At 70.4% G+C, this 115343-nt stretch carries 86 protein-coding genes and 2 pseudogenes (2 of these 88 cut by a window edge); 54 read left to right on the top strand and 34 right to left on the bottom strand.

Going from position 1 to position 115343, the window contains the following annotated elements; translation table 11 throughout:
- From ACGFSB_RS21395 to ACGFSB_RS21385, 3 genes and pseudogenes are all read right to left on the bottom strand, one after another.
- Positions 1–1605, bottom strand: partial view of a CDP-glycerol glycerophosphotransferase family protein gene (locus ACGFSB_RS21395; protein ID WP_393401495.1) — the 5' portion only. Its footprint begins 624 nt before the window's first position; only the first 1605 of its 2229 coding nucleotides appear in the window; its start codon is at positions 1603–1605; its stop codon lies off the left edge, out of view.
- A gap of 137 nt (positions 1606–1742) precedes the next feature.
- Positions 1743–2260, bottom strand: a pseudogene (locus tag ACGFSB_RS21390) (glycosyltransferase family 2 protein); the annotation flags it as partial.
- A gap of 664 nt (positions 2261–2924) precedes the next feature.
- A complete protein-coding gene (locus ACGFSB_RS21385; RefSeq protein WP_393401493.1) occupies positions 2925–3857 on the bottom strand; it encodes an alpha/beta fold hydrolase in 933 nt (310 codons plus the stop codon).
- A 256-nt stretch (positions 3858–4113) separates the two neighbouring features.
- Here ACGFSB_RS21385 and ACGFSB_RS21380 point away from each other — a divergent pair, with 256 nt between their 5' ends.
- Both ACGFSB_RS21380 and ACGFSB_RS21375 read left to right on the top strand, forming a co-directional pair.
- Positions 4114–4713: a TetR/AcrR family transcriptional regulator gene (locus tag ACGFSB_RS21380; protein WP_393401490.1), complete on the top strand. Its 600-nt coding sequence runs from the start codon at positions 4114–4116 to the stop codon at positions 4711–4713.
- A gap of 253 nt (positions 4714–4966) precedes the next feature.
- Entirely contained in the window at positions 4967–6622 is a 1656-nt protein-coding gene (locus ACGFSB_RS21375; protein WP_393401488.1) for a methyltransferase domain-containing protein, read from the top strand.
- A gap of 79 nt (positions 6623–6701) precedes the next feature.
- On the opposite strand, the gene ACGFSB_RS21370 is transcribed toward ACGFSB_RS21375, so the two are convergent.
- From ACGFSB_RS21370 to ACGFSB_RS21360, 3 genes are all read right to left on the bottom strand, one after another.
- Positions 6702–8822 (bottom strand): hypothetical protein, encoded by a 2121-nt coding sequence (locus ACGFSB_RS21370; protein WP_393401485.1) that lies wholly within the window; start codon positions 8820–8822, stop codon positions 6702–6704.
- Positions 8823–9049: 227 nt separating this feature from the next.
- Complete coding sequence (locus ACGFSB_RS21365) at positions 9050–10429, bottom strand: MFS transporter (protein ID WP_393401482.1); 1380 nt, start codon at positions 10427–10429, stop codon at positions 9050–9052.
- Between the two features lie 177 nt (positions 10430–10606).
- Complete coding sequence (locus ACGFSB_RS21360) at positions 10607–11791, bottom strand: TIGR03364 family FAD-dependent oxidoreductase (protein WP_393401479.1); 1185 nt, start codon at positions 11789–11791, stop codon at positions 10607–10609.
- Between the two features lie 168 nt (positions 11792–11959).
- Here ACGFSB_RS21360 and ACGFSB_RS21355 point away from each other — a divergent pair, with 168 nt between their 5' ends.
- Positions 11960–12733 carry a GntR family transcriptional regulator gene (locus ACGFSB_RS21355; RefSeq protein ID WP_393401476.1) on the top strand — a complete coding sequence of 258 codons (774 nt, stop codon included), beginning with the start codon at positions 11960–11962 and terminating at the stop codon, positions 12731–12733.
- Positions 12726–13415 (top strand): phosphonatase-like hydrolase, encoded by a 690-nt coding sequence (locus ACGFSB_RS21350; RefSeq protein ID WP_393401473.1) that lies wholly within the window; start codon positions 12726–12728, stop codon positions 13413–13415. Before ACGFSB_RS21355 ends, ACGFSB_RS21350 begins: the two co-directional genes overlap by 8 nt.
- 23 nt (positions 13416–13438) lie before the next feature.
- On the opposite strand, the gene ACGFSB_RS21345 is transcribed toward ACGFSB_RS21350, so the two are convergent.
- The 3 genes from ACGFSB_RS21345 to ACGFSB_RS21335 all read right to left on the bottom strand — a co-directional run bounded on the left by ACGFSB_RS21345 (position 13439) and on the right by ACGFSB_RS21335 (position 15643).
- Positions 13439–13927 (bottom strand): hypothetical protein, encoded by a 489-nt coding sequence (locus tag ACGFSB_RS21345; protein ID WP_393401471.1) that lies wholly within the window; start codon positions 13925–13927, stop codon positions 13439–13441.
- 271 nt (positions 13928–14198) lie between these two features.
- Entirely contained in the window at positions 14199–14639 is a 441-nt protein-coding gene (locus ACGFSB_RS21340; RefSeq protein WP_393401468.1) for a group II truncated hemoglobin, read from the bottom strand.
- Positions 14640–14725: 86 nt separating this feature from the next.
- The gene (locus tag ACGFSB_RS21335) at positions 14726–15643 is read right to left on the bottom strand and encodes an LLM class F420-dependent oxidoreductase (RefSeq protein ID WP_393401465.1); all 918 of its coding nucleotides are present in this window, start codon (positions 15641–15643) and stop codon (positions 14726–14728) included.
- Between the two features lie 422 nt (positions 15644–16065).
- Between ACGFSB_RS21335 and ACGFSB_RS21330 the strand changes: the two genes are divergently transcribed.
- The 3 genes from ACGFSB_RS21330 to ACGFSB_RS21320 all read left to right on the top strand — a co-directional run bounded on the left by ACGFSB_RS21330 (position 16066) and on the right by ACGFSB_RS21320 (position 18883).
- Positions 16066–16887 carry an ABC transporter permease gene (locus ACGFSB_RS21330; RefSeq protein ID WP_393401463.1) on the top strand — a complete coding sequence of 274 codons (822 nt, stop codon included), beginning with the start codon at positions 16066–16068 and terminating at the stop codon, positions 16885–16887.
- Positions 16888–17007: 120 nt separating this feature from the next.
- Positions 17008–18075: a glycine betaine ABC transporter substrate-binding protein gene (locus ACGFSB_RS21325; RefSeq protein ID WP_393401461.1), complete on the top strand. Its 1068-nt coding sequence runs from the start codon at positions 17008–17010 to the stop codon at positions 18073–18075.
- Positions 18062–18883, top strand: a complete 822-nt coding sequence (locus ACGFSB_RS21320; RefSeq protein ID WP_393401458.1) for an ABC transporter ATP-binding protein — start codon at positions 18062–18064, stop codon at positions 18881–18883. The genes ACGFSB_RS21325 and ACGFSB_RS21320 overlap by 14 nt, the downstream gene beginning before the upstream one ends.
- 40 nt (positions 18884–18923) lie before the next feature.
- On the opposite strand, the gene ACGFSB_RS21315 is transcribed toward ACGFSB_RS21320, so the two are convergent.
- Complete coding sequence (locus ACGFSB_RS21315) at positions 18924–19484, bottom strand: HAD family acid phosphatase (protein ID WP_393401456.1); 561 nt, start codon at positions 19482–19484, stop codon at positions 18924–18926.
- A 343-nt stretch (positions 19485–19827) separates the two neighbouring features.
- Between ACGFSB_RS21315 and ACGFSB_RS21310 the strand changes: the two genes are divergently transcribed.
- Positions 19828–20523, top strand: coding sequence for a response regulator (locus tag ACGFSB_RS21310; protein ID WP_393401453.1), 696 nt, complete (start codon positions 19828–19830; stop codon positions 20521–20523).
- Positions 20520–21674 (top strand): sensor histidine kinase, encoded by a 1155-nt coding sequence (locus tag ACGFSB_RS21305; protein ID WP_393401450.1) that lies wholly within the window; start codon positions 20520–20522, stop codon positions 21672–21674. The genes ACGFSB_RS21310 and ACGFSB_RS21305 overlap by 4 nt, the downstream gene beginning before the upstream one ends.
- 65 nt (positions 21675–21739) lie before the next feature.
- Here ACGFSB_RS21305 and ACGFSB_RS21300 read toward each other — a convergent pair whose 3' ends face one another.
- The 5 genes from ACGFSB_RS21300 to ACGFSB_RS21280 all read right to left on the bottom strand — a co-directional run bounded on the left by ACGFSB_RS21300 (position 21740) and on the right by ACGFSB_RS21280 (position 27832).
- Positions 21740–23176, bottom strand: coding sequence for a S28 family serine protease (locus tag ACGFSB_RS21300; RefSeq protein ID WP_393401448.1), 1437 nt, complete (start codon positions 23174–23176; stop codon positions 21740–21742).
- Between the two features lie 61 nt (positions 23177–23237).
- A complete protein-coding gene (locus tag ACGFSB_RS21295) occupies positions 23238–24845 on the bottom strand; it encodes an alpha/beta hydrolase (RefSeq protein ID WP_393401986.1) in 1608 nt (535 codons plus the stop codon).
- 215 nt (positions 24846–25060) lie between these two features.
- The gene (locus ACGFSB_RS21290) at positions 25061–25846 is read right to left on the bottom strand and encodes an SDR family oxidoreductase (RefSeq protein ID WP_393401445.1); all 786 of its coding nucleotides are present in this window, start codon (positions 25844–25846) and stop codon (positions 25061–25063) included.
- A 61-nt stretch (positions 25847–25907) separates the two neighbouring features.
- Positions 25908–26981, bottom strand: a complete 1074-nt coding sequence (locus ACGFSB_RS21285; protein WP_393401443.1) for an acyl-CoA dehydrogenase family protein — start codon at positions 26979–26981, stop codon at positions 25908–25910.
- A complete protein-coding gene (locus ACGFSB_RS21280) occupies positions 26978–27832 on the bottom strand; it encodes an enoyl-CoA hydratase (protein WP_393401441.1) in 855 nt (284 codons plus the stop codon). Before ACGFSB_RS21280 ends, ACGFSB_RS21285 begins: the two co-directional genes overlap by 4 nt.
- A gap of 46 nt (positions 27833–27878) precedes the next feature.
- Here ACGFSB_RS21280 and ACGFSB_RS21275 point away from each other — a divergent pair, with 46 nt between their 5' ends.
- Positions 27879–29048, top strand: coding sequence for an acyl-CoA dehydrogenase family protein (locus ACGFSB_RS21275; RefSeq protein WP_393401438.1), 1170 nt, complete (start codon positions 27879–27881; stop codon positions 29046–29048).
- A gap of 54 nt (positions 29049–29102) precedes the next feature.
- Here ACGFSB_RS21275 and ACGFSB_RS21270 read toward each other — a convergent pair whose 3' ends face one another.
- On the bottom strand, positions 29103–30140 hold the full coding sequence (locus ACGFSB_RS21270) for a hypothetical protein (protein ID WP_393401435.1): 1038 nt from the start codon (positions 30138–30140) through the stop codon (positions 29103–29105).
- Between the two features lie 709 nt (positions 30141–30849).
- Here ACGFSB_RS21270 and ACGFSB_RS21265 point away from each other — a divergent pair.
- The 21 genes from ACGFSB_RS21265 to ACGFSB_RS21165 all read left to right on the top strand — a co-directional run bounded on the left by ACGFSB_RS21265 (position 30850) and on the right by ACGFSB_RS21165 (position 58482).
- Positions 30850–32337 (top strand): sugar transferase, encoded by a 1488-nt coding sequence (locus tag ACGFSB_RS21265; RefSeq protein WP_393401432.1) that lies wholly within the window; start codon positions 30850–30852, stop codon positions 32335–32337.
- Positions 32338–32419: 82 nt separating this feature from the next.
- Positions 32420–33739, top strand: a complete 1320-nt coding sequence (locus ACGFSB_RS21260) for a nucleotide sugar dehydrogenase (RefSeq protein WP_393401429.1) — start codon at positions 32420–32422, stop codon at positions 33737–33739.
- Entirely contained in the window at positions 33696–34994 is a 1299-nt protein-coding gene (locus ACGFSB_RS21255; RefSeq protein ID WP_393401425.1) for a glycosyltransferase family 4 protein, read from the top strand. The genes ACGFSB_RS21260 and ACGFSB_RS21255 overlap by 44 nt, the downstream gene beginning before the upstream one ends.
- Positions 34991–36391, top strand: a complete 1401-nt coding sequence (locus ACGFSB_RS21250; protein ID WP_393401422.1) for a Wzz/FepE/Etk N-terminal domain-containing protein — start codon at positions 34991–34993, stop codon at positions 36389–36391. The genes ACGFSB_RS21255 and ACGFSB_RS21250 overlap by 4 nt, the downstream gene beginning before the upstream one ends.
- A complete protein-coding gene (locus tag ACGFSB_RS21245) occupies positions 36388–37950 on the top strand; it encodes a Wzz/FepE/Etk N-terminal domain-containing protein (RefSeq protein ID WP_393401420.1) in 1563 nt (520 codons plus the stop codon). Before ACGFSB_RS21250 ends, ACGFSB_RS21245 begins: the two co-directional genes overlap by 4 nt.
- A 4-nt stretch (positions 37951–37954) precedes the next feature.
- Positions 37955–39883 (top strand): asparagine synthase (glutamine-hydrolyzing), encoded by a 1929-nt coding sequence (asnB, locus tag ACGFSB_RS21240; protein ID WP_393401418.1) that lies wholly within the window; start codon positions 37955–37957, stop codon positions 39881–39883.
- Positions 39884–39915: 32 nt separating this feature from the next.
- Positions 39916–42117 carry a bi-domain-containing oxidoreductase gene (locus ACGFSB_RS21235; protein ID WP_393401416.1) on the top strand — a complete coding sequence of 734 codons (2202 nt, stop codon included), beginning with the start codon at positions 39916–39918 and terminating at the stop codon, positions 42115–42117.
- 2 nt (positions 42118–42119) lie between these two features.
- Positions 42120–44081 carry an alginate lyase family protein gene (locus ACGFSB_RS21230; protein WP_393401414.1) on the top strand — a complete coding sequence of 654 codons (1962 nt, stop codon included), beginning with the start codon at positions 42120–42122 and terminating at the stop codon, positions 44079–44081.
- A gap of 8 nt (positions 44082–44089) precedes the next feature.
- Positions 44090–45619 (top strand): right-handed parallel beta-helix repeat-containing protein, encoded by a 1530-nt coding sequence (locus ACGFSB_RS21225; RefSeq protein ID WP_393401411.1) that lies wholly within the window; start codon positions 44090–44092, stop codon positions 45617–45619.
- A gap of 1 nt (position 45620) precedes the next feature.
- Positions 45621–46919 (top strand): O-antigen ligase family protein, encoded by a 1299-nt coding sequence (locus tag ACGFSB_RS21220; protein WP_393401409.1) that lies wholly within the window; start codon positions 45621–45623, stop codon positions 46917–46919.
- A gap of 8 nt (positions 46920–46927) precedes the next feature.
- A complete protein-coding gene (locus tag ACGFSB_RS21215; protein ID WP_393401406.1) occupies positions 46928–48136 on the top strand; it encodes a glycosyltransferase in 1209 nt (402 codons plus the stop codon).
- Complete coding sequence (locus tag ACGFSB_RS21210) at positions 48133–49383, top strand: methyltransferase domain-containing protein (protein ID WP_393401404.1); 1251 nt, start codon at positions 48133–48135, stop codon at positions 49381–49383. The genes ACGFSB_RS21215 and ACGFSB_RS21210 overlap by 4 nt, the downstream gene beginning before the upstream one ends.
- On the top strand, positions 49380–50174 hold the full coding sequence (locus tag ACGFSB_RS21205; protein ID WP_393401402.1) for a glucose-1-phosphate cytidylyltransferase: 795 nt from the start codon (positions 49380–49382) through the stop codon (positions 50172–50174). The genes ACGFSB_RS21210 and ACGFSB_RS21205 overlap by 4 nt, the downstream gene beginning before the upstream one ends.
- Positions 50171–50833, top strand: coding sequence for a PIG-L deacetylase family protein (locus ACGFSB_RS21200; protein ID WP_393401400.1), 663 nt, complete (start codon positions 50171–50173; stop codon positions 50831–50833). The genes ACGFSB_RS21205 and ACGFSB_RS21200 overlap by 4 nt, the downstream gene beginning before the upstream one ends.
- Positions 50834–50836: 3 nt before the next feature.
- Complete coding sequence (locus ACGFSB_RS21195) at positions 50837–51871, top strand: NAD-dependent epimerase/dehydratase family protein (RefSeq protein ID WP_393401398.1); 1035 nt, start codon at positions 50837–50839, stop codon at positions 51869–51871.
- Positions 51868–53142 (top strand): DUF4910 domain-containing protein, encoded by a 1275-nt coding sequence (locus tag ACGFSB_RS21190; protein WP_393401395.1) that lies wholly within the window; start codon positions 51868–51870, stop codon positions 53140–53142. The genes ACGFSB_RS21195 and ACGFSB_RS21190 overlap by 4 nt, the downstream gene beginning before the upstream one ends.
- A gap of 5 nt (positions 53143–53147) precedes the next feature.
- The gene (locus ACGFSB_RS21185) at positions 53148–54437 is read left to right on the top strand and encodes a hypothetical protein (protein ID WP_393401983.1); all 1290 of its coding nucleotides are present in this window, start codon (positions 53148–53150) and stop codon (positions 54435–54437) included.
- Positions 54434–55384 carry a glycosyltransferase family 2 protein gene (locus ACGFSB_RS21180; protein ID WP_393401393.1) on the top strand — a complete coding sequence of 317 codons (951 nt, stop codon included), beginning with the start codon at positions 54434–54436 and terminating at the stop codon, positions 55382–55384. The genes ACGFSB_RS21185 and ACGFSB_RS21180 overlap by 4 nt, the downstream gene beginning before the upstream one ends.
- Positions 55381–56601, top strand: a complete 1221-nt coding sequence (locus ACGFSB_RS21175; RefSeq protein WP_393401391.1) for a polysaccharide pyruvyl transferase family protein — start codon at positions 55381–55383, stop codon at positions 56599–56601. Before ACGFSB_RS21180 ends, ACGFSB_RS21175 begins: the two co-directional genes overlap by 4 nt.
- Positions 56598–57149 carry a dTDP-4-dehydrorhamnose 3,5-epimerase gene (rfbC, locus tag ACGFSB_RS21170; protein ID WP_393401388.1) on the top strand — a complete coding sequence of 184 codons (552 nt, stop codon included), beginning with the start codon at positions 56598–56600 and terminating at the stop codon, positions 57147–57149. Before ACGFSB_RS21175 ends, rfbC begins: the two co-directional genes overlap by 4 nt.
- Positions 57150–57156: 7 nt before the next feature.
- The gene (locus ACGFSB_RS21165; protein WP_393401385.1) at positions 57157–58482 is read left to right on the top strand and encodes a glutamate-1-semialdehyde 2,1-aminomutase; all 1326 of its coding nucleotides are present in this window, start codon (positions 57157–57159) and stop codon (positions 58480–58482) included.
- A 49-nt stretch (positions 58483–58531) separates the two neighbouring features.
- Here the strand turns inward: ACGFSB_RS21165 and ACGFSB_RS21160 are convergent, their stop codons facing one another.
- A complete protein-coding gene (locus ACGFSB_RS21160; RefSeq protein ID WP_393401382.1) occupies positions 58532–59170 on the bottom strand; it encodes a phosphatase PAP2 family protein in 639 nt (212 codons plus the stop codon).
- A 165-nt stretch (positions 59171–59335) separates the two neighbouring features.
- Between ACGFSB_RS21160 and ACGFSB_RS21155 the strand changes: the two genes are divergently transcribed.
- Positions 59336–59824, top strand: coding sequence for a hypothetical protein (locus ACGFSB_RS21155; protein ID WP_393401380.1), 489 nt, complete (start codon positions 59336–59338; stop codon positions 59822–59824).
- A gap of 24 nt (positions 59825–59848) precedes the next feature.
- Here ACGFSB_RS21155 and ACGFSB_RS21150 read toward each other — a convergent pair whose 3' ends face one another.
- From ACGFSB_RS21150 to ACGFSB_RS21135, 4 genes are all read right to left on the bottom strand, one after another.
- The gene (locus tag ACGFSB_RS21150) at positions 59849–60541 is read right to left on the bottom strand and encodes a DUF1775 domain-containing protein (protein ID WP_393401377.1); all 693 of its coding nucleotides are present in this window, start codon (positions 60539–60541) and stop codon (positions 59849–59851) included.
- A 37-nt stretch (positions 60542–60578) separates the two neighbouring features.
- The gene (locus ACGFSB_RS21145; protein WP_393401374.1) at positions 60579–62000 is read right to left on the bottom strand and encodes a YncE family protein; all 1422 of its coding nucleotides are present in this window, start codon (positions 61998–62000) and stop codon (positions 60579–60581) included.
- 207 nt (positions 62001–62207) lie between these two features.
- Positions 62208–62921 (bottom strand): hypothetical protein, encoded by a 714-nt coding sequence (locus tag ACGFSB_RS21140; protein ID WP_393401371.1) that lies wholly within the window; start codon positions 62919–62921, stop codon positions 62208–62210.
- Positions 62906–63487, bottom strand: coding sequence for a sigma-70 family RNA polymerase sigma factor (locus ACGFSB_RS21135; RefSeq protein ID WP_393401368.1), 582 nt, complete (start codon positions 63485–63487; stop codon positions 62906–62908). The genes ACGFSB_RS21140 and ACGFSB_RS21135 overlap by 16 nt, the downstream gene beginning before the upstream one ends.
- Before the next feature lie 254 nt (positions 63488–63741).
- On the opposite strand from ACGFSB_RS21135, the gene ACGFSB_RS21130 reads away from it, so the two are divergent.
- Together ACGFSB_RS21130 and ACGFSB_RS21125 are read left to right on the top strand one after the other, a co-directional pair.
- Complete coding sequence (locus tag ACGFSB_RS21130) at positions 63742–64596, top strand: hypothetical protein (protein ID WP_393401365.1); 855 nt, start codon at positions 63742–63744, stop codon at positions 64594–64596.
- Positions 64593–65621, top strand: a complete 1029-nt coding sequence (locus ACGFSB_RS21125; RefSeq protein ID WP_393401362.1) for a hypothetical protein — start codon at positions 64593–64595, stop codon at positions 65619–65621. Before ACGFSB_RS21130 ends, ACGFSB_RS21125 begins: the two co-directional genes overlap by 4 nt.
- 35 nt (positions 65622–65656) lie before the next feature.
- Here the strand turns inward: ACGFSB_RS21125 and ACGFSB_RS21120 are convergent, their stop codons facing one another.
- Both ACGFSB_RS21120 and ACGFSB_RS21115 read right to left on the bottom strand, forming a co-directional pair.
- Positions 65657–66463: a maleylpyruvate isomerase family mycothiol-dependent enzyme gene (locus ACGFSB_RS21120; protein WP_393401360.1), complete on the bottom strand. Its 807-nt coding sequence runs from the start codon at positions 66461–66463 to the stop codon at positions 65657–65659.
- 66 nt (positions 66464–66529) lie between these two features.
- The gene (locus ACGFSB_RS21115; RefSeq protein WP_393401357.1) at positions 66530–68038 is read right to left on the bottom strand and encodes an MFS transporter; all 1509 of its coding nucleotides are present in this window, start codon (positions 68036–68038) and stop codon (positions 66530–66532) included.
- Positions 68039–68152: 114 nt separating this feature from the next.
- Between ACGFSB_RS21115 and ACGFSB_RS21110 the strand changes: the two genes are divergently transcribed.
- The 3 genes from ACGFSB_RS21110 to ACGFSB_RS21100 all read left to right on the top strand — a co-directional run bounded on the left by ACGFSB_RS21110 (position 68153) and on the right by ACGFSB_RS21100 (position 72368).
- Complete coding sequence (locus tag ACGFSB_RS21110; RefSeq protein WP_393401355.1) at positions 68153–68590, top strand: MarR family winged helix-turn-helix transcriptional regulator; 438 nt, start codon at positions 68153–68155, stop codon at positions 68588–68590.
- 84 nt (positions 68591–68674) lie between these two features.
- The gene (locus ACGFSB_RS21105; protein WP_393401351.1) at positions 68675–70270 is read left to right on the top strand and encodes an amidase; all 1596 of its coding nucleotides are present in this window, start codon (positions 68675–68677) and stop codon (positions 70268–70270) included.
- Between the two features lie 79 nt (positions 70271–70349).
- Positions 70350–72368, top strand: a complete 2019-nt coding sequence (locus tag ACGFSB_RS21100; RefSeq protein WP_393401348.1) for a hypothetical protein — start codon at positions 70350–70352, stop codon at positions 72366–72368.
- 21 nt (positions 72369–72389) lie between these two features.
- Here ACGFSB_RS21100 and ACGFSB_RS21095 read toward each other — a convergent pair whose 3' ends face one another.
- A complete protein-coding gene (locus ACGFSB_RS21095; protein WP_393401345.1) occupies positions 72390–74156 on the bottom strand; it encodes a translation initiation factor 2 in 1767 nt (588 codons plus the stop codon).
- A gap of 179 nt (positions 74157–74335) precedes the next feature.
- Between ACGFSB_RS21095 and ACGFSB_RS21090 the strand changes: the two genes are divergently transcribed.
- Together ACGFSB_RS21090 and ACGFSB_RS21085 are read left to right on the top strand one after the other, a co-directional pair.
- Positions 74336–74800, top strand: a complete 465-nt coding sequence (locus tag ACGFSB_RS21090; RefSeq protein ID WP_393401342.1) for a hypothetical protein — start codon at positions 74336–74338, stop codon at positions 74798–74800.
- A 103-nt stretch (positions 74801–74903) separates the two neighbouring features.
- The gene (locus tag ACGFSB_RS21085) at positions 74904–75698 is read left to right on the top strand and encodes an SAM-dependent methyltransferase (protein WP_393401340.1); all 795 of its coding nucleotides are present in this window, start codon (positions 74904–74906) and stop codon (positions 75696–75698) included.
- Between the two features lie 3 nt (positions 75699–75701).
- Here the strand turns inward: ACGFSB_RS21085 and ACGFSB_RS21080 are convergent, their stop codons facing one another.
- The 4 genes from ACGFSB_RS21080 to ACGFSB_RS21065 form a co-directional block, all read right to left on the bottom strand.
- Complete coding sequence (locus tag ACGFSB_RS21080) at positions 75702–76802, bottom strand: sulfite oxidase (protein WP_393401338.1); 1101 nt, start codon at positions 76800–76802, stop codon at positions 75702–75704.
- A 71-nt stretch (positions 76803–76873) separates the two neighbouring features.
- Complete coding sequence (locus ACGFSB_RS21075) at positions 76874–77152, bottom strand: hypothetical protein (protein WP_393401336.1); 279 nt, start codon at positions 77150–77152, stop codon at positions 76874–76876.
- Between the two features lie 130 nt (positions 77153–77282).
- Entirely contained in the window at positions 77283–78089 is an 807-nt protein-coding gene (locus ACGFSB_RS21070) for an alpha/beta fold hydrolase (protein WP_393401334.1), read from the bottom strand.
- Between the two features lie 203 nt (positions 78090–78292).
- The gene (locus tag ACGFSB_RS21065; protein WP_393401331.1) at positions 78293–79048 is read right to left on the bottom strand and encodes a hypothetical protein; all 756 of its coding nucleotides are present in this window, start codon (positions 79046–79048) and stop codon (positions 78293–78295) included.
- A 74-nt stretch (positions 79049–79122) separates the two neighbouring features.
- Between ACGFSB_RS21065 and ACGFSB_RS21060 the strand changes: the two are divergent.
- A pseudogene (locus tag ACGFSB_RS21060) lies at positions 79123–79259 on the top strand (IS5/IS1182 family transposase); the annotation flags it as partial.
- A 176-nt stretch (positions 79260–79435) separates the two neighbouring features.
- Here ACGFSB_RS21060 and ACGFSB_RS21055 read toward each other — a convergent pair.
- A complete protein-coding gene (locus ACGFSB_RS21055; RefSeq protein ID WP_393401981.1) occupies positions 79436–80065 on the bottom strand; it encodes a LuxR C-terminal-related transcriptional regulator in 630 nt (209 codons plus the stop codon).
- Between the two features lie 154 nt (positions 80066–80219).
- Positions 80220–80966 (bottom strand): FG-GAP repeat domain-containing protein, encoded by a 747-nt coding sequence (locus ACGFSB_RS21050; RefSeq protein ID WP_393401329.1) that lies wholly within the window; start codon positions 80964–80966, stop codon positions 80220–80222.
- 468 nt (positions 80967–81434) lie between these two features.
- Here ACGFSB_RS21050 and ACGFSB_RS21045 point away from each other — a divergent pair, with 468 nt between their 5' ends.
- Together ACGFSB_RS21045 and ACGFSB_RS21040 are read left to right on the top strand one after the other, a co-directional pair.
- Complete coding sequence (locus ACGFSB_RS21045) at positions 81435–83219, top strand: fatty acyl-AMP ligase (protein WP_393401327.1); 1785 nt, start codon at positions 81435–81437, stop codon at positions 83217–83219.
- Positions 83216–84211, top strand: coding sequence for a beta-ketoacyl-ACP synthase 3 (locus tag ACGFSB_RS21040; protein ID WP_393401324.1), 996 nt, complete (start codon positions 83216–83218; stop codon positions 84209–84211). Before ACGFSB_RS21045 ends, ACGFSB_RS21040 begins: the two co-directional genes overlap by 4 nt.
- A gap of 7 nt (positions 84212–84218) precedes the next feature.
- Here the strand turns inward: ACGFSB_RS21040 and ACGFSB_RS21035 are convergent, their stop codons facing one another.
- On the bottom strand, positions 84219–85238 hold the full coding sequence (locus ACGFSB_RS21035) for an NADP-dependent oxidoreductase (RefSeq protein ID WP_393401322.1): 1020 nt from the start codon (positions 85236–85238) through the stop codon (positions 84219–84221).
- Between the two features lie 162 nt (positions 85239–85400).
- Between ACGFSB_RS21035 and ACGFSB_RS21030 the strand changes: the two genes are divergently transcribed.
- The 8 genes from ACGFSB_RS21030 to ACGFSB_RS20995 all read left to right on the top strand — a co-directional run bounded on the left by ACGFSB_RS21030 (position 85401) and on the right by ACGFSB_RS20995 (position 106763).
- Complete coding sequence (locus ACGFSB_RS21030) at positions 85401–92210, top strand: amino acid adenylation domain-containing protein (RefSeq protein WP_393401319.1); 6810 nt, start codon at positions 85401–85403, stop codon at positions 92208–92210.
- A gap of 12 nt (positions 92211–92222) precedes the next feature.
- A complete protein-coding gene (locus ACGFSB_RS21025) occupies positions 92223–93011 on the top strand; it encodes a thioesterase II family protein (RefSeq protein ID WP_393401317.1) in 789 nt (262 codons plus the stop codon).
- Positions 93011–93838 carry an enoyl-CoA hydratase-related protein gene (locus ACGFSB_RS21020; protein ID WP_393401314.1) on the top strand — a complete coding sequence of 276 codons (828 nt, stop codon included), beginning with the start codon at positions 93011–93013 and terminating at the stop codon, positions 93836–93838. Before ACGFSB_RS21025 ends, ACGFSB_RS21020 begins: the two co-directional genes overlap by 1 nt.
- A complete protein-coding gene (locus ACGFSB_RS21015; RefSeq protein ID WP_393401311.1) occupies positions 93835–100797 on the top strand; it encodes a beta-ketoacyl synthase N-terminal-like domain-containing protein in 6963 nt (2320 codons plus the stop codon). Before ACGFSB_RS21020 ends, ACGFSB_RS21015 begins: the two co-directional genes overlap by 4 nt.
- 159 nt (positions 100798–100956) lie before the next feature.
- On the top strand, positions 100957–102543 hold the full coding sequence (locus tag ACGFSB_RS21010) for an MDR family MFS transporter (RefSeq protein WP_393401309.1): 1587 nt from the start codon (positions 100957–100959) through the stop codon (positions 102541–102543).
- A 98-nt stretch (positions 102544–102641) separates the two neighbouring features.
- Positions 102642–103568: a DUF6039 family protein gene (locus tag ACGFSB_RS21005; protein ID WP_393401306.1), complete on the top strand. Its 927-nt coding sequence runs from the start codon at positions 102642–102644 to the stop codon at positions 103566–103568.
- Positions 103565–105829, top strand: a complete 2265-nt coding sequence (gene fabD, locus ACGFSB_RS21000; protein WP_393401303.1) for an ACP S-malonyltransferase — start codon at positions 103565–103567, stop codon at positions 105827–105829. The genes ACGFSB_RS21005 and fabD overlap by 4 nt, the downstream gene beginning before the upstream one ends.
- A 16-nt stretch (positions 105830–105845) precedes the next feature.
- Positions 105846–106763, top strand: a complete 918-nt coding sequence (locus tag ACGFSB_RS20995; RefSeq protein ID WP_393401301.1) for a DUF6039 family protein — start codon at positions 105846–105848, stop codon at positions 106761–106763.
- A gap of 86 nt (positions 106764–106849) precedes the next feature.
- On the opposite strand, the gene ACGFSB_RS20990 is transcribed toward ACGFSB_RS20995, so the two are convergent.
- Positions 106850–107257 (bottom strand): DUF3224 domain-containing protein, encoded by a 408-nt coding sequence (locus tag ACGFSB_RS20990; RefSeq protein WP_393401298.1) that lies wholly within the window; start codon positions 107255–107257, stop codon positions 106850–106852.
- Positions 107258–107461: 204 nt separating this feature from the next.
- Here ACGFSB_RS20990 and ACGFSB_RS20985 point away from each other — a divergent pair, with 204 nt between their 5' ends.
- Positions 107462–108178 (top strand): PIG-L deacetylase family protein, encoded by a 717-nt coding sequence (locus ACGFSB_RS20985; RefSeq protein WP_393401295.1) that lies wholly within the window; start codon positions 107462–107464, stop codon positions 108176–108178.
- A 43-nt stretch (positions 108179–108221) separates the two neighbouring features.
- Here the strand turns inward: ACGFSB_RS20985 and ACGFSB_RS20980 are convergent, their stop codons facing one another.
- On the bottom strand, positions 108222–108989 hold the full coding sequence (locus ACGFSB_RS20980; RefSeq protein WP_393401293.1) for a class I SAM-dependent methyltransferase: 768 nt from the start codon (positions 108987–108989) through the stop codon (positions 108222–108224).
- Between the two features lie 47 nt (positions 108990–109036).
- Positions 109037–110791: an alpha/beta fold hydrolase gene (locus tag ACGFSB_RS20975; protein ID WP_393401291.1), complete on the bottom strand. Its 1755-nt coding sequence runs from the start codon at positions 110789–110791 to the stop codon at positions 109037–109039.
- A gap of 167 nt (positions 110792–110958) precedes the next feature.
- On the opposite strand from ACGFSB_RS20975, the gene ACGFSB_RS20970 reads away from it, so the two are divergent.
- The 3 genes in view from ACGFSB_RS20970 to ACGFSB_RS20960 are tightly spaced (at most 14 nt apart) and all read left to right on the top strand, a layout consistent with a single transcriptional unit that may run on beyond the window.
- Complete coding sequence (locus tag ACGFSB_RS20970; RefSeq protein WP_393401288.1) at positions 110959–111228, top strand: acyl carrier protein; 270 nt, start codon at positions 110959–110961, stop codon at positions 111226–111228.
- Positions 111225–112841 carry an AMP-binding protein gene (locus ACGFSB_RS20965; protein WP_393401285.1) on the top strand — a complete coding sequence of 539 codons (1617 nt, stop codon included), beginning with the start codon at positions 111225–111227 and terminating at the stop codon, positions 112839–112841. The genes ACGFSB_RS20970 and ACGFSB_RS20965 overlap by 4 nt, the downstream gene beginning before the upstream one ends.
- Positions 112842–112855: 14 nt before the next feature.
- A protein-coding gene (locus tag ACGFSB_RS20960) for an SDR family NAD(P)-dependent oxidoreductase (protein ID WP_393401283.1) crosses the window boundary here: on the top strand, positions 112856–115343 show its 5' end (the start). Its footprint extends 17684 nt past the window's final position; the window shows 2488 of its 20172 coding nt (coding positions 1–2488); its start codon is at positions 112856–112858; the stop codon falls past the right edge of the window.

The following is a 115343-nucleotide window of genomic DNA, read 5'->3' as shown; positions in this document are numbered from 1 at the left end:
GAGGCGGCGCCGGATCGCGGCCGCGTCCTCGGCCGTCGACGTGTAGAACGCGTCGTTGCGCGGATAGCCGACATCCAGACTCTCGTACGCGCCCGGGTAGGCCCGCTCCCAGACCTCGGTGGAGTGGCGGTTCGAGGAGAGGTTGAAGTCCCAGCGGTCCACGCGCTGCAGCAGCTTGCCGAGCGGGCCGGCCACGGCCGCCGCCGCTGGGTACTCCACTTGGTCCACGCCCATACGCTTGAGCGGAGTGCCGTGCTGGGTCTGCACATGGACGGTGCCGGGGCGCTTCTTGACCGCCATCTCGAAGTTGACGTTGTTGAAGGTGTACTTGGCGGTGGCCATCACCTCCCAGTAGCGGGCGCTTCCGATCAGCACGCTCTCCACGTCGTCCGGCAGCTGCCGCGCGTGGTCCTCGGCCAGCAGAAAGACTGTCTTGATATGCGGGGCCAGGCGCCGCGCCGCCGCGTGGATGGCGGCGGGGTTGCAGGCGTAGCCGCGGCCCCAGTACGAGGAGAAGACAGCGAGGTTCTCGTCGACCGGCCGTCTGAGGAAGGGCCCGTACGGGTTGCTGCTCCGCTTCCGCAGTCCCCTGAGGAGCCGTCCGACAGGCCGCGCCACCCTGCCAAGGAGGAGTTTTGTGCCGCGCAGCGCGCGGAACGCCGTGCAGGAGCCGGAAGCCAGCAACGCGTGTTGGAACCCCACACTGCCTCCTGGCCGGCGGTGGCCCGCGGGGCGGTGCTGCCGGTAGAGCCGGGCGGCCCGCTGGAAGTACTGTCGCCGCAGCGCCGGGCTCGGCAGCCGCCCGGGGGAGGCCGCGGTCTTGAGCACCCCGCACACCAACTGGTGGAAGACCCTGCCGAGCAGCGCCGCGTCCGGCTTCAGCTCCGCCGTCCGGCGCATCACCAAGTCGAACTGGTCGAGCAGATCCATGTGGTGGAGGCCGGGGATCTGGTTCCGGCTGCCTTGGCGGCGCAGCAGATGTCGTACGCAGATCCGGTCGAGCAGCGCGATCCGCTCGGCTCGCAGCGCGGCCAGTACACTCCACACCGTGTCGGTGAACATGCCGGGCACGAAGGCCAGTTCGTGCCGGGATACGAAGTCGCGCCGATAGGCCGCGCTCCATGCGGGCACCAGCACATCGGGCAGCGCGGGGTGCTGCTCCACCGTAAAGGCTCCAGCCGGGGCACCCTGCCACAGCCGCTCGAGCGCCGCCCCCCTACTGCCGTCGAACCAGTGCACCCGCTCATGGTCGAAGAGCAGCAGATCGGGCTCTTCGGACTCGGCGAGCCGGGCGTCGAGGATTCCCAGTGCGCCGGGCACCAGCGTGTCGTCGCCGTCGAGGAAGAGCAGGAACTCGCCCTCAGCGCCGGCGATTCCGGCATTACGTGCGCCCGGCAGGCCGTCGCCCGGTGGCGAGTGCACCACCTTGATCCGCGGATCGCGGTCCGCGCGTGCGGCCACGATCGAGGTACACAGCCCTTCCGGGGCGCCGGCGACGGCGATCAGCTCGAAGTCGGCGAAGGCCTGGCCGAGCACCGAATCCAGACAGTCGGGCAGCAGCCCCGGCCCGTCGTGGGCAGGAACAACAATGCTGAAGCGGGGCAACGCACTCTCCTTCGGTGGGCGTTCGAGCGGCGCTGGTGGGCAGTGTCACGGTCGCCTCCGGCTGCTGCCGCGGACCGGATGCGGGGCGCCAGTTCGCGGACCTTCGCCTCGATCGCCGCCGGGTTGCAGCCGTAGCCGCGGCCCCAGTAGGCGCGGGCCTGGCGCAGAAACGCGGCGTGGCTGCCGTGCGGCAACCGGTCGCGTGCCGTGAACACCGTGGTGAAGTGGTCGATCCGGCGGAAGACGAAGGGCCGCCAGCGCGCAAGTTCGGGGTGTGCGTCCAAGTAGGCGAGACCCGGTCGTACTGGTCGAAGATCTCGAAGTGCCTGCGCCCGGGGGTGCAGGTGATCGCTCCCTGTCTGCGCTGCCGTACCGCACGCAGACCCGGTCGAGCACTGCGATCGACTCCGCGGTCACCAGCGCCGGATAGGTCCAGGGCGAAGGCCGCCGGGCCCTCCTCGGCGAGCTGGGCCGTGACAGCGTTGGGGGCCGTCCTGCCGGTGCAGTACGACCGTACGTAGTCGTAGTCCGGTGAGCAGTCGTCGACCGCGATCGGCTCAAGATCCGTGAAAGGCTGCTCCAGGATTGATTCTAGGCATTCATGCAGATATGCCTGCACCATGTAAGCGGGGACAATCACACTGAACCGTGGCAATGCGAATCCATGGGTCGGCAGCGGCGTATTGCCCGAAAACGATCGATAGCGTGCGAGAGTTACGCCGGATGTGGCATACGCGGGACCCCTGGGTGGCCAAGGGGGGTGCTGTCGGCCCACCCTGCCGCGAGTGGAGCGACTGGGATCTCACCGTGCGCTGGAGTGGGCTGCGTACGCTGATGTGGTCGTCCGGGGCAGGGGGAGCTGACCACACACGCGAGCCATCGCGTCATGGGAGAACTGCGAGGCGGTCATCTGGTGACCGTCGTGGTCCTCACCATCTGCCCACCCGGACTCCGCGGATTGGGGCCGACCCGGGGGCACCCGATCCGGTCGCTTCCACGGAACATCTCCGCCGCCTGGCGTCGGGGCCCTGGTGTGCGAGAGGAGGGGGTCCGCTTTCCGGGCGGCGATCCTTCGGTGTGTCCGTGAATGGTCACAGGAACCTCGTGGATCAAGGACATCCTGTTCTCGGTGTACGACGTGGCGCATGGTGCATGAAGAAGCAGTTCACAGCCGCAGTCGATCTTCACCTTGCTGAACTTGTCGACCAACTAAGCCCCAGAGGGGCAGAGTTGGGTCGGAGTGTCGATCCCGTCTACCAGGACTCCCTCGAGATCGAAACAATCCTTTTCAGGTGGGTCTGGCCGTCTGGCGGCCGGCGTCAATCGCTTTGAGTGATGAAACCGGCTAGAGCGGCAGCGACGGCGTCGGGCTGTTCGTCCGGGATGAAGTGTCCTGCGTCCGGCACGACGACCCCGGTGGCGTTGTCGGCCCACGGCCTGATGGAAGCCGCCATGTCAGGGATGGAGCCGTGGCTGCTGGAAATCCCGAGAACCGGCACTGTCAGGTGCCGTCGCTCCAGGGATTCGTGGTTTTTCCGCGCCGATTCAGCGGCGTCCCGGTAGTAGGCCAGGGAAGCGTGGAGTCCGCCGTCGGCGGCGAGGGCCGTGGCGTAATGCTCGATCTCGGTGGCGTCGAAGGCGTCGGGGGAGAGGGCCTTGACCTTCAGGAACCAGCCGACGTAATCGCGTTCGCGGCCTGCGAGCAGTGTCTCGGGCAGGTCGGGCACGAGGTGGAATGCGAAGTGCCAAGTCTTCCATGCCCGCTCCGGGTCGGTCGGGATGGTGTCGGGGAGTGTGATGCCCGGGATTCCGGCGTCGAGCAGTGCGACGCCACGCAGTTGGCTCTCGTACTTCAAGGCGATGGAGAAGGCGACCCACGCACCGATGTCGTGGGCGGCCAGCCAGTATGTCGAGACTCCGAGCGCTTTCACCGCGGCGTGGACGTGCGCGGCGACCGTGTGCGTGTCGTAGCTGCCGTCAGGGCGTTCGGAGTGGCCCTGGCCCGGCAGGTCGATCGCGATGACGTGGTATCGCTCGGCGAGGGTGGGCATCACCTTTCGCCATGCCCACCACGTCTGCGGGAATCCAGCGAGCAGAACGACGGCTGGGCCGTTCGGCGGACCACCCTCAACCGCATGAAGTCGGACGCCGCCCGCGTCGACCCAATGGCGGGTGAAACCGGCCAGATCGTGCAGTGGCAGGTCGGGGACCGGGTTGTCGGAGACGGGGGCGGTGCCTCCAGGGGCAGCCATGGTCTTCCTCCATCGGTGTCGGGTGTGCCGGTTCGGTATGTCGGCGGAACGGCCGGCCCGCGAATGCGTGGCCGCCAGGGCGTCATGGGATCTGAGGGCTGCGGGATGGTCAGCCAGGAGACGCCGGCCACGGCGCACGTCACCGAAGGTATGGGGACGCCAGAGCATGACCATGCGTGGAGCCTAGCCATCTTGAACTATTCAGTTCAAGATGAAGTGATCGGTAACACCAGGCTCGAGAGCGGGGAGGCGCGGCATGGCCGGCAAGAAGCAGTTCGACCCCGATACGGTGCTCGATGCCGCGATGATCCAGTTCTGGCAGGCCGGCTACGCCGACACATCGGTGGACGACTTGTCCCGGGCAACCGGGCTCAACCGCAGCTCCATCTACTCCTCCCTCGGTGACAAGGACACGCTCTTCATACGCTGTCTGGAGCGCTACGCCACGCGCTACGGAGGGAAGTACGACGCCGCGCTGTCCTGTGCCGCCGATCGACCACTCGCAGCCGTGCGGGCATTCTTCGAGGTCACTCTGGAACGCATCGCGGACCCCGATCTGCCCGACGGGTGCCTGGTGGCTCAATCCGCGATGGCGATACCGGTACTGAGCTCGAGCGTCGCCGCGCGTACCAAGGAGGCGGTCGGCTTCCAGCGCACCCGACTGCGCGCCGCGCTGAAGGCCGGCGGATCGCACGACGAGATGGCCGAGACTTTCGCCATCCATGTTGCGGCCGTGAACCAGTCCCTTGCCGTCATGAGCAGAACCGGGGCGAGTGCGGAGCAACTGCGCGCCGTCGTCGATGTGACCCTCGACGCGCTTGCGCGGGCTCTCGGTGCGAGCAGCCGGGGTGCGTGATCGGGCGTGCGGTGATGTCGGGAGATGCCGCAGCCCTGGCGAACGCGCCATGAGTGGCCCGCTACCGCGCCGATTTTGCGCCAGCTTCCGCTATGTATACGGCAGTTGGAGGAATGAAGCCTTCCAGGCTGGATAGCGATGCTCTCAACACTTCGACCCAAGTCGCCCTGGATATGACAGGGCGAACCAGCCATGGCCTGAACGCGAGCTACGTAAGAGCAGAATCCCCACAAATGAAGGGTTCTACATCATCGTGCAACCGGCCCAAGAGTTCGGCGACAACCCTGTCGAAGTACGAGAAACCGGGCACTACACGGAGGAATACGTACCCAGCTTCGTCGAGAAGTGGGACTCACTCATAGATTGGGAGAAGCGGGCGGAGAGCGAGGGGACGTTCTTCATCGACCTGCTGCGCAAGCGGGGTGTGCGAAGCGTTCTCGACGTCGCGACGGGCACCGGATTCCACTCGGTGCACCTGCTCGCCACGGGGTTCGAGACCGTCAGTGCCGACGGCAGTGCCGAGATGCTGTCCATGGCCTTCGCCAACGGCATGAAGAGGGGCGGCCACGTCATGCGGGTCGTCCAGGCCGACTGGCGCTGGCTCAACCGCGATGTGCACGGCGAATACGACGCCATCGTCTGCCTCGGCAACTCCTTCACGCATCTGTTCTCTGAGCGCGACCGCCGAAAGGCGCTCGCCGAGTTCTACGCGATGCTCAAGCACGACGGCATCCTGGTCCTCGACCAGCGCAACTACGACGCGATCCTCGACGACGGCTACACCAGCAAGCACAGGTACTACTACTGCGGCGAGGACGTGGCCGTGGAGCCGGAATACGTCGACGAGGGGCTGTGCCGTATGCGGTACCGGTTCCCGGACGACTCCGTGTACCACCTCAACATGTTCCCGCTGCGCAAGGAGTACACCAGGAAGCTCATGACAGACGTGGGCTTCCAGCGAGTGGAGACGTACGGAGACTTCCAGCACACGTACCGCGGCGAGCAGCCGGACTTCTTCGTGCATGTGGCGGAGAAGGAGTTCCGGACGGAGGACGGGCCGGACGCCCGCTACAGCGGTGCGGTCGGCACCGCCCGCAGCTACTACAACTCGCACGATGCGGACACCTTCTACGCCAAGGTGTGGGGCGGCGAGGACATCCACATCGGCCTCTACGAAAACCCGGGCGAGCCGATCGCGGACGCCAGCCGCCGCACCGTACAGCGGATGGCGGGCAAACTGCCTCTGGCCGCGGAGTCGGTGGTCCTCGACCTCGGCTCGGGCTACGGCGGATCCGCCCGTCAGCTGGCCGATGCGCATGGCTGCCGGGTGATCGCGCTCAACCTGAGCGAGGTCGAGAACCAGCGCCACAAGGAGCTGAACGCGGGCCGCGGCCTGACCGACCGCATCGACGTCGTGGACGGCTCCTTCGAGGACATTCCGTACGGCGACGGGGAGATCGATGTCATCTGGTCCCAGGACGCTTTCCTGCACAGCGGAAACCGCGTCAAGGTCCTGGAGGAGATCGCCCGGGTACTCCGGCCCGGCGGTCACCTGATCTTCACCGACCCGATGGCCGCGGACGGCTGCCCGGCGGGTGTGCTCCAACCGATCCTCGACCGTATCCACCTGGACGACATGGGCTCACCCGGCTTCTACCGGCGGGAACTGTCCAGGCTCGGCTTCACCCCTGCCGACGGCACGGACGGAGGCTTCGAGGAGCACGGCGAACAGTTGACCACGCACTACGCCCGCGTCCTTGAGGAGACGGCGCGGCAGGAGGCGGACGGTCTGGCCCGGCAGATCAGTCACGACTATCTGGCCCAGATGAAGAAGGGCCTCGGCCACTGGATCGACGGGGGCCGCCAGGGGCACCTGACGTGGGGCATCTTCCACTTCGTGCGCGACTGAGCGATGCCTTCGACGCGCGGCGGTCGAGACAGCTCTATGTCGGGCCGCCGCGCGTGTCCGGGGCGTCAGCTGCCGTCAGTCAGGTCCAGCGGATCCGCGCGAGGGCCGGTGCGCTGCGGGAGCCGTCGGGGGCGACCGCCACCAGCTGGAGTGTTGTGGATTCCTCGTCCCCGGTCCGCGCAAGGGCCTTCACGTAGTACACCTCGTCGTACACCCGGCCGACGGCCTCGCGCCTGCCGTCCGGCAGCTCGCGGCACACGTCGTAGTACCAGACGCCCCGGCCCTGGAACCGCCAGGACAGGAACACCTCGGCGGTGCCGTCCTGGACCTCGGCGGCGTCCACGGTGAAGCCCGATGGGGTCCCCGGACGGGCGGGGCGCTCGCCGCCGAGGAGAGCGAGTTCGCCGAGGTTCACCGCGTAGGCGCCCTGGCGGCGGGAGGACACGCGCACACCGATGGCGGCAATGGTCCGGCCCTCGAACGCTTTGAGGCTGCGGACGGCCGTGTTCCAGGAACGGCTACTGGTGCGTCCGGCCGGCAGCCAGACGAAGCGTCCCGGAGCGTCGGCGAAGATCAGCCCCACCTCCAGGCCGCTGTCCGCGCCGGCCTGCCCGGTCGTGAACGTGACGGACAGCCGCTCACCGCCCGTCACCTTCAGCGCGGTCTTGAACAGCCGCACGGTGGTGGTGTTGGCGGGGCCGAGGTCGCCGGCGATGCGCAGGGACGATCCGCCGTCGTGGGCCATCGTGTAGTCGTAGTCGACGGTGAGCGGTGCGTCCTTGCCCTCGCTGCGCGTCCAGAACTGCCAGGTCGGCAGGATGTCCTGGATGCCGGCGTTGTTCCAGTCCCGGCCGCCCGCGCGGCTGCCGTCGAGGAAGAAGGCCCGTCCGTGGCCGGTGTTGAAGCGGGTGACGAACGGGAACGAGCCGATCACCGACCGCTCGGTGATGTACCGGGCGACGCCGTCCCACTTCTTGTGGTTGTCCGCGTCGCGCGGCTTGCCGTCGTCCTCGTGGGGCCAGGGGACGTACTCGGTGCGACCGGTGCGGGTCGGGTCCTCGTTGGGACCGGACCAGTAGCGGCGCTCCCGCTGGAAGGCGGGGTCCTGCGCGTCGGGGTTGTCGCGGTCCGGGTAGCGGTCCCACACGAACTGCGAGCCGAACAGCGCCCAGCTGGTGCGCGCCGGCTTGCCCTCGGGGAAGACAAGCCGGGTGTCGTAGGGCGGGTTGTAGCCGTACTTCTCGTTCTCCGTGCCGTGGAAGACGGCCTCGTACGGGTCGAGGCCCAGCTTCTCGGCCGTGCTGCGGGAGGTCTCGACCTGCTCGGCGGTCGGCATCCAGTAGTTGGCGAACAGGCTGTTGTTGACCGGGGTGTCGCCGTCCTGGATCCACGGGGCGTTCTTGTCGTTGAACTGGTTCTGGTAGTCCAGCTTCCCGTTGACCATGATCGTGTCGTACCACTGGAGGTGGAAGCCCTTGGGCGCCTGGGCGCGCAGGTACTTGAGCATCTTCATCAGCTTGGCCGCGTCCGCCGGTGCGGTCTCGGCCTCCTGGTTGATGAAGTAGCCGTCGAAGCCGAAGTATTCGGCCATCTCGATCAGCTTGTCCGCCACTGGGAAGCTGCCGTCGTCGTGCTGCTCCAGGTAGTCGGAGAAGGCGCCGGACCGCGGCCAGAACCAACAGCCCAGGCTCTTCGCGCCGTTGCGGTGGGCGGCATCGGTGTAGGCGGGGTTGGGCAGGTTGATCAGCCCGTGCTCGGGGTCGTCGGTCGGTGAGCCCTCGACGGGCATACCGTGCCAGGAGCCGTACAGGTCGGTGTACTGCCAGAAGCGGAGCAGGCGGCGTGCGAAGACGTCGTTGTACTTGTACGCGGTGAAGAAGGAGTTGTCGTAGTCGTAGCTCAGGTTCATCAGCTGCGGGCCGGTCGCGAGGGCCGGGTTCGCCTGGGTCGCGGCGAACGGGGCGATACGAGTGGCCAGTGGGACGCGCGAGCGGAAGTACTTGGCGTAACGGTCGGTCTGCGGGCTCCAGTTCTTGATGGAGGCCGCGTTGTAGCCGTGCATGAACGGCTGATGCGGGGCCCGGCCCGGAGCCGGGTCGGCTGCGGCGTACGCGGGCGGGGCGGTCAGCCCTGCCGGGCCGGTGAGTCCGACCGTCACCCCTGCCGCGCCGAGCAGGCCGATGAACGTTCTGCGATCCATGCGTGGATCACTCCTTCACTTGGGTGGGCGGGGCGTGAGCGGGCGCGGGGGCCCTCGACGATCGAGGAGGCCGGGGCAGCGGATAAGAAGTTGCCCCGATTCCCCGTGCGCGTCAACACTTACGCCCCACCTTTCTCGTCGAGAACGATGAACTCGCAGGCCACAGGCCCTTCGACGAGATACCTCCCTGCAAACTAATGCGCTTTAGTCAACAGAGCTGAAGCGCTTTAGTGTGGCGCTGCCGAAGTGCGGTTCCAGTGCGGCAGCATGATCAGCCCGGCGAGCGCGGCGGCGGCCGCGAACCCGTAGAAGAGCGGCGTCGTCGACAGGAAGCCCGGGAGCAGGCCGCCGAGGATCGCGCCGACCGACCCGCAGCCGTTGACGAACCCGGTGGCGGTGCCTGCCCCGCCGGAACCGCCGGAGTCGACGGCTGCGACACCGGCGATCAGCGCGTCGGCGGCGTAGAGGCCGAAGCCGATCACGGCGAGGACGGCGACCATCGTCGCGGTGCTGCCCGTCGCGGTGAGCGGCACGAACGCGGCCAGCATCACCATCAGCAGTCCGAGCGAGAGGACGCACGGCGGGACGCGCCGGGAGGAGTACAGACGGTCCGAGATCCAGCCGACCGTCATCGGCGCGAGGACTCCGGCGACACCGAACGCCACCGGGATCAGCGTGGCCTCCAGCTTGCCCGCGTCGGGCAGCCGTTGGCTGACGATCACCGGTCCCCACAGGAGCAGCGCGTAGCGGGCGGGTTTGAGCAGGAAGTAGGCGGCGCTGAGGGTCAGGACCATCCGGTCGCGCAGGATCGCGCGGTAGATCTCCTTGGAGGAGGGCGCTGCCTTCGGCTGTGTGGACCCGGACCCGGCCCCGGCCCCGGACTCGGACTCGGACTCCGCCGTCGCCTCGTCGGCGTCCGCGTCCGCGTCCGGGTGGGGGAGGCCCACGTCCTGGGGTGCGTTGCGCTGGAACACGACGAACAGGACGAGTACCACCGCCAGTGTCACGGACCCCGCGAAGAACGCCACGCGCCAGCTGTCGAAGACCGAGTAGGCCCACCAGCCGAGGAACGGCGGCGCGGCGAGCCCGCCGAACGCGTAGTTCGTGCACCACAGTCCGAGGATCCGGCCGCGCTCCTTCACCGGCACGAAGCTGGTGACGTTCTTGCAGAGCGGGGCCCAGCCCGTCGACTGCGCGAGCCCCTGCACGGCCATCGCCGCACCGAACACCAGCAGTGAGGTGCTCAGGCCTACGACGGCCGAAGCGACCACCGCACCTGCCATCCCGCCGATCACGACGACACGCGGCCCGACCCGGTCGGCCCACGATCCCCAGACGAACTGGCCCACCGCGTACGCCGCGAGATAGACGGCGTCGATCACGCCGAGCGTGTGGGAGGTGAGCGTCTGGTTGACGGCGGGATCGTCGAGGATGCCCAGCTTGGCCACCGAGAACGCCTGGCGCACGAAGTAGAAGCCCGCGTACGCGATCCAGGTGACGGCGAAGATCTGCCAACGCCAGCGCAGGGAACGGCTGTGGGCCGTGCGGTCCGCCTCGGGCAGCGTGAGCGGGTCGGGCGCGACCCCGGGCCGGGTGCCGTCGGGCATGGTGATCTCCTTGTCCTCGGTGCCTGGTGAGCCATGTGCGCGGGTACGCCGTGGTGCTACGCAGTGCCGGACCGCGCGCCGCGAGACGTGCTCGCGGCGCGGGCCCGCTGTGCGGGGATGGAGACGGGGTACGGGGCGGGTGCGGGGCGGGTGCGGGGCGGGGCGAGGAGCGGCGCTTCAGGCCGTCGCGGCCAGGGAGTCGTCGAACGTGGCGGCGGCCAGGCCGAAGGAGAGCGTCATCCCGATTCCGGACGTGACCGAGAGGGCCCGCACGCCGGGAGCCAGATCACGGACCAGGAGTGGGCCGCGGCCGCTGCTGGCGTAGACGCCCTGCCAGCGTTCGGTGACCCGCAGCTCTCCCGCGCCGAGGACCTCGGCCGCCGCGGCGAGGAGCAGCCGGGACGTCGACTCTTCCTCGAAGGGCGGGGCCGTGCTCCCGTACGCGTGCGAGTCGCCGACCAGGGCCGTGCCGTCGGGCAGCCGGGTGAACATGACGTTGGCGACGACATCGAGCAACTCGGGGCTGTGGCCTGTCACTTCCTCGCGCAGCCGGGGACCCGACGGCATGGCGGTGAAGCCTTCGTAGCGCAGCATGGACGTGGCGGTGAGGATCGCCGCGTCGGTACGGAACGCCTCGGGTGCCACGACGCGTGCCATGGTCAGCCGGCAGCGCTCGATGCCGTGTTCCTCGGCCGCCTGCGGGTACAGGCGGTCCAAGTCGTGGCCCACGCACAGGAGGACGCGGTCGCCGTGGACCGGGCCCCTGCTCGTGTGGACGATGCCCTCTTCGACGCCATTGACCTGGGTGCCCCACACTACGGTGACGCGCGGTTGTATGGACAGCCACTCGGCGAGGCGGGGGGCCGCCTCCCGGGGGTTGACGCGCAGATCGTCGGGGAGGAACGCGCCGCCCTCGATGTCGCCGTCGCCGCCAGCCCGGCCGAGCTCCGCGGCGACCTCCCCGCGGGTCCGCAGCCGAACGGTGTCCGCGCCGCGCTCCGTACGCAGTTCCTCCAGGACCGCCATCTCCGTGGCGGACCTGGCCACCACCAGAGCGCCGGCCTCACGGGCCCACAGGCCCGAGCTCTTCGCCGCCTCGAGCCAGCCCGCGCGTGCGCGGTAGGCCAGTTCCAGCTGGTCACCGCGCTGTGCGGTGACGCAGCAGTGCCCGAAATTGCGTACGGAGGCCCCCACGGGCTGCCAGTCCCGCTCGACGACCGTGACGGTCAGGCCGCGCCGGGCGGCCTCGAAGGCGTGGGCGAGTCCGACGATCCCGGCACCGACGATCACCAGGTCGCTGCGGCCGCGGGGCGGTTCGGCGGCGGGCGAAGGGGCGGAGGGTGGTGCTGTTGTGATGCTCATGACTTGCAGCGTGCGAGGCCGTGGCCCGGCGGGCAAGACTTGTGTGTACAAGTTTCCCCTCTGTTTACCTTCCGCGCCCCGGAAGGCTTGCCAGTGACCTGGATCTGCCGCACGTTCGTCCCATGCGTCCCCTTGAAGGGCAGGTGTACGTACTGCCATAGTCATCTTGTGAAGACAAGTAAGGGTGTGCCTCTCCATGAGCAGCTCGGCGTCGAGTTCCTGCGGCGTATCGAATCCGGCGAGTGGCTGGAGGGCGAGCCGGTGCCGAGCGAGTCCCAGCTCTGCGAGGAGTTCGGGACCTCGCGCGGTCCGGTGAGACAGGCCTTGTCGATACTGCGCTCGGAGGGGCATCTCGTCGGCGGCCGCGGCAAGCCGCCCGTCGCCCGCAAGGCGGCCCCCTCGCAGCCGTTCGCTTCACTGATGTCGTTCACGCAGTGGGCCAGGTCCATCGGCCGGGAACCGGGCCAGCTGACCGTCGAGGTCGCCCGCCGCCGTGCCTCCCCCGAGGCGGCGGCCCGGCTCGGCCTCGGCGAGGGCGAACCGGTCATCGACCTGGTCCGCCTGCGGCAACTGGACGGTGTACCCGTCATGGTCGAGCGCTCCACGTTCGTCCTGCACGTCGGGAAGCACCTCTTCGACATGGACCCAGACGCGGGCTCCATCTACGAGGCCATGTGCGCGCGCAATGTGGACCTGCACCACGCCCGCCACACCATCGACGCCATCGCCGCGGACAAGCAGGACGCGGCACTCCTCGGCATCGAGCCGCGCGAACCCCTGCTGCGCGTACGGCGGTTGGCGTTCTCGCGGGACGGCGTGCCGCTGGAGTGCGCCGACGACCGGTATCTGCCGACGCTCGCCAACTTCACCATCGAGAACACCGCCGAGGGCCACACCGTCGTCGGCCGGTACCGCACTGACGAGGAGAACCCCAGTGATTGAACTCGCCGTCTTCGACATGGCAGGCACCACGATCGAGGAACACGGCGCGGTGTACGAGGCGCTGCGCCAGGCCGTCGAGTCGACCGGGGCCACGGTCGACACGGCGGATCTGCAGACCTGGATGGGCACGGACAAGCGCGAGGCCATCGACGCGCTGGTCCGCCTCGGCGGCGGCACCCCCGACGCCGACCTGGTCGAGCGGCAGTACGACGAGTTCCGCGCGTTCCTGAAGAAGCGTTACGAGGAGGTTCCGCCGCGGCCGATAGCCCAGGCCGACAAGGTGCTGGCCGAACTGCGTGCGCGGGGCATCAAGGTCGCTCTGACCACGGGCTTCAGCGACGACGTCGCCCTGCCGCTGCTCGCCTCGCTCGGCTGGTCCACGGGCCAGGGCGGCAACCTCGACGCGGTGGTCACCGCCGACGAGGTGGTACGCGGCCGCCCCGCCCCGTACATGATCCATCGCGCGATGGAGAAGTCCGGCGTCATGGACGTACGCAAGGTCCTCGTCGTGGGCGACACGGCGGTCGATCTGCGGGCAGGGCACCACGCGGGCGCCGGCGTGGTGGTCGGCGTCCTCACCGGCCGGCTCCCGCGCACCGCACTCGAAGCGCAGCCCCACACCTACGTACTGGAGAGCGTCGCCGGGATACCGGACCTCACGGAGACCGGGGCAGCGGCCTAATACCCCGGACGCCGGGTCCGGTGCTAGGTGCTGTGGCGCTCGGTGAGTGGGCCGACGCCGAGATCCTCGCGCATGAGTCTGCGCATCTCGGCGGCCGCTCTGCCGCGCGCCTCCCAGCGTGCGTGATCCTCTGGGCTGCTGACAGAAGTGCCGTCGATGTAGCCGTCGCAGATGCGTCGCAGGCAGTGGAACACGCTGTTGGAGGCCTTGACGACGGGCTGGGGCGCGATGAGCCACATCTGTTCGGATGCGACGGCGATGTCTGATGCCCGAAAGGCCTCGCGCAGCGCGAGCGCCCGCTCATCGTCGGAAGGGTGCTCTCGCTCGGCCAAGGCCCGCAGGGTCTCACCGAGGACCTTCACGGCGGTGGTGTACCGGGCGTAGATGTCGAGCCGCAGCCGAAGAGCTTCTTTGGCATCCTCGCGCTTCCACCGACTCCGATCCGCGATGAGAGTAGCGACGATGCCGATCGCGGCACCGGCCAGGGTGGAGAGCAACGGCAGCCAGTCCATGCGGGCCAGCTTGCGTCATACCGTGGTGGCGGCGCGACCTTTCGGCCCGCTCTCCGGTGACCGGCCCGTCCGCGGGCCACGTTGATCAGGAGCGCCCCTGTCCGCAGCGCGCGGCCGGCACCCCTCGGCGCGCAGCTGTGAGCCGACGCAGACCTCGGCGTCGGGGATGCTCTCCGAGATCGGTCGCTTCCATGGTCACACGGCCCTGTGTCACTTCCCCTTGAAGGCGTGAGCGAGGAGGTGAGGTGACGGAGGGGTCCCCTCCGTCACCTCACTCCTTGGGCCACTGCCATTCCGGCACCGACCGCAGCGGATGTAGCTGCTCGTCCGTCTCGGCGTGCGAGTTCTGCTGGGCCACCCGGGAGCCGAACTCGACGTGCGAGCGTACGGCCGTGCGGAAGGGCTGGTCGGCGGGGAGCCCGGCCTCCTCCGCGGCTTCGAGGTAGAGCTCCTCGAACCGTGCCCGCTGCTCATCGGTGATCCGCAGCCCCCGGTGCGCGTCGATGATGTGCGCGAAGCCGAGCTCGGCCGTGAAGCGCCCGGGGCCGCCGAAGGACTCGGCGGTGAACCAGGTCAGATGCTCTACGTGGTGCGGGCGCCGCTCCGGGAACACCCCTCTGAGTACGGGGTCGGCGAGCACCTTGTCGTAGAACAGTTCCTCGAGGCGGTGCAGGCCCTCGTCGCCGCCTGCGTGTTCATAGAGACTCGTCACCGCTGACCTCCGTCCTGGACGGTCGCTGAGCGGGAAGCTCGGCACCCACGGTACCGGGGGCGGCGGCTCGCGGGCGGTCGCACGCCTCAGGTGTTCGCCAGCTCTCCGAGCAGGTTCCATGTACGGCGTCGGTCCGCTTCGCCGCCGAGGTCCGTCGAGGTGAACACCACCTCGGTCGCTCCGGCTTCCCGATACCGGCGCACCTCGGCGGCGACAGTCTCCTCGTCGCCGATGACGGCCAGATCGACGGCCCGGGTGGCTCCGGAGAGCCCGATGACACGCTGGTAGGAGGGGAACTGCTCGTAGAACGAGAGCGCCTCGGTCGCGGTCTCCCGTACTGTCTCGGCGTCGGCGGTGACGACGCCGGGCACGAAGGCCACGATCCGGGGCGCGGGTCGGCCCGCCGCCTCAGCCGCGGCGGTGACGGCGGGGACGATGTGCTCGGCGAGCGCGCGCGGACCGGCGAGCAACGGCAGGATGCCGTCCGCGAGTTCACCCGAGACGCGCAGCGCCTGCGGCCCCATGGCGGCCACCAGGAGCGGTACCGGTGGCTCGGCGCCGGGTACCCGCGCCGGCAGGGGAGTGGTGGCGGTGAGCAGCTCGCCGTGGAAGTCGGAGCTGCCCGTCTCGAGGAGTTGGCGCAGGGCGGTGAGGAATTCGCGGAGCCGGCCGATGGGACGCTCGTGCGGGATGCCGAAGGCCGCTTCGGTCAGCTGTTTCGTGCCGAGCGCGAGGCCCAGGTGGTAGCGGCCGCCGGTCGCGGCCTGAGCCGTCTGGGCCTGGCTGGAGACAAGCAGCGGGTGACGGCCGAAGACCGGGATCGCCGCGGTGCCGACGTGCAGTCCCGGCACCTCGCGGCCGACGATCGCGGCGAGTGTGGGGGAGTCGTACGAGAAGGTCTGGCCGAACCACGCGGAGCGCAGTCCGGCCTCGTGAGCCTCCCGCGCGAGTTGCACCGTACTGTCGACTCGGTCCTGAAGTGAAAGCGCTACTCCGATGGTCATACTCACGGCAACCGGCAGTCGCCCGACCGCCATTCCGGCTCGTATATGGCAAGTTCATGGCGGCTATGTAACGGGCGGTCCAGGGAGCGGGACGCCTTTTGGTGAAGAGCCGTGGCTGCTGTAGAAATGGGCCCCATGATTCACGAACTGCTGGTGCGACGCCTGGTCATCGACCTGTGCCGATGCCCGGCTTCGTGTTGTTCGTGTTGTTGATCCAGCTGCTGATTCAGCTCCTCGTCCAGCTGCTGATTCAGCGCTTCTGACGCGCTCCGCCGTCCGGTGATGTTCCCGGCGGCGCCCGCGTCTCCCGCATCCCCCTTGTCTCCCGCATTGTCTCCCGCACTTCGGTGCGCCCTCCGAGTTGCCCGGCCCCGCCCGGCCGCAACTGCTCATCTCCCCGCGCCCATGGAGGCCCCGTCCCCATGTCCACGACCCTCTCGCGACCTCGGACCGACACTCCATCGCGCGTGCGCCACATCGCCCTGCCGTTCGGCTCGCTTCTCCTGTTCCTCCTCCTGTGGCAACTGCTCGCGGCGAGCGGAACGTGGAGCGAGACGCTGGTCCCGCCCCCGGCGAAGGTCTGGAGCGCGTTCATCGAGGTGTCCACGACGCACGACGGAGTACGCGGCTACAACGGCACCACGCTCATCGAGCACCTGGGCATCAGCCTGCGACGCATCGCGCTCGGAGCCGGCATCGGTATCGCCCTCGGGGTGGTCTTCGGCCTCGTCATGGGAACGGTCGGCTGGGTCCGGTCGCTCTTCGAGCCCTGGATCACCTTCCTGCGGACGCTGCCTCCGCTGGCGTACTTCTCGCTGCTCATCATCTGGCTCGGCATCAACGAGGAACCCAAGATCACGCTGCTGGCCGTTGCCGCCTTCCCGCCGGTGGCGGTGTCCACGACGACCGCGGTGACCGCCGTGTCACAGAGCCTGATCGAGGCGGCCCGTGCCCTGGGCGGTTCCCGGTGGGACGTCGTCAAGGACGTCATCGTGCCGTCCGCCCTGCCGCAGACGCTGACCGGTGTACGGCTGGCCGTGGGGGTGGCCTACTCCTCCCTCGTCGCCGCCGAGTTGGTCAACGGGCTGCCCGGAATCGGCGGCATGGTCAAGGACGCCGCCAACTACAACAACACCCCGGTGGTGCTCGTCGGCATCATCGCCATCGGCGTCTCAGGGCTCGTCATCGACGGTTTGCTGCTTCGGCTGGAGCGCGCGGTCGTGCCCTGGCGCGGACACGCCTAGGTCCTTTCCTTCCTGCGCCTCCTGCTCCTGCGCCTCCTGCACCTCCTGCGCCTCCTGCGCCTCCTGCGCCTCCTGCACCTCCTGCTCCTGCACCGAACTCCTGAACAGAAACGGCCCGTCATGTCTCCCTCCACTCCTCGCTCCACTCCTGAAGGCCCTACTCGACGTCTGCTGCTCGCCGCCGCCCTGGCCGGGGTGTCCGCGGCCGTCACCGGCTGCTCCTCGGACAGCGAGGCGGCTTCGTCCGGCGGGGCCAAGCGGCTGCGCGTCGGCTACTTCGCCTTTCCCAGCGGCGACTTGCTCGTGAAGAACAAGAAGCTGCTGGAGAAGGCGCTGCCGGACTACAAGATCACCTGGATCAAGTTCGACTCCGGCGCCAGCGTCAACCAGGCCTTCCTGGGCAAGTCCCTGGACATCGCCGCACTGGGCTCCAGCCCGTTCGCCCGCGGGATCTCCGGGAGTTCACCGATCCCGTACAAGGTCGCTTTCATTCTCGATGTCGCGGGCGAGAACGAGGCCCTGGTGGCCCGCAAGGATGCCGGGATATCCGACGTCGCCGGTCTCAAGGGGAAGACGATCGCCACCCCCTTCGCCTCGACGTCGCACTACAGCCTGTTGGCGGCACTGGAGACGGCCGGTCTCAAGGCGTCCGACGTCAAGCTGGTCGACCTGCAACCGCAGGCGATCATCGCCGCCTGGCAGCGCGGGGACATCGACGCGGCCTACGTCTGGCTGCCGACGCTGGACGAGCTGCGCACGAGCGGAACCCAGCTCACCAGCAGCAAGAAGGTCGGCGCGGCGGGCAAGCCGACTCTGGACCTCGCCGTCGTGTCCGACGAGCTGATCGCCAGGGACCCGAAGGCGATCGACACCTGGCGGAAGGTGGAGGCCAAGGCCCTGCGCCTGCTCAAGTCCGACCTCGACGGCTCGGTCAAGGCCATCGCCACCGAGCTCAGCATCAGCGCGGCGGACGCCAGGGCCCAGCTCGCGCAGGGAGTGTTCCTCACGCCGGACGAGGTCGCCTCCGCCGACTGGCTGGGCACCGACGGCAGTCCGGGCAAGCTGCTGACCTACGTCACCGACACCGCTCAGTTCCTGGCCGACCAGAAGCAGATCGGCTCCGCACCGTCCGCGGACGCCGTCCGCAAGGCCTTCTACCTGAAGGGACTGCCCGATGTCCTCAAGTGAGACTGTCAGCAAGGGAATTGAGGCACAGGGAGCCGACCGCGCCGGATCGGTACGCCTCGAGAGCGTCACTCACCAGTACGGCCGGGGCAGCGAGACCGTCACCGCCGTGGGACCGGTCGACCTGACCGTCCCCGCGGGCGAGTTCCTGGTACTCGTCGGTGCGTCCGGCTGCGGCAAAAGTACGCTGCTGCGGCTGATCGCCGGGTTCGAGCAGCCCACCCACGGCTCGGTGCGGGTCTCCGGCGCCGCGCCGCGGCCGGGCGAGACGGCCGGTGTGGTGTTCCAGACGCCGCGGCTGTTTCCGTGGCGGACGGTGCGGGGCAACCTCGACCTGGCACTGCGGTACGCGGGGGTCGACCGTGCCCAATGGCCAGTCCGGCGGGCGGAGTTGCTGGCGCGCGTCGGCCTCGAAGGAGTGGAGAAGCGTCGTATCTGGGAGATATCCGGTGGTCAGCAGCAGCGCGTCGCCATCGCCCGCGCCCTCGCCGCCGAGAACCCACTGTTTCTCCTCGACGAGCCGTTCGCCGCGCTGGACGCGCTGACCCGTGAGCGGCTTCAGGAGGACGTGCGGCAGGTGACCTCCCAGGCCGGACGGACCACGGTCTTCGTCACCCACTCCGCGGACGAGGCGGTGTTCCTCGGCTCCCGCATCGTGGTGCTGACCAAGAGCCCGGGGACCGTCGCCCTGGACCTGCCGATCCCCCTGCCGAGGGGCGCCGTCGACGCCGACGAGCTGCGCGAGTCCGATGAGTTCACCGACCTTCGCGCCCAGGTCGCCCACGCGGTCAAGTCCGCGGCGGCGGCCTGACGCGACGCGAATCGCGGCGAGGTCGGCGACGGCGTCGCTACTACTGCAACTCGCCGTCGTAGTCCGGCAGTTTGAAGGTGCGCTCGGCGTGTCCGCCGATCAGGTCGGTGTCCCGGTTCCCGATGTTGGCGACGATCGTCAGACCCTCGTCCTCGATGGAGGCGCGGCAGTCGGTCTTCATCTCCTCCTTGGACGAGTCGTCGCCCGGCTGTCGCATGCACAGGCCGTCGAGGGGGAATCCGGCGTCGCCCAGCTGCCGGACCGTCGCGTCCCGGCCGGTCTCCCGGCGGTTGGTGACGAACCGGACCTCGGCACCCCGCTCGCGTGCGGAGCGCGCGAGGTCGAGCGTCGCCTCCATCGCCGCGCCCTCGTCGTAGTCGGTGGCGAGCGAGGTGTTGTCGATGTCCAGGACGAGCGCCGTCCGCTCGTCGCCGGCGGGCAGCCGGTCGTCGAGGTACGCCTGCGCGGGGGCGACCGCCGCGGCGACGTCGGCGAGCCACACGTCCTTGCCCGGCAGGGCGACGGCGGTTCCGGCGGCGGCGACGAGGGTGGTGGTGCAGATGGCGGCGGCGATGACGCCGCGACGAAGAGCAGTCCTCACAGTGCGACCCGGCCTTCTCGGTGTGGGGGGTGGTTGGCAGCTCCGCCATGAAACCCGGACCGGGTGGTCGCCGGTAAGGGGCCGGTCGGCCACCGGACGGCCGCCGACCGGCTGCTCTTGCGCGGCCGGGGCGGTCGGGGCGGCGCGAGGCCTGACATCGACCCGTACGACCGTTTCGTACCGATCGTCCTCAGCTATTCCTCAGGATCCTTCAGCGACACTGCGTCGACCCCATGTCGAGGTTGATGCCGCAATGGAGCCTTTCCGTGAACCACGCAGTACAGGGGTGGTCGATGGTTCTCGACGACCAGGTGAGTTCCCCGTCGAGCAGGTGGTCTCCGTGATGTCCCGGACGCCACCTCCGAGCGCCGTACCTGTCATACGGCTGCTCGTCGTCGACGACGAGGTCCTCATTCGTTCCGGTCTCACGCTGATACTCGGCAGCGCGGACGACATCGAGGTCGTGGCCACCTGCGAGGGTGCACAGGCGACGGCCGCCGTGCAGGAGCACCGGCCGGACGTCGTGCTCCTCGACATCCGGATGCCGGACATCGACGGGCTCACCGTCCTGCGCAGGATCCGCGCATTGCCCGACCCGCCGCACGTCGCGATGCTGACCACGTTCGACACCGACGAGTATCTCGCCGAGGCGCTCGCGCTCGGCGCCGGCGGGTTCCTGCTCAAGGACACCGAGCCACCGGTGCTCATCCGTTCCGTACGCGCCCTCGCGACCGGCACCGGCTGTATGTCCCCCTCGGTGATGAAGCGTCTGGGCGGACGGCCGCCCGGCGCGGCGGCGAGATCGGCGGCCCAGGCGGTGGCCTGCCTGTCCGGGCGGGAACGGCAGGCGCTCGGCTACCTGGCGCAGGGACTGTCGAACGGGGAGATCGGAGCCCGGATGTGCTTCTCCGTGGCCACGACGAAGGACGCCGTCAGCGCTGTGCTGGCGAAACTGGGCGTCAGCAACCGGGTCCAGGCGGCCGTCCTCGCCGAGCGGGCCGGCCTGCTGGCCGACTTGGGCGAGAAGAAGGCCTGGTGAAGACCTGCGAGCGGTTGTCGCACCGCGGCTGGCCGGTGGATGTGTGCCTGGCGGTGTTGGGCGTACTCGATGTCTTCCTCCGTATGCCGATTCCGCACGTGTGGCAGACAGCGGTGTCGTTCGGGGCGGCCGGGGCTCTCCTGCTGCGGCGCCGTCTGCCGCGCCTGACGCTGCTGCTCTGCCTGCCGGGCCTGTACGCGGGCGCCGCCCTGCTCGCGGCCTTCGTGGCCCTGGGGTCGCTGGCGCATCGGCGCCGCATGGACCGGCAGGTCAAGCTCGCGGTTGCCGCCGTGGTCGTCGGCAGCTTCCTGCCGTGGCCGCTCACGGAGTTCTCGGCGCAGTCGGTGGAGGAACACAGCCAGACACTGCTGTACGCGCTGCTCCTCGGCATCGCTCCGGCCGTGATCGGTCTCCTGGTGCAGACCCGGCGTGACCTGTCGGACCGGGTCGAGGAGCTGGCCACTGTGCGCGAGCACGAACGGGAGCTGCACGCGCGCACGATCCTGGCCCGCGAACATGCCCGGCTCGCACGCGAGATGCACGACGTGGTCGCCCACCAGGCCGGGCTGATGGCCGTGCAGGCCGGGGCGCTCGAGGTCACGGCACGGGACCCGGAGGTGCAGGAGGCGGCCGCTACTCTGCGCAGGCTTGCGACCGGCACGCTGGAGGAACTGCGCGGCATGATCCTTGTGCTGCGCGCGGCCGGAGCCGGGCCGGGGGAGTCGTGGCCGCGGCCCAGGCTGGCCGATCTGCCGGATCTGATCGCGCGGGGTGGCGTGGAGGCGGAGCTGCGGATGAAGGGCGGACAGAGCGGACAGGGTGGAGAAGACGCCGGGCGTCGCGGCCTGCCCGAGGCGGTTGAGCGCACTGCCTACCGGACCGTGCAGGAGGGGCTCACCAACGTGCGTAAACATGCTCCTGGCGCGGCCACGACAGTGACGGTGGAGATCGGCACCGACATGCTGCGGGTCCAGATACACAACGGGCCCCCGAACGGCCGGATACCGAAGCCCGACCTTCCGGGTGGCGGCCACGGCATCGTAGGGCTGCGGGAGCGCGCGGCGCTGCTCGGCGGCCGGTTGACGGCCGGGCCCACGTCCGACGGGGGGTTCGCCGTGTGCGCCGATGTGCCGCTGGAACTGCCCGGTTGACCGTCCCGTCCGGGGTGGACCGAACCGCCCGGCCGCCCCCGCCGGAGGGACGGCCGGGACGGCGATCAGAGGCGCGGGGCGAGCCGCGGGCCGTGCTTGTCGAGCTTCGCGTCGTATCCGGCCAGGGGTGCCGGGGCGCCGTGCTCAGCCTTCTCACCCCGTACCTCGTCGGCGACGCCCGCCCACTTCAGCAGCGACTTCGTCGCCGCCGCGCGGTCGTCGGGGGCCAGGGTCGAGATCTGTGCCCCGTGGTTCTGCCCGGGAGCGACGTAGACGTGAGCGTCCTTGCTGCCCTCGCCGACCCGGAACGGCTCCGCGTGCCACGGGTCGTTCTCGCCGTTGACGAAGAGCATCCGGGAGGAGTCCTCACGGACCCAGCGGTCGATGTCCCGCATGGCTTTCCCACCGTCGTACTTCATGGGGATGTCGCGCGGGACATAGGTGCGGGGGACGTTGAGGCCCTGGTATTCGCGTACGTCGTCCAGGAGCGGCTCCTCGTAGTCGGGCGAGCCCATCTGCGTACCGGCCTGGTAGTAGTAGGGCACGTAGCCGCGCATGTCCTGGTCGGTGCTTGCCTTCCAGTCGCCGATCTTGCCGACCCAGTCGTAGAGGGTGTCGGTGGAGGCGTCAGGGCGGGGCACGGTGTCGCACTCGGACTCGGGGTGGTACTGCCAGAAGCCCCACACGACGTCCTGCGCGGTGAGTTCGAACGCCTTGTCCGCGCTGCCCGCGAGGCGGAAGGTGTAGTGCTTCCGGTCCGCCCAGGTTTTCAGCCGGGAGACCATCTCCCCGCGCCGCTCGAAGATCTCGTGCTGGGCGGCGTTGAGCCTGTCCCGGCACTCCTTGGTCCCTACGTTCTTGAAGAAGTCGTAGTAGGCGGAGCTGTCGCGCTTGTCCACGTCATTGGGTGCGACGTAGGAGACGGTGCCGTCCATGTCCCGGGGGTAGAAGCGGCGGTAGTACGCGGCCGTCGAACCCCCCTTGCTGGCGCCCGTCGAGATCCACTTCTGATCGTAGATCCGGTGCAGGGCGCTGAAGACGCGGTGCTGGTCGGCCGCCGCCTGGCGGATGTCCAGCTTGGACCAGTCGGCGGGGCGGGGGCGGGACGGGGTGAAGAAGCGGTACTCCATGGAGACCTGGTTGCCGTCCACGACCCGTGTCGGCTCGTCGCGGGACGGCTTCTCGTTCAGGTCGTACCCCGACGTCTCGAAGACGGTGGGCCGGTCGTCGCCTTTGTGCAGTACCGAGATGCGCTGCTGGAAGGTGCCCTTTTCAGGGTGCTTGTGATCGATGGGCTGTTCGTAGTTCAGGAGGAAGAAGCGGTGGCCGTCGACCGGCTTCTCCTCGATGAGGCTCATCCCGGGTATCGCGAGAATGCGGTCCTTGATGCTGGTACTAGTACCGGGCCCGGCCGCCGTGGCGGTTCCCGTGCCGGCCGCGCCGAGTGCGGCGGAACCGGCGACGATCGCCAGCGGGAGCAGGCATCTGAGTGCGCGTCGCATGTGTCTCCGTGAATCCGTGAAGGGAGGGTGAGATCGAGGACGGGGCGGTGTGCTCCGCGGGTCAGGGCTTCTCGGGTTCCGGTGCGGCGTGCGGGGCGCAGGTCACGTCCTTCGCACCGGTCTCGCCCGTCAGGAGATAGGCATCGACGCGCTCGTTGACGCAGGCGTTCTTCAGGCCGGTGACACCGTGGTTGCCCGCGTCCTTCTCGGTGATGAGCCGTGAGCCGTGCAGCCGCTTGTGCAGCTCGACCGCGCCCTCATAGGGCGTGGCGGCGTCCCGCTGGGACTGGACGACGAGGGTGGCGGGCAGCGCCTTGCCGGGCCGCACGTCGACAGGCTTGCCCTGCTTGAGCGGCCAGGTGGCGCAGGGGAGGTTCATCCAGGTGTTGGACCAGGTGAGGAACGGGCTCTTGGAGTGCAGTCGCGTGCTGTCGCGATCCCAAGTGCGCCAGTTCGTCGGCCAGTTGGTGTCGTTGCACTGGACGGCGGTGTAGACGGCGTTGCCGTTCTCGGCCTCCTTGTTCTTGGCGGTGTTCGCCATGTCCGGACCCGCGGCCTTGATCAGGGGCTTCTCGTTTCCCTTGAGGTAGGCGGACCAGGCGGCTGCGACAGGGGCCCACGCGCCGTCGGAGTAGCTGGCCTTCTGGAAGAGGGCGAGCAGCTCGGCCGGGCCGACGACGCCGCCGACGGGGTCCTTCTTGGCCTTCGCGCGCAAGTCGTCCCACTGGCGCTGGACTTCGGCCCGGGTGGCGCCGATCCCGTACACGTCGTCGTGCCGTGCGACCCACTTCGTCCAGTCCTTCCAGCGGCCCTGGAAGGCGACGTCCTGGTCGAGATTGGCCTCGTACCAGATCTTCTCGGTGGCGGGGTTGACCACGCTGTCGAAGACCATGCGCCGGACGTGGGAGGGGAACAGTTCGGCGTACACGGCCCCGAGGTAGGTGCCGTACGAGACACCGAGGTAGTTGAGCTTCGCATCGCCGAGGGCGGCGCGGATGACGTCCAGATCGCGGGCGGTGTTCGGCGTGTTCATGTGCGGCAGCAGGTCGCCGCCGCGTTCCTTGCATCCCTGGGCGTACTCGGCGGCGAGCTTGCGGTGAGCCCGCTTGTCGGCTTCACCGTCCGGGACGGGGTCCAGCTGCGGTGCCTTGGCGTACTCCTGGGGGTCCGCGCAGGATATGGGGGCGGAGCGGCCGACCCCGCGGGGGTCGAATCCGACGTAGTCGTAGGCCTTCGCGGGCTTGGCCTGGACCGGATCCTTCTCCGTGACGTACGTCGGGAAGTCCAGGCCGGAACCGCCGGGTCCGCCGGGGTTGTAGATGAGTGAGCCCTGCCGGTCCTTCTTGCTCCCGGTGTTGCGGGCCCGGTCGACCGCGAGCTTGATGGTGTGTCCGTCGGGACGGGTGTAGTCGACGGGAACGGTCACGTAGCCGCACTGGATCGGCTTGGCGAGGCCCCAGCTCGCGGAGCAGTCCTTCCAGTCGACGCCCTTCTTCGCCGCGCGGGCGGCGGCGACGGCGACACCATGGGCCGCCGCGGACCGTTCGTCGAGGGCCGGGGCTCCGCCCTTCGACTCGCGGGCCACGGCGGACGGAGCCACCGTGACGGTGGCGATGAGCGCGGCGGAGGCGAAGGTGCCCGCGGCGGCGAGGACGGCGTGACGTCTGATCAAGGGGATCTCCGGGAACGTGGGGGCGCCGGCGGCACGGCGGAAGTAACGGTTCTCGGGGATCGTCAGGGCTCGGAGGCAGGCCGGAACAGCCCTTGAGGCTGATTCCAGCCGACCGGCGGGACATTCCCGACACCTGGCTGGTACTGGCCCGCTGACCGGCGTCACCGCGCCGATGATCGTCCGGGCATGCAGCGCTGATCGTTGTGCGCGCGTCACCCAGGGGTGTTCTGCCGCGCCGCCAGGAAGCGGGCGGGTATCTCTCCGCCGCCGTGCACCGCGAGGTCCGCGCCGTTGACGTATCCGGAGAGGTCGCCGGCGAGGAACAGGCAGGCGTGGGCCACGTCCTCGGGGACGGCCATCCGCCCCATGGGAATGATGTCGGCCACGGCTGCCCCGCCGTCCTCGCCGTAGACAGCGGCTGCGCTCTCGGTGCGGATGAGGCCGGTGGTGATGTGGTTGACCCGCACCCGTGGCGCCCACTCCAGGGCCAACGCCCGGGTCAGCGCGAGGAGTCCGGCCTTGGCCGCGGTGTAGGCGGCCGTTCCCGGCTGCGGGTCGTGCGCCGAGACGCTGCCGATGTTGATCACCGTGCCGCCGCTCTCCTGACCCCGCATGACCTTGTTGGCGGCCTGCGCGACATAGAACGGGGCGAGCAGATTGAGCGCGACGATCTTCTCGACGAAGCGGGGCGATACGGTGGCCGCATCGGCGTCCGGCGAGCCGCCCGCGTTGTTGACGACCACGTCAAGTCGGCCGAACCGCTCCACCGTCGCGTCGACAAGGCCGGCCGCCGCCTCGGGATCGCGCACGTCGCACGGCAGGAACACCGCGTCCCGGCCGTCGGCGGCGGGTGGCGTGGCGGGTGCGCCACGGCCGCAGACCACGACATCGGCACCGGCGGAGAGGAAGCCCTCGGCGATGGCCGCGCCGATTCCCTTGGTGCCGCCGGTGACCAGCACCACCCGTCCCGTGAAGTCCAGCGGACTGCCGTTGCCCATGTCGCCTGGATCCCTTCTGATCTGGAGGTGGAGCAATCGGAGAGGCGGCCCCGGACGCCGGTCATTCGGGCAGCAGACCCAGCTCGGCGCCGAGCCGCTCCCGGTGCCGGGCCGCCGAGCCGAAGAGCTGTGCCGAGCCGTGTGCCCGCTTGAAGTAGCGGTGGGCGTCGTGCTCCCAGGTGATGCCGATCCCGCCGTGCAGCTGGATCATCTCGCCCGCGACCGCGGAGCAGGCCTCGGAGCACACGGACCCGGCGACCGCGGCGAGGCGCGGCAGCGCTGCCGGTTCCTCGTCGGCGGCGAAGGCGGCGCCGAGCGCGGCCGAGCGTGCCGACTCCACCAGGACGTAGGCGTCCGCGAGGCGGTGCTTGACGGCCTGGAAGGAACCGATCGGCCGCCCGAACTGGACGCGTCGCAGCACATGGTCGACGGTCAGTTCCAGGCAACGCTCGGCGGCGCCGGTCTGTTCGGCGGCGAGCGCGACGCAGGCGAGGTCCCGTACGTGGGAGAGCACCCGCTGCCCGTCGCCGTCCGCGCCGATGAGCCGCCCCTCGGCGCCGGACAGCAACCACCGGGCCTGCGGCCGAGTCTGATCCATCGTCACCAGCGGCTCCCGGCGGACACCGGCCCCGTCCATCGCCACCTCGAAGAGTGAGACCCCGGCGCCGGTGCGAGCCGCGACGAGCAGCAGGCCGGCCCCCTCGGCGTCCAGTACATGCTCCTTGGCCCCGGTGATCCGCCAGCCGCCGCCCGGCCCGCGCACGGCGCCGGCACGGACCGACTCCGGGTCCCAGCTGCCCAGTTCGGCCCAGGCGAGCAGCCCCACCGAGCTGCCATCGGCCAGCGGTGGCAGCAGCCGGGCACATGCCGCTTCGTCACCCGAGGCGAGCAGAGCCCCGGCCACCAGCACGGACGAGCCGAGGAACGGCACGGGACTCAGGCACCGCCCGAGTTCTTCCATGACGACCTGTACGTCCCGTGCCCCGCCGCCCGCGCCGCCGTACTCCTCGGGCACGGCCAGACCCGCCACGCCGATCTTCCGGGCCAGCGGCTGCCAGGCCGCCGCCCCCGGCTCGCGTTCCAGCAACGTCCGGACGGCGGCCCGCAGTTCGTTCTGCTCCTCGGTCGGCCTCACCGGGCTGTTCCCGCCTCTTTCATCGCGCGGATGTCCATGCCGCCGAGCGCGTCGGGCGCGGTCTCGGCATTGTGCGCGTGTGCGAGATGGTGCAGTCCGAACACCGAGTCCATGCCGGTGTGCATGCCCTGGAGGTCTTCGGCCTGATTGACGGCGCGCTTGGTCAGGGCGAGGCCCATCCGCGGCATCTGGGCGATGCGGGTCGCCAACTCCGCTACGGTGTCGGCCAGTTCCGCCCGCGGCACCACCCGGTTGACCATGCCCACCTCGTACGCCCGTCGCCCACTCATCCGGTCGCCGGTGAACAGGAACTCCTTGGCGATGCGCGGCGGCATCACCCAGGGGTGGGCGAAGTACTCGACGCCGGGGATGCCCATGCGGACGACGGGGTCGGCGAAGAAGGCGTCGTCGGAGGCGACGATCAGGTCGCACACCCAGGCAAGCATCAGGCCGCCCGCCACACATGCCCCGTGCACCGAAGCGATCATCGGCTTGGGCAGTTCGCGCCAGCGGCGGCACATACCGAGATAGACCTCGGACTCACGGGCGAAACGGCTCTCCGCGCCCGCCTTGTCCGAGTGGTCCCACCACAGTCCGGCCTTGCGCTCGAACGGCAGATGGGCATCGCGTTCGGGGGTGCCGATGTCGTGCCCCGCGGAGAAGTGCTCGCCCGCCCCGGCGAGAACGATGACCTTCACGTCGGAGTCGTCGGCGGCCCGGTAGAAGGCCTGGTCGAGGGCGTACGTCATCGCGGAGTTCTGGGCGTTGCGGTATGCGGGCCGGTTCATGGTGACCGTCGCGACCGGTCCCCGCTTCTCGTAGCGCACCGGTTCGTCGTGGGCAGCGGACATCCGCGCCTCCTTCCCTAACAAGTGTTTGGTAGATTAACGTATAGCCATGAGCAGCGTCGAGGAGTTCCGCGCAGAGATCCGCGGGTGGCTATCCACCCACCTCACCGGCGAGTTCGCGGATCTGCGTGGTCGCGGTGGCCCCGGCAGGGAGCACGAGGCGTTCGCCGAACGCCTCGCCTGGGAGCGCCACATGGCGGCCGAGGGCTGGACCTGTGTGGGCTGGCCGCGGGAGTTCGGAGGCCGCGGTGCGAGCCTCGAGCAGCAGATCGCCTTCCACGAGGAGTACGCGCTGGCCCGCGCCCCTGCTCGGGTGAACCACATAGGGGAGCAACTGCTCGGGCCGACCCTGGTGGCCTTCGGCACCCCCGAGCAGCGGGCCCGCTTCCTGCCGAGGATCGTCGCGGTCGAGGAGCTGTGGTGCCAGGGCTACAGCGAACCGGACGCGGGCTCGGACCTGGCCAACGTCCGGACGCGGGCCGAACAGGACGGCGGGGACTGGGTGGTGACGGGCCAGAAGATCTGGACCTCGCTCGCCCACGAGTCCGACTGGTGCTTCGTAGTGGCCCGCACGGAGCCGGGTTCACGGCGCCACCAGGGCCTCTCGTATCTCCTCGTCCCCCTCGACCGGCCGGGCGTCGACATTCGGCCGATCACCCAGCTGACCGGCACCTCCGAGTTCAACGAGGTCTTCTTCGACGGTGCCCGCACCGACGCGGGCCATATCGTCGGCGCCCCGGGCGAGGGGTGGAAGGTCGCCATGGCGACCCTCGGCTTCGAGCGCGGGGTCTCCACACTCGGCCAGCAGGTCGGCTTCCGCCAGGAACTCGAAGCGCTGATCGCCCTTGCGCGGGACAACGGCGCGAGCCGCGACCCGCTGATCCGTGACCGCCTCGCCCGCGCCTGGACGGGCCTCGAGACCATCCGGCTCAACGCCCTGCGGATGCTGGACGGCGTCGCCGCGGGCGCTCCCGGCCCCGAGGCCTCCATCGGCAAGATCTTCTGGGCGACCTGGCACCGCGAGCTCGGCGAACTGGCCATGGACGTCTGCGGGTCGGGCGGCATGATCGCCGCCGGTGAGCCCTACGACCTCGACGACTGGCAGCGGCTGTTCCTGTTCTCCCGCTCCGACACCATCTACGCGGGATCGAACGAGATCCAGCGCAACATCATCGCCGAGCGAGTCCTCGGCCTGCCCAAGGAGGCCCGCGTCGACTAGGGCAGCCGAAGTGGATGCGGCGCTGTGCGGGGCGGTGGTGGCCTCAGCTCAGCTTTATACGCAGGGCAGCGTCCCGCTGCGGAGCGCGTGGCCGCCCTCGTTGCCGTCGTCGGACCAGAGAACCGGTTTGGCCCCCGCCGAGCAGGCCGTCTGAGGTGCGATGGCGAAACCTTCGTTGTTCAGGTCGGCCATGCCGCTGGGACGGTCGTACGTGGCGGTGGCGGCGAACTTTCCCTGCCCGTTGATCTCGAGTGTGGTGGAGCTGCCCTGGCATGTGTCGTCGCAGACCGCCCAGAGGCGCCCGGCTTCCGGCTCGAACGTGAGGTCCATGATCGTCGAGGCGCCGGTCTTGATGGTCGCCACCCGGGTGAACCCGTCGCCTTCCTGGTCGAGCGCGTAGGCATAGACGGTGCCGTTGGCTTCGAGGCCCGTGAAGTACAGGCCGCTGCCGTGGCCCGGGTAAGTGGCCGGGTCGTACGCCTTCTTGGTCTTCTCGTCGTAGAAGCCGTGCTTGGTCAGGAACGTGTCCGGGACCCACGAGATCGCCTCGAGGCCGTCGTTGTCCCCGACCGAGGGCAGGTCGGGGGTGAGGTCCCATTCCGCGGTCGCCTTGAGCGAGCTCGCCGAGGAGGTTCCGTCGTAACGGACGATCTTCAGCAGGCTGGTGCCGTCGTCGTCACCGTCGCGCTCGGTGGACACGAAGATTCCGTCGGGCGTGGCGGACACGCCCTCCGCGTCGGGCTCACCTTTGCCGTCGGCGTAGGTCAGGGACTTGCCCGATTCCCAGCCGCCGGATGTGTCCGGACTCCACTTCCCGCCGCCGTCGTCGGGCACGAGGCGGTAGAGCGTGCTGGGGCCGTTCCGCACCGCCCACAGCACATCGGGATCCTGGAAGGAGAGGCCGCTCAGGTTGGTGCCGAACACGTCCGAGCCGTCGGCGACGGTGACGGTGGAGCCTCCCGGCCATTTGGTTCCCGCGGTCTGATCCGCCTGGTTCGGCTGGTCCACCTGCTCCGCCTGCGCCGATGACGGCACGGCCGGCAGGACGAGGGCGGACAGGGCGATGGCGACGAGGCATGCTTTCGCGCGCAATGTGGTTCTCCTTCAGCTTCACCGGTGAGCGACATCGGTTAGTAAAGTTTCCTAACTGATGCTCTGACGCTTGCCTGTATAGGTGCGATCCCGTTCACATACAACCCGTCTCCCGTGCCGAACGGTTCACTTGACCCTTGACCAAGGCGCCCTCGAACTCCCGTCGTTACTGGTCGCAAGGTGCGCCTTCTTCGTCGAGGCACCCGTAAGTAGTGATCATTTAGTGGAGGCAGCCCCAAAGCTTGAACACAAATTCAACACATCCCCTCTTCATGGCGGCCCCGATGGTCTAGATTGACCGTGCTTCAGCTATTCGGGCATGAAGCGACCAATAATGATCAATAGGTCCGGCGCCACGGACAGCCAGCAGTCGTGTCCCCGGCGCCCGGCGTGGGGGTGGTCAATTATTGGGGCCCGAGAGGGGCTTCGGGTGCGGGGAGCATCCGAGGTTTCGACGGGTTACCGCGCACCTCGAGCGTCTGGCAGGACATGCGGTTCCGCTGCCGCCAGGCGGGGTGCTCAAGTAGCGCTGAAACAGCTGGGATTGCAGTGCGCGGGAGGCGGGGGCCTCCCGTGGCGAGGAACAGTGCGGCGCGGGGGGCGGGGGCGTCTCCCGGGGGGAGTACCAGTGCGGGGGGCGGGGGCGTCTCCCGGGGGGAGGAACAGTGTTAGGTGAACACGTCGAACCACTGGCGGCCTGGGGGGTCTTGTGCAGCGGGGGGATTTAGTCAGCCCTTTTCCGCCGGCGCACGGGCGTCTGGCGAACGGGGCGAACGGGGGCATCAACAGGCCCGCGATCGACTGGGAACAGCGCTACCGCCGTACCGTGATCATCAGCGATACCGTGGCAACTGCCTTCGTCGTGGCGGCTATCGGCAACTTCTTCGGAGCCCGGGACGCGGCCAACTGGCACGAGAAGTGGATCATACTCGCCTTCGGGACCGAACTCCTTGTGCTGGGAGCACTCGCGGTGAGCCGGTCATGGGCTCCGGCCGTACTCGGCCAGGGCGCCGAGGAATTCCGTCGGCTCGGACGCTCACTGTTCACGGCGGCCGTCGTACTCGCGCTCGGCGGGATCGCTCTCACCTCGCGCAACATCAAGCTCTGGATCTTCGTCGCGATCCCCGCGATCGCGCTCATCACCATGACCGCGCGGTATCTGCTGCGCCTCAGGCTGCACAAACAGCGGAAGGAAGGGCGCTGCCTGCGACCGGTGCTCGCCGCCGGGAGTGTGGCCACCGTGAGTGACCTGATCACCCGGACCCGCAAGTCCCCGCACCTCGGCTGGCAAGTGGACGCGGTGTGCACGACGGACGGTCTCGGGCTCGACGGTGGCCACGTGGACGGAGTGCCAGTGGTCGGCCCATTGGCGGACGTCGCGGGCCACGTCCAGCGCGACGGCTACCGCGTGGTCGCGGTCACCCCGGACCCGCACTGGTCGCCGGACCGGCTGCAGCGCCTTGCCTGGAACCTCGAAGGCAGCGATGCCGAGATGGTCGTGGCCCCCGTCCTCATGGAAGTGGCGGGACCGCGGCTGCACGTCGACGCGGTGCTCGGGATCCCGCTCCTCCGGGTCAGTATGCCGACCTTCACCGGGGGCCGCCGGGTGGTCAAAGGGGTCGTCGACCGGATGGGCGCGGCGATCCTGCTGATGCTGTTCGCGCCGCTGATGGTGTTCGTCAGTCTTGTCGTCCTCGTGGACAGCCGGGGCGGGGCGGTCTACCGCCAGCGCAGGGTCGGCAAGGGCGGCCAAGAGTTCACCATCTTCAAGTTTCGCACCATGGTCACCGGGGCCCACGGAGCACGTGCCGAGCTGGCCGACCGCAACGAAGGTGCAGGGCTGCTGTTCAAGCTCCGCAGGGATCCGCGCGTGACCCGGGTGGGAGCAGTACTGCGCCGGTACTCGATCGATGAGCTCCCGCAGCTCTTCAACGTGCTCACCGGATCGATGTCGCTCGTCGGCCCGCGGCCTCCGCTGCCGGAGGAGTCCGCCGCGTACGGCCCGGACATCCGGCGTCGTCTCCTGGTCAAGCCCGGCCTCACCGGCCTGTGGCAGATCAGCGGACGCAGCGACCTGCCGTGGGAGGAGGCGGTCCGCCTCGACCTGCGGTATGTGGAGGACTGGTCGCTCGCACTCGACTCAGTGATCTTGTGGAAGACGCTGCGTGCGGTGCTCTACGGGCAGGGGGCCTACTGATGCGCGGGGGGCTGCGGATCAACTGCCCGGCAGGTGCACGGACCGCAGGCCGAAGGGGCCTGCCTGGGGGGAGGAACGGATCATGAGAGTCAGCGTTTTCGGGCTCGGTTACGTGGGCTGCGTGTCAGCCGCGTGCCTGGCCAGCATGGGTCACGAAGTCATCGGGGTGGACGTGAACCCGGTGAAGGTAGACCTGGTCAACGACGGCAAGGCACCAGTGGTCGAGGAGCGGATCGGCGAGCTCATCGCCGATGTCGTACGGACCGGAGCGTTACGCGCCACCGGCGACGTCCGCGAGGCGATCATGGACAGCGAGGTGTCGCTGATCTGCGTGGGCACGCCGTCGGAGCCCAACGGCAGCCTGTGCACCACGTACTTGGAGCGGGTCACCGAGCAGATCGGCGCCGCCCTTGCCGAGCGCGGTGGACGGCAGACCGTCGTGTTCCGGAGCACCATGCTTCCCGGCACATGTCTGAACCTGCTTGTGCCGATCCTGGAGAAGTACGTCGGCGGCACGGCCGGGGCGGACATCGGGGTCGCGGTCAACCCGGAGTTCCTGCGCGAGGGCACGAGCGTGCGGGACTTCTTCGACCCGCCCAAGACCGTCATCGGCGAGCTCGACCCGGCGAGCGGCGACGCGGTGCTCGCGCTGTACGACGGCTTGCCCGGCGAGGTCTTCCGGGTGCCGGTCCCGACGGCCGAGGCGATCAAGTACGCGGACAACGCGTTCCACGGTCTCAAGATCGGCTTCGCGAACGAGTTCGGCGCGGTGTGCCAGGCGCTCGGCGTGGACTCGCACCAGGTGATGGACGTGTTCCTGGCCGACCGCAAACTGAACATCAGCCCCGCCTATCTGCGGCCCGGCTTCGCCTTCGGTGGCTCCTGCCTGCCCAAGGACCTGCGCAGCCTGGTCCACGCGGCGCAGCGGGCCGACGTCTCGGTGCCCATCCTGTCCCACGTACTGCCCTCCAACTCCGCACATCTGCAACGGGCGGTAGAGCTGGTCGAGCGCACGGGCAAGCGCCGGGCGGGGCTGTTCGGTCTTTCCTTCAAGCCCGGCACCGACGACCTCCGCGAGAGCCCGCTCGTCGAGCTGGCGGAGACGCTCTTCGGCAAGGGCTACGACCTGAAGATCTACGACGCCAACGTGAGCCTGTCCCGGCTGCTCGGCGCGAACCGCGAGTACATCGAGACCCGTCTTCCGCACCTCGCGCAGCTGCTCGCCGACTCCGTCGACGAAGTGCTCGAGCACTCCGACGTGTGCCTGATCGGGACCAGGGATCCCGCCGTGCTCTCGGCGCTGCCCCATGGCGGCGACGGCCCGGCGATCATCGACCTCATCCACCTTCCCGACGCCGATGCGCGCCGGACCGAACCGGGGTACGTGGGCCTTGCTTGGTAACGCAAAGAGCAGTGACCGGCAAGGCCGGCGCGCGCTGGTCCTGGTGGAGAACCTGTCGGTGCCCTTCGACCGGCGGGTGTGGCAGGAGTGCACGACGCTGCGCGACGCGGGCTGGACGGTGCACGTCATCTGCCCCCGGGGGAGCAAGCGGGACACTGAGCCGGAGGCAGAGATCGACGGGGTGCGGATCCACCGCTACCCGTTGCACGCGGCCACCGGAGGTCCCGCCGGCTACCTGCGGGAGTACGGAACGGCGCTGTGGCACACGGCGCGGCTCGCCCGCAAGGTCGGCCCGGTCGACGTGGTGCACGCCTGCAACCCGCCCGACCTGCTGTTCCTGCCGGCGCTGTGGATGAAGCGGCGCGGCGCGCGGTTCGTCTTCGACCAGCACGACCTGGTACCCGAGCTGTACCTCTCCCGGTTCGACCGCGGCGAGGATCTGCTCTACCGCGCCGTGTGCGCGCTCGAGCGGCTGACCTACCGGACCGCGGACGTCGTGCTCGCCACGAACGAGAGCTACCGGTCCGTCGCGGTGCGCCGTGGCGGCCGGCGGCCGGAGGACGTCTTCGTGGTGCGCAGCGCGCCGCAGACCGACCGGTTCCAACCGGTGCCGCCTGAACCGGAGTTGAAGCGCGGCAAGCCCCATCTGCTGTGCTACCTCGGCGTCATGGGTCCGCAGGACGGCGTCGACTACGCCTTGCGGGCCCTCGCGAAGCTGCGCGACGAATTCGGGCGTACCGACTGGCACGCGGTGTTCGTCGGCTCCGGCGACGCCTTCGACGCGATGGTGGAGCTGTCCCGGCGGCTCGGGCTCAGCGAGCAGGTGCAGTTCACCGGGCGCATCCCGGACGCCGACCTGGTGCGCTATCTCTCCACCGCGGACGTGTGCCTTTCCCCCGACCCGTGCAATCCGCTCAACGACGTGTCGACCATGAACAAGGTCCTGGAGTACATGGCGATGGGACGGCCGATCGTCTCGTTCGACCTCAGAGAGGCGCGCGTCTCCGCGGATGAGGCGGCCGTGTACGCGCCCGACGACGACGAGGCCGAATTCGCCAAGCTCATCGTGCTGTTGCTCGACGATCCGGAGAAGCGGGCCCGGATGGGCAAGATCGGCCAGGAGCGGATCAGCGGGCAGCTTTCCTGGCGGAACTCGCAAGCGGCGCTGCTCGACGCCTACGCCGCTGCCTGCCGTGACCACACACCGGTGTCGCGGGGCACGACGGTACGGAAAAGGAAGAGGCCGCGGCGTTGAACGATGACACGATCCGCCTGGCCACCATCGGGCGGATTCTCCGCCGGCGCTGGCGGCTTCTCGCCGTCCTCACCGTGGTGGGCGCGCTCGTCGGCTACGGCGCGTCGGTGGCGCCCTTTCCGCCCCGCTACACGGCATCGGCATCGGTACTGCTGCCGGGGCAGTGGGAGGAGCGCGAGCTGCTGACTCAGGTGGACATCGCGACAAGTTCGGCGGTGGTCGACCGCGCGGCCGCCGAGCTCGACTGGAGAGGCGTCAGCGGCGGCGAGCTCCTCGACCGAGTGAGCGCCAAGGCCGCCGAAGGGAACATCATCAAGATTTCGGGTACGGCCGAGACCCCGGAGCGCGCGCAGCAGCTCTCCGACCGGGTGGCCAGGGAATTCGTCACCTTCGCCAAGCGGATCGCGGGCGGCGACGCCGAATCCGACACGGCCGCGGAGCCCGAGGCCCTGCGGAAGAAGGTGGCGGAGACCAACCGCCGCATCACTGACCTGGCCGATGCGGCCGATCCGGGGCGGACCGTGGAAAGCGTGGAGGCCCGCACCTCGCTGGAGAAGCTGCGCACCTCGCTGGAGGAGGCCATGAAGAAGCTGGACCAGGCCGGCCCCGGGACCGGCAAGGCCGGCATGATCGTCATGGGTCCAGCGGCCCGGCCGACCGGCGAAGCGCCACCGACGAGGATGCAGCTCGTCACCGGCGGGGCGCTGCTGTTCTTCCTGTTCGCGGTCATCGGCCATCTCGTCGCCGCACGGGGGAATCGCCGACTGCGCACCGAACCGGAGATGGCCGCGGCGCTGGGCTCGGCACTCATCGGCACCGTCGACGTGCTGGGAGAACGGCGTGCGTACCGACCCAGAGGCGGTGGCTCCGGGGCCTGGCTCCGCCGACTGCTCGGCGTCGACACCCGGTGGGACCTACCGACCCCGCTGACGTCCAGTGACGAGGCCGGCAGGCGGATCCGCTACCGGCGGGTGTTCGCTCGCCTCCGCATCCAACTGCCGGGAGCACGGCGGCTGTTGGTGGTCGTACCGGAAGGCGATGAGATCGCCCGCCGGGCGGCCGGGCAGCTCCTCGCCGAGGCCGAGAACGATCCCTCCACAAGCTCTCCGAGCCGGGGATACCCCATGCTGCGGGTGGTGGAAGTTTCGGTGTCCCAGCCGACGGTGCCGGACCGCGACACCGAGTCCGGGGCCCTGGTCGTGCTCAGCGCGGGCAGTTGGACCGCGGAGGAGCTCGCCGGTATAGCCGGGGCGTGTGCGGACGGCAGGCACGAGGTCGTCGGCCTCGTCGTCGCCGGCGCGGTCCGTGACCGTCCGGCGCGGTCCGCCGGCCGTCCTCCAGGCCATGCCACTCCGGCGCTCGCGGGTCGCGGCCACGCGACGGGAGGTTCAGTGTGACGACGAGTACGACCACGGAGTCGTCGGCAGCCGCTCCGCTGCTGAACCTGCAAGCGCTGGTGGTGGCGGTGCGCAGACGCCGCCGCCTCTGGTGCTCCCTGGCGCTGGTGGGGCTCCTTGCCGGTGCGGCGATGGCGGTCCTGCGGCCGCCGCCGCCCGCAGCGGTGACCAAGGTGCTCGTGGCGCATCAGGAGGACCAGGCGAACGACACCGGAACGCTGATCCGCACCGACGTACAGCTGCTCGGGACCACGCGGATCGCAGGCGAGGCCCTGCGGTCCCTCAAGTCCCCGGAGAAACCCGAAGACTTCATGCAGGACTACCGGGGGACCGGCCTGACCAACAACCTGCTGCAGATCGATGTGACAGGTGACAGCGAAGCGCAAGCGGTGGCCCGTGCCAAGGCGTTGGCGAACGCGTTCGTCGCGGACCATGTGCGGCGGATGCGGGAAGCCGCGAAGGCCGAGTCCAAGGCCCTGCGCGACCAGCGTGACCGGATGCGGGACGAACTCGCCCAGGTCAACAAGAAGATCGGGGACAGGACGCCGGAGAGCGGCAGCGACCCGAAGGACTCGGCGAGCATCGAGTCGCTCTTCGCCCGTCGGGGCGAGCTCACCTCGCGGATCGCCGATTTCGGCCAGCGCGCCGAGGACGCGCGCGTGGGCACGCCCCGGCTCGTCGCCGGCACACAGATCGTGGACGCCCCGCGCGCCGTGCAGCACTCCCTGCCCAGGACCGCCGTCACCAACGGCGCGATCGGGCTCGTGCTCGGCCTCGTACTCGGCCTCATGCTGGCCGCGGTCAGCACAGTGGTGGCGGACCGTCCCGTGCTGCGCCGGGAGATAGCGGCGAACCTGGGCGCCTCGGTCATCGCGGAGCTGCGTGGCGCGCGCCGCCGCCCTGCCGGTCTTTGGCAGCGCCGAAGGGCGCGTGTGGCACGCGAACGGCTCACCGTGACCCTGGCCCGCACCGTGCGTGGCTCCGCGGAACCGGTGTCGCTCCTCGAACTGGGCTGTGCGCACAGCACGAGTGTGATCGCCCTCGACCTCGCGAAGGCACTGGCGGCGGAGGGCCCTGTGGTCGTCATCGACGGTCTGCCGGGTCTGCAGCGCGCCAGCCGCGGCCAGCAGCCGGAGGGCCCGGCCGTGGTCAGCGTCGAGCGTGCCGAGGCCGTGCCGCATCAGGTGCGCAGGATCGGCGTCGGCTCGGTCGCGCCCGGCACGGCGTGGACCGGCCTCCAGGACCTCGGTACCCAGACCGTGCTCGTCGTGCGTGCCGGGCACGGCAGCACCGCATGGCTGCACACCGTTGCGCGGCAGCTCGCGGACTTGCTCATTCCGGTGATCGGTGTGGTGCTGATCGACCCCGATCCGCGGGACAGGACCGACGGCACCTTGTGGGACGGGCTGCACACCGCGCTGCGCGGCCACAACGAACACCTTGCCCGGCAGAACGGGACGGGCTCGCTGCTGGCGGAGCGATCGGCGACGGAGCGTCCGTCGACGGAGCGTCCTTCATGGGCAGTGCGAGTCCCGGACAGCGACCAGGAAGCGCGGTAAAGACATGTGTGGCATCGCAGGCACCTATCGATGGCCGGACGGGAAGGCCGTGACCGACCGGCTCACCGATACCCTCGCTCACCGCGGTCCTGACGGGGCCGGCCGTTACAGCCACTCCGTCGGTGACGCCGAAGTGCACCTCGGGCACCGCCGGTTGGCCATCATCGACCTGTCCGAGACCGGCGCCCAGCCGATGGTCTCGGACGGCCTCGCCCTGACGTACAACGGCGAGCTGTACAACGCGCCCGCCCTGCGTGCCGAGCTGGCAGCCGCCGGGGTGCGCTTTCGCGGTACGTCCGACACCGAGGTCGTCCTCGAGGCCTGGCGGCGCTGGGGCACCGACTGCCTGCCCCGGCTGCGCGGCATGTTCGCGTTCGGGATCTTCGACGAGCGAACCGGTGAACTGGTCATCGCCCGCGACCAGTTGGGCATCAAACCGCTGTTCCTCCTCCGGCGCGGTACGGGCCTGATGTTCGCCTCCGAACTCAAGGCGATAGCCGCCGTCACCGGCGGGTCCCTTGAGGTGGACCACGCGGCCCTCGTGGCCTCGCTGCTCTACTACTGGGTGCCGGACTCGCGCTGCGCGTTCCGCGAGGCGGAGAAGCTGCCGCCGGGGAGCTGGCTGCGGTGCCGGGCCGACGGCCGGGTGGAGCGCGGCCGTTACTGGAACCTCCGGGACGTCGCCGCCGAGGGCAGGGAGCTGGCCCGGAGCGGCGAGCAGCCGGACCTGGCCGCCATCGTCGAGGAGTCGACCCGGCAACACCTGCTCTCCGACGTCCCCGTGGCGACCTTCCTCTCCGGCGGCCTCGACTCCAGCTATCTGACCGCCCTCGCGGCCCGCGACCAACCCGGGATCTCCGCCTACACGATCGGGTTCCGCGCCGAGGACGCCAAGTTCGAGGCGATGCCGGACGACCTGCGCTATGCGCGGCAGGTGGCCGAGCAGTTCGGCGTGGACCTGCATGAGATCGAGATCGCCCCGAACGTGCTCGACCTGCTGCCGCAGATGACGTACCACCTGGACGAGCCGATCGGCGACCCCGCCGCGATCAACACTTTCCTGATCTGCGAGGCCGCCCGAGAGGCCGGGGTCAAGGTGATGCTCTCGGGGATGGGCGCCGACGAGCTGTTCGCCGGGTACCGCAAGCATCTGGCCAACCTCCTCGCGCTGCGCTACCAGCGCGTCCCGCGGCCCCTGCGGCGCGGCCTGTCCAGGGCCGTGGACCGGCTGCCGGTCGCCACGGCCCGCCGGGGGTACCGGTCGGTTCGTTTCGCGAAGCGGTTCCTCTCCTTCGCCGATCTGCCGGAGGAGACCGCGTTCCGGCGCAGCTACACCATGTACGACCAGGACGAGTTGCTCGCCCTGGTCAATCCGGACCTGGCGGGGACCGTCGACGACGTACTGACCGAACATGCGGACATCTACGAGGACAACGACCTCGACGACTTCGTCAACCGCATGTGCCTGGGCGACGCCCGGATGTTCCTGCCGGGTCTGAACCTCGCTTACACGGACCGGGCGAGCATGGCCGCGTCGACCGAGGTGCGGGTGCCGTACGTGGACGTCGAGGTGGTCAAGGCGGCGTTCGCCGTGCCGGGCGACCGCAAGATCGTCGGACGGCAGGGCAAGGCGGTCCTCAAAGAGGCGGCCACCTCGATCCTGCCCCGGGAGATCGTGTACCGGCCCAAGGGCTTGTTCAGCGCCCCGCTGCGCGCCTGGATGAGCCGGGATCTGGCACCGCTGGTGCGCGAGGTGGTCAACGACGGCGTGCTCGTCAATTCCGGGATCCTGCGCCGCGACGCCCTTGCCCGCATGGTCGCCGAGGACGCCGCGGGGCAGCGGGACTTCTCCAAGCATCTGTGGCACGTACTGACGCTCGAGTACTGGTATCGCGGCGCGACCTCCGGCCCCGGCCAGAGCCAAGCGGCCTGACTGCGTTGAAAGTTGAAACAAGAGGAGCTTGGGTGAAACAGGTAGTTCAGAACTACAAGAGTGGCGAACTGGCGCTGCTCGACGTGCCGGTGCCGGGATGCAAGCCGGACGGCGTTCTCGTCCGCAGCGCCTACTCGCTGATCTCCACCGGGACCGAGCTCATGAAGGTGTCCGAGGCCGGTATGTCGATGGTGGGCAAGGCCCGCTCCCGGCCCGACCAGGTGGCCAAGGTCGTACAGAGCGTGGCCACCAACGGGGTGCCCGCCACGTACCGCAAGGTGATGGGCAAGCTCGACTCATACACGCCCCTCGGCTACTCGCTGTGCGGGGTGGTCGAGCAGGTCGGCACGGGGATCGACGACGTGAAGGTCGGCGATCTCGTGGCCTGCGCGGGCAACGAACACGCGTTGCACGCCGAGTTGAACTGGGTGCCGAAGAACCTCTACGCGCCGGTGCCGGACGGCCTCGCGCCGCGGCACGCCGCCTTCGGCACCGTCGGGTCCATCGCGATGCAGGGCGTCCGCCGCGGCGAGTCACAGCTCGGCGACGTGGCGCTCGTCATCGGCCTCGGTCTCATCGGCCAGCTGGTGGTGCAGCTGCTCGCCGCATCGGGAGTCCGCGTCGTCGGGGTCGACCCCGACCCGGTGCGCTGCGAGCTCGCCGAGCGCCTCGGCGCCGCGGCCTGCGGCGATCCCGCGTCCGCGGCCGTGGAAGCTTCCGTCGCCGAACTCACCGGCGGTCACGGCGTGGACCAGGTGTATCTGGCCGCCGGTGGCGGCAGCAATCAGCCCGTCGAGCTGGCTGCCCGGCTGAGCAGGGACCGCGGCCGGGTCGTCGACATCGGCAAGTGCCGCCTGGACCTGCCGTGGAACGCGTACTACGAGAAAGAGCTCGACGTGCGGTTCTCCCGCTCGTACGGCCCCGGACGCTACGACCCGGAGTACGAGCTCGAGGGGCGGGACTACCCGATCGGCTATGTGCGCTGGACCGAGCGCCGCAACCTGGCGTGTTTCCTCGATCTCGTCGCCCGCGACCGCATCGACGTGGAGCCCTTGGTCTCCCACATCGCCGACTTCGATGACGCCGTCGAGACGTACCAGAGCCTGAAGGACGGCGAGTTGAAGGCCGTGGCCGTGCTGTTCCGGTACCCCGACCAGGCGGTGGAAGCCGAGGCTCCGGCGGTGGCCGTGCCAGCAGTGGCCGTGCCCGCGGTGACCGTGCGGCGGGGTCCGGTCCGGTCCGCCGGCACGCCGGTGCGCCTCGCGTTCGTCGGCGCGGGGAACTACGCGACGTCGATGCTGCTTCCGCACCTGGCACAGCGCGACGGCGTCGACCTCTCCACCGTGGTCACCACGACGGCGCTGTCCGCGGCCAACGCCAAGCGGAAGTTCGGCTTCGGCGGTGCGACCACCGATCTCGACGCCGTGCTCGGCGACAAGTCCATCGACGCGGTGTTCGTGGTCACCCGGCACAGCTCGCACGCCGAACTGACCCGAAGAGCGCTGCTCGCCGGCAAGGCGGTGTTCGTAGAGAAGCCCCTGGCCCTCACCGAGGACGAGCTGGCCGGCGTACTCGCGGCGGTGGAGGAGTCCGGCAACGACCGGATACAGGTGGGCTTCAATCGCCGGTTCTCGCCTCTGCTTCAGGAGGCCAGCAAGCGGTTCGGCGCCAGGACCGGTCCGGCGAGCCTCCGCTACCTGGTCAACGCGGGCCGCCTCGCGCACGGCAGCTGGTACCTCCAACAGGGCACCCAGGGCTCGCGGTTCGCCGGTGAGGGCGGGCACTTCATCGACACGGCGAGCTGGCTGCTCGGGGCCGATCCGGTCTCGGTGTACGCGGTCGCCGCCGCCGGCAACGAGGACCTTCAGGTCGTGCTGCGCTACCCGGACGGATCCACCGCCACCATCAGCTACGTGACCACAGGACCGGCGGCCTTCCCCAAGGAGACGCTGGACCTGGTCGCGGACGGCAAGGCGCTGCGGCTCGACGACTTCGTCCGTGCCTCGGTGTACGCGGATGGCGGAGCCGGCCGCAAGCGGTGGGTCAGTTCGCGGCTGCCCAAGGCACGGGACAAGGGCCAGAACGCCGAGCTTGCCGCGTTCGTCAAGGCCGTGCGGACCGGCGGGCCGATGCCGGTGCCGCTGGAGTCCCTTGCCGCCACCACGGCGGCCACCCTCGCCGTGCAGGCCGGTCTGGCGGGCGGCGCGCCGGTGACGTTGGCGAGGGCACGATGACCATGGGCACTACTCCGGGCTGGTACTTACGGCGGCTCTCCCGGATGGGACCGCGGGAGGTCGGCGGCCGGGCGGGGGACGCGGTACGCAGGCGGCAGTGGCGGCGGTCGGCGCCGCCCGACTGCCCGAGTGTGACCGGCGCCCGCTTCACCGCCGTACTGCCCGCCGGGACGATCGCCACGGTGTCACCGGACGCCGCGAAACGCCTCATCGCCGAGGCGGATCGCCTGATGGACGGGCACGCCGAGTATTTCGGGGTGGCCCGCGACGATCTGGCCGACCCGGACTGGTGGTACGACCCCAAGACCGGGCGCCGGGCTCCAGTGGGCTACGCCTTTGACGTGCCGTACCGCGACGAGGACGCGGTCGGCGACATCAAGCAGATCTGGGAGCTGTCCCGGCACCAGCACCTCACCGTGCTCGCCGCCGCCTACGCGATCACCGGGAACGAGCGGTACGCGGAGCGCGTGGCCGAGCACCTGCGGTCGTGGTGGGAGGTCAACCCGCCGCTGCGCGGCGTGCACTGGGTCAGCGGCATCGAGCTGGGGATCCGGCTGCTCTCCTGGGTGTGGATCCGCAGGCTGCTCGACGGCTGGCCGGGCGTGACCGGTCTTTTCGAGGACAACCCGGTGGCGCTGAACCAGATCTGGCACCACCAGCGCTGGCTGGCCGCTTTCCCCAGCCGGGGCTCTTCGGCGAACAACCACATCATCGCCGAGGCCGCGGGGCAGTTCGCGGCGGCCTGCGCGTTCGGCTGGTTCCCCGCCTCCGCGCGTTGGCGGGCCGACGCGCTGCGGTCCCTCGAACGGCACCTGAGAAGCAACACCTTCGGCTCCGGCCTCAACCGCGAGCTGGCCACCGAGTATCACGGCCTTGTGCTGGAACTCGGCCTGGCCGCGGTGGCCGAGGCCGATGCCGCGGGCGTGCCTGTCCCCGCGCCCGTCCGCCTTGTGCTGCTGCGGATGACCGACGCGCTCGCGGCCGTCGTGGACAACCGGTTGCGGCCGCCGCGCCAGGGGGACGCGGACGACGGGCACGGCCTGGTCGTGGACGGTGCGGGCACCGACCGCTGGGCCTCGCTCCTCGCCACTGGGGACGCCGTGTTCGGCCGGCTCGACTGGTGGCCCGCGGTGAGCGGCACCGATGTGCGCACCCCGCTCCTCGCCTCGCTCGTCCGGCCGTACGCGAAGAACGGAACCGCACCGGCCGTGATCCGCCCCGCGAGCCGACCGGACCACTTCGCCGATGCGGGCATGACCATCCTGCGTGGTCCGGGGGAGATCTGGTGCCGCTGTGACGGTGGCCCGCACGGCTTCCTGTCCATCGCCGCGCACGCCCACGCGGACGCACTGTCCGTGGAGGTCCGGCACGACGGGGTCGACGTGCTCGCCGACCCGGGGACGTTCTGCTACCACGGGCAGCCCGAGTGGCGGCAGTACTTCCGGTCGACCCTCGGCCACAACACCCTGCAACTGGACGGCAGTGACCAGTCCGTCTCCGGCGGCCCGTTCCTGTGGACCCGTCATGCCCGCAGCCGCGTCCTGGCAGCGGACACATCCGGCGCGAGTGTGGCCCGCTGGAGCGCCCAGCACGACGGCTACCAGCGCTCCGTGCACCGCCGCCGGGTGGAACTGACCGCCGCGGCTGCGGAGTTGCGCGTGATCGATGAGGTGCGTGGCCCGCGCCGGGACGTACGCCTCGCCTTCCACCTCGGTCCTGCGATCGCCGCGGACCTGGTGGGGAACCGGGCAGTGCTCACCTGGACCCGGGACGGCGAGGAGCGCTCCGCGGTCCTTGAGCTGCCCGGACAGCTGAGCTGGCGGGCGCATCGCGGTGAGAGTGACCCGCCGCTGGGCTGGTACTCCGCCGGATTCGGGCGCAAGGAACCCACCACCACGCTGGTCGGCACCTGCTTCGCCGACGGCGCACAGGGGTTCACCACCGTACTCAAGTTCCGCGGATAGGAGGACGCGTGGGGATCAAGTGGCGGAACTGGACGTTGCCGGTGGCGGCGCTCGCTCTACTGACGACCGGCTGCGTGAGCTCGTCGGGCGCCGAGGGGGAGCCGACCGCCCAGCCATCCACATCAGGGGCGGCCCGGTCCGTGGCCCGGGTGTGCGCGAAGCCAGCGGCCGGTCCGGAGAAGGCACCGGCGGGCGCGGTGACGGTCGACCCCAAGGTGGCCGGTGACCTGGCCGCGAAGACCAAGAGCAACCCACCGAAGACCACGTTCTGGCTCCGCCCCGGCAAGCACAGGCTCGATCCGGACCGCTACTCCCAGGTCATCCCCAAGAAGGGGAACCGCTATCTCGGCGCGCCGGGCGCGGTCCTCGACGGCCGGAAGACCAATCAGTACGCGTTCGGCGGCACCGCCCGCGACGTGACCATCCGCTACCTGACCGTGCAGCGTTTCGTGGCGCCGCCGGACGAGGGCGTGGTCAACCATGACTCGGCCGACGGGTGGGTGATCGAGCACGCGAAGATCCAGTACAACTCCGGCGCCGGGCTGATGGCTGGTGCCCGCCAGCAGGTCCGCGCCAGCTGCCTGCGCGACAACGGCCAGTACGGTATCAACGCGTACAAGTCCGGCGACTACCCCATCAGTGACCTGGTGGTCGAGGGCAACGAGATCGTGGGCAACAACACCGGTGACTGGGAGCGGAAGCGGAAGGGCTGCGGCTGCACCGGAGGCATCAAGTTCTGGGCCGTCAACGGTGCCGACGTGCGCGGCAATTGGGTGCACGACAACCGCGGAACCGGCCTGTGGGCGGACACCAACAACAACGACTTCCGCATCGAGAGCAACGTCATCGAGGCCAACGACGGGGCCGCGCTGATCTACGAGACCAGCTACAACGCGGTCATCCGGAAGAACACGATCCGGCGGAACAACTGGGTCGAGGGCCGCAGGTACGCCGAGCGCGGCGACAACTTCCCGTTCGGGACCATCTACTTGTCCGAGTCCGGCGGCGAACCACGGGTCAAAGCGCGCACGGACAAGATCGAGATCGACCGGAACGTACTGGAGAACAACTGGTCCGGGATCACCCTGTGGGAGAACGCCGACCGGTTCTGCAACAGCCCTGCCAACACCTCGTCCGGTGACTGCACGCTGCTGGTGAAGAACACCGACCGCTGCGCGCGCCCGAAGATCGCCACCGCGCCGCTCTACGCCGACTGCCGGTGGAAGACCCAGCGGGTGGCCATCCACAACAACCGCTTCGTACTGGACAAGTCCGTCGTCAAGTGCACGGCCAGGTGCGACCGCATGGCGGTGCTCGCCAACTACGGCACCTATCCGGACTGGTCGCCGTACAAGGGTGATCGGGTGGCTGACGCGATCACCCGCAAGCAGCACAACCGCTGGCACGACAACGTCTACATCGGATCGTGGAAGTTCGTCGCCCACGACCCGAGCCGGGTGCTCGACTTCGGGCAGTGGCAGGGCACGACGTACGAGCAGGACACGGGCAGCACCGTGAAGCCACGGGCCGGTGGTTGAGATGAGCCAGGACCTGTGGCGCGGTGTGCTGCCGGGCGGAGCGGATACGGCGGGCGCGCGGCCCGGCGTCGAACCGCGGCCCGCCGGCACACCGAAGAGCGTCGGGATCGTCTGGGGACTGCTGATCCTCAACACGCTCGGCTCCGCCGGGGCGAAGACGATCATTCCGCTGCCCCGCTCCCTCATCCAGCTCGTCACCATGGGCGCGCTGCTCGCCGCGTTCACGCTGGCGCTCGCGCTCAATCTCCGGCTGCGCATCCGGGCCAGCGCCTTCGTGCTCCTGCTGACCCTGCTGCTCGTGCCGAGCGTGATCTCCAGCCTGCAACTGGAGTCCGGGTACGGCGCGTTGTTCCGCTGCTCCCGCCTTGCTCTCTTCGCCGCCACGCTGTGGCTGCTCAGCCGCTGGTGGGACGGCAGCGAGACGTTCGTCAGGCACCACATCCGGATGTACTTCGCGGTGCTCGGATCGGTCGCGGCGGGCGCGGTCGTCTCACCGGGCGCGGCCATGCCCGAGACGTACGGCGGACGCCTCGTCGGGGCGTTGTGGCCGCTCACCCCGCCGCAGATCGGGCAGTACGCCGCAGTGATCATCGGGCTCACCGTGCTGCTCGTACTGGGCCGAAGGACCGACAAGGTCAGCGCGGCGGTGGTCATCGTGCCCTCGCTCATCCTGCTCGCGCTGACCCATACCCGGACGGCCACGCTCGGCCTGCTCATCGGCCTTGTGCTCGCGATCGGCTCGCTCGTCCTGACCAGCGCCGCCGCCCGCCGGTTCTTCACCTGGGCGGTGCTCATCACGGTGGTGGCCGCGGTGGGGTTCGCCCCCGCGCTCCGGGCGTGGTTCCTGCGCGGACAGAGCCAGGAGTACCTCACCAGTCTCACCGGCCGGGCCAAGGTCTGGGACGCCCTGCTCGCGGCGCCGCGGACGACCTCGGAGAAGTTGTTCGGCATGGGCCTGGGCGACAAGTCGTTCGGCGGGCTGCCGATCGACAACAGCTGGCTTGCCGTCTACCAGGAGCAGGGCTGGATCGGCATCACCCTCGTGGCGGCGATCATCGTCGTCCTGGCCGGCGTCGCGCTGCTGCGGCCACCGTCGCTTGCGAGGGCCTGCGCGATCTTCCTGATCAGCTACTGCGCGATCGCGTCGTACACCGAGGCCGGTCTCGGCGACGCCTCGCCGTATCTGCTGCATCTGGCCGTGGCCGCCTCACTCCTCGCGGCGCCTGCCGCGGCCACGCCCCCCGCGACGCCCGAAGCCCCTAAACGACGTGTCCCGCGATGGGCCAGGGAATGGAGGTGACCTCAAGCATGCACGTCCTCGTGGTGCACAACCGCTACAACTCGGCGCAGCCGAGCGGGGAGAACAAAGTCGTCGACCAGGAGGTGGCGCTGCTGCGCGCGGCAGGCCACCGGGTCGAGGTGTTCGAGCGGCGCAGCGACGACATCGGCGCCCGCTCCCTCCTCGCCAAGGCCGCGGTGCCGCTGCTCGTACCGTGGAACCCGGCGGTCCGCTCGGAGCTCGCCACCCGGCTCTGCACCTCGCGACCTGACGTGGTGCACGTGCACAACGTCTTCCCGCTCCTGTCGCCCGCGGTCCTCGCCGCCTGCGCCGACGCGGGGGTGCCCGCCGTCGCCACGCTGCACAACTACACGCAGGTCTGCCCGCCCGGCACGCTACAGCGGGACGGCCGGCCGTGCACCGAGTGCGTCGGCTCCGGACCGCTGCCCGCCGTCCGGCACGGCTGCTACCGGAACTCCCGCCTCGCGACGGTGCCGCTCGCGGTCAGCCTTCTCGTGAACCGGCGGCGGTGGTGGTCCGGCGTGGAGCGGTTCTTCTGCATCTCCGCGGCGCAGCGCGACGTCCTGGTGCGGGCCGGTATGCCGGCCGAACGCCTCGCGGTGAAGCACAACTTCGTGCCGGAACCGGACGCCCGTCGTACGGGCACAGGTGAGCATCTGCTCTATCTCGGCCGACTCGCGGAGGCCAAGGGCGTGCGGCTGCTCATGGCCGCGTGGGACGAGATCGCCGCGGACGGCGGTGTGGGCGTGCCGCTCGTCATCGCCGGTGCGGGGCCGCTGGAGCGAGAGGTGACCGCCTGGGCGGCGGGCCGGGACGACGTGCGATACGTCGGCCTGTACGACACGGCGCAGTGCCGGCAGGCCATCGCGCGGTCGGTCGCCGTGGTGGCTCCCTCGACGTGGCTCGAGGCGTTCGGCCTGGTGGCCGTGGAGGCGATGGCGGCCGGGGTCCCGGCCGTCGCCGCCGGTCACGGCGCCTTCGTCGAGCTCGTCGACGACAAGGTGACCGGGTTGCTGCACGAGCCGGGCGATTCCGCCTCGCTCGCGTCCTGCTTGCGCCGGATCACGGCCGAGCCGGAGCGCAACCGGGAGATGGGCCAGGCGGCCCGACGCCGTTACGAGCAGGGCTTCAGCCCGGCCGTCGGTCTCGAGCGCCTGGTGGATGGGTACCGATCCGCGATCGCGGGTCGGACGGAATCAATGGGGGGAAGCAGATGACACGATGCCGACTCTGCGGCTCGGCGGCGATGGCAAGCGTCGTCGACCTGGGGGCGACACCGCCGTGCGAGAGCTTTCTCGCCGCGGAGCAACTTGACCAACCGGAGCCGGCGTACCCGCTGCACCTGCGGGTCTGCACCGACTGCTGGCTCGCGCAGATCCCGCCGCTGATCACGCCGGAGGAGACGTTCAAGGAGTACGCGTACTTCTCCTCGTACTCCACCTCCTGGGTGGAGCACGCGCGTACGTTCGTCGACGGCGCCGTACAGCGTCTTGACCTCGGTGCCGATGCCTTCGTGGTCGAGGTCGCGAGCAACGACGGGTACCTGCTGAAGCACCTGGTGGACCGGGGGATCCGCTGCCTCGGCATCGAGCCGTCGGTGAACGTCGGTGCTGCGGCGCGCGATGCGGGTGTGCCCACACTCACGGAGTTCCTGTCACCGGACACCGGATCGGCCGTCCGCGCCGAACACGGCCCGGCGGACCTGGTCGTGGCCAACAACGTGTACGCGCACATCCCCGACGTGGTCGGGTTCACCCAGGGGCTGCGCGCCCTGGTCGCCGACGACGGCTGGGTCTCGATCGAGGTGCAGCACTTGCTGACCCTGATCGAGAAGAACCAGTACGACACGATCTACCACGAGCACTTCCAGTACTACACAGTGGCGTCCGCGATCCGCGCCCTCGCGAGCGGCGGACTCACCCTCGTGGACGTCGAGTTGCTGCCCACGCACGGCGGCTCCATCCGGCTGCTTGCCCGGCCGGCCGAGGTGGCAGGCGAGCCGAGCCGGCGTGTCACCGACGTCCTTGACCTGGAGAAGGCCGCCGGGCTCCAGGAGCTCTCCGGCTACACCGAGTTCTCCGCCCGGGTGGCCAAGGTGCGCAGGGACCTCCTGCGGTTCCTCATCACAGCGGCCGAGCGCGGCGAGACGGTCGTCGGCTACGGCGCCCCGGGCAAGGGCAACACCCTGCTCAACCACTGCGGCATCCGGCCCGACCTGCTGGCGTACACGGTCGACCGCAACCCCTACAAGCACGGCAGGTTCACCCCGGGCACCCGCATCCCGATCCTGTCGCCGGAGCAGATAGCCGCCGACCGACCGGACTATGTGCTCGTCCTGCCCTGGAACCTGCGGGACGAGCTGGTCGAGCAGCTGTCCTTCGTGCACGACTGGGGCGGCCGTCTTGTCTTTCCCATCCCGGAACTGAGCATTGTCGAGGGCATGTCTCGAAAGGTCACAGCATGAAGGTCGTACTGTTCTGCGGCGGATACGGGATGCGGATGCGCAGCGGCGCCGCAGACGACGTGCCCAAGCCGATGGCGATGGTCGGCCCGCGACCGCTGATCTGGCACGTCATGCGCTACTACGCGCACTTCGGGCACAAGGAGTTCATCCTGTGCCTCGGATACGGGGCTCACCACATCAAGAACTTCTTCCTCAACTACGAGGAGACGACGTCCAACGACTTCGTGCTGCGGGGCGGGCAGACCGAGTTGCTGTCCACCGACATCTCGGACTGGACGATCACGTTCGCGCAGACCGGCATCGAGTCACCGATCGGGGAGCGTCTTCGCCGGGTGCGCCACCACCTGGACGGCGACGAGATGTTCCTCGCCAATTACGCCGACGTACTCACCGACGCCCCGCTGCCTCAGATGATCGACCGGTTCGCCCGGCGTGACGCCGGTGCGTCGATGATGGTGGTGCCCCCGCAGTCCTCGTTCCACTGCGTGGACCTGGCCGAGGACGGCCTGGTGGGAGGCATCACCGCGGTGAGCGAACTGCCGCTGTGGGAGAACGGCGGCTACTTCGTGCTCCGCCAGGAGGTCTTCGACCACATCCCGGAGAACGGGGACCTGGTCGCCGACGGTTGCGCCCAACTGGCCAAGCAGGGGCGGTTGGTGGCGCACCAGCACCGCGGCTTCTGGAAGCCGACCGACACCGTCAAGGAGCGGGCCGCGCTCGACGACGCCTACGCACGCGGCGACCACCCCTGGGCCGTCTGGGAACGCGACAACGCCGGGGCGAACGCGTGATCCGGCTCGGGCCCGGCCGCCTCGACCGGATCGTCGCGGTGGGCGCGCACTGCGACGACATCGCCATCGGAGCGGGCGGCACGCTCCTCACGATGTGCCTCGCCCGGCCCGGTGTCCGCGTCGACGCCCTTGTGCTCTCCGGCGGTGGCAGCGAGCGGGAGCAGGAGGAGCAGGCCGCGCTCGCCGCCTTCTGTCCGGGCGCCGACCTGCGGCTCACCGTGCTCAAGCTGGCGGACGGCCGGATGCCGGCGCAGTGGGAGGAGGCCAAGGCCGCCGTCGAGGAACTGCGCGAGCGGACCGAGCCGGATCTGGTCCTCGCCCCGCGCACCGATGACGCGCACCAGGATCACCGCGGCCTGGCGCAGCTGGTCACCACCGCGTTCCGCGACCATCTCGTGCTGGGCTACGAGATCGTCAAATGGGACGGCGACCTCGGCCGTCCGGCGTCGTACCAGCCGCTGTCGCCGGAAACCGCCGAACAGAAGGTGCGGCTGCTGCAGGAGCACTACCCCTCGCAGCGGCACCGGCCCTGGTACGACCGGGAGGCCTTCCTCGGTCTTGCCCGGATCCGCGGCATCGAATGCCACGCGCGCTACGCCGAAGCGTTCGCCGTCACCAAACTCACGCTCGATCTCAGCACTTCCAACCTGGGGGAATGAACCTTGCGCGTACTGCTTACCGGACATCAGGGCTACCTGGGCACCGTGATGGCCCCGGTACTCACGGCCGCCGGGCACGAGGTCGTCGGTCTTGACGCCGGACTGTTCGCCGACTGCGTCCTCGGCCCGCCGCCCGCGGACCCGCCGGGGCATCAGGTCGACCTGCGCGACGTCACGGCCGAACACCTGGCAGGGGTGGACGCCGTGATCCACCTGGCCGCGCTGTCCAACGACCCGCTGGGGTCACTGGCGCCCGACCTCACCTACGACATCAACCACCACGCGTCCGTACGGCTTGCCCGGCTTGCCCACGACGCCGGAGTGCGGCGCTTCCTGTACGCGTCGACCTGCTCGGTCTACGGCGCCGCAGGCGGCGGTGACTCGGCGAACTTGGTGACCGAGGACGCCCCGCTGCGCCCGGTGACGCCGTACGCGGAGTCCAAGGTGCGCGTGGAGGACGACCTGCACGCACTGGCCGACGACGACTTCAGCCCGGTGTTCATGCGCAACGCCACCGCCTTCGGCTACTCACCGCGGCTGCGCGCCGACATCGTGCTGAACAACCTGGTCGGCCACGCGCTCCTGTCCGGCGAGGTGTTGGTGCTCTCCGACGGCACCCCCTGGCGCCCGCTGGTTCATGCCGCCGACATCGCACGGGCCTTCGCGGCGGCGCTGACCGCGCCACGGGAAGCGGTGCACGACCGGGCGTTCAACATCGGCAGCGAGATCAACAACGTCACGGTGGCCGAGATCGCCGAGCAGGTCGCCGAGGCGGTGTCCGGCTCGCATGTGGTGATCACGGGGGAGACCGGCGCCGATCCGCGGTCCTACCGGGTGGACTTCTCCCGGTTCCGCGCCGCGATACCCGGCTTCGACTGCGAGTGGACGGTCAAGCGGGGCGCGCTCGAACTCGCCGACGCGTACCGGAAGTACGGCCTGACCCAGGAGGACTTCGAGCGGCGCTTCACCCGCCTTGCCGTGCTGCGCGCGGCATCCGAGGCCGGCACGGTCGACGACACCCTGCGGTGGCGCCGATGACCGCGTCCGGGGAGGAGATGCACGCCCTGGTGAAGCGGCTCTACCCGCTGTGCCGGAGCATCACGGGCGACGGTGTGCGCGCCACCCTGGAGATCGTCGGCGAGTACGTTCCGCTACAGGTGCACGAAGTGCCGACCGGGACGCAAGTGCTCGACTGGACGGTGCCGCAGGAGTGGAACATCCGGGACGCGTACATCGCCGACACCGCGGGCAACCGGGTCGTCGACTTCGCGGCGTCCAGCCTGCACGTGCTCGGCTACAGCGTGCCGGTGTCGCGGACCATGCCGCTGGCCGAGCTGCGCGAACACCTGCACACCCTGCCGGACCACCCGACCTGGGTGCCGTACCGCACCAGCTACTACAAGCCGGAGTGGGGTTTCTGCCTGGCCCAGGAGACCTTGGACGCGCTTCCGGACGGCGATTACGAGGTGCGTGTCGACTCCACACTCGACGACGGCCACCTCACGTACGCCGAACACGTCGTCCCCGGGCAGGTCCCCGACGAGGTGATCGTCTCCTGCCACGTCTGCCACCCGTCACTGGCCAACGACAACCTGGCCGGCATCGCGGTGGCGACGTTCCTGGCCCGGACGCTGGCGGAGCAGACGCCGTACTACACCTACCGGTTCATCTTCGCGCCCGGCACCGTCGGGGCCATCACCTGGCTGGCCCGCAACAAGGAGCGGATCGAGCAAGTCAAGCATGGGCTTGTGCTGGCCTGTGCCGGTGATCGGGGCCAACTGACGTACAAGCAGAGCAGGCGCGGCGACGCGGAGATCGACCGGGTGATGCGGCATGTGCTGACCGCGTCCGAACGCCCGCACCGCGTCGCCGAGTTCACCCCGTACGGCTACGACGAGCGGCAGTTCTGCTCACCCGGATTCAATCTCGGCGTGGGCTCGCTCAGCCGGACCCCGTACGCGGGCTACCCCGAGTACCACACCTCCGCGGACAACCCGGACTTCGTCACCCCGGAGGCGATGGCGGACACCCTCGCCGTCTGCCGCGAGGCATTCGCCGTGCTCGACCGTAACCGGCGCTACCTCAACCTCAGCCCGTACGGCGAACCACAGCTGGGCCGACGCGGGTTGTACGAATCGCTCGGCGGCCGCAGCGACGCGAAGGAGGCCCAGCTGGCCATGCTCTGGGTGCTCAGCCTCTCCGACGGCGAGCACAGTCTGCTCGATGCCGCCGAGCGGTCCGGGCTGCCGTTCGGCGCAGTCGCCGACGCGGCCGACGCCCTGGGCGCCGCCGGGCTGATCAAGGCATGACGCCGATGACCACCGAGGGGGCGAAGACGACGAGAGCGGGCGGGTCGGCCAAGCGCGCTCTCGTCGGGCGGCTGTCCTGGGGGCTGGCCGACCAGGCGGCCTCCAGCATCTCCAACTTCGTGGTGGGCATCTACGTGGCCCGCTCGCTGGGGGTGATCGCGTTCGGGGTGTTCAGCCTTGCCTGGGTGACCTACGGCGTGGTGCTCAACGTCTCCCGCGGTCTTGCCACCGACCCGCTCGTGGTGCGCTTCAGCGGTGCGTCGGACGCGTCCTGGCGCGGGGCGGTGGCGCGGGCATCGGGTACCTCGCTCGGCGTCGGTACCGTCATCGGCGCGGTGTGCCTGGTGGTCGGGCTCGCTCTCGGCGGCCGCGTGGGGCCCGCGTTCGCCTGCCTCGGCGTCGTACTGCCGGGGCTGCTCCTTCAGGATGCCTGGCGGTTCGCGTTCTTCGCCGCCGGTGCCGGGCGGAAGGCGTTCGTCAACGACCTCGTGTGGGGCGTCGCGCTCGCCCCGGCCCTGCTGGTGGCGGCCCGCGTGGGCAGCGTGGCCGCCTTCGTGCTCGCCTGGGGCGCGTCCGCCGCGGTGGCCGCCGCGTACGGCTGTCTCCAGTCCGGCATCCGCCCCCAAGTGACCCGAGCCCGCGGGTGGCTGCGCGAGCAGCGCGATCTCGGCTCCCGTTACCTGGTCGAGAACGTCAGCCTCAGCGGCGCGAGTCAGCTGCGGGCGTACGGACTCGGCGCGATCGTCGGAGTCGGCGCGGTGGGCGCGGTCCGGGGCGCCGAGCTCCTCCTCGGCCCGTTCCTCGCCGTGCTGATGGGCCTTTCGCTGGTCACCGTCCCCGAGGCGGCACGGGTACTGCGGCAGGCACCGCACCGCCTCGGCAAGTTCTGCCTCCTGCTCGGCGGCGGGCAGGCCGCCGCCGCGCTGCTCTGGGGCGGGGCGCTGCTGCTGATGCCGGACCGGCTCGGCGAATTCGTGCTCGGCGACGTCTGGCACTCCGCCGCCGAGCTCATCGTGCCGGTCACCCTCGCCGTCGCGGGCGCGGGCCTCGGCACCGGCGCGGCGGCCGGGCTGCGCGCGCTCGCCGCGGCCCGGCGCAGCCTGCGCTGCCAACTGTTCGCCTCCACCTGCTACGTCAGCGGTGGGCTCGGCGGAGCGGCCGTGGCCGGCACGGTCGGCTCGGCCTGGGGAGTCGCTGCCGCGACGCTGAGCGGCTCGGCCGTGTGGTGGCTGCAGCTGCGGTCCGCCCTGCGCGAGCGCCCCCACAACTCCGTTCCCGAAGTGAGGACTTCATGACCGCCGACCGACCCAGGCTGAGTATCGGCCTGCCCGTGTACAACGGCGAGGAGTACCTCGCCGAGTCGCTCGACGCTCTGCTCGGCCAGACGTACGAGGACTTCGAGCTTGTCATCTCCGACAATGCCTCGACCGACAAGACCCAGGACATCTGCCGCCAGTACGCCGCGCGGGACTCGCGCATCCGCTACGTCCGGCTGCTCCGGAACATCGGCGCCGCGCCGAACCACAACTATGTGTTCACCCAGTGCCAGGGCGAGCTCTTCAAGTGGGCCTCGCACGACGACCTGTACGCCCGCGACCTGCTCCGGCGCTGCGTGTCGGCGCTCGACGAGCGGCCGGATGTGGTCCTCGCGCACTCCGGCCAGGCGGTCATCGACGGCAAAGGACAGGTGAAAGTCCCGTACGAGTACGGGATCGCCACCGACTCGCCGCACGCGCCCGAGCGCTTCCGCAGTTTCCTGTTCGAGCCGGGCGGCGACGACTTCTACGGCGTGCTGAGGGCCGATGTGCTGCGCAGGGTGAAGCCGCACGACAGCTACCACCACGCGGACCGCGCGTTCGTCGCCGAGATCGTCCTGCACGGGCCCTTCCACCAGGTGCCCGAGCTGCTGTACTTCCGCCGCGACCACCCCACCCGTGCCGAGCGGGCGAACCCCTCCAAGCGCTCCCGGAGCGTCAACCTGGACCCGCGCCGGGCGGGCCTGCTGCACCCGACGCCCCGGCTGCTCGCCGAGTACGTCTGGGGCTTCGCCTCGGCGATCCGGCGGGCGCCGCTGTCCGCTGCCGACCGGCGCGCGTGCTACCGCCACCTGGCCGCATGGATGACAAGCCGGGTCCGTCCCGGCGCCGGGGAGCGGGTCGAGGACCGTGCCCCGGTCGACCCGGCCCTGCTCACCGTCTCCGTCGACGCGCTCGTCGCGGGCCGTGAAGGGCGGCAAGCATGACGTCCGCGGGTGAAACTCCGGTACATGTCGGGGTGTTCGGCCTGCTGGGCTCCGGCAACCTCGGCAACGACGGGTCGCTCGAGGCCGTACTCGGGTACCTCCGCGCCGAGCACCCGGAGGCGGTCGTGGACGCGCTGTGCGGCGGGCCCGAGGCCGTCGCGACCCGGTACCGGATCCCCGCGACCCGGCTGCACTGGTACCGCGGGGAGTACCGGACCGCGTCACGTGCGGGCGCGATCGCCGGGAAGGGGCTCGGCAAACTCGTCGACGCCTTCCGCACCGCTGCCTGGGTGCGCAGGCACGACGTGGTGATCGTGCCCGGCATGGGCGTTCTGGAGGCCACGCTGCCACTGCGGCCATGGGGCTTCCCGTACTCCCTGTTCCTGCTCTGCGCGAGTGGCCGACTGCTCGGCACCCGGGTAGCGCTGGTCGGTGTCGGCGCCGCCGCTATCGCCGACCGGCCGACCCGGGCCCTGGTGCGCTGGTCGGCGCGGCTCGCCAAGTACCGCTCGTACCGGGACGCCCAGTCCCGCGACGCGATGCGGGCGATGGGCGTGGACACCACGCGCGACGAGGTCTACCCGGACCTCGCCTTCGCCCTGCCGGTGCCGCCGTCCGGCCCGTCCGGCCAGGTCTGCGTAGGCGTCATGGACTTCCACGGCGGCAACGACGACCGCGCCCGCGCCGACGAGATCCACCGGCGCTACCTCGAAGGGACCACCCGCTTCGTCCGCGCGCTGGCCGAGGAGGGCAGGCCGGTCCGGCTGCTCACCGGCGACGACTGCGATACGACGGTGGTCGCCGCGATCCTCGACGCGGTGGACTCACCACTGGTCACCGCCGCCGAGACGTCCTCACTGGCCGACCTGATGAAGGAGACGGCGGCTGCCGACACCGTGGTGGCGACCCGGTACCACAACCTGATCTGCGCCCTGAAGACCGGTACACCGACCCTCGCCCTCAGCTATGCGGCGAAGAGCGACGCGCTCATGGCCCAGATGGGCCTTGCCACGTACTGCCACCCGGCCCGCGAGATCGACCATGACCGACTGCTCGGGCAGTTCCGGTCCCTGGAGAAGCACTCGGCAGAGCTGCGGCAGACCCTCGCCGAACGGAACAGGGCCGCCGCGCAGCAACTCACCCACCAGTTCACCGCCTTGACCACGGCCTTGTTCCCGGCGACCTACCAGGCCCACCCGTATCAGGAGACTCCATGAAAGCGACCGAAGTCCCCGCGATCGACGGGGCGTTCCTGTTTGAGCCGACGCCGTACGCCGACGAACGCGGCTTCTTCTGCCGCACCTTCGACGCCGACGTGGTCCGCTCGGTGGGCCTTGACCCGGACGCCTTCATCCAGGACAGCCTGTCCCGCTCGGCCCGTGGGGTGCTGCGCGGCCTGCACCTGCGCTCCGGAGCGGGCGAGGCCAAGCTCGTGCGGTGCTCGTACGGGAAGATCTTCGACGTCGTCGTGGATCTGCGGACGGACTCGCCGACGTACCGCGACCGGGCCTTCTTCGAACTGTCCGACGAGACGCAAGTGACCCTCTACATCCCGGCGGGATGCGCGCACGGCTTCCAGGCGCTGACCGAAACCGCGGACATCTCGTACCGGATCGACCGCGCGCACGATCCGGCCGAGGACGTGACGATCGCCTTCGACGACCCGGAGCTCGCCATTCCCTGGCCGCTGCCGGTCACCTCGATGTCCCAGCGGGACCGGGAGGCACCAAGCCTCGCCGAGGCCCTGAAGCAGAAGGAGAGCTGAAGTCAGCGTGACCACCGAAGAGTTCCAACTGCCCAGGTCGCGACTGGCGAACGAGCGGCTGCACGCCATGATCCCCGGGGGCGCGCACACCTACGCCAAGGGCGACGACCAGTACCCCGAGAACCTGGCCCCGGTCATCAGCCACGGCCGCGGTGCCCACGTGTGGGACATCGACGGCAACCGCTACATCGAGTACGGGTCAGGGCTGCGGTCGGTCAGCCTCGGCCACGCCCACCCACGCGTGATCGAGGCCGTGCGACGGGAACTCGACCGCGGCAGCAACTTCGTCAGGCCGTCCATCGTGGAGGTCGGGGCCGCGGAACGCTTCCTGGCCACCGTGCCGACCGCCGAGATGGTCAAGTTCGCCAAGAACGGCTCCGACGTCACCACCGCCGCCGTGCGCCTCGCCCGCGCCGCCACCGGGCGCCCACGGGTGGCCATCTGCGGCGACCACCCGTTCTTCTCCGTGGATGACTGGTTCATCGGCACCACGCCGATGCCCGCAGGCATCCCGGCGACGACCACCGAGCTCACCGTCTCCTTCCCTTACGGCGACCTGGCCGCCACGGAGGAACTCCTCACTCGCTACCAGGACGAGGTCGCCTGCCTGATCCTCGAACCGGCCTCCCACACCGAACCGCCGCGCGGTTATCTCGCAGGCCTACGCGAACTGGCCGACCGGCACGGCTGCGTACTGATCTTCGACGAGATGATCACCGGCCTCCGCTGGTCCGAGGCGGGCGCCCAGGGCCTGTACGGCGTCGTCCCCGACCTCTCCACGTTCGGCAAGGCGCTGGGCAACGGGTTCGCCGTCTCCGCCCTTGCCGGGCGCCGCGAGCTCATGGAGCGGGGCGGCCTTCGCCACTCCGGCGAGCGAGTGTTCCTGCTGTCCACCACGCACGGTGCGGAAACGCACTCCCTGGCAGCCGCGATGGCCGTGCAGACCACCTACGTCGAGGAGGGCATCACCGCGCGACTGCACGCCCTCGGAGAGCGGTTGGCCGCCGGAGTCCGCGATGCCGCGGCCGGAATGGGCGTCGGCGAGAACATCGTCGTACGGGGCCGGGCCAGCAACCTGGTCTTCGCCACCCTCGACGAGAACGGGCAGCCGTCGCAGCAGTACCGCACCCTGTTCCTGCGCCAGCTCATCGCGGGCGGGGTGCTCGCCCCGTCGTTCGTGGTGAGCAGCGCGCTCGAAGACGCCGACATCGACCGCACCATCGAAGTGGTGGCCCAGGCATGTGCGGTGTACCGGAAGGCACTTGACGCCACTGACCCCAGGCCCTGGATGGCCGGGCAGCCGGTGAAGCCCGTGTTCCGCCGCTTGGCGTGATGTGGGTGATGTGGGTGATGCGATGTGCTTGACATGACATGACATGGCGTCAGCGGCGCTCCCGCCGACTGGAATCCGCTATCCGATCGACGAGCCACGCGGTCGCAGGTATCACCGCGAGCGCGGTGCACCAGCCGCCGAGGACGTCGGTCGGATAGTGCGCGCCCAGAGCGACCTGCGCCCACCCCATGGCGGCACCGGCGACGAGAGCCGCGGCGAGCACGAGTGACGTACCGGCCGTCCTGCCGAGGCCGAGCCGGCCGGTCACGAGCAGCGCCACCATGAGGGCGAGCGCGGTGACGAAGGCGGTGTGCCCGCTCGGGTAGGACAGGTTGTCGTCGCCGTGGATGGTGCGTCCCACAAGGGACTTGATCAGCGTCCCCGTCCCCACGGTCATGGCGACTCCGGCGACGACGAGCACCGCCGCGCGAGGACACCGAAGCAACAGGCAGCCCGCCACGATGGCGACAACCAGCATCACCGCTCCGGCGGGCTCTCCCAAGAAATCCGCGGCCAGAGCCACGCGCCGCCACGGCGGCCGCACGCTGTCCGCCGTCGGCTTGATGATCCACCTGTCCACCCTGCCGGGCTCGCTGTGGCCGGCGTACAGGACCCCGAGCGCGACGACGACCAGTGTGGCGAGCGCCGCGATCGACCCGAGCCACGCGCGCAGCGACGGGGGCAGCATGAATCAGCACCCTTCCCTCTCCCCTGCTCCAGCACCGTTGGCCTCATGTTAGCGATCCGTTGGCTGCCCCTGATGGGATCGATACATCGAGCCCGGCCCCGCCGGTACTCGCGTGAAACGCGTGATGCGGGGGACCGCATCACCACGACTACGGGGGCACATCTGATGTCGCGTCAGCGCAAATATGTCACCACCACACTGGTATCCCTTTCGCTGGTTGCCGGAGGGGCACTGGTCACCGCGCCCCAGGCGCAGGCCAGCGGCGTGCACGGACTGCGGTGTGGAAAGGAATGGCTGAAGGAACTCGACACGTCCGGTGAGAACATCGACATCGAGTACGCGAACTGCATCGGCTGGACCAAGACGAGGTTCCGCGCCGAAGGCTACGGCCGCGTCCTGGACGGCGGCGGCTCCCGGAAGGTCGACGCCTTCATCGTGGAGATGCGTGTGGACCGGGGGAACGTCACGATCCAACGCAGCCGGTGCAACTTCACCAAGGCGATCAACACCCACGACGGCGTCAACACCGACTGCAACAGCAAGGCTGTCATCGGGCGCAAGGGCCTGACCGGCGACAGCCGCATCTACATCGACCTGGACTCGGACGGCCGGGGCGGCAAGTGGTACAACCTCGCGGGCTCCGGCCGTGCCTGACCGAAGCCGAGGCGGGCCCAGCCGTCATGCGCGTGATGCTCCGCTGTTCCCGCGTCGTCGGAACAGGACGGCGACGAGCGCGGCGACCGCGACGCCTCCCGCGCCGATCGCCGCCCACCGGCCGGCGGACGGCGCGGGAGCGGTGTGGCTCCCTGTTGGCTGCGGAGAGTCCTCGGCAGCGGTGGGCGACGGACTGGCATCGGGGTCGACGACGAGCACGGGTGCGGGGAACTCTGGTTCCTCGGCGCCGGTCTTCGCCTGATTCCATGCCGCGATGGTGCCGTCGGAGTAGGTCTGCTCCGTGTCGAACGTCAAGGAATGCCGGTCCGGTACGGGGCCGACCTTCACCTTGAACGTCCTGCTTGCGGCCGGCTTGATCTCGTGGCCCGGCTCTGCCGTCCAGACCACGCGGGTGCCCTGGCCCGCGGACCGGGAGACGGTCCGCTCCGTCCATCCGTCGAGTGCGGGCACGGCAGTGACCGAGAGGCCGCTCGGGACGGCGACGGCGATGCGGACCGTGGTGGCGTCGGCCAGCTCACTGGGGACGCGGAACTGGAGAGTCGCGGGTTCTCCGGGGATGACATCACCGATGACCCGGACATGGGCCGCGGCGGACCCGGCGCAGAGCAGGACTGCTCCCGCCGCACCGGCGACGGCGGTGGTCAGAGTGGTCAGAGTCGTCGAAGGGGAGATGTGCCATCGAGAGCGACGGGGCATGGGAATGTCCTCGCAGTCGTGAGTCGGGTGAGTCGGGTCAGCAGCAGTCGCAGTACAGGAGATCGGTGGTCTTCACCGCGTGGCCGTGCATGCTTCCCTGGGCGGCGAAGGCCGCCTTCTGGACCGGGGTCGCCTCGCCCTTGACCTGGATGGAAATGCTCTTGCCGTCGAAGGCGCCGAAGGCGAGCGCCATCGGAGCCTTGCCGTTCGCGTCGGTGGGGAACGAACGCACGGGCGTCTTCTTGCCGTCCGAGGCCACGGCGAATGCCTGGTAGACGGTGTTCGGCTTGAGCTCGCGTGCCTGCAACTGGATCATGTCGAGCCCGCTCACCGGGCGGACGGTGGCCTCCAGGACGCGGCCCTTGACCGGGTCGAGATCGTCGCCGGCCGTGCCGTCCGGCAGGACGGTGGGAACGTTGTGGGCCTGCTGACCGAGGCCTTGACGGCCGAGGTTGGCGGCACTGCCGGGACGTGCGACCCGGGAGGCGTAGACGATGGCTTGCGGCTCCTGGCCCGATGCGATCGTGTCGATCACCTTGTGGGTGGCCGTGTCGATGACGTCCACCCCGTCGGACTTCTCCAGACCGACGTACATGCGGGAGCCGTCACCACTGGCCCAAGCGCCGTGCGGCGCGTGCCCGTGGTTCTTGATCTTTGTGACCAGGACGGGGGCGCCGGCGGTCCTGCGGTACACCCAGGTCTCGTCAAGACCTCCCATCGTGAGGTAGACGAACTTCCCGGCGCGGGTGTCGACGAACTGCGGGTGGTTGGTGTCGGGGCCGGTGTTGAGAACCTTGACGACCTTGTCGCTGACCAGGTCCACCACGCTGATCATGCCGTCGCGCTTGTGCGAGACCCAGATCCGCTTGCCGTCGGGGGAGATCGCCTGGTCGGAGGAGAACGTGGCGCCGAGCCCGGTGATGGGGGCCTTGACCTTGCGGGAGCGCACGTCGATCACCGTGACCTCGGCCTTGTCGGTGTGGTTGACGTACGCCTTCCTGCCGTCCGGGCTCATGAGTACCTTCGACGGGCCCTGGCCCACCCGCACATTGGCGATGAGGCCTCCGTGTACGGCGTCGACAATCGAAACCGTGTCCCGGCCACGGTTCGCGACCCAGAACTGCTTGCCGTCGGCGGTGAAGCTGCCCTCATGGGCGGCACGGCCGACATCGGTGGTGCTGAGAACCTTGTTGGTCCTCGTGTCGACCATGTGGACGGTGTTGCTCGAAACGCTCACCACCGCCAGGCGTCGCCGGTCCGGCGAGATCGCAAGGCCGTGCACCCCCGCGTCGCCGCTGTACTGCGGGCTGAAGGTGCTGCCGACCCGCTGGTCGCCCAGTGCGATCGTCCCCAGCGTCCTGTTCGTGGAGGGATCGACCACCGACACCGTGTTGGACGATTGATCGGCGGTGTAGAGGCGGTCCCGGCCCGAGATCGGGATCGGGCGCTGCTGGGTCACCGGTGAGGCTTTGGCGGTCGTTGTCCGGGGGTCGGCCTGCGCCATGGACGCGGCAGTCAGTCCGCCGGCTCCCACCCCCAGCGTGGCAACCAGCATCCATGTGGCACGGCGCGCAGAAGGCATTGTTCTCTCCAGAGTGTGTTGTGGGGTGTGACGGATCGCCTGGCCGCCGGTGAAGTCGGCGTCAGGAAGCTCTTGCTTCGGCTGTCAGACCGAAGGGGGCGGTAGGGAAGGGGGCTGCACCGAAGGGGGCCGCACGGGAACTCGGGTCACGACGTGCCCCTCTTCGTCCTCCACGATCAGAGCCGTGATGGTGTCCCTGCGCATGGCCGTCGCCATGCGCAGGGACACCGACTCGCCGGTCTCGGCCCGAGCGCTGCCGCCGGGCAGGCGCCTGCCATCGGCGTTGACGGTCATCACTCGGTACGTCTCCCCTGCCTCGAGCCCCGACAGGGCCACGGGGACCTCGGTGCCCCACGGCCGGTCGACCATCCGGCCCTGACGGGTGAGGACGACGGACGCGGATGTGTCAGGGGCTCGACCCTGATCTGCCGTGAGGGGAACGAGCACGGCAGCGGCCGCGGCGAAGGCGGCGGCGACGCCCAGGGCGATCCGCCGCCCGCGAGTGGTCCGGGCGGCCTCCGCCGCTTCCGCTCCGGCCATGTCCCGGCGGATTCGGTCGCCGAGGGACTTCGACGGCCGCGCGTGCATGTCTGATTCTCGTGGCTGGGCCCGGTCCGCGAGCGGGTTCACCCGCCGCATCGTACGGACCACGTCGTCGGTCTCGGTGGCCTCGCGGGTGCAGTCCGGACACTGTTCGAGATGCCGGGACAGCTCCTGCGGCAGCGGCCTCCCGAGCAGTAGGTGCTCGGTCAGGAGCGGGCGGAAGGGGAAGCAGTTCTCGTTCATGGTGCCAGCCACCCGTTCTCCTCCAGGACGAGCCGCAGCGAGCGCACGCCGTAGTACAGGCGACTGCGCATGGTGGACGCCGCGATGCCCAACTCCTTACCCAGTTCGGCGCACGTACGACCGCCGAAGTACACCTCCACCACCGCCTCCCGGTGCTGTGGGCTCAACCGGTTCAGAGCCTCACCGAGTTGAATCCGGTCAAGAAGCTGATCAACGGCGTCGAACGCCGACGGAGACTCGGACACGGCGTCCCATGACGAAACCCCGGGCCCTTCTCGCACCGTGCGCCGCCGCATGGCGTCCACCACGCTGTTCCGGGCGATGGCGAACAACCAGGTCCGCAAGCTGCCCTGATCCGGATCGAAGCCGCGAGGTGATCTCCAGGCACGGATGAAGGTCTCCTGCACCACGTCCTCGGCGAGCTGCCGGTCGTCCAGGGCTTTGAACGCGAACCCGAAGAGCTCGCCGCCGTAGAGGTCGTAGGCGGCGTGCATCTCCCGCTCGGTCCGTATTCCGGTGGGTTCCGAGCCGTTCGCCGCGGACCGGCCACGAAACCACCGCAGAGGGCTACCGCTCACGGTCACGCCCCCTTGCCCCAGTTCCGTGCCAGGCGTTCATGCTGCTCCCCATCTCCCGGACGATGTTCAACAGGGGATACGCAGGCCTCGACGGGAGTGTTGAAGCGCCGGGAAAGATTGTCACTGTCACCCGAGACACCCGAGACACCCGGGTTGACGGGAACAGGTCCGGCGCGGGCATCGACTGACGTCGGATCAAGTGCCATTCTCCAGCTACCGCAGCCTTTTCAAGGGCTGCGGTACGGGGGTGTGCTATGGCGCTGCGGGGGCGGATGCCCGGTGTCGGGGCGGCAGCGACGGCGTTCGCGCTGTGCCTGACGGTGACGGCGGTGGGGTGCGCCAAGGGCGGCCCGGACGCCTCCGACGGGGCGGGCGGACAGACGCCGACGACGTCGGAGCGGCTCACGTCAGGGGGTGGTGACGGCGGAGGTGGCGACGGCGGGGCTACGGGCGGAGACACCGGTACGGGGGGCAGCACAGCTACGGGCGGTGGAGGCCGGACCGGTGGCGGCACCGATGGCGGGGGCACCGCGGGCGGTGGTGGTACGGGTGGTGGCTCCGATGACGGTGGCTCGACGGGTGGTGGTGGGAACGGGAACAGCGGTGGGGGGAACGGGAACAGTGGTGGTGGGAACGGCGGTGGCGGAAACGGTGGGAACGGCGGTGGCGGTGACGGCGGTGCCCCCGGACTCCCCAGCGGCGGTGGAGGCAACGGCGGCGGAGGCAATGGCGGGGGAGGCGACGGTGGTGGCGGGGGCGGCGGTGCGCCGGGCTCCCCGATGCACGTGCCCGACATCGTCCTGGTGGGCCAGCCGATCAACGACGAGGGCAGGGGTCCGGACGAGCCCAGCGTGTGGCCGGACATCCAGGCGCAGTTCGCGGGCCAGTGTCCGGGCAAGAAGCTCTGCGTCACCCTCGTCCGCGTCTATGAGGCCATCGAGGGCGTCAGCCCCTGCGGATACGCCGATCTGACCCGGCCTGTCGAGGGCGCGGAGATAAAGAAGGGCAGCACAGTCACCGTCGTCGGTGGCGCCCCCTGCCCACCGAAGAGTGACCCGGCAGACGTTTCCCCGTCCCCCTCCGCGTCCCGGTCCACGCAGGCCCCATGACGCAGCCACCGGACGAGCCGGGAGCCACCGGGGCGGCCGCGATCCGTCGCTTCGGTGCGCTCTTCGGCGCGGTCGCCGCCCCGGCCAGCTTCGTCACCGCGCTGCTCTACTACTTCGGCTGGCACCATGCGTACTGGTTCTTCTACTACTTCGGCGTCAACGCGACGACCCTGGGCCTCGGCACCACCGACTACCTCATGCGCAGCCTGGACGCCCTGTTCGTGCCGATGGTGACGATCGCCGCCATCGGCCTTGTGGCGTTCTGGGGCCACGATCTGCTGCGGGCCCGACTCGCGGCGGGCTACCGGCCGCACATGCTGAGTGTCATCGTGCCGACGATGGCGGTGGTGGGGTTCCTGCTCGCGCTCGGCGGGCTGTGGAGCGTACGCGCCCGTACGTTTCTCACCCCGCACCTCGCACTCGCCCCGCTGAGCCTGGCCTCCGGGGTGATTTTGCTCGCGTACGCGCTACAGCTGCGCAGGGCGCTGGCGGCCTCGGAGACCCGGCCCGCATCTCCGGTGGCCCCCACGACGGCGGACTCGACGCCGGAGTCGGCTTCCGGCTCCACAGGCGACACGCCCCCGGCTCCCTTAACTCCCCCCGACCGGCCGCCCCTTCGTCCCGAGTGGGCGGCCGTCGCCGAGTGGGGCGCCGTCTTCGTCCTCGTCGGCCTCAGCCTCTTCTGGGCCGCCAACGACTACGCGGCAGCGGTGGGCCGCGGGCGCGCCGCTCACTTCGGCGCGACCCTCGCGGAACAGCCGACCGCCGTGCTCTACAGCGAGCGTGACCTCGCCATCCACGAACCCGGCGTACGCGAACTGCGCTGTGGTGACGGCAAGTCCGCCTACGGCTTCCGCTATGAGGGCCTGGCTTTGGTCATCCAGTCAGCTGATCAGTACGTCCTCGTGCCCAAGAGCTGGACCCCGTCCTCCGGTGTCGCCCTCGTCCTGCCGCGCACCGACTCCGTACGCCTGGAGTTCGTCCCGGTTTCTGCGGCGGGCACGCTCGGCCGCACCCGCTGCTGACCTGCTGACCCGCCGACAGGACCCTGGCCGCCGTATCAGAACGCGGAGTTGGCGAACCAGTGTGTCAGCAGGTCATCGTCTCCCTCGTGCGAGAGGGCCGTGGAGTCGTGGTTCAGGCGGCCGTAGACGAGGAGCAGCAGGTCGCGAGCGCTGCCCCGGACGGTTGCGTCAGCGGTGTGCGCCTGCGCCTGCGCGTCAGCCGTGGCGGCGAGCCCGAAGCCGTCGGGCCGCAGGCGGATGAGCCAGTCGCCGTCGCCGTCGGTGGCGCGGAAGCGGACGGTCCTGTCGGGGGCGCGCAGGTTGGCGACCTTGGGGGCGAAGAAGGCGGCGTAGGGCAGGTTGACGAGGAATTCGTCGATCCCGTCGACCGCGACCGCGCGGTCGATCGCGGGCCCCAGGCCGAGTGCCAGCTCGGCGTCGGCACGGTGCAGCAGGGTCTCGAAGAGCATCCGGCGTGCCCAGAAGCGCGCGTGCTGGTCGGCACCCCACGCCCACATCGGCAGAGCCGGTTCGGTGACCGCGAAGGCGCCCGCGGCCACCGTCGCGCTCTCGGCCAGCCAGTCGGGGTACTCGTCCTGCCGGTCCGGGAGGCGCAGGTCCACCGTGCGGCTCTGCGGGGGCTCTTGAATGCCCGCCCGCAACAGGGTCGAGAACCAGCGCTGGACGCTGCCTGTGTGCTTGACCAGGTCGGCCAGTGTCCAGCCGGGGCAGCCGGGCACCGGGGTCGTCAGGTCGGCGTCCCTGAGCGCTGCGACGAACCGGGTGGTCTCGGCTGCGACCTGCGCGCGGTGGTCGAGATCGACCGGTGCCGATGCGAGGCCAGGGCGGTTCGGGGTATTCATCGAGGTGTGCCTTTCTGAGGGGCGCCGGGAAGGAGCGGGCGCGGAGCCTGCGAGCTCCGTACCTGATCAGACAAGTTCGACGTCAGGCGCGGAGCTCGCAGGCTCCGCAGCCCTCGTTGCGTCGGCCTTCCTCAGCACCGGCGTACGAGGTGCGCCCGCCGTCCTGAGTCCGGCGAGGGCGACGGCCACGACCAGGGCGAAGGCCGCTCCCGCGATGGCGAAGCTCAGCGTGAACTGGCTCTCCTGGGGCAGTGCGGGCATTCCGTCCGGCAGCGCGATCGTCTTCGACGCGAGGAGCGAGGTGATCATGGCGCTCGCGACGGCGCTGCCGACCGAACGGGAGATGGAGTTGATCCCGTTGGCGATGCCGGTCTGGTGGGCCGGTACGGAGGCGACGATGAGCGCGGGCATGGAGGCGTATCCGAAGCTGATCGCCAGGCCGATGACCAGGCCCGCGCCGATCACCGAGGCACTGGTGCCGTGCGCGGCGGTCAGCCAGGCGAAGCCGAGCACACCGAAGGCGGCACCGATGGCCAGGGTGAAGCGCGCACTGATCCGGCGTACGAGCACTCCTCCGACCTGGGCGCCCACGAGCGAGACGAGGGTGGTCGGCAGCAGGTAGACGACGGCCGCGGCGAGCACCGAGGCACCGAATCCGTAACCCGCGACGCTCTCCGGCATCTGCACCAGGTACGAGACGCCGATGAACTGCGCGAACATCGCGAACCCGAGCAGCAGCCCGGCCAGGTTGGTGAAGAGGACGGGCCGGTGGACGAACATCTTCATGTCCACCATCGGCTCCTTGACCCGGCGCTCGACTGCGACCCATACGACCGCCATGACCACCGCACCGATGAAGGCGCCGAGCGTCCTGCCGGATGTCCAGCCCCACTCATGGCCCTGCGAGATGGGCAGAAGCAGCAGTACGAGCAGCATCGCGAGGGTGATCGCGCCCAGCCAGTCGGTCCGTCCGCCGGTCTTCGCGCGGGACGGCGGCACCGCGAACAGCACACCGGCCAGTGCGATCACGGCGAGCACGACCGCGAGCCAGAAGACCCGGTGGTAGTCCGGGTCCGAGCCCTGGGTGAGCAGTCCGGCGCCGACAAGCGCGAGCCCGCTGCCGAAGGCGAGCGTGCCGCTGACCATGGCCATGGCCCCGTGCAGCTTGGCCGGCTTGATCTCCTCGCGCAGTACGGAGAGGGCGAGCGGGAAGATCGCGGTCGCCGCCCCCTGCATCACCCGGCCGACGATCAGCCAGGTCAGTGAACTGGTGGTGGCGGCGAGCACCGAGCCCGCGATCATCACGAGCAGGACGCCGACGAGGGTGGGCTTCTTGCCGTGCTGGTCACCGAAGCGGCCGAGGAGCGGCGTGAAGACGGCGGCGGAAAGGAGTGTGGCCGTGGTCACCCAGCTGACGTTCGCCGTGGTGGCGCTCAGATCGGTCTGGATGATGCTCAGCACCGGGACGACCAGGGTCTGCATCATCGAGACGACCATGGCGGCGAGACCGAGCGCCAGGACGAGCAGGGTCTGCCCGGAGGCTCTCGGGGGCGCGGCGCGATGTGCGTGGGACACGGCGATTCTCTCTCAGTTACTTGACAACCTTGATGCTTGAGATTCTCAAGCAATGAGTAGACGGTAAACATCAATATTTGAGATCGTCAAGTTCTCTGGGGTAAAGTGACTCCCATGACAGGAACTCCCCGCGTCGGCACGGCCCAGCTCATGGAGTTGCTCTCGGTGTCCCTCGGCGCCTATTACGGCGATTTCACGATCGCGGCAGCGAGCGAGCACCTCACGGCGAGCCAGGGCAAGGCACTGACGGTGCTGCGCCGGGGGCCCGCGGCGATGAGGTCCCTGGCCGACACCCTGACCTGCGACGCCTCGAACATGACCGGCATCATCGACCGGCTGGAGAAGCGCGGCCTGGTGCGCCGCGAGCCGAGCCCGTCCGACCGGCGCGTCAAGAACGTCGTCCTCACGGCCGAGGGTGAGCGCGTCACGGACGCGATTCGCGTGAAGATGCACGCCACGCGGGAGGGGCTCGACGGACTCGGCGACGAGGACCGGGCCACGCTGTACGCCCTGCTGGAGCGGGTTTTCGTCTCCCGGCCGGCTGCTGCCTGACCGGGGGCAATGGGGCGCAGTGCCTGGCACCCTTGCGCCGGGAGCTGTTCGTGTAGTCCGCTGACCCGTATGGGGAAGAGGAGCATGGCCGCAATGACCGCCGCCCTTGTCGCGGGGTCCCTTCTGACGGGCGTACCGAATGCGGGAGCCCAAGGTGCCGAGCAGGGCGCCGACAGTGCGTCGCCGCCGATCGGGTCACCTCTCGCGCCAGGGGTCGACCTGGACACCGTGACGATTCCGCAGTTACAGGCGCGCATGGCGGATGGTTCGCTGACCGCGTCGCGGCTGACCCGGGCTTACCTGCGGCGCATCGAGAGCGTAGATCCCAAGATTCACTCGGTGCTGCTCACCGACCCGACTGCCCTGCGCCAGGCCGCCGCCAGCGATGCGAGGCACCGGCGTGGCGAGACCCTCGGGCCACTGGACGGCATTCCCGTTCTGCTCAAGGACAACGTGGACACCCGTGACATGCCGACGACGGCCGGGTCGCTCGCGCTCGCCGGGAGCCCGCCCGACACCGATGCCGCGCTGGTGACCCGGCTGCGGAAGGCCGGGGCAGTGATCCTCGGCAAGACCAACCCGTCCGAGTGGGCCAACTTCCGTGCGGCCAAGCCGACTTCGGGGTGGTCGGCGGTGGGCGGGCAGACCAACAACCCCTACGTCCTCGACCGGAATCCGTGCGGTTCCTCGGCAGGATCGGGCGCCGCGCTCGCCGCGTCGTTGGCACAGGTGGCCATCGGTACCGAGACGGACGGCTCCATCGTGTGCCCGGCCGGGATGAACGGAGTCGTCGGCCACAAGCCCAGCCTCGGCCTGGTCAGCCAGTCGGGTGTGGTGCCGATCTCCGCCGAGCAGGACACGGCCGGGCCCATGGCGCGCAACGTGATCGACACCGCGCTCACACTTTCGGTGATAAGCGGTGGCGAGGGCGCGGCGCCAGACCACGGCAGCACTCTCCACGGCAGCACCCTCCACGGCAACAGCCTCCGGGGTAAGCGGATCGGCCTGTGGCGCCTGCCCTCGCTCGGATCCGACGTGGACGCGGTGATGACCCGTACGGCGAAGAAGCTGCGCAAGGCCGGAGCGGTGGTCGTCGAGGTGACACCCCCGTACCAGGCACGGCTCGCCGAACTCGAATTCCCGGCGCTGCTCAGCGAGTTCCATCGGGACATCGATGCCTACCTCGGTACGCGCAAAGGCCCCCGTAACCTTGCCGAGCTGATCGAGTTCAACCGCGACCACCCCGGGGAACAGACCTGTTTCGCCGGCCAAGAGCTGTTCGAGCAGGCACTCGCCGCGCCGCCCACCACCGACCCCAAGTACCGTGCGATGCGGGCCGAGTTGAAGGACCTCTCCCGGCGTTCCATCGACGAGACCATGGCCGCCGAGCACTTGGACGCCATCGCCGCACCCACGAACCCGCCCGCCTGGACGACCGACTGCGCACGCGGCGACAACGACGTCATCCCATCCTCCACGCCAGCCGCCGTCGCGGGATATCCGTCCCTCTCGGTGCCCGCAGGATCCGTGAACGAACTGCCGGTCGGCCTGCTCCTGATGGCCGGTGACCACCAGGACACCAAGCTCCTGTCCCTGGGAGCCGCGGTGGAGCACCGGCTGAAGGCCTGGCGCGCACCGCGCTACCTGCCGACGGCCGGGTCCGGCGCCTCCGGGCGGTGAAAGTCTCTAGAGTGCATGATCGTCGGGAAGTGTCCGCAGGGATGTCTGCACGGCACCGCAGAGGGTCGAGAGGGCTGTAGTGAGGGTCGAACTTCCGCCGGAGCCGGTGTACTTCGTCAACCGCGACGACGAGCGGGAACGCGCCTTGCGCGCGGTGACGGACTGGCGGAGCCGTTCTCGCCCGTTGGTCCTTGCCCTGAGCGGGCCGGGCGGCCTGGGGAAGACTGAGCTGGCCGTTCTGCTCGCCCGCACGCTGGGCGAGCGTCATCCCTTCACGGACGGTGTGCTCTCCGTCGACCTGGACGACTTCCGGGCGGACGGCGTGGTGGACCCCGGCGATGTGCTCTCCCAGTTGCTGAACTCCCTCGACGTCGTGCCGGACCAGGTGCGGGCTCAGTACGCGGCTCGGTGCGGGCAGTACTGGAACAGGACCTCCGGCGCGAAGCTGATCCTCCTGCTGGACAACGCCCGGTACGCCTCGGAGGTCGTACCCCTGCTCCCGGCGTCGGGCGCCAGCGTGGTGATCGTCACGAGCCACGGTCCGCTGCACGACTTCGAAGCCGGCGCTGCGGTGGATCTCGTCCTGCGGCCACTGGACGAGCGGTCGGCGACGGAGCTCCTCGAGCTGATCGTCCGTGACCACCGCCTGGCCGCGGACCCGGCAGCGGCGCGGACGGTGATCCGGTTGTGCGACGGCCTCCCCGCGGCGCTGCACGTGGCCGGCCGGTGGGTGCGCACCCACCGGCTGCGTCCGCTCTCCCGCCTCCTCGCCGACCTCACGGCCGAGCTGGACGAGAAGGGCGTGTCCGGCGTGGAGCGGATCTGGGACACGGCGTACGCCGAGCTGTCCAGCCCGGCGGCCCTCCTCTACCGGTTGCTCGCGCACCATCCCGGCGAGACGTTCACGCTCCACTCCGCCACCGCGTTGTCGGGACTTGGGCCGGAGGACTGCCAGGACGCCCTGGAGGAACTGGACCGGGCCGGATTACTGGACCTGCGTCTGCTGTCGCTGACAGAGGCCGGCCAGCTGAGGCTGGCAGGACCGCTGCGCGCACACGCCCTGCGCCGGTCCCGTCGCGAGGCGGCGGGAGGAGAGGTCGCCGAGGCACAGATGAGGCTGGTGCGCTGGTTCGTCCGGCAGGCTCAGCTGGCGGACCGGTTCGCGGCAGGCCGTCGGCTGACCGTCGTAGACCTTCTCGATCCTGTTCCCGGTGCGCCGGACGTTCCACTGGAGGATCCGAACGCGGTCGTGGACGACGGGGACCGGGCTGAACACGCCGCTCGCGCGGCCCGTTGGCTTGACGAGGAACGGCATGTGCTGTTCGCGTGCTCGCGCCTGGCCCACGGCCGCGAGATGGACACCGAGGCCGTGGCGCTCGCCGAGCCGGTGTGGACACATGCCCTTGACCATCCTCACCAGTCCGAGGTCGTCGAGGTCTTCCGGCGTGCCGTCGACTCGGCAGTCAGGCACGGAGGGAACGCGGGGTGGCTGGTGCGGATGCGCTGCCAGCTGGCCAGGCCGCTGTGGGAGTCGGAGAAGCTGAGCGAGGCCCAGGAGCAGATCGACAGGGCCATGTCCGCCCTCGAACTGCTGGGGGACTCGGAACGGGACCGCAAGCTCGCCGCGTCGGCCGTCGAGCATAGCGGGATGCTCAAGGGCGCACGGGGCGAGTGGAATGCCGCGCTGGCCGACTTCGCGGCTTCCCGCGACATGCACCGGGCGATCCCCAACCCCTACGGCGTGCTGCTCCAGACCTATCGGATGGGGGAGGCGAGCGCGAAGGTGGCCGACCTCGATGCGGCGCATCGTCTGCTGGCCGAGGCACACAGCGGGTTCGTGGCGAAGCAGCGGGAGAGGCTGATCGGACGCTCGGCGTTCGCTCTCGCCGGGGTCCTGTACCGCCTAGGCCGGCTGGACGAGGCCCGTGGGCTGTACCAGCAGTCGCTCGAGCAGGCCGACAAACGACGCTCGGGCTCCGACCTGGCGCGTGTCCACGACGCCCTGGCCGAACTGGACGCGGCCGAGGGGCACTTGGCGGAGGCCGAGGAGCATCGCGTGGCGGCCCGGACCTTCCGGCGGCGTAACGGCCTGGGCTAGTGCCGAGGCAGGCACTGGGCCCTAGATCACCTGCTTGGCTTCGGTGTCCGTGGCCGGGCGGATGGTGATGCGGAAGGCCCGCTCTCCGACGAGGCAGTTCAGCACGGTGAGGCTGTCGGGGGCGGGCTGAGGGTTGATCGACCGAGGTGAGATCGACCGAGGCGAGATCAACCCGGGTGAGATCAACCGGGCGTGTGCGGCCGACAGTGCGATCGCCGGGTCGATCCGTACGATCCGGCCCGCTTCGGACCGGGGTTCGACCTGGACGGCGTACGTCCGCTCATGACCGCGGACTCTGAGCAGGACCCCGCCGGACGGCAGCAGAGCCGCCGCAGAACGGCAGCCCGGATAGGCGGACAGGGTGTGCCGGGTCCACCCGTCGGCGGTCCAGGCCTGGTCCACCGGGGCGGCGGACGCCGGGAGCGGGCGGCGGTACAACAGGCCTGCGGAACGGGCGAGTTGCTCCCCGGTGGCGCCATGCTCCACGGCCAGGTGATGGCCGGGCAGGCCGATACCGGCCGGGTGCCGGGTGATCCGGACCCCGGCCGTACTCGTCGCCACATGGACGTCGAACGCGGCGGGGACACGTGTGGCGGGCGCGGGCGATGGCAGCAGCGGGGGTGTGGCGCCGTGGGTGGGTGGCGCGAGGCCGAGCAGGGCGTAGACCTCGGTCCGCAGCCGGTCCACGGCGCCACCGGCCGACGCGAACGCGGCCTGAGCGGCGGCGCGCCCGGGACCCTGCCGGTACGCCCGCAGCGCGTCGGTGATGTCCTCGGCTTGGCCCAACTGCGGTACCCGGTCAAGGAGTACGGCCATCGGGCTGCCGGGTATCAGTTCGCCGCCGCCGGGGTGCACGCTCACGACGGGGCGGTCCTGGGCGGCGCAGTAGTACAGCGCCGCCGATCCATGGTCGGTGACCAGGGTGTCCGCGGCGATCAGGGCGGAGGCCCACTCCTCGTGCGGATCCGGCAGGATCAGTCCCGCATCGAGGGCCGGCGCCAGCCGTTCGTTCAGCTCGTACGTCCCCAGCAGGCTGCGCTCATTGGGATGGATGACGAGCGCCAACTGGTATTCATCGTAGGGAAGTCGGGTCGCGAGCGCGGCGGGGAGGCCCGGATGCCGCCGGACCAGTGACTCGGGGCCCCAGGTGGAGGCAAGGACCAGCAACTTGCGGGCCCCGGTGCCCAGCGCGGCCCGGTAGCGGTCACGCAGGCAGGCCGAGGCGAGGACGCGTTCCAGAGTGAGATCGCCGATCACCTTCGCGCGCCGGGCGGCCTGCGGGTCCATGGCGGCCAGCCTGGCGACCTGATCGGGGTGGGCCAGGGCGTGCAGGGCTGCCGGAGCATGGTCGTGCGTTCGTCGCAGATACTCCGGGTCAAGTCCGGATGCCGAGTCGGCCGAGCCTTCGTCGCGGATCGACTTGTTGAAACCGGCGCCGTGCGGGATGAGGACCTGCGGGCCGCGCAGCAGCCTGAGATCGCCCTTCGGGCTCGCGGCGACGATCAGGTCGTAAGAGCGCCCGCACGCTTCGCTCCACGGCACCGTGCGACCACCGAGGGCGTCGATCGCGGAGAAGGCGTCGGCTCCGAAGTCGGAGCCGGGGACGAGGGTGAACAGGCGGGTGATCCTGGCGTCTCCGGAGAAGACGGGAAGAACGTCGAGCAGCCGATACAGGGCAACCGCGGAGCGAGCCGCGAACAGAACCGCTCGCCCGTCGCCCGTCGCCCGTCGCCCGTCGCCCGTCGCCCGTCGCCCGTCGCCCGTCGCCCGTCGCCCGTAAGTCTCCATTCTACCGGGAGACGGTAGCTGGACACTGCTGTTTCCGCAGGTCGGGGCGGGTTCACTCGCGTCGTCGGGCGACATGATCCGATCCTATCGTGCGCTGTTCGAAGGTCGCGGAGAGTGATCCGTGCCGCACATTTGGCAAGGTGGTGTGTCAAGCCGTGCCTGATCGCGAGGATGGCGGCATGAGTGACTGGGGAATCGCCCTGATCGCCGCGGGTTCGGCGGTCGCGGGCAGCGTGGTAACCGGCTGGTACACCCGCAGCGCGGGCATCCGCCAGGCTGCTGCGGCACGTCACGCGGGGGATCGCCAGGCGGACGCGCTGCTCGATTCGGTACGCATGACGTTGCGTGCCGAGTCCGGCCACCGCGAGTTCGCCCTGCGCCGCCAGACCTACGCGGAGTTCCTCGGAGCCGCGGAGGCGAGGATCCTGACCGAGCGGACCGGGCGGGGGCAGTCCGCCGACGAAGTCCTGTTGCAACGCGCCTTGAGCGGGGTGCTCCTGGAAGGCCCCCCGACCGCCGCTGCCGCGGCACAGCACCTCATCGACTGTCTGCGCCGCCATGAGAGCCCGGACGAACTCAAGCGGGCGAAGCTGGCCTTCATCGCGGTGGCGCAGGAATGCTGCCGGTCCGGTGACCGTCCGTAGACCTGGCCGCCCAGGTCAATAGGCATATATGGGCGGGGAGTTGCTGTGACATGCTGTCGGCATTTCATCGGGCGGCCGGCACGGTCGCGGGCAGGAGTGACGTGTGATTGACGGTGCGGGCACCTCGGGGATCGATACCAGCAAGCCGCATCCGGCACGGGTGTACGACTACCTCCTCGGGGGGAAGGACAACTACCCGGTGGACCAGGCGGCCGGTGACGAACTCGTCGCGGCGGCACCGGAAGCCCGCATAGGCGTCAGGGCCAACCGCGCCTTCCTGGAACGCGCGGTGCGATTCGCCGTCGGCAGCGGCATCCGCCAGATCCTGGATGTCGGCACCGGGCTGCCGACATCGCCGAACATCCACGAGATCGCTCAACGCGTGGCCCCGGATGTGCGGGTCGCCTACATCGACAACGACCCGATCGTGAAAGCTCACGGGGACGCCCTGTTGAGCAGCTCGGGCACGACCGACATCGTGCTCGCCGACCTGCGCAGCCCACAGGACATCCTGGACCACCCCGACATCCGTCGGCTCATCGACTTCAACGAACCTGTGGCTCTGTTCCTCGTCGCCATTCTCCACTTCGTCACCGACGAGGAGGCGCCCGAGCACATCGTCGCCACCTTGCGCGACGCGCTCCCGGCCGGAAGCCTCCTCGTGCTCTCACACGCCACAGCCGACTTCGCCGATCGCGAGGGCGCCCAAGCCGTCTACAGCAACGCCACCGCCACGTTGAACTTGCGGACTCGCGCGGAGATCGAGCGGTTCTTCGACGGATTCGACCTCGTCGAGCCCGGCCTGGCCCAGGCGCCGTTCTGGCGCCCCGAGGGTACGCCGCCCGAGGCTTCCCGCGAGATCGGCTTCTACGCGGGTGTGGCGCGCAAGAGCGAGTGATGCTCAGGAGCACAGGACAGGGACGCGTTGTACGAGGTTGTTTCCGAAGCCCCCTCGGTTCCAGGGCTGTTGGAGGGGCTGGGTGTGTCCTTCGGCGTCGGTTGCCCGGACCGACAGGATGTGGCGGCCGGCCGTCGCGGTCCAGGTGGTGTGCCAGGCCTGCCATCCCCAGCGGTGCGGCCCACGGGGAGCGACCTCGGCGTCGGTCCAGGTGCGGCTGTCGTCGGCGCTGACCTCGACCCGTGTGACCGGCCCGTGCCCGGACCAGGCGCGCCCCTCGAGCTCCACAGGGCCGGGGCGCACGACCCGTACCCGTGACATGAAGTCCGGGAAGCCTGGCGGCATCAGCAGGGCGCGCGGGGCGATCCGGGTGACGGGCTCGCCGGGGTCGTCGGGCGACTGCCGGAACCGGTACGCCACGGCTTGCTGGAAGCCGGTGAATGGGGTGTCGGTCAGTTCGACGGTGCGGAGCCATTTGACGTGGGCCATGCCGTACCAGCCGGGGACCACGAGCCGAAGTGGGTAGCCGTGTTGGGGAGGCAGCGGGCAGTCGTTCATCGCGTACGCGAGCAGCACGTCCGCGTCCACGGGGAGCGGCAGGCTGCGGCGGTAGTCCTGCTCGACGCCGCGCTCGACTCCGTGGTCCGCGCCGGTGAACACGGCCTCGACCGCGCCGTCCTCGACCCCCGCCTCCGCGAGCACCGTCCGCAGCGGTACTCCCGTCCAGTCGGCGGTCCCCACCGCCTCCACCAGCCACGGCTGGCTGACCGGGCGCGGGCTCAGGAGTGCGCGGCCGTTGCCCGCGCACTCCATCGTGACCCGGTGGGTGACGGCAGGCAGCGCCCGCAGTTCGGCGAGCCCCAGCTCCAGGGGCGTACGGACCCGCCCGCCGATGGAGAGCCGCCAGGTGTCCGCGTCGACCGCGGGGATGTCGTAGTGGACCAGCACGTAGTGGAGGCCGGGCGGCGTGACGTCGTAGCGCAGGGCCTCCAGCGGAAGCCCGTGATTGCGTGCCGCGAGCGCCAGCTCTTCCTGGCCGATGCCCTCATCGGCAGCGGCGACGCGTCCCGGTGTGCTGACATCGCCGAGAGATGTCCGCTTCATGTCTCCATGGTCGCGCGTGCGGGCCGGGCCCGCACGGCAATCGACGCTTTGCGGCTTCCAGGCTCTGTGGTTCAGGGGATCCAGTAGTTGTGCACGGAGGACGACTCGGGCTCTCCGCCGGGACCGGACAGGCCGACCGACTCGGCGATGGGCATGATCTTCTTGCTGAACGCCTGCATGTGCTCCTCGGACTCCCAGACGTCGTAGATGTCCAGGCCGTCGCCGCTCGGGACACAGACGTGGGCGATGCAGCCGTCGAAGATCTCGGGCGTCTCCTGGAGTTTGGCGTTGAGCGTGTCGTACTGGTCGGTGGTGACGCCCGGAAGGGAAGCATGCATGAAGATCGCCATGGCTGCTGCTCCTTGCTCGTGTGATGAGGGGGTGCCATAAGAGGCATGCGGAGGGACCGCCGCGTGGCGGCCGACTCCCTATGGCCAGCACAGCACGCCTGCCGACTGATGGCACTCACAAGCAGTGCACTCACAAGCAATGGGCCGCGAAGACGGCGATGTCCCTCGCCACGCGTTCCGGCCTTTCCCAGTACGCGACGTGTCCCACACCCTCGTAGACGATCAGCCGGGAGCCGAGAACGGTGTCGAGGATCGTCTGTTGTTCCGCACGCGTCAGAATCGGGTCCTGGTCGCCCCAGACGGCCAGCGTAGGTACGAGGATTCCGGACAGTGTCGACCGCAGATCGGTTTCGAGCAGGCCGCGCAGCGTCTCCCGCCACACGCGGGCGGGAGCCTTGAGGTTCTCGTCGACGACGGTCTCCAGGAAGCCGCGGGCGACGGGCTCGGCCGTCATGCCGAGCGCGAACCGCTCCACGAAGCCACGGTCCACCGGGTCCTCCAGCTGCCGTACGACCTCCCACAGCTCAGCGGCGGCGGGCTTGTCGGCGAGGACGACCGGAACGCCCAGAAGTACGAGCCCGGCCACCCGGTCGGGATAGCGGCCCGCGACGATGCGTGCCTGCACGCCTCCGCTCGATGCCCCGACCAGTACGGCGCGCTCGATCCCCACGCTGTCCATGAAGGCGACGATGTCGGTCGCGAAGTCTTCGGGGAGATAGCCGTCCGGGGGCTTGTCGGCGTCTCCGTGGCCTCGTTGCGTGGGCGCGTAGACGTGCAGGGAGGAGGGCGTGCGCCGCAGCAGCGGCTCGAACGTCCACCAGGAGTCGACATAGCCGTGGACCAGCACGACCGGCGTGCCCGAGGGGCCGCCCACCTCGGCATACGGCAGCTCAAGACCCGCGCGCAGCGCTGCCTTGTGCACAGTGACGGCGGACATGACGGTCCTCCTCACCTCTGCGTCCAGCGTAAGGACAGGCGGGCCGTGAAGCATGTCGAGGGCCCCGCCGATCACCGCGGGTTGGAATCGGGCGTGGTGAGCTTCAGGTACGTCCTCTTCGTCTCCCGGATGTCGACGTATTCGCCTTCACCGGCGGGGACGTACAGCGGAACTGACATTTTTCCTCCTCGGATGATGGGTGATCAGGTGGCCTCGGTCAGGGCCGGGTCCTGCTGCGGCCGGCCGTTCGCCTGTGCCCACCGGCCGATGACCGGCGCCGTGAGGCCGCAGACGGCGAACAGCGCGGCCAGGACGACCCATCCGGTCGTGCCGGTCGTGATGACCAGGCCGATCAGGACCGGTGCCGCGATCTGCTGGACGGCCACGCCGAGCCAGAAGACCGAGAGATAGACGCCCTCCTGGCCGGGCGCCGCCAGCAGATACGACTCTCCCCAGCCACCGGCGGACTGGAACAGCTCCCCGGCGGTCAGCGCGACCATGGCGAGGAGCAGCACGCCGACGGCCAGGACGACCGGCGGCTTCGGCGCCGCGACGAGCAGCAGGCAGCAGACCGCGAGGGAGCCGCCGGCGCGCACAAGACCCCGTGCCGCGCCTGCGATGGTGTCGGTCCCCCGGCTCGCGCGTACTTGCAGGGCGACCGCGAGCACGGTGTTGACCGCCACCAGGGGCGAGATCACCGCGGCCGGGACCTCGGTGTGTTCGACGATCCACAGTGGTATGCCGATGCTCAGCAGGGTCATGTGCATGGTGAGCACCGCGTTGATCCCGGTGAACGACAGGAACGGTCCGTCCCGCAGTGCGTCGACCGAGAAACGGCGACGCAAGCTCTTCGCGGGCGTGCTGAGCACCGGCAGCCGGGAGGCCAGGGTCGCGAGTACGGCGAACGAGGCGGCGTTGAGCAGCAGGATCGCACCGTAACCGGGGGGTTGACGTGTCACACGGCGCCGTTCGCTCCGGGCACTCTCTACTCAGTACACGCATCGAGTAGCCAGCCGAGTACGGCCTGCCGTGCCACGCCGGCCGCCGGCTCCTGCTGGCAGTCGCCATCCTCAAGTCCTGGCGGCTCCTGCGCAGATTCTGCTGCTCGACCACTCACATCACAGCCTCGTTCAAGCCGTCCTGACACTGCATCCAACTAGCTCGGAGTGAGGACGACGATCGGGCTGGAGTACGGTCACGTGGGACCGGAGGACCGCGGCGCGTCGAGGCCGGCCGCGTGCAGGGCGGAGGCGCCCGGCGGAGGGCAGCGCGGGAACGCGGGGACGTCAGGGACGGCGGCGGGGGAGTGCTTTCTGCCTCTTTGGACCCCTGGCGAGGCCGTTCGGTCAGATGTACCCCTCACGCAGGGCGTAGGCCACCACGTGCGCCCGGTTGCGCAGGTGCAGGCGTGTGGTGAGGCCGTGCATCACGTTCTTGACGGTCCGTTCGGAGTACGACAGCTCCATGGCGATCTCCGAAGTGTCGAACCCTTCCGCCACGAGACGCACCACGTCCCCCTCGCGCTTGGTGAAGCCCAGGAAGGAACCTGGCGGTTCGGTGCCGCCACGGGCGCTGCCACGGTGGAGGCGTCCCATCTGGCCGATGAGCTGGCCCAATAAGTCCGCGGGCAGGTCCCCGCCACCCCTGGAGGTGGTCAGCACCGCATGGAGCAGGCGCTGTGCGGTCGCTTCGTGGCGCCAGACGATGGCTCCCACACCGCACTCGATGACCTCCAGGAGCTCGTGCTCGCGGACCGTACCCGCGACGAGCACGGCCCGCACACCCTCGCCGCGCACCGCGCGCCTCAGCCGGGTCAGCGCGGCCTCGTCGAGGGTGTCCTCGATGAGCAGGGCAACAGCGGCAGGGCCGGAGTCCCCGTCCAGTTCGACCTCCGGGTGCCGGCGCAACTGGCTGAGGACTCCCTCGCGGCTGATCGGGTCGGGGGCGGTGACGGTGACCCGCACCCGGTTCGTCATCGGTACGGAGGCCGGGGAGGCCAGGGGCGAGCTGGACAAGCGCTCTTCCTCACTCTGGTGGTTCGTCACTGTGGTGGTGCGTCCCTGTGGTGGTGCGTTTCCCCCTGCGTCCGGGCGCCGCCGGTGTCCAGGGATCGGCGGCGCCCGGAGGCGGTCAGGAGCAGGACTTGTAGAAGTGCTTCCAGCCGTCGCTGGGCATGGCCGGCGGCTCGGCCGGGGTGCCGGTCTCGCCGTACTTCTGCTCCAGGTCGTAGTCGTACGCACCGGGGCCGCTGCCCGGCTTCGTCAGGCGCACGGACCGCTCCCACACCCCGTCGCCGTCGTTGTTGAAGACCGCGAGGTCCGGGTACGCGTCGTCGCCGTAGTTGGCGATCCGGAGCTGCTTGGCCTCGCCGTGGTCGCCGATGTCGGAGTGCTTGGCGGCGGCGGAGCCCAGGTTCGAGCGCTTGAGCGGGCCGGGGCGGAATTCGGCGACGCGTGCCGTGTTGGTGTCGTCCCCGTCGGCGGGCGTGACGATGTTGACGATCATGTCCAGGGTGCCGTCGTTCTGGAAGTCGGCGACCGCGGCGGTGGCGACCTCCCCCGGCTTCGCACCGAGGAGCTTGCCGACGGCCTGCTTGCTGCCGAACGAGCCGTCCGCGGCGCCCCATTGGACGGTCATCTTGGTGCCGGTGTGCCCGGGATTGATGATCTTGTCGGGGCGGCCGTCACCGTCGAGGTCGCCGACCAGCGTCGTGGCGCCGGGCAGGCACGGCGCCGCCGCCTCGGTGGCCTTGCCGGACCGTGCCGCGCCGCCCGACTCCGGCGACCCGGCCGCACTGGCCTGGTACCCGGCAACGGTCAGGGTCAGGGCGACAGCCGCGACGGGGGTGCCGATCAGGCCTAAGCGCTTGCGAAGCATCTACGAACTCCTCAGGTCGTTGCTGTTGAGACGTGCTCGGGAGCAGGGCTCTTTGCCACGCCTCATGGAGTGGTGATCTCGATGTGGGCGTGGATATGGGCGTGCGGGATCTCCCGGATGAGCACGTTGTGAGCTTGCGGGATGATCCGGCCCAACCGCTACGAAATCCGGGCAGTTGGGGACGCTGGAACGCGAAATCACCCCTTGACCAGCAGGAACGCAAGCCGCCTGGAACGCGGGAGTGGGACACGCCGAGTCCCTCTAGGAAGCGGAGGAGTGCCGTGCCGCACTCTTCGTCGCCTCGAACGACGTTAGCGAGGCAGGAGGATATATGGCAGTGTCAGATTTTCCTCACACCGGCGACGCCGTCATCCGTCCGCTCCTGCCATACGCGCAGTTTTCGCTAACCGTGCGCCATCCGAGTACGCAGGATGAGGGGTATCAACCCGGACCGAGCCGGAGGCGTACATGGCGGAGACGAGGACTGACAAGCCCGGTGAAGACATGGGGGACGGTGCGTTGAGCCTCGTCGAGGCCCTGTGGGACAGGGCCGAGCGTGAGCCGGATACCGTCGCCCATGTGATGCTGCGCGACGGTGAGGAGCCGGGCGCGAGCGTGACGTACGGGGAACTGAGAGCCGAGGCCGCGGGGATCGCCGCGCGCCTGCGCCGTGCTGGTCTGGCCGGGGAACGAGTGGTGTTGTGCTTCCCGACAGGACTCGAGTTCATCGCCTCGCTGCTCGGCTGTCAGTGGGCCGGAGTGGTCAGCGCGCCGGTCAAGGTGCCCGCCCGGCGCGACGGCCTCGCGCGGCTGCGGGGCATCGCCCAGGACGCGGGTGCCCGCACCGTGCTGACGACCCGCGCGGTGCATGAGGAACTCGTCGGACGGAACGGTGCCGACGACGAACTCCGCGGACTGGCCTGGCTGGTGGTCGACGAACCTCGTCCCGCGCGAGACGAGCCGTTCGCCGAACCCGATGTGGACCCGGACGGGCTCGCGCTGCTCCAGTACACCTCAGGTTCCACCGGCAGCCCCCGCGGAGTCATGGTCACCCACCGCAACCTGTGTGCGAACGCGGCGGAACTGAACCGGTTGTGGCCCGGGGTGGGCGCACCGCGCGTGGTGTCATGGCTGCCGCAATTCCACGACATGGGTCTGCTGTTCGGGGTGGTTCTTCCACTGTGGGCCGGATTTCCGGCGTATCTCATGGCACCGGACGCCTTCATACGCCGACCGATGCGCTGGCTCGAGGCCATCGACCGGTTTCGCGGCACCCACTCCGCCGCGCCCAACTTCGCCTATGAGCTCTGCCTCAGCAGTGCCGCGGACGTAGGGCTGCCTCAGCTCGACCTGTCGTCCTGGCACGCGGCGGTGAACGGCGCGGAGCCCGTGCGCTGGAGCACCCTGGAGCGGTTCGCCGCCACGTTCGCGCCGCACGGTCTTGACCCCAGGGCGCTCTGCCCCGGCTACGGCCTCGCCGAGCACACCCTGAAGGTGAGCGGCGCGCGCCCCGACGAGAAACCGCAGGCCACCTGGGTCGCCACCGAAGATCTTGCGCGCGGGAGAGCAGTGCCGCTGCCCGCGGACCACCGGGCCGCGACACCCGTGGTCAGCTGTGGGGCCGCGGACCCCTGGACGGACGTACGCATCGTGGATCCCTCCTCCGGCGCGCCCCGCGAGGACGGCGAGGTGGGCGAGATCTGGCTGCGCGGGCCGTGTGTGGCGCGTGGCTACTGGGGGCGCGAGGCCGAGACGGCGGCGACGTTCGGGGCGCTCCTGGACGACCGTACGTACCTGCGTACGGGAGATCTGGGATTTCTGATGGCAGGAGAGCTCCACGTGACCGGGCGGCTGAAGGACGTCATCGTCCGCTTCGGCCGCAACCACTACCCGCAGGACATCGAGCAGATCGTGGAGGACAGCCGCTCCGGGCTGCATCAAGGCTGCTGTGTCGCCTTCCCCGCGCCGCCGCGGGCCGAGGGGCAGGGGGAGCGCGTGGTGCTCGCTGTCGAGGTGGGAGGCCGGGCCCTCGCGGGTACCTCGGCGACGGGGTTACGGGCGGACATCGCAGCCGCGGTCAAGGACCGGCACGGCCTCGCGGTCGACGAGGTCGTCCTCGTGCGTCGCGGCACTCTCCCCCGCACCTCGAGCGGGAAAGTGCGACGGCGAGCCTGCCGCGTCCAGTACGTGGACGGAACACTGAAGCGGTTCTCCGAGGGCCGTGGTGACCAGCGGACGGGGGCGCGGCGATGACGGTCGGGCCGACGACGGCGTCACCTGGCGCCCGCATCCTGGGAGTCGGTGCCTACCGCCCCGCGCGACGGGTGGGGAACGACGAGGTGAGCGGGCCGATCGAGTCGAGCGACGGCTGGATCAGGCGGCACTCCGGCATCGTCAGCCGCCGGTTCGCCGGCGATGACGAGTCCGTCGTCGCCATGGGGGCCGCCGCCGCGGACAAGGCGCTGGCGCACGCCGGTGTTCAGGCGTCGGACGTGGACATGGTGCTGCTCGCGTCCATGTCCTACTTGAGTCAGTCACCCGCGGCCGCACCCCAAGTCGCCCATGCCATCGGCGGGTTCGGCGCGGCGGCGATGGATGTGGGGGCCGCCTGCGCGGGTTTCGGTTACGCGCTCGCGCTGGCCGACGGACTCGTACGGTCGGGCACGTGTCGGCACGTCGTCGTGGTCGGCTCCGAGCGGATGAGTGACGTGGTGGACCCTGGGGACCGGTCCACGGCCTTCCTGTTCGCCGACGGGGCGGGGGCGGTCGTGGTGGGCGCCGCGCGGGAGCCGGGCATCGGGCCGGTGGTATGGGGCTCGGACGGCGGTCGCCACCGGATGATCGCCCACTCGTCGTCGTGGCGGGACCTGCGGGATGACGACGTCCCGTGGCCGACCCTGCGGATGCGCGGGCCTGAGGTGTTCCGCTGGGTCCTCACGGAGATCTCCGCGGCCTGCCGCCGGGCCTTGGAGGCCGCGGGGGTCGCCGCCGACGAGCTGGCCGCGTTCATCCCGCACCAGGCCAATCTGCGCCTGGTCGAGGGGCTGGCGAAGTCTCTGGGCCTGCCGCCGTCCGTGGTCGTCGCCCGCAGTGTGATCACCGAGGGGAACACTTCGGCGGCCTCCATCCCGCTGGGCCTGGAAGCGCTGTTGGCGCAGGGCGGGCTGCCCGCCGGAGGCAAGGCCCTGCTCTCCGGCTTCGGGGCGGGACTCGCCCATGCGTCGATGGTGGTCACGCTGCCCTGACGAGCCGTCAGTCTGTGAGGCGCACGACCGTCTTCCCGGTGTGTGCGCCTCGCAGCAGGCCGAGGAACGCTTCCGCGACCCGCTCGATGCCGACGACGACAGTGGTGTCCGTCCGTACGGTTTCGGCGCGCAGCCAGGCCTGCATGTCCCGGGTGAACTGCGGCATCCGGTCCTGGTGGTCGTCGACCAGGAAGCCGCGCAGCGTCAGCCGCCGCGAGATGGCGAGCGGAAGCGTGCGCGGGCCCTCGGCCGATGCCGGGTTCAGCTGGGACATGGCACCGCACAGCGCGACCCGGCCGAACGGCCGAAGCAACAGGAGGGCGGCTTCCAGGTGGTCGCCGCCGACGTTGTCGAAGTAGACGTCGATGCCGTCGGGTGCCGCCGCGCGCAGCTGCATCCGTACCGGCCGTTCCCGGTAGTTGAAGGCCTTGTCGTAGCCGAAACGCTCCTCGGCCTGGCGGGCTTTCGCAGCGCTGCCCGCACTGCCGATGACCTGGGCCGCCCCGCACATCCGGGCGATCTGCCCGGCGAGCGAACCGACGGCACCGGCGGCCGACGAGACGAACACGACGTCGCCGGGGCGCACTTGGGCGATGTCCCGGATCCCGACGTAGGCGGCGAGGCCGGGCTGGCCGAGCGCGCCCAGATGGTCCTGCGGCAGTGCGTCCGACCAGGGATCGACGGGCCGGACCCGCCCGGCGTCGAGCACCGCGTACTCCCGCCATCCCAAGTCGTGCACGACGAGATCGCCGGTGACGAGCTCGGGCGTCCGGCCTGCGACGACCTCGCCGACGGCCCCGCCGGTCGGTGGCGCGTCGAGCGGGTAGGGGGCGAGACCGCCCCCGTCGTCGCTCATCCGGGCGTGCATGTACGGGTCGACCGACAGGAAGAGATTGCGCACCAGCACCTGTCCAGGACCCGGGGGACCCACCACGGTCTCGACGAGCCGGAAGCTGTCCGGGCTCGGGCCGCCGCGTGGGCGGCTGACCAGACGGACCTCACGACTTCTGCGTTCATCCTCGGCCACGGCGAGACCCTAGGCCGCTCCGCGCTGCCTTCGCTGCGCAAAGTTGAGCGGCCATCGCGGCTGGTCGGCGACGGTGTCGCGGGTGGCGTCCTGCTCAATTGTGGGCAGGCAGCGCCGCGCCGCGGACCCTAGCGTGTCAGCGTTCCTCGACCAGGAGGGTTGATGCAATCAGCCGCTGACACGGCCGCCGCGGCCGTTGGCCGGATCGTCGCCGGAGCGCTGCCCGCCGACGTCCGGCTCGACCCCGATGCCCCGCTCGCCCAGCACGGCCTGGACTCCATGACCATGGCCCGGATCGCGCTCGAAGTGCACAGCGAACTCGGTGTGGAGCTGTCCCTCAAGGAACTGGTCGACTGCCGCACCCCGGCCCGGCTGACGGCGCTGATCGACGCGCGCCGCGACTCCCGCGGGACCGCGGCCGATGCTCCCGCGCCGCCATCCACCCCCGAGCCAGCCGGTGATGGGGGCGAGGCGGCCGACAGCTTTCCGCTGACGCCCCTTCAGGAGGCCTACCTGGTGGGCAAGACACTCGGTGACGACCGCGTCGGGTGCCATGTGTACCGGGAGTTCGATGTGCCGGACCTCGACGCGGGGCGACTGCACGACGCCTGGCAGCGGGTGATCGACCACCACGACATGCTGCGAGCGGTGATCGGCGAGGACGGCACTCAGCATGTCGCACCCCTCGCGCCCCCGTGGACACCGACCGTCCACGAGGTGCCCGGGGACGGCGGCGACGCGGCCGTCGACGAGCACCTGGCGGCGGTCCGCGCCCGGCTCTCGCACCACCGGTACGCGCCGGGCGCCTGGCCGCTGTTCACCGTCGAGGTGTCCCGGCCTGCCGCACCGCGCCCGGCGGTGGTCCACCTGAGCCTGGACGCTTCCTTGACCGACGGGCAGGGAATCAACGTCCTTCTGGACGACTGGTGGCAGGCGTACCGGCAGCCGGAGCGCGACCTGCCCGCCGTCGGGCGCACCCCTCGTGACTGCGTGCGGTGGCTGGCCGAGCAGCGCACGACGGACGTCCACCGTGCCGACCTCGCCTACTGGCGGGAGCGTCTCGCGGACGCGCCCCCCGGGCCGCGGCTCGGCGCGAGCAGCTCCGGACCCGGCGGGACGGTCCCGCGCACGGTGCGCACGGGGCGGTTCGACGCGGAGCGCTGGCAGACGGTGCGGGACGTGGCGAACGCCTGGGAGGTCTCGCCGACCGCGTTGCTTCTCACGCTGTTCTCGGAGGCCTGGGAACGGATCGGCACCCCCGCGCCCTTCGCGCTGACCCTGACCACCAGCGAGCGGATGCGGCTGCCTGCCGACACAGCACGGGTAGTCGGCCCCTTCACCTCCAGCATGGTCTTCGTCGCACGGCCCGCCGCCGGACGCTCCCTCGAAACGTGCGCCCGCGACGTCCACCAGCGATTGTGGGAGGACCTCGGGCACGCCACCGTCTCGGGCGTGGAGGTGCTGCGGGCCATGCGCCGCGACGAGGCGCCCGCGGTCGTCTTCACCAGCATGATCGACGGTACGGACGGCGCCACCACGGAGGCCGCCGAGGGGTTCGCCCGCCGTACCCGCTACGTGGCGGGCCAGACCTCCTCCGTCGCTCTCGACCACCAGATGTGGATCCAGGACGGTGAGCTGGGCTTCCGCTGGGACATCGCGGAGTCCCGCTTCGCCCCTGGCCACATCGAGCTTCTGTACGCGTACTTCGTCAACGCGGTGGAGAGCCTGGAGAGCCTGTCGGCGCGGCCCCGGCCTCCCCTCAACGAACTTCAGCAGGCGTACTTCGTTGCCCGTGCCCACGCCACGGAGGGCGAAGGCTGCCTCGTCGCCCTGAGCTTCGACCGCGCCGAACTCGACCGGGAGCGCCTGGCCGGGGCCTGGACGCGGTTGCTGAGCGCGTACCCCGCACTGCGGGCCACGGTGAGCGAGGCCGGAGACCTCGTCGTCCCCGCGCGGGCACCTCGACGCTGGTACGTGCCCGAACTGGCGGACAGTGACGAGGAGATGAGCCGCGCCCTGGCGGCCCGGCCGTTCCCACTCGCCCGCGGCCCGCACACAGAACTGCGTATCGTGCGCACGGCGCAGGGGCACCATCGCGTGCACATGGCTGTCGACCTGCTGGTCCTCGACGCCCACAGCATCCGGCGGCTCGCCGGTGAGCTCTTCAGGTTCTACGCCGACGAGTCGGCGGTGGCTCCGAAGGATGAGCCGGAGGGACACCCTGGCGCCGGGTTCGGGGCCGGGTTCGGACTCGGGCTCGACGAGGCGAAGGCGTACTGGAGCGAGCGCATCGGCGAACTGCCGCCCGGCCCACCCGTGGACATGGCGCCGTCGGACGGCGCTCCCCCGCACCGGGTCCGCCGTGAGGCCAAGCTCAACTCCTGGGCAGGGCTGCGGGCCCGCATCGAGGACCGGGGCCTGAGCGTCGACGCGGTGCTCCTCGCCGCCTTCACCGAGGTCATCGCCGAGTGGTGCGCCGAGCCCTTCGCGGTGCCGGTGGTGCGCTGGACACGACAGGCGCGCCGACGGGACCCCGGCGAGCACACAGCGCTGAGCTGGGTCACCGACCACCGTGGTGCGCCGCTGCTCACCCGCGCCGCCCACTACGAGCGTGAGCTGGCCAGAGACGCGGAGGCCGACGCTGCCTCCGGCCTTGCCCACGTGCGTCGCCTCACCCTGCGCAGGCGTACCGCGGGGGCGGCGGGGGAGCGGCCGTACGCCCACCCCGTCGTCTACACCAGTGTCTTCGACGGGGGAACACGGGCCGGTCCCGGGCCGGATGTGCTGCCAGGGCCCTGGCTGACGAGCACTCCGGGAGTGTGGCTCGACGCCATCGCGGTCGACCAGGGCGACGAGCTGCTCTACTGCTGGGACGCGGTCGACGCGGGCTTTCCCGCCGGGCTGCTCGACGAACTCTTCGCCCGTTACGGCGAGTTGCTCGGCCGGCTCGCGGACGACGTCAGCGCGACTCCGGAGCCGCGACCGCCCGACCAGGACAGTCTTCCGCGCCTCTGGAACGACACGGAGCGGCCGTTCCCCGTCCCGGGCCCCGCCCACCTGCTCTTCGAGGAGCAGGCCAGGCTGCGCCCCGATGCGGTGGCCCTGCGCTGGCGTGGGGACACGATGACATACGGGGAGTTGAACCGCCGGGCGAACCGGATCGCCTGGCGGCTGCGGGACCGCGGTGTCGGCCCCGGGACCGTCGTGGGAATCTGTCACCGGCGCGGCCCTGCCATGGTGGCGGCGGTCTTCGGCGTCCTGAAGGCGGGCGGAGCGTACCTGCCCCTCGAACCGTCACTGCCGGAACGCCGGGCCGGACTGATGCTGCGAACGGCCGGGGCCTGCACCCTGCTGACCGGCATGGACGAGGCTCGATGGCCGGTGCCCGATGGCGTCACCGCCGTATACGCCGACACCCTCGACGCCGACCCCCGCGAGGAGACCGATCCGCTGCCGTCGGCCTCGCCCGACGACACCGCCTACATCATCTTCACTTCCGGCAGCACAGGGGCGCCCAAGGGGGTCACGGTCACCCACAGGCCCCTGCTGAATCTGCTCAACTGGTGTTATCGCACGCACCACTTCGGTCCCGATGACGTCGGCCTGTGCGTCACCTCGCTCGGCTTCGACCTCTCCGTGTTCGACGTGCTCGGACTGTTGGGGTGCGGCGCCGGACTCTATATCGCCGACGCGGCCCAACAGCGGGACCCGCAGCTCCTGTTGGACGTCCTGCTCACCGAGCCGGTGACCTTCTGGAACTCGGCGCCGACCACGTTGCACCAGCTGATGCCGCTGCTCCCCACGGCTGAGGGCCCCGGCGACACGGGACGGCTGCGCCTGGTGTTCCTCAGCGGCGACTACACCCCGCTCACCCTCCCCGACGACCTGCGCGCGGTGTTCACCGAGGCCCGCCTCGTGAGCCTCGGCGGCGCGACCGAGGCCACGGTCTGGTCGAACCACTTCGAGGTCGGCGAGGTGGACCCGGCGTGGCGCAGCATCCCGTACGGGCGGCCCATCGACAATGCGCGCTACTACATCCTCGGCCCGGACCGCCGACCCTGCCCCGTAGGGGAATCGGGCGATCTCTACATCGGCGGCGACTGCCTCAGCCAGGGGTACGTGGGGCAGCCGGAGCTCACCGCGGAGCGCTTCGTCACCGATCCGTTCGTGCCGCGCCCCGACGCCCGGATGTACCGGACCGGCGACCGGGCCTCCTACTTCCCCGACGGGACGATCTGTTTCCTCGGCCGGGACGACCATCAGGTCAAGGTCCGTGGATTCCGGGTGGAACTGGGCGAGATAGAGCACCAACTGCGGTCGCACCCCTCGGTGAAGGACGTGGTGGTGCTCGCGCAGCCGGACGGCGGCGGGGACCGCAGGGTCGTCGCCTACGTCATCCCGCTCGGCCCCCCGCCCAGGCTGGCCGAGCTGCGCGCGCACGCGGCCGAGGACCTGCCCGACTACATGGTGCCCAACGCCGTCGCCTATCTGCGGACGTTCCCCGCGACGGACAACGGCAAGGTGGACCGTGCCGCGCTGCCGTGGCCCCTTGACGCGGCGGAGAGCCACGCGGGCCTCGCCGGGACGGAACCGACGGAGGCCGGTGTCGAAGCCGAACCTTCCGGTGCCCCCGCGGCGGCACCGGACGAGAGCGCGGTGCGCGAGCACGTCGAGACGGTCTTCGCCGGGCTGCTCGGTTCCGGCGGGCTCGACCCCGAAGCGGACCTCTGGGACCAGGGGGCCACGTCCTTCACCATGGTCCGGGCCTCGGCGGCGCTGATGGAGCGGCTCGGCCTGCGCATCCCGGTGGACGCGCTGCTCGTCGACCCCACCGTGCGGGGCATCAGCCGGTACGCGGCCGCGCAGCTCGCGACGTCCAGTGCTCCGGACACCGCCCCTCCCCGGCCCACGGTCCCGCAAGAGGTGGACTTCTTCTCGGCCGATGAGCGGGCCAGGTTCAAGGCGCAGGCATGGAACGAGCGGTCCGCCGACGTTGCGCGACCGCCGCTGCCCCTGGTCGGCGGACCCGAGCCCGACGGCCGCTATGTGCGGCGTGCCACGCGGCGCGAGTTCCTGGCGCGGCCCGTGCCCCACGAGGACTTCAGCCGACTGCTCGGTCTGCTGCGCAGGACGCGGATCGCGGACGCGGACCGTTCCCTCTATCCCTCGGCCGGAGACACGTACGCCGTCCAGGTCTACGCGCACGTGCGGCCGGGCGGAGTGGACGGAGTGGCGGCCGGGCTCTACTACTACCGGCCGGCCGACCATGCGCTGCAGTGGGTGGCCGACGCCGGTGCCGTGGGCCGGCAGCTCCACTTCTCGTACAACAGGCAGGTGTACGACGCGGCGGGCTTCGAGATCTTCCTCATCGGCCAGTCGCACGGGATCGCCCCGCTGTACGGGGACAACGCGGAGCTCTACCTGTCCGTCGAGGCGGGGTACATGGGCCAGCTGCTCATGGGCGAGCAGGTCGACTGCGGTGTAGGGCTCTGTCCGGTCGGCGGGCTCGCCTACGACCGGTTGCGCGAGGCGCTGCGCCTCGACGAGGGGCACAGGTTCCTGCACTCCTTCATGGGGGGTGCCGTCGATCACGGAGCTGTGGATCGTGGAGTTGTGGATCAGGGAGCTGTGGCGCACGTATCTGCTCCTCCCGTCCCCGTAGTCGTCCCCGCCCCCCTGGCCGTCCCCGTAGCCGTGACCGGGATGGCGGGGCGCTTCGCCGCGACGGCCGGACTCGACGATCTGTGGGAGCTGCTGAGCCAGGGGCGCAGAAGCCTCGGCGCGCCGCCGGCGGCCCGCAAGGGTCAGGTGCCCGAGGGCCTTACCGGCGGATTCCTGAGCGACATCGAGGGATTCGAGAGCCTGCTCTTCGCCGTACCGCCCGTGGAGGCGGCCACCTTGGACCCGCAGGTGCGGCTGCTGCTCCAAGCGGTGTGGTCCTGCCTGGAGGACTCCGGGCACACGGCCGCTTCGCTGAGCCGGTCGGCGGGCCGGGTCGGGGTGTTCGTCGCGGCGATGTGGCCCGACTTCCAGCAGGTGGGAGCGGACCGGTGGGGTGAGAGCGGCGACGCCAGGCTCTCCGCGCTGGCCGCCGATCTTCCCAACAGGGTGTCCCATGTCTTCGACTTCCGCGGACCGAGCGTCGCCGTCAACACCTCGTGCTCCTCGTCCCTGACCGCCGTCCACGCGGCGGTGGAGAGTCTGCGGCGCGGTGAGTGCGGGGCGGCCGTCGTGGCGGCCGTCAACGTGATGGCGCACCCGTACCACGGGGCGCTGCTCGACGGCCTGGGCCTGCTGGCTCCCCATGGCAGCGCGGGAGCGTTCGACGCGGACAGCGCGGGCTGGGTCCCCGGCGAGGGCGTCGGTGCGCTGCTGCTGCGCCCCGAACCCGCGGCGATCGGTGACGGCGATGTCCGGCGTGCCGTGATCGAGGCGACGTGGATCGGCCACAGCGGACGCGCGGACCGCTACGGTGCGCCCAGCGCGCAGGCCCTCAAGGACTCCCTCCGGCAGTGTCTGCGGCAGGGCGGCCTCGACCCGTCGGACATCGACTACGTCGAGTGCGCGGCGGCCGGAGCGAGCCTCGCCGACGCGGCCGAACTTGAGGCACTCGGAGCCGTCTTCGGCCCCGCTGCCGGGCCGGTGAACGGCCAGGAGAGGCAGCACCAGGCCGTACCCGTGGGGACGCTCAAGCCGAACATCGGGCACCTGGAGTCCGCGGCGGGCCTCTCCCAACTTGCCAAGATCCTCCTGCAGTTCGAGCACGGACAGCTCGCCCCGACCCTGCTCGCTCCGCACCGTAACCCGCTGGTGGCCTGGAACGACCTGCCCCTGCGCGTGGTGGACGAACTGCGCGCCTGGCGGTCGCGAACCCCTGACGTGCCGTTGCGTGCGCTGGTCAACTCCCTGGGCGCCACCGGCTCGTACGCCCATGTCGTACTGCGCGCCCCGGCGCCGCACCCGAGCGCTTGACGAGGAGAACCGGTGGCGCAAGGAACATGGGTCAGCGCGGGAGCGGGTCTGCCGGACGCGGCACTGCGGCTGTTCTGCTTCCCCCACGCGGGTGGCGGCGCCGGATTCTTCCGGCCGTGGCGGGCGGCGCTCGGCAGTGATGTCGAGGTCTGCTCCGTGGTACTGCCAGGTCGCGAGGCGCGGCTGCGGGAAACCCCGTACAGGAGCATGACCGAGATGCTTCCGCCGCTCACCGATGCGATCGCCGAGTGGGCGGACAGGCCGTACGCGATCCTCGGGCACAGCACGGGAGCCGCCGTCGGCTACGAGGTCGCCCGCAGGCTGGCCGCGCATCCCGTGGGGCCGCCCCGCGCCCTGCTGGTCTCGGGGCGCAGGTCCCCCTACAGCCCCCCGGCCGGGCCGCCCCGCCACCTGCTGCCCCAGCGGGAGTTCCTACAGGCCGTGTTCGACCTAGGGGGCACCCCGCCGGAACTCCTCGGGCAGCCGGAGCTGCTCGAGCTGTTCCTGCCCGCGCTGCGCGGCGACTTCGCGCTCAACGAGACGTACCGGCCGCTGCCCGGTGGGCCGCTCGACTGCCCGGTGACGGCGTTCACCGGGCAGCACGACCCCGAGGTGACGCCCGAGCAGATGACCGAGTGGCGGCGGGTGTCGACGGGCCCCTTCGGCCTGCGGGTCTTCCGCGGCGGCCACTTCTACCTCGACGGAGCCCCCGGCGACGTGGCGGCGGCGGTCAAGGAGGAACTGGACAGGGCGCTGTGGGGCACCCGGCCCGCGCCGCTGGACCTGAAGGGCGCGTACTGATGGCGCGCCGCACCCATGCCCAGGTGGAGCACCTGGGCCGCATCACCCGGATCACGCTGACCCGCCCCGCCGATGGCAACACGCTCGGCGCCGACCTGCTGGCCGAGCTCGGCCGTGCGCTCGACGAGGCGGAGGCGGCGGCGGACTGCCGCATCATCCAGATCCGCGGGCAGGAAGGCACGTTCTGCACCGGCCTCGACTTCACGGAGGCGCTCGCCGCAGCCCACGACGACAACACCGGCACCGACGACAACACCGACGCCGATGTACGGGAGTCGGCCCGAGTTTTTCACGCGCTGCTCGCCAGGCTGACGACGATTCCCCGGCTGACCGTGGCCACGGTCGACGGACAGGCGCTCGGCGGGGGTGTCGGACTGGCCGCGGCCTGCGATGTGGTGCAGGTGTCCGACCGTGCCGCCTTCGCGCTTCCGGAGGCGCTGTGGGGCCTGCTGCCGTGCGTCGTGCTGCCTTTCCTGATCCGCCGGGTGGGCGTCCAGCGCGCGTACGCGATGACGCTGACCACGCTTCCCGTGGACGCTGTGACCGCCTGCTCCTGGGGCCTGGCGGACGAGCGGTACGAGGACGGCAGAGACCCCCTCCTGCGGCTCGCCTTCCGGATGGGCCGTATGCCGGAGTCCACCGTCGGTGACATCAAGCGGTACTTCGGACGTCTGGCCGTGCCCCCGACCGTCCACGAGGAGCTCGCGGTCGGGGAACTCGCCCGGCTGCTCGCCGCACCGGCGGCGCGCGCACGCATCACGCAGTTCGCCACGGACCGGGAACGTCCGCGCCAGAGCGCGGGGCGGCCGGGAGAGGAAGAGCGATGACCGTCGTATGGGTGTTTCCGGGGCAGGGCGCGCTGCGCAAGGGAAGGGGGGTGGAACTCCTAGATGAATTCCCGGGGTTGTGCCGCCGGGTGGAAGAGGTCATCGGCCGCCCCCTGCGGGATGTCGTGCTGCAGCCCGACGGTGACCCTGACCGCCGGCTGCCCGAAGTGCAGTCCGCGCTCTTCGCCCTGAACGCGTTCGCACACCTCAGCCACTCCCTGTCCGCACCGCCCCCCGACTATCTGGCGGGGCACAGCCTCGGCGAGTACAACGCGCTCGTCGCGGCGGGCTGTGTGGACTTCGAGACGGGACTGCGCCTGGTCCACCGCCGCGCCGAGCTCCTCGACTCCGTGCCGGGCGGCGGAATGCTCGCCGTGGTGGGCCTTTCGCAGGAGCGGATGGCCGCGATCCTGGCCGGGCGGAGCAGCGACGACATCGACATCGCGAACGTGAACTCCCGGCAGCAGCTGGTCCTTTCGGGCCCCGCGGAGTCCGTCCGCGAGCTGGCGAAGGAGTTGCGCGGCGCGGGCGCCGCCAAGTGTGTACTGCTGGACGCGAAGGGCGCGGGCCACTCCCGTTATATGCGCCCGGCGGCGGAGCGGTTCGCCGAGCTGCTGCGGGAGACCGCCTTCTCGCAGCCCCGGACGCCGATCATCTCCAATGTGACGGCGCGGCCGCACCGCCTCGCCGAGCTGCCCGACCTGTTGAGCCGTCACCTGTACAGCCCGGTGCTGTGGTCACGGAGCATGGACCACCTCAGGGAAGAGGGGGTCACTCGGCTGGTGGAGCTCGGCCCCGGGCGCGTACTGACGAAGCTGTGGGAGCAGGAGCAGGAGCAGGAGCGGGTCCACGGCGAGGCCCGGAAGGAGCCCGGGGTGCCACAGTCGGGGCGGGTGACAGGGCCGCGCCACGCCGTCCTGTGCAGCGCCGCATCCGCCGAGCAGCTGCGCGCGGTGGCCCAGCGGCTGCGCGCGCACCTGGATCGCACGGAGCCGCGCACGGGCTCCCGACTGGCCCTGGCCGACGTGGCGTTCACCACGCAGACCGGACGCACGCCGCTGGCCCACCGCCTCGCGGTCCTCTGCGCCGACCTCGGTGAACTCGCCGTGGGACTGGATGCCTTCCTCGGCGGCAGTGGACACCCCGATGTGCGGACGGCCGTCGTCCCCCAACCCGTCCCAGCGGGCGGCGATGTGCCGCGTACGCAGGAGGAGGCGGCCGGGATCTGGCTCGACGGCGGCGACGTGGAGTGGGAACGCCTGTGGCCCGACGGCGGCTCGCGGGTGCACCTGCCGACGTACCCCTTCCCCGGCGGTACCGCGGCGCCGGACGAGCCTTCCGCCGTGCCCGGGGAACCTCCTGCCGAGGCGGGGGACTGGCTCCGTGACCTGTTCGCCGAGATATCGGGGATACCGGTCGACCAGGTGCACCCAGGGGTGCCGCTGGAACAGTACGGCCTCAGCTCCGCGTTGATCGTCCAGCTGACGCGGCGGCTCGGCGAGCACTACGGGACGGTGCCGGCGACGCTGTTCTTCGAGTGCCGTGACCTCGGCTCGGCGGCCGCCGAGCTGACCCGGCTGAACGCGCGCACGCCCGAACCCCTCCGGCCCACGGTGCCCGTCGCCACCGGCACATCCCGGGCCGGGGCGGGCCAGGCCATGGCCGTCATCGGCATGGCAGGGCGCTACCCCGGTGCGCAGGACATGACACGTTTCTGGGGAGAGCTCGAGGCGGGCCACGAGGCGACGGGGCCGATCCCGGCGGAGCGGGCGAGGGCCCACTGGCCCACCGACCTGATGTGGGGCGGTTACCTGCCGGACGTGGACTGCTTCGACGCCAGGCTCTTCCGCATCACTCCGCGCGACGCGGCCCGGATGGACCCGCAGGAGCGGGTCTTCCTCGAAGTGGCCTGGGAGACCTTGGAGGACGCGGGCTACACGCACCGTCGTCTGCGCGAGGTGCACCCGGGCGGTGTCGGCGTCTACGCCGGAGCCATGTACAGCGACTACGCCTTCTTCGGGGTCGAGCAGGGGATCACAGGAACGCGGCAGGACAGCGGGAACTCCGTGGGGGACGTCGCCAACCGTGTCTCGCACTTCCTGGACCTCACGGGCCCCAGCCTCACGGTGGACACGATGTGCTCATCGGCGCTTGCCGCCCTCCACCTCGCGGTACGCGCCCTGCGGGCGGGAGAGTGCGAAGCGGCTCTCGTCGGCGGGGTCAACCTGTCCCTGCACCCGAACAAATTCGTCCAGATGAGCCGGCTCAACGCCTTCTCCTCCGACCACCGTTGCCGGAGCTTCGCGGCAGGCGGCGACGGCATCGTCGTGTCGGAAGGGGTGGGGGCGGTACTGCTCAAGCCGCTGAGCCGCGCCGTGGCCGACGGCGACCGGATCCACGCGGTGGTGCGCGGCACGTCCCTGGTGCACCAAGGCCGGACCAACGGATATCTGGTGCCGAATCCGGTGGCGCAGGGCACCCTCGTGAGCAGGGCGCTGGCGGACGCCGACGTCGAAGCGGCCGGGATCGGATATGTCGAAACCCACGGCGCGGGAACGGAGTTGGGCGACCCGCTGGAGCTGGAGGGCCTCTCGCGGGCCTTCGCGGCCGGCGGAGCGCGCCGCGCCGTCGGGTCGGTGCCCATCGGCTCGGTCAAGTCCAACATCGGGCACACGGAGGCCGCCGCCGGGATGGCGGGCCTGAGCAAGGTCATTCTGCAACTGCGGCACGGCCGCCTGGTGCCGAGCCTGCACGCCGAGCAGCTCAACCCGAAGATCGACTGGGCCGGTTCGCCGTTCCGGGTGCAGCGCACGGGCGCCGACTGGCCCGCGCCCGTCGACGGGGCACCGCGCCGCGCCGGAGTGAGCGCCTTCGGGGCCGGTGGCACCATCGCGCACGCGGTGGTCGAGGAGTACCGGGAGCCCCTCGCGCGGCCCCTCGGTTCCAGCGCGTCCGCCGCCGGTGCCGGTTCCCTGGAGAGCGCCGGTGCCGGTTTCGTGGAGAGCGCCGATGCCGGGCCGCGTCTCGTGCTGCTCTCGGCGTCCGACGAGGACCGGTTGCGCGCGCTCGCGGGCCGCATCGCCAGGGCCACCGCGCTCCGCGGTACATCCGACGTGCGACTGAGCGACGTGGCCCACACCCTCAGGACGGGCCGTGAGCCGCAGCGCGAACGGCTCGCCCTGGTCGTCGGCGACCTCGCCGAACTCCGTGATGAGCTGGCCCGGTTCGCGCGGGGCGGGGCGAGCCGCGGGGCCAGAGGGCGAGCGCCCGTCGGGGATGCGGGCCTCGCGCCGCGGGCCGGCGGCGACCTCGAGGCCCACGCCGAACACTGGGTACGGGGCGGGGAGATCGACTGGGCGAGCGTGCCGGGGAGCGGGACGGGCCGCCTGGTCGAGCTGCCCCACTACCCGTTCGCGCGGACACGCTGCTGGGTGCCCGAGGCGCCGGTCGACGCCGTGGCGTCGGGCCCGGTAGCCGCTGTGGCCGAGGGCGCCGAGGGCGACGGGGCCGACGGGGGCGAGTTGGGCGGAGCCGCAAGGGAGCCCCTGCTCTACGAGAAGCGCTGGCGCCTCGATGCGGTCGGCCCCACCGCTTCGGACATCACACGGCCCGCTCCGGCCGGACCCGTGCTGTGTCTCTGCCGCGCGGAGGGCGAACCCGTCGTGCGCGCGCTGGCTGAGCAGGCCCCGGGCGCGGAGTTCATCGTCGTACGCGTCGACGAGTCCCCCACGGCGGTGACGGAGCCGTCCGCCGTCGTGGACCGGGCCCTCGCCCGCTGCCCGCTGCCGGTCGGTCTCATCGACCTCGTGGACCTCTCGGACGCGGCGGAGCCGGCGGGCTCAGGGGACTCAGGGGACTGGTGGACCCGACTCGCCGTGATCCAGGCCGTGTTGACCGCTCAGCGGGGCGGCGCGGCGGGGAGCCGCGAGGGTGGGGCGACACTGCTGCACCTGACCACGGACCGGGCCGCCGAGGTGCGGATGCCGGGGCTTGTCCGGGCGGTCGCCGCCGAACACCGAGCGCTGTCGGTCGCGACGCTGTGCACGGACGTGCCCGCGCATCGGGCCGCGGACCTCGCGGCTCAGCTCCTCGAGGCGTGGCGGGCGCCCGGGAACCACGGCGAACTGCGGTACGACGACGGCCTTCGCCATGTCCCGTACCTCGCCGAAGTGCCCGTACCCGAAGCGGAGTTGACCCTCGATCCCGATGCCGTCTACGTACTGACAGGAGCGACCAGAGGCGTCGGTGCCCGGGTCGCCAGGCACCTCGTCGAGCGCGGCGCGCGACAGCTGCTGCTGCTCGGCGCGCGCTCACTGCCGCCGCGGTCGCGGTGGAGCGACGCGGTTCTGCCGGGGCCCGCGGCGGCGGCGGTGGCGACCGTACGGGCACTTGAGGCCGCAGGCGCCACGGTCCTGGCGCGCCGCGGTGAGCTCGCCGACCGTGCGGGTCTCGCCGAAGCACTCGACGATGCCCGCTCCCTGGGCCCGCTGCGCGGAGTCGTGCACTGCGCCGGACGCCTGCCCGAGCGGCCGGGACCGCTGGCCCGCCGGAGTGCGGAGTCCGTACGGGAGGTGCTCGCGCCCAAGGTCGACGTGGCGCGGGACCTGGTGGAGCTGACCGAGGACGACCGGCTCGCCTTCTTCCTGCTGTTCTCGTCGGCCGCGGGGACGGTGCCTCGGGTGGGAGCCGGAGTGGCGGACTACGCGGCCGCCAACGCCGCCCTCGACCTGCTCGCCACCAGGTCGGCTCCGCCTGGCCCGAGCACGCTGCGATCGGTGGCCTGGCCCATGTGGCGGGAGAGCGGCGCGGCGCCGGGTGAGGCCAACCCCGGTGCGGTGCACGGACTCGACGCCCTCGATGACGCCGAGGCGCTGCTGGTTCTCGAGCAGGTGCTCGCGCTGCCGGGAGGTCACGCGTACCTGCCGGGGCGGCCTGTGGGCGCGACCCTCGACACGGAGGCGCTGCTGCGGGTGCGGGACGGCGGTGCCCAGGCGGAGGCCGAAAGTACGGAAGCGGCAGGCGGGCCGGCACCGGCCCCCCGTGCGGCGGCCCCCCGTGCGGCGGCCCCCGACCCGCGCCCCACGGACGAGCCGCCGGGCTGGCTGGTGGACCTGTTCGCGGAGGTGATCGGGATCCCGGCGGCGGAGCTCGGCGCAGAGCTGGAGTTCAGCGAGCTCGGTGTGGAGTCCGTGATGCTCGGCGAGCTGGTCCTTTCGATCGAGGAGCGGGCCGGGATCCGGCTCGACCCGGGCACGCTGCTCGACCACCCGACCCTGCGCCGCCTGGCCGCGCGGCTGCGCGAACTGATGCCGGTGGAAGCCGCGTCGGGTGAGCCGGAGGAGGCCCCCGCACCCGGCGGGGCGGCCACGGCAGGGGCCACCGGAGAGGAGGAGCGGCGCCCCCTGCCGCCCGTCCCCGCGGCGCGGTCCACCGCGATGGCGGTCATCGGCATGGCCTGCCGCTTCCCAGGGGCCGCCGACCTCGATGCGTACTGGAGCCTGCTCAGGGAAGGCCGCTGCGCGGTGACCGAGGTGGCGCGCTCGCGCTGGGACACGGACGCGCTGTACAGCCCGGACCCGGCGGCCGGGAAGATCACCGGGAAATGGGGTGGGTTCGTCGAGGGGATCGAGGAGTTCGATCCGGAGTACTTCGGCCTCGCCGAGGAAGAGGCACGCCTCCTCGACCCGGCCATCCGCCTCTCGCTCGAGTGCGCCGCCGAGTGTCTTGCCGACGCGGGCTACGACCCCGCGGAACTGGCGGGCGGCGCGGTCGGCGTGTACCTCGGGGGGCGGGTCACCTCGTACGCGCAGCGCGCCGAACTGAGCCCGCGGACCCTGCACTCCGACCCCAACTTCCTGGCCGCCCAGGTCGCCCATCACTTCGATATGCGCGGCCCCAACCTCGTGGTGGACTCGGCGTGTTCCTCTTCGCTCGCGGCGGTGCACCTGGCGGGCCAGGCGCTGCGGCTCGGCGATGCCGACCTCGTCCTGGCCGGGGGCGTCTCGGTGCTCCTGGACGACGCGCCCTACCGGGAGTTCAGCGTGGCCAGGGCGCTGTCCCCGTCGGGCCGCTCACACGTCTTCGACGAGCGCGCCGATGGATTCGTGCCGGGGGAGGGGTGCGGCCTGCTCCTCCTCAAGCCCCTTGCGGCGGCGGTGCGGGACGGTGATCGGATCCATGCGGTGATCGAGGGCTCGGCCATGAACAACGACGGCCGCACGATGGGCATCACGACACCGAACCCGCAGGCACAGTCGGCGGTGGTGCGCCGCGCCCTGAGCGAGGCGGGGCGTGACCCTCGTGAGATGGGTCTGGTGGAGGCGCACGGCACGGCCACCATGATCGGGGATCCGATCGAACTGCGCGCCCTGACCGATGCGTTCGACGACGGTGGCAGCCCGGCCCCGGGGAACTGCCTCATCGGCAGCGTGAAGTCGAACATGGGCCACCTCATGCATGCGGCGGGCGCGGCAGGGCTGATCAAGGCGGTCCTCGCGGTGCGCCGCGGGGAGATCCCGCCGACGCTGTTCTGCGACCGCCCCAACCCCCGCTTCGACTTCGGGAGTTCGCCCCTGCGGCCGGTGACCCGGCTCACGCCCTGGCCCGAGGGCCGTCCGCGCCTGGCGGGGGTGAGCTCTTTCGGCTTCGGGGGAACCAACGCCCACGTGGTGGTGGGCGAGGCGGCACCCGGCGCGGCAGCGGGGGCGGCCCGGCTGCCGCGGCCCGCGCCCGCCTTCCGGCGGCGGCGTCTATGGCTGGAGCGCGAGGGGCGGACGGCCGAGATACCTGCCAAGGACAGTCAAATAACTGCCAAGTCTTCCGTGCGTACTGCATCGACCGCGGCTCCGGATTTGTCGCCGCCCGAGTCGACCGAGCAGGCCAGAAACAAATTCGAGCCGGAAACCGAGGAAAACGGAATCATTGCCTCCGTGCTCGAGCTGCGATTTGAATCCGCTTGAATTCGCCATTTCCTCGTGACCTGTCGATTTCGGTCGAGCATGGCGTCACAGTGGCGAAGAATGATCGCGTGCGTGGCTTGGATGTTTCCGGCTGCGCACGCCATCACTGTCGAATGAAGTCACCCTTCGCCGCCGACGTGGAATGAGGAGTACTGAGGCATGGCCGACGGAACGAACGAGAGCGCAGCGACGGCGACGCAGCCGGGAGGAGGGCCGGATGCCCTCTCCCTCCGGCAGATCCGCCTGGTCGTCGTGGGCGTCCTTGCGGGCGTACTTCTCTCCGCGCTCGACCAGACGATCGTCAGTACCGCCCTGCCGCGCATTGTCGGCGATATCGGTGGAATCAACGGCCTTGCCTGGGTAGTCACCGGATATCTCCTCACTTCTATGGCAGCAACACCCTTATGGGGAAAATTCTCCGACCTCTACGGGCGTCGGCAGACATTTCAGGCAGCCATCGGCATCTTCATCATCGGCTCCGCGTTGTGCGGCGCGTCCCAGAACATCACCGAGCTCGTGATCTTCCGGGCGGTGCAGGGAATCGGCGCCGGTGGTCTGTACGCCCTCGCGCTCGCCATCATCGGTGCGATCGTCCCGCCCGAGCTGCGCGGCCGCTACCAGGGCTACTTCGTGGTCGTCTACGGGATCTCCAGCGTGGCCGGACCGCTGGTCGGCGGCTGGCTCGCCGACGGGCCCGGCTGGCGGTGGATCTTCTACGTCAACGTCCCGGTGGGTCTCGCGCCGCTGATCATCACGACGCTGGTGCTGAAGCTGGAGAAGGTCCGCAGAGAGCATCGTGTGGACTACGTCGGTGCGGCCCTCGTCGTCGCCGTCGTCACGTCGCTGCTCCTCTACGTGGACTGGGCCGGGGACAAGTTCGGCTGGACGGACGCTCGCGCGCTCCTGCTCCTCGCCGCCTTCGCCGTCTTCACCGCGATCCTGCTCTGGGTCGAGCCCCGCGCGGCCGAACCGATCATCCCCATGTCGCTGTTCCGCAACCAGGTCTTCAGCATGGCCATGGTGTTCAGCTTCATGTCCGGTGCGGCGATGTTCAGCGGCACCGTCTACTTGCCGGTGTATCTCCAGGCGGTGCAAGGGATGTCGCCCGTGCGCGCCGGGCTCGCCATGCTGCCTGCCATGGTCGGCATCGGCCTGACGTCCATGGTGTCGGGCGCGATGATCAGCAAGACGGGCAAGTACAAGATCTTCCCGGTGGCGGGCTCCGCGGTCGTCGTCGTCGCGTCGCTGCTGCTCGCGCTGCTCGACACGGACACCCCGTACTGGGAGTTCGCCCTGATCAGCTTCGTTTTCGGCGGCGGTGTCGGGGCCACGATGCAGACCATCATCACCGCGGTGCAGAACTCGGTCGACCCCAAGGAGATCGGAGTCGCGACCGGTTCGGTCAACTTCTTCCAGCGGATGGGCGCCGCGGTGGGCACCGCTGTGCTCGGTGCGGTGCTCAGCGTCAGGCTCGCCCACCATCTCGCGGACGGCCCCGAGGCGGCAGGCGCCACCCGGGTCGACGCCAACGACGTGGAGGCCATCAAGGGCCTCGCACACGGCCTGCGGGACTTCGTGACCGGGGCCTACGCGGACTCCATCGACGATGTGTTCCTGGCCTCCGTTCCGTTCGCCGTGCTGGCCTTCGGGACGTCGCTCTTCCTGAAGGAACTGCGGCCGCAGGCTCCGGCCGAGCAGCCGGAAGCCGTCGCGGAGCACACCACGGCACCTGCCTCCGACCAGTAACCGGAGGCGGGCGGCGCGCTCAAAGTTGCGCAGACTGCCCGGACCGGGCGCCGTAGCGTCCGGTGCTGTCGGAGTCGCGAGCGGAACAAGGAGTCGCCTTGAAACCTGACAGCATCGGCGCCAGCGGTCAGTCGTCCCACCCTCTGCTGCGGCCCGCCTCACACCAGTCGGCCACAGCAGAGGACAAGATGCTGCACTCGGGCAACGCCGGCTTCGTGGTCTGGAGGACCGCGCAGTTCACCTACCAGCACCGCCGTGACGGCCAGCTGTTCGCGAGCGAGATGGCGCGCTTCATGAACCAGGCGGACCTCAACGGCGCCTCCTTCCTGTACTTCGAGGAGGTCTGCGGCCGTCACGACCGCGTGCACTTCTTCATCAACTGGAAGTCGCCCGTCGACTACGCGCTCAGCCTGGAAATGGTCGACCATGACGCGGCGATGATCGACCTGCTCGAGTCCGACCGGGTGGAGGACGAGAACGACAAAGGCGACTGGGCGAAGGCGGTCGTCGAGTCGACGATGCGGGACCGGTGCCTGGTCCCGCAGCACGGCGGACCCGAGGATCACGAGGAGGAGCACGCGCCCCAGGAGACCTGGGTGGAACCCGCCTCCCACCAGGTCGAACTCCCGGTGGAGCAGCAGCTCACGACAGCCAGCGCGCCCCTGGTGGTGCACCGCGTCGCACAGGCCAAGCACCGGCTGCGCAACGAGGCACGGGCCTTCGCCTTCGCATGGCAGAACCACATCAACCGCACGTTCCCGGGAGCCGTCACCTCGTACCTCTACGAGGAGACCTTCGGGCGCATGGACCACCTGCACTGGCTGATCCACCTGCGCTCCTTCGAGGACTGGGAGCGGGTGCGCCGCCTCGCGGAACACGACAAGGAGTACGCCGACCTGTTCGAACGCCCCTGGGTGCCGAAGTCCAAGGGCGGCGGGGGCTGGGGCCAGGCCTTCGTGGACGGGTCGATCGAGGACACCCTGCTCGCGCCCTTCCAGATGCCGGCGGACAGCTCACCGGCATGATCGCGTGGGTCTTTCCCGGGCAGGGCGCCCAGCGCAAGGGCATGGGCGCGGACCTCTTCGACGACTACCCCGACCTCTGCGCCACCGCCGACGAGATCCTCGGCCGCTCGGTGCGCGAACTGTGCCTCGACGACCCCGAGAACCTGTTGGCGCGCACCCGGTACGCGCAACCGGCTCTGTACGTCGTCTCCGTGCTCAGCCTGCTGCGGCTGCGCGAGAGCGAACCGGAACCGGACGTCCTCGCCGGGCACAGTCTCGGTGAGATCGGCGCCCTGCACGCGGCCGGGTGCTTCGACTTCGCCACCGGCCTGCACCTGGTGAACCGGCGTGCCGAGCTGATGGCGCGGGCCGACGGGGGCGCCATGCTCGCCGTCCTCGGCCCCACCGCCGAGCAGGTGGCCGAGGTACTCGCGGACCGCGGGCTCACCGAGGTCGAGGTCGCCAACTACAACTCCCGTACGCAGACGGCACTCTCAGGACCGGCCGCCCCGATCGCCCTGGCGGCCGAGGCGCTCGGCGGGCGGGACGGCACGCGCTGTGTGCCGCTGAAGGTCAGCGGTGCCTTCCACTCCCGTCACATGGAGGCCGCCGCCGCGGAATTCGCCGCGCACCTTCGACGCGTCGACTTCGCACCGCCCCGGATTCCCGTCCTCGCGGGCAGCTCCGGCGCGCCCTACCCGCCGGACGGGGCGGCCGCCGTGCTCAGCGAGCAGATGCGCAGCCCCGTGCGGTGGTACGCCATCATGCGGGAGCTGTACGGGCGCGGAGTGCGTCACGTACAGGAGGTCGGCCCCAAGGGAACCCTGACGAGCCTATGGGCACAGACCCGGCGCGAACTGGACCGGGAGGCCGGGCCGGGCCTGCCGGACGCACAGGTCCCGCAGGCTCCGCAGCCCCCGTCGGCTCCCGGGCGAGAGGGGCCGCACACCCTGGGATCCGCGGAGTTCCGCGAGGACTACAACATCCGCTATGCCTATGCGGCGGGCGCGATGTACCAGGGGATCGCCTCCGTCGACATGGTGGCCAGGCTCGGCCATGCCGGACTGCTCGGCTTCTTCGGAACGGGCGGGCTTGCCCTGGACGACGTGGAGAAGGCCGTGGTGAGCCTCGGTGAACAGCTGGGCAGGGACGGCGTCTTCGGGATGAACCTGCTGCGCGACCTGGACGACCCACGGCAGGAGGAGGAGACGGTTCGGCTGTTCCTGCGCCACGGCGTGCGGTTCGTGGAGGTGGCCGGGCACCTCGACGTCACCGAACCCGTCGTGTGGTTCCGCTTCACCGGTGCCCGCTTCGGCCCCGACGGCGTTCCCGTCGCGGCGCGGCACATCGTGGCGAAGGTGTCGCGCCCGGAGGTCGCCGAGGCCTTTCTGCGCCCCCCGCCGCCCGCCCTGCTCGACAGGCTCGTCGCGGCGGGCCGGCTCACCGAGGCGGAGGCCGCGGCAGCCGCCCGGCTGCCCGTGGCCGGGGACGTCTGTGTGGAGGCGGACTCGGGTGGCCACACCGACGGCGGCGTCGCGCTCGCGCTGATGCCGGTGATGACCCGGCTGCGGGATGACGCGATGCGCGCCCATGGCTTCCCGCGGCGCATCCGGGTGGGGGCGAGCGGCGGCCTCGGATCCCCGGAGGCGGTCGCGGCGGCGTTCGTCCTCGGCGCCGACTTCGTCCTGACCGGCTCCGTCAACCAGTGCTCGGTGGAGGCCGGGACGTCCGAACAGGTCAAGGACCTGCTGGCCACCCTCGACGTACCGGACACCGCCTACGCGCCGGCCGGTGACATGTTCGAGATCGGTGCCCGCGTCCAAGTGGTGCGCAAGGGCACCCTCTTCGCGGCCAGGGCGAACAAGTTGTACGAGGTCTACCGTGCCCACCGTTCCTGGGACGAGATCGATCCGGGCACCCGCCGCACTCTGGAGAACGGCGTGTTCCAGCGGGACTTCGCCGACGTATGGGAGGAGACCCGGAACCACTACCTGGCCACCGGCAGACCCGAGGTGGTGCGGCGGGCCGAACGCGATCCGCGCGCCCGGATGGCGCTCGCGTTCAAGTGGTACTTCGCGCGCAGCGGCCGCCTGGCGATGTCCGGGGACCCCGCGGGCCGCGCCAACTACCAGATCCACTGCGGCCCCGCGATGGGCGCCTTCAACCGAACCGTACGCGGCGGCGCCCTGGAGGAGTGGCGCGACCGTCACGTCGACACGATCGCGGACGTACTGATGTCGGGCGCCGCCTCGGTGCTCCGGTACACCTCGTCCAGCGGGTGAGGAGAACAGAGACCACATGGACCAGCCGATATTTTGTGCCCAGCGTCAACTGGACGGAAGGAGCGAGGAGTTCCTGCACTCGGCGAGCGCCGGAGCGCTGGTGTGGCGCAAGGCGCAGCTGGCCTCGGGCGACAGCGCGGCGGCCCGCCGCGCGATCCGGGAGCAGGCCGATCACATCAACGCCAAGCACTCCGACCTGGCGACCGTATTCGTCTACGAGGACACCTTCGGTACCCGGGACCGGATCCACTGGCTCCTGCACCTGAACTCCCTCGCCGACTACCCGGCCCTGGTCAGGATGGGGCCTGGCGGCGCGCCGGACGGTCCGAGCAACGGCGTCCTCGGGCGGGCCCAGGCGCGGAACTGGCCGGAGCTCTTCCTGCCGGGGAGCGTGTCGGAAACGGTGCTGCTTCCGCACCGCTGGGGGATGTTCGGTACGGCGACCGAGGCGATGGCCCAGGACCCGTCCGTGAGCCCGGTCGTCCCCGAGGGCGCGCAGATGCGCTTCGAGGTGGAGCCGGCGCAGGCACAGACCTCCCTGCCGGACGAGCTGACGGTGCACTCGGGCAACGCCGGAGTGATCATGCACCGGGCGGCCGAGGCCACCTACGAATTCCGGGCCGAGGCGCGGGTGTTCGCCCGTACCGTCGCCGAGAACAACAACCTGAGCATGAACGGCCACTCCTCGGTCTTCCTCTACGAGGAGGCCTTCGGGCACATGGACCGGCTGCACATGCTGATCCACATGCGCTCCCTCGACACCTTCTACCTGATGATGGGCCTCGACGCCCGGACGGACGCCGACGCTCCGCGTGCGTCGTACATCCAGGACTGGATCTCCATGGACAAGGGCGGCGGAGCCTGGGACCGGATCATGGTCCAGGGCAGTACGCACGACACCCTGCTCACCCCTGCCGACTGGTCCGCCCTCTGACCCGACCCGCTGACAACCGCCCCCCCACACGGCCGAGGGGCCTGTGCCGCGCTCCTGAGCGCGGCACAGGCCCCTCGGCCGTCGCGTCAGCCGAGTGTGTACTCGAGGCGCACTTCGGCCTGCCCGTCGGTCCCCATGTCGGCCGTGGTGTAGCCGCCCTCGCCCTGGAGGCCGGTGAGATCCCCGGTGCCCGAGTCGGGGATCACCTTCCAGTCGACCTTGGCCACACCGCCCTTGATGGTGCCGGTGAGCTGGATGACGAAGGTGCCGGTGCGTCCGTGGAGGCTCCCGCTGACGCGCTCGACGGCCACCATGGAGCTCGTGCCGTCCGCCAGCCCGGAGATCAGCGTCTCCGCCTGCCCCACCGCCTCGAGGTTCCCGGTGTAGTGATTGGTCACGCTGCCCCTCATGAGCGCGGGACCTGCCTCGGCCACATCGAAGGGCTCCGGTTTCCAGGGGTCCCACTTCAATACGCCGGTGGCGAGTGAACTCATGTGAATCCTTCCGTGCGAGTCGATTTGCTCCCTGCGGATTCTTCCGCATCGGCTGCGGAGAACTCAATGGAGTGGCCATTTTTCAGCCGTCTTCGATTTCCTTCGTCCCCGAACCACGCGAAACAGCAGTTCAGTCGGGAGATGTGCACCCATGCTCAATAGTGAGCATGCCGGATTCCGATACGGTGGATAACCTCCCATGTTATGACTGAAGACCTGTCGCAGATGCCGATGGACTGGGAGCGGGCGCTGGCCGTCGTGGCGCACCCCGATGACATGGAATTCGGCGCCGCGAGTGCCGTCGCCAGCTGGACCGCACACGGCAAGTCGGTGAGTTACGTACTCGCGACCCGGGGCGAGGCCGGAATCGACGGGCTCGCACCGGAACAGGCCGCACCGGTGCGCGAGGCCGAACAGCGTGCGAGTGCGGCGATCGTGGGCGTGAAGACGGTGGAGTTTCTCGGCTTCGGTGACGGCGTCATCGAGTACGGCCTCCCGCTGCGCCGCGACATCGCCGCCGCCATCCGGCGCCATCGCCCGGAGTTGGTGATTTCCTTTAACCACCACGAGTACTTCACCAGCGGCCGTCTGAACACGCCCGACCACCGGCACGTGGGGCGGGCCGTTCTGGACGCCGTGGGCGACGCGGGCAACCGCTGGATCTTCCCGGATTCCGAACTGGATCCCTGGCAGGGCGTCAGGTATCTGGCGGTCGCCAATTCGCCGAACCCCACCCATGCGGTGGATGTCACGGACTCCCTGGAGGCCGGTATCGATTCCCTCCAGGCGCACCGCGCGTACATCGAAGGCCTGAACATGCCGGGCTTCGACGTACGCGGCGCCTTCACCACCATCGCGCGGCAGACCGGTGAGCGGTTCGGCGGACGGCCCGCCGTCTCCTTCGAGATGCTGCCCTGCTGATCCTGATCCGTCCCCGCCACCCCGGCCCCCCTCCTCGCCGGTCTCACTCCTTGTCGAGGACGGTGCAGTGCGCGTACCAGCGCTGGCTTCGGGGGCGGGCCGGTTCGGGCAGTGACCGCAGGGCGTCGAGCACCGGCTCGACCACTCGCTCCCAGGTGGGCTCGTCGACGTTCCACAGGTACGGGGGCTGGCGGGTCGCGACGACTTCGAGGAACGCCTCGGGCTTGATGTCGCTCGCGTACTCCACCACGGGGGCACTGCTCACCATCCGCAGTCCGGCCCGCCCCGCGGCCTCCCGAAGGCCGTCGACGGTGTCGGGGCGCGGCGGCTTGAGTTCCGTGAGCGGGGCCAGCGCGTCCACGACGTCGTCCCGCTCCGCGAAGGGCTCGCCGTGCAGGGCGAGGAGCCGTCCCCCGCGCCGCAGCACCCGGGCCGACTCGACGAGTGCCGACGTCATGTCGCCCACCAGATGCAGGGCGTGCGCGAAGACGACGTTGCCCAGGGAGCCGTCACCGAAGGGCAGCCGCTGCGCGTCGGCCTGGAGCAGGCGGCCCGCCAGCCGCTCGCGGGCGCGCTCCAGCATCGGGCGGGACAGATCGACGCCGACGACGTGGTGCCCGTACGCCGCGAGCCCCGCCGCCACCGCCCCGGTACCGGCCCCGACCTCCGCCACGGCGCCCGGCACCACATGCGGCCGTAGCGCCGCGGCGGCCTGGGCCCCGCGGTCGCCGCCGCCGCGCAGGCTGTCGTACGAACCGGCGAGGCGTTTGAAGGCTCCGTGCTGAGAGGTGCTGGGGGCGGGCTGCGACATGGGCCACCTGTTCCGTTCGTTGTCGGGTCGCCGGGGGACGGTGTGCGTCATGTCCGCACGAAGTCCCTGATCAACTGGGCGATGAGTTCGGGTCGGTCGAAGAGGACGTAGTGCCCGGAGCCGGACACCGGGACATAGCGGCTGCGGGGGAAGCGGGACGCGGCGCGGCGGAACCGTTCCGGGGAGACGATGTCGTCGCGCTCCGCGCCGATGAAGAGCAGGGGGACGTGCACCTGTTCGGCGTCCCGCAGCGCGTCCTGCCGCCAGAAGTCGGCGAGTTGACTCGCGTAGGAGATGAGTCGCTGTTCGTCGGCGAAAGGCCGGCGTACGGCCCGGTCCAAGAGCGGGCTCGCCCCGGACAGCACATCGGCGGTCGGCTCGGTGGCGTCCTGTGACGTGCCGTCCTGTGTCGTGCCGTCCTGCGAGGTGAACATCCGCATCAACATCCCTGCGGACTCGGGGTGTTGACTGACCGTGCGGGACAGATGGCCCAGGTTGCGCTCGTAGGCGGTGTCAAGGTCGGGCTCCGCGTCGGTCAGCCGGAACGAACCGTTGAGGAACACCATGGAGCGGGCCACCCCGGGGCGGCGGCGGTGGAACTCGAGCGCGAGTTTGGGGCCGGTGCACCAGCCGACCAGATGACAGGAGTCGATGCCCGCCGTGTCCAGGACGGCGCACAGGTCGCGCGCGTGGTCCGCGAGTCCGGGTGCCTCGACGTGTCCGCGCGGTTCCCAGATCACGATGCGATGGTCCGCGCCGAGCGCTTCGATCAGCCGCTCCCAGAAGTCGAGTCCCTGGCCGAGTGCGTTGAGCAGCACCAGGGGTGCGGTCTTCGATGTGGTGTCACCGGCCTCGTGGAAGGTGAAGGGTGCCCCCGCCGACGCGCAGACCGACTCGCGCAGGGTGGACCACACCCGGGGTGCCCGGTCGCGTGCCGCCCGGGTCGAGGCGAGCTGCTCGCGTGCCACCACCGAGAGCCGGGTACGCAGGCCGACCTCGTCCAGAGCGGTCTCTTCGGGGTCGAGGCCCGCCAGTTCGTGGGTGCGCAGGTAGTCGGCCGCGGGCTTCTCGCTGGAGTACGGAGCCAGCATGGCGAGCCGGTCGGCGAGGCGGCGCGACAGCGGGTCCTGAGCGCCGGTGTCATGGGTGTGCTCAAGGCGTACTCCGTACACCTCGCCGATGAGGCGGGTCAGTTCGCCGGCCGTGGACGGCGACACGGGACCGACGAAGTGCCGCGCGGCGAAGGTGTCGGGGCGCCGTGCGACCGCCGTCATCAGGGCCGCCGCCCGCTCCGCGGCGACCGGCCGCACCTGAGCGTCGGGCGGGTCGAGCAGACCCAGCGGCACCCGGGCGAAGTGGTCCGGGTCACGCTCCGCCGTCTCCAGGAGCAGGGCGTGCAGGACATCGAGGAAGCCGAGCAGCCCGCCCCTGTCCCTGCTCCGCTCAGGGGCCGGGCTTCGGCGCGGGGCCGCGGCGCCGAGCAGCGTCGGCACGAGGAAGACCCGCAGGGGCAGGCTCTCGCGGGCACAGGCCGCTCGCAGCTCCCGCTCCTCTCCAGCGCCCGGCAAGTTCCCTGAAGGAACAACGTAGTTGACCTCCGTGACGCCGGTCCGCCGCACGGCGGTCAACGCCTCCACGGGCGCGGCACAGCATCCCTCGGTACCGGCGACGAACCACAGCCCACCAGCGGTCCACCCGTCATCGTCCGCGGCGGACCACACCCTGCTCGGGTCGTCGAGCAGATCGAGCAGGGGGGCCGCGAGGGGGGAGTGGGCTTCGGCTATCAGGACAGACCGTGGCATCCGTTCATCGCTCCCGATCGGATCGGCAGGGCAGGACGCCTGCGCGCGGCGTGGGCTTCCCATCCTGTGCGCGCGGGCGTGGGTGTCCCATCCTGGCCCCTCCCACTCTGGAGGCCTGCTCAACTTTGCACGCCGGTCACGTGGTTGCTGCTCCTAGCATCCCCGCCATGACTTCAGGCGGCTGGGACGCGGACTTCGAGAACATCCTGCGCGGCTTTCTGCCGGGCCTGGACGAGGGCACCCCCCTGGACGGTGACGCCTCGCTGCCCGGCTACGGCCTCGACTCCATCGGCATGGTCGCGCTGATCGGCGTACTGCAGGACGCGTACGGCGTCAGCGTGCCGCCACAGGACATGACACCGGCCCATTTCCGCACCGCCACGCATACCTGGTCGCTGGTGACCGGCCTGCGCGCGGCCCGCCCGGCCGCGTCATGAGCCTCCCGTCGGCGCTCTCCCACGGCGGGTCGGCCACATCGCGGGAGGCGTCCGCGACGCCCCGGCTGCTCGACGACTGGTTCCGTGAGGGTCTTGCGCGCAACCCTTCGGGCGCGGCCCTGCTCATCCACGACCGGGAGTGGAGCTACATCGAGCTCGACCGCACGGCACGGCGGTACGCCGCCGCGCTGAGCGCGCGGCACCGGCCGCGCCGGGTCGGCATCCTCGCGGGCAAGAGCGTGGAGGCGTACGCGGGATTCCTCGCCGCCCTGTACACGGGTGCGGCGGCGGTGCCGCTCAGCACCGAGGCTCCGCTCGTCCGCAACCTCGCCATCGCCGCGGCGGCGGGCGTCGACGCCCTGGTGGTGGACGCCGGAGGTGCCGACCAGTGCGCGTCACTCCACGCGGCCGTGGGGCACGACGCACCGCTGGTGGCGCCCGCCCTGCCCCATGTGCCGCCCCTGCCCGAGAACGGAGCCGAGGCGTACCCGGACACCGGGCGCAGCTCCGACGACGCGGCCTACGTCCTGTTCACCTCGGGCTCCACGGGCCGCCCCAAGGGGGTGCCGATCAGCCACCGCAACGTCGACGCGTTCCTGTGCGCCACCCTGCCCCGCTACGAACTCGGCCCCGGCGACTGCTTCAGCCAGGTCTACGACCTCACCTTCGACCTCTCCGTGTTCGAAGTCTGGCCCTGCTGGTCGAGCGGCGCGCGCCTGCGCGTACTGACCCGGCTACAGGCCCTGGACCCGGCCCGCTGGGTGAGTGCCCACGGCATCACCGTGTGGACGGCGACGCCGAGCCTGGCCGCCGCCGTGACACGGCGCGGCGGACTGCGGCCGGGTGACCTCGGGGGCCTGCGCTACTCGGTCTTCTGCGGAGAACCCCTGCACACCACCACAGCCCGCTCCTGGCGCCGCGCGGCACCGTCCTCGGTGCTCGACAACCTCTACGGCCCCACCGAACTGACGGTGGCCTGCACCGCGTACCGATGGGCCGTCGACGCCGACGCGCCCTGGCCGCCGGAGTACGAGGGCGGCACCGTGCCGGTCGGAGAACCGCACCAGGAGCTCGCCGCGATGTTGCTCGGTGCGGACGGCGAGCCCCACCCCGAGCAGGGGGAACTCTGCGTCACGGGGCCACAGATGTTCTCGGGCTACCTCGAACAGGACCAGAATCAGGGCAGGTTCGTGGCACGGGACGGCGCGACCTGGTACCGCACCGGCGATCTGCTGCGCCGGGACGCGAGGGCCGGCCTGGTACATCTGGGCCGGGTGGACCAGCAGGTCAAGGTGCGGGGCTACCGCGTGGAACTCGGCGAGGTGGAGCAGGCCCTGACGGCTGTGGCGGGAAGCCCCTGCGCGGTGCTGCTCGCCGAGGGTTCTGACGGGCCGGTCCTCGCCGCGTTCGTCACGGTGGCCGGGGCTTCGTCCGACGAGCCACGGCTGGACACGGCGACGGTCAGGGAGCGGCTCGCGGAGCAACTGCCCGGCTACATGCTGCCCACATGGATGTGGCCGGTCGAGCACCTTCCGCTGACCGCCAACGGCAAGACGGACCGGGGATCGCTGAGCGCGGACGCGGTCCGGCGGCTGAGCCAGGCAGAGTGTTGAGGAGACGGGACGCCATGTCCGACCAGAGCATCGAGTGTGCGCTCACCATCAGCCACGCCGACTTCATCATGAGCAACCACCGGGTGCACGGGGTCTCCGTCCTGCCCGGCGCCGCCTTCTTCGACATCGTGTACCGGATCCTCGCGGCCCGTGGAATCCCCACGGAACGGGCCGAGTTGCGGGATGTGCTGTTCGCCGAGCCGATCGCCACCGCGGAGGGCATCGACCGCGAGGTGCGGATCCTTGTCGCCGAACCGGTGGACGGAGTACGGCACATCACCGCCCGCAGCCGTCCCGCCTGGCCGAAGGCGGCCGGGGGAGCCGACGGAGCCGACGGGGCGCCGCCCGAAGACGCGGCCTGGCGCGACAACTTCAGCGCGCGGCTGCGCTTCACCGACGAGCCGCTGCCCCCGCGCCTCGACGTGTCGGCAGTGAAGTCCGCCGCCACCCGCGTGCGTGACATGGAGGACGTCTACCGGCAGGCGCGGGACGAGCACATTCACCACGGCACCCCGATGAAGTGCTTCGGCACCCTTCATCAGGGTGAAGGATTCCTCCTGGCGGAGCTCGACCTGGCCGATGAGGTCCGGCCGATGGAGCGGGAGTTCCACATGCATCCGGGCAAGGTCGACGCCGCGACGCTGGTGGCGTTCGCCCAGGCCGCGCCGCCGGGGGAGCCGTTCATTCCGATGTACGTCGACTCCGTGCGCATCCCGCGCCCGATGCGGGGGCCCGCTCACGTCCACATGGCACGTGTCGAGACGCTGTCCGACTCCGGTGAGGTGCAGCGCAACGACTGCGTCGTCTATGACGCCGACGGCGAGTTCGTCGCGTCGTTCTCCGGCTTCACCTGCAAGCGGCTGCGGGCCGCGGGTCTTGTGACGCGGCTGGTCGGTCAGGTGTCCGCCGACAGCGCCGACAGCGCCGACAGTGTGGCCAGCGCGGACGGCGCAGACGCGGAGCCCGTCCCCGCCTCCGGCCGACGCCCCGATGACATGGCCCGCCTCGTCCGCGCCGTACAGGCGTTGGTGGCCGAGCAGTTGGGCCGGGAGCCGGGACGGGTCGCCACCGACGTCGGCTTCTACGACCTGGGCCTGGAGTCGGTCGCGATGCTCCACATCAGCGAGGTGCTGGAGAGACTGCTGGGGCGCAGGCTCTATCCGACGCTGCTCTTCGAGTACGAGACGGTGGACGCTCTCGCCGCACATCTGGCGGAAAGTGGCGCGGTACCCACCCTGGACGCCGTCACCGACACGGACGCCGTCACGGCCACGGCCACGGACACCGTCACGTCCGCCGCCGAACGCCCCGCACTGCAACTGCGTCGCTACCGCCGGGTCTGGCAGCACGAACCGTTGTCCGCCGCGCAGGCGTCCGCCGCGCCGGGCGAGGTCACCTTGCTGCTCGGCGGCGGCCCGGGACCGTTCGCCGATGCGCTGCGCCGCCGCGTCGAGAATTCGGGCGGCCGGTTCGTCCAGGTCTCCGAGGCCCCGGCCGGCCGCGACGACGTTGCCCGGCTCCTGTCCGGCGTGAGCGCTCCGGACGAGCGGCTCGGACACATCGTCATGGTGGCGCAGGGTTCCCCGCAGCCGCCCGAAGACCTCGGCGCGGGCTGCCTCTCGGTGTGGGCGCTGCTGGCGGCCGCCTCCGACACCGTCGGTCGGGGACGGCGCGTGCAGGTGTCGTATGTGCACGAAGCCACCGCGACGGGCCCCCTGCCCCAGCAGGGAGCGATCGGCGGCCTGCTTCGCACCGTCGGCGCGGAGACGCCAGGGCTGCGCTGCCGGGCCATCGAGGCCGAGGAGGGCACGGATGCCGGGACCCTCGCGGGTTTCGTGCTCGCCGAGGCCCGCGCCGACGGCGACGACGCCGAGGTGCGGCTCGTCGCGGGGCGTCGTGAGGTACCTCGGCACGTGCGATGCCCCGTCGCGACCGAGCGGCCCGATCCACTGTGCACGGGAGGCCGTTACCTGATCACCGGTGGCGGGGGCGGACTCGGCCTGCTGATCGCCGACCATCTGGCGCGGACGTACGGGGCCCGGCTCGTTCTCACGGGCCGCCGTACGGCCGATGCCGCACTCGAGGCCCGGTTGGAGGTCCTGCGGCAGGCGGGCGCCGACGTCGTCTACCTGGCCGCGGACCTCGCACGCCCCGGCGAGGCACGCCGGGTGGTGGCCACCGCCGATGAACGCTACGGCGGCCTGGACGGGGTACTCCACGGCGCCGGGGTGATCGAGGACGCGCTGTTCTTCCGCAAGCGCCCCGCGGAACTGGCCGCGGTGCTGGCCCCCAAAGTGACCGGGACAGTGCTCCTCGACGAGGCCTGCTCCGGCGAACCCCTCGCGTTCTTCGCCCTGTTCTCCTCGCTCGCCGGGGACCTGCCGAGTCCGGGCCAGTGCGACTACGCGTATGCCAACTCCTTCCTCGACCACTACGCCGAACACCGGGCGCGGCGTGCGGACCGCCCCGGGGCGAGCCTGTCGATCGGCTGGCCCTACTGGG

The sequence above is a fragment of the Streptomyces sp. NPDC048441 genome, from assembly GCF_043200235.1.
Lineage (GTDB): Bacteria > Actinomycetota > Actinomycetes > Streptomycetales > Streptomycetaceae > Streptomyces.
The sequence above is the reverse complement of the archived record's forward strand: the minus strand, read 5'-3'. Positions and strand labels throughout refer to the sequence as shown.

Excerpts from the sequence above, each read along its gene's own strand:
- ACGFSB_RS21260 (WP_393401429.1), top strand. The coding sequence starts at position 32,420 with ATGAGAGTCAGCGTTTTCGGGCTCGGTTACGTGGGCTGCGTGTCAGCC.
- ACGFSB_RS21210 (WP_393401404.1), top strand. The coding sequence starts at position 48,133 with ATGACACGATGCCGACTCTGCGGCTCGGCGGCGATGGCAAGCGTCGTC.
- ACGFSB_RS21230 (WP_393401414.1), top strand. The coding sequence starts at position 42,120 with ATGGGCACTACTCCGGGCTGGTACTTACGGCGGCTCTCCCGGATGGGA.
- ACGFSB_RS21015 (WP_393401311.1), top strand. The coding sequence starts at position 93,835 with ATGACCGTCGTATGGGTGTTTCCGGGGCAGGGCGCGCTGCGCAAGGGA.
- ACGFSB_RS21030 (WP_393401319.1), top strand. The coding sequence starts at position 85,401 with ATGCAATCAGCCGCTGACACGGCCGCCGCGGCCGTTGGCCGGATCGTC.
- ACGFSB_RS21050 (WP_393401329.1), bottom strand. The coding sequence starts at position 80,966 with ATGCTTCGCAAGCGCTTAGGCCTGATCGGCACCCCCGTCGCGGCTGTC.
- fabD (WP_393401303.1), top strand. The coding sequence starts at position 103,565 with ATGATCGCGTGGGTCTTTCCCGGGCAGGGCGCCCAGCGCAAGGGCATG.
- ACGFSB_RS21095 (WP_393401345.1), bottom strand. The coding sequence starts at position 74,156 with ATGGAGACTTACGGGCGACGGGCGACGGGCGACGGGCGACGGGCGACG.
- ACGFSB_RS20980 (WP_393401293.1), bottom strand. The coding sequence starts at position 108,989 with ATGTCGCAGCCCGCCCCCAGCACCTCTCAGCACGGAGCCTTCAAACGC.
- ACGFSB_RS21220 (WP_393401409.1), top strand. The coding sequence starts at position 45,621 with ATGAGCCAGGACCTGTGGCGCGGTGTGCTGCCGGGCGGAGCGGATACG.
- ACGFSB_RS21215 (WP_393401406.1), top strand. The coding sequence starts at position 46,928 with ATGCACGTCCTCGTGGTGCACAACCGCTACAACTCGGCGCAGCCGAGC.
- ACGFSB_RS21275 (WP_393401438.1), top strand. The coding sequence starts at position 27,879 with ATGAGCAGCGTCGAGGAGTTCCGCGCAGAGATCCGCGGGTGGCTATCC.
- ACGFSB_RS20995 (WP_393401301.1), top strand. The coding sequence starts at position 105,846 with ATGGACCAGCCGATATTTTGTGCCCAGCGTCAACTGGACGGAAGGAGC.
- ACGFSB_RS21345 (WP_393401471.1), bottom strand. The coding sequence starts at position 13,927 with ATGGACTGGCTGCCGTTGCTCTCCACCCTGGCCGGTGCCGCGATCGGC.
- ACGFSB_RS21155 (WP_393401380.1), top strand. The coding sequence starts at position 59,336 with ATGTCGCGTCAGCGCAAATATGTCACCACCACACTGGTATCCCTTTCG.
- ACGFSB_RS21325 (WP_393401461.1), top strand. The coding sequence starts at position 17,008 with ATGTCTCCCTCCACTCCTCGCTCCACTCCTGAAGGCCCTACTCGACGT.
- ACGFSB_RS21130 (WP_393401365.1), top strand. The coding sequence starts at position 63,742 with ATGGCGCTGCGGGGGCGGATGCCCGGTGTCGGGGCGGCAGCGACGGCG.
- ACGFSB_RS20970 (WP_393401288.1), top strand. The coding sequence starts at position 110,959 with ATGACTTCAGGCGGCTGGGACGCGGACTTCGAGAACATCCTGCGCGGC.
- ACGFSB_RS21370 (WP_393401485.1), bottom strand. The coding sequence starts at position 8,822 with ATGGATCGCAGAACGTTCATCGGCCTGCTCGGCGCGGCAGGGGTGACG.
- ACGFSB_RS21125 (WP_393401362.1), top strand. The coding sequence starts at position 64,593 with ATGACGCAGCCACCGGACGAGCCGGGAGCCACCGGGGCGGCCGCGATC.
- ACGFSB_RS21020 (WP_393401314.1), top strand. The coding sequence starts at position 93,011 with ATGGCGCGCCGCACCCATGCCCAGGTGGAGCACCTGGGCCGCATCACC.
- ACGFSB_RS21080 (WP_393401338.1), bottom strand. The coding sequence starts at position 76,802 with ATGAAGCGGACATCTCTCGGCGATGTCAGCACACCGGGACGCGTCGCC.
- ACGFSB_RS20965 (WP_393401285.1), top strand. The coding sequence starts at position 111,225 with ATGAGCCTCCCGTCGGCGCTCTCCCACGGCGGGTCGGCCACATCGCGG.
- ACGFSB_RS21105 (WP_393401351.1), top strand. The coding sequence starts at position 68,675 with ATGGCCGCAATGACCGCCGCCCTTGTCGCGGGGTCCCTTCTGACGGGC.
- ACGFSB_RS21300 (WP_393401448.1), bottom strand. The coding sequence starts at position 23,176 with ATGCGACGCGCACTCAGATGCCTGCTCCCGCTGGCGATCGTCGCCGGT.
- ACGFSB_RS20990 (WP_393401298.1), bottom strand. The coding sequence starts at position 107,257 with ATGAGTTCACTCGCCACCGGCGTATTGAAGTGGGACCCCTGGAAACCG.
- ACGFSB_RS21150 (WP_393401377.1), bottom strand. The coding sequence starts at position 60,541 with ATGCCCCGTCGCTCTCGATGGCACATCTCCCCTTCGACGACTCTGACC.
- ACGFSB_RS21010 (WP_393401309.1), top strand. The coding sequence starts at position 100,957 with ATGGCCGACGGAACGAACGAGAGCGCAGCGACGGCGACGCAGCCGGGA.
- ACGFSB_RS20985 (WP_393401295.1), top strand. The coding sequence starts at position 107,462 with ATGACTGAAGACCTGTCGCAGATGCCGATGGACTGGGAGCGGGCGCTG.
- ACGFSB_RS21190 (WP_393401395.1), top strand. The coding sequence starts at position 51,868 with ATGACCGCGTCCGGGGAGGAGATGCACGCCCTGGTGAAGCGGCTCTAC.
- asnB (WP_393401418.1), top strand. The coding sequence starts at position 37,955 with ATGTGTGGCATCGCAGGCACCTATCGATGGCCGGACGGGAAGGCCGTG.
- ACGFSB_RS21255 (WP_393401425.1), top strand. The coding sequence starts at position 33,696 with ATGCGCGCCGGACCGAACCGGGGTACGTGGGCCTTGCTTGGTAACGCA.
- ACGFSB_RS21120 (WP_393401360.1), bottom strand. The coding sequence starts at position 66,463 with ATGAATACCCCGAACCGCCCTGGCCTCGCATCGGCACCGGTCGATCTC.
- ACGFSB_RS21040 (WP_393401324.1), top strand. The coding sequence starts at position 83,216 with ATGACGGTCGGGCCGACGACGGCGTCACCTGGCGCCCGCATCCTGGGA.
- ACGFSB_RS21320 (WP_393401458.1), top strand. The coding sequence starts at position 18,062 with ATGTCCTCAAGTGAGACTGTCAGCAAGGGAATTGAGGCACAGGGAGCC.
- ACGFSB_RS21160 (WP_393401382.1), bottom strand. The coding sequence starts at position 59,170 with ATGCTGCCCCCGTCGCTGCGCGCGTGGCTCGGGTCGATCGCGGCGCTC.
- ACGFSB_RS21365 (WP_393401482.1), bottom strand. The coding sequence starts at position 10,429 with ATGCCCGACGGCACCCGGCCCGGGGTCGCGCCCGACCCGCTCACGCTG.
- ACGFSB_RS21280 (WP_393401441.1), bottom strand. The coding sequence starts at position 27,832 with ATGTCCGCTGCCCACGACGAACCGGTGCGCTACGAGAAGCGGGGACCG.
- ACGFSB_RS21290 (WP_393401445.1), bottom strand. The coding sequence starts at position 25,846 with ATGGGCAACGGCAGTCCGCTGGACTTCACGGGACGGGTGGTGCTGGTC.
- ACGFSB_RS21180 (WP_393401393.1), top strand. The coding sequence starts at position 54,434 with ATGACCGCCGACCGACCCAGGCTGAGTATCGGCCTGCCCGTGTACAAC.
- ACGFSB_RS21205 (WP_393401402.1), top strand. The coding sequence starts at position 49,380 with ATGAAGGTCGTACTGTTCTGCGGCGGATACGGGATGCGGATGCGCAGC.
- ACGFSB_RS21310 (WP_393401453.1), top strand. The coding sequence starts at position 19,828 with ATGTCCCGGACGCCACCTCCGAGCGCCGTACCTGTCATACGGCTGCTC.
- ACGFSB_RS21385 (WP_393401493.1), bottom strand. The coding sequence starts at position 3,857 with ATGGCTGCCCCTGGAGGCACCGCCCCCGTCTCCGACAACCCGGTCCCC.
- ACGFSB_RS21055 (WP_393401981.1), bottom strand. The coding sequence starts at position 80,065 with ATGACGAACCGGGTGCGGGTCACCGTCACCGCCCCCGACCCGATCAGC.
- ACGFSB_RS21110 (WP_393401355.1), top strand. The coding sequence starts at position 68,153 with ATGACAGGAACTCCCCGCGTCGGCACGGCCCAGCTCATGGAGTTGCTC.
- ACGFSB_RS21185 (WP_393401983.1), top strand. The coding sequence starts at position 53,148 with ATGACCACCGAGGGGGCGAAGACGACGAGAGCGGGCGGGTCGGCCAAG.
- ACGFSB_RS21075 (WP_393401336.1), bottom strand. The coding sequence starts at position 77,152 with ATGGCGATCTTCATGCATGCTTCCCTTCCGGGCGTCACCACCGACCAG.
- ACGFSB_RS20975 (WP_393401291.1), bottom strand. The coding sequence starts at position 110,791 with ATGCCACGGTCTGTCCTGATAGCCGAAGCCCACTCCCCCCTCGCGGCC.
- ACGFSB_RS21360 (WP_393401479.1), bottom strand. The coding sequence starts at position 11,791 with ATGAGCATCACAACAGCACCACCCTCCGCCCCTTCGCCCGCCGCCGAA.
- ACGFSB_RS21070 (WP_393401334.1), bottom strand. The coding sequence starts at position 78,089 with ATGTCCGCCGTCACTGTGCACAAGGCAGCGCTGCGCGCGGGTCTTGAG.
- rfbC (WP_393401388.1), top strand. The coding sequence starts at position 56,598 with ATGAAAGCGACCGAAGTCCCCGCGATCGACGGGGCGTTCCTGTTTGAG.
- ACGFSB_RS21090 (WP_393401342.1), top strand. The coding sequence starts at position 74,336 with ATGAGTGACTGGGGAATCGCCCTGATCGCCGCGGGTTCGGCGGTCGCG.
- ACGFSB_RS21335 (WP_393401465.1), bottom strand. The coding sequence starts at position 15,643 with ATGACCATCGGAGTAGCGCTTTCACTTCAGGACCGAGTCGACAGTACG.
- ACGFSB_RS21045 (WP_393401327.1), top strand. The coding sequence starts at position 81,435 with ATGGCGGAGACGAGGACTGACAAGCCCGGTGAAGACATGGGGGACGGT.
- ACGFSB_RS21330 (WP_393401463.1), top strand. The coding sequence starts at position 16,066 with ATGTCCACGACCCTCTCGCGACCTCGGACCGACACTCCATCGCGCGTG.
- ACGFSB_RS21175 (WP_393401391.1), top strand. The coding sequence starts at position 55,381 with ATGACGTCCGCGGGTGAAACTCCGGTACATGTCGGGGTGTTCGGCCTG.
- ACGFSB_RS21380 (WP_393401490.1), top strand. The coding sequence starts at position 4,114 with ATGGCCGGCAAGAAGCAGTTCGACCCCGATACGGTGCTCGATGCCGCG.